This is a genomic window from Halorubrum aethiopicum (genome assembly GCF_001542905.1).
Classification (GTDB): domain Archaea; phylum Halobacteriota; class Halobacteria; order Halobacteriales; family Haloferacaceae; genus Halorubrum; species Halorubrum aethiopicum.
Window position 1 is genome coordinate 56,932 of record NZ_LOAJ01000002.1, and the last position, 109,005, is coordinate 165,936.

110 protein-coding genes and 5 pseudogenes (1 of these 115 only partly in view) are annotated in these 109,005 nt (G+C 58.3%); 64 read left to right on the forward strand and 51 right to left on the reverse strand.

All coding sequences use genetic code 11. The features are described 5' to 3' along the window. From AXA68_RS14835 to AXA68_RS14850, 4 genes are all read right to left on the reverse strand, one after another. On the reverse strand, positions 1 to 540 hold the 5' portion of the coding sequence (locus tag AXA68_RS14835; RefSeq protein ID WP_066418812.1) for a hypothetical protein. It extends 261 nt beyond the left edge of the window; the window shows 540 of its 801 coding nt (coding positions 1–540); it begins with the start codon at positions 538 to 540; its stop codon lies off the left edge, out of view. A 9-nt stretch (positions 541 to 549) separates the two neighbouring features. Then, positions 550 to 2,226, reverse strand: coding sequence for a S8 family serine peptidase (locus AXA68_RS14840; protein WP_066418813.1), 1,677 nt, complete (start codon positions 2,224 to 2,226; stop codon positions 550 to 552). After that, entirely contained in the window at positions 2,223 to 6,527 is a 4,305-nt protein-coding gene (locus AXA68_RS16875) for a hypothetical protein (protein ID WP_157884858.1), read from the reverse strand. The genes AXA68_RS14840 and AXA68_RS16875 overlap by 4 nt, the downstream gene beginning before the upstream one ends. 339 nt (positions 6,528 to 6,866) lie before the next feature. Next, a complete protein-coding gene (locus tag AXA68_RS14850; RefSeq protein WP_066418820.1) occupies positions 6,867 to 7,523 on the reverse strand; it encodes a hypothetical protein in 657 nt (218 codons plus the stop codon). Between the two features lie 846 nt (positions 7,524 to 8,369). Here AXA68_RS14850 and AXA68_RS17500 point away from each other — a divergent pair. Together AXA68_RS17500 and AXA68_RS14855 are read left to right on the forward strand one after the other, a co-directional pair. Then, a complete protein-coding gene (locus AXA68_RS17500; RefSeq protein ID WP_269799198.1) occupies positions 8,370 to 8,498 on the forward strand; it encodes a hypothetical protein in 129 nt (42 codons plus the stop codon). After that, positions 8,491 to 9,669 carry an RNA-guided endonuclease TnpB family protein gene (locus AXA68_RS14855; RefSeq protein ID WP_066418821.1) on the forward strand — a complete coding sequence of 393 codons (1,179 nt, stop codon included), beginning with the start codon at positions 8,491 to 8,493 and terminating at the stop codon, positions 9,667 to 9,669. Before AXA68_RS17500 ends, AXA68_RS14855 begins: the two co-directional genes overlap by 8 nt. Here the strand turns inward: AXA68_RS14855 and AXA68_RS14860 are convergent. Further along, positions 9,663 to 13,181: a DUF5817 domain-containing protein gene (locus tag AXA68_RS14860; RefSeq protein ID WP_066418824.1), complete on the reverse strand. Its 3,519-nt coding sequence runs from the start codon at positions 13,179 to 13,181 to the stop codon at positions 9,663 to 9,665. The two genes, AXA68_RS14855 and AXA68_RS14860, sit on opposite strands and share 7 nt — an antisense overlap. A 1,433-nt stretch (positions 13,182 to 14,614) precedes the next feature. Between AXA68_RS14860 and AXA68_RS14865 the strand changes: the two genes are divergently transcribed. The 8 genes from AXA68_RS14865 (at position 14,615) to AXA68_RS14900 (ending at position 18,840) form a co-directional block, all read left to right on the forward strand. Next, positions 14,615 to 14,908: a hypothetical protein gene (locus AXA68_RS14865; protein ID WP_066418830.1), complete on the forward strand. Its 294-nt coding sequence runs from the start codon at positions 14,615 to 14,617 to the stop codon at positions 14,906 to 14,908. Beyond that, positions 14,905 to 15,150, forward strand: a complete 246-nt coding sequence (locus AXA68_RS14870) for a hypothetical protein (protein WP_066418831.1) — start codon at positions 14,905 to 14,907, stop codon at positions 15,148 to 15,150. Before AXA68_RS14865 ends, AXA68_RS14870 begins: the two co-directional genes overlap by 4 nt. Before the next feature lie 99 nt (positions 15,151 to 15,249). Further along, positions 15,250 to 15,510: a hypothetical protein gene (locus AXA68_RS14875; RefSeq protein ID WP_066418834.1), complete on the forward strand. Its 261-nt coding sequence runs from the start codon at positions 15,250 to 15,252 to the stop codon at positions 15,508 to 15,510. Positions 15,511 to 15,718: 208 nt separating this feature from the next. Further along, entirely contained in the window at positions 15,719 to 16,123 is a 405-nt protein-coding gene (locus AXA68_RS14880) for a hypothetical protein (RefSeq protein WP_157884859.1), read from the forward strand. A 228-nt stretch (positions 16,124 to 16,351) separates the two neighbouring features. Then, positions 16,352 to 17,209 carry a DNA polymerase sliding clamp gene (locus AXA68_RS14885; RefSeq protein WP_080505318.1) on the forward strand — a complete coding sequence of 286 codons (858 nt, stop codon included), beginning with the start codon at positions 16,352 to 16,354 and terminating at the stop codon, positions 17,207 to 17,209. Between the two features lie 2 nt (positions 17,210 to 17,211). Beyond that, on the forward strand, positions 17,212 to 17,580 hold the full coding sequence (locus tag AXA68_RS14890; RefSeq protein ID WP_066418839.1) for a hypothetical protein: 369 nt from the start codon (positions 17,212 to 17,214) through the stop codon (positions 17,578 to 17,580). Further along, complete coding sequence (locus tag AXA68_RS14895) at positions 17,580 to 18,101, forward strand: hypothetical protein (RefSeq protein ID WP_066418843.1); 522 nt, start codon at positions 17,580 to 17,582, stop codon at positions 18,099 to 18,101. Before AXA68_RS14890 ends, AXA68_RS14895 begins: the two co-directional genes overlap by 1 nt. 91 nt (positions 18,102 to 18,192) lie before the next feature. Further along, positions 18,193 to 18,840, forward strand: a complete 648-nt coding sequence (locus tag AXA68_RS14900; RefSeq protein ID WP_066418846.1) for a hypothetical protein — start codon at positions 18,193 to 18,195, stop codon at positions 18,838 to 18,840. A 774-nt stretch (positions 18,841 to 19,614) separates the two neighbouring features. Here the strand turns inward: AXA68_RS14900 and AXA68_RS16200 are convergent. Beyond that, a complete protein-coding gene (locus AXA68_RS16200; RefSeq protein WP_080505319.1) occupies positions 19,615 to 20,079 on the reverse strand; it encodes a hypothetical protein in 465 nt (154 codons plus the stop codon). 537 nt (positions 20,080 to 20,616) lie between these two features. Here AXA68_RS16200 and AXA68_RS14905 point away from each other — a divergent pair. The 3 genes from AXA68_RS14905 to AXA68_RS14915 are packed head-to-tail and all read left to right on the forward strand — an operon-like array spanning position 20,617 to position 24,537. Next, entirely contained in the window at positions 20,617 to 23,250 is a 2,634-nt protein-coding gene (locus AXA68_RS14905) for an ATP-binding protein (protein ID WP_066418848.1), read from the forward strand. Next, the gene (locus tag AXA68_RS14910; protein ID WP_066418852.1) at positions 23,250 to 24,056 is read left to right on the forward strand and encodes a hypothetical protein; all 807 of its coding nucleotides are present in this window, start codon (positions 23,250 to 23,252) and stop codon (positions 24,054 to 24,056) included. Before AXA68_RS14905 ends, AXA68_RS14910 begins: the two co-directional genes overlap by 1 nt. A gap of 10 nt (positions 24,057 to 24,066) precedes the next feature. After that, positions 24,067 to 24,537, forward strand: a complete 471-nt coding sequence (locus AXA68_RS14915; protein WP_157884860.1) for a hypothetical protein — start codon at positions 24,067 to 24,069, stop codon at positions 24,535 to 24,537. A 60-nt stretch (positions 24,538 to 24,597) separates the two neighbouring features. Here the strand turns inward: AXA68_RS14915 and AXA68_RS16880 are convergent, their stop codons facing one another. Then, complete coding sequence (locus tag AXA68_RS16880) at positions 24,598 to 25,026, reverse strand: hypothetical protein (RefSeq protein ID WP_157884861.1); 429 nt, start codon at positions 25,024 to 25,026, stop codon at positions 24,598 to 24,600. Between the two features lie 188 nt (positions 25,027 to 25,214). On the opposite strand from AXA68_RS16880, the gene AXA68_RS16885 reads away from it, so the two are divergent. The 7 genes from AXA68_RS16885 to AXA68_RS14945 all read left to right on the forward strand — a co-directional run bounded on the left by AXA68_RS16885 (position 25,215) and on the right by AXA68_RS14945 (position 29,175). Continuing rightward, positions 25,215 to 25,814: a hypothetical protein gene (locus tag AXA68_RS16885; RefSeq protein ID WP_157884862.1), complete on the forward strand. Its 600-nt coding sequence runs from the start codon at positions 25,215 to 25,217 to the stop codon at positions 25,812 to 25,814. Between the two features lie 39 nt (positions 25,815 to 25,853). Continuing rightward, complete coding sequence (locus AXA68_RS14920) at positions 25,854 to 26,684, forward strand: IS5 family transposase (protein WP_066414843.1); 831 nt, start codon at positions 25,854 to 25,856, stop codon at positions 26,682 to 26,684. Between the two features lie 328 nt (positions 26,685 to 27,012). Further along, positions 27,013 to 27,795 carry a hypothetical protein gene (locus AXA68_RS14925; RefSeq protein ID WP_066418856.1) on the forward strand — a complete coding sequence of 261 codons (783 nt, stop codon included), beginning with the start codon at positions 27,013 to 27,015 and terminating at the stop codon, positions 27,793 to 27,795. After that, positions 27,792 to 28,085 carry a hypothetical protein gene (locus AXA68_RS14930; RefSeq protein WP_157884863.1) on the forward strand — a complete coding sequence of 98 codons (294 nt, stop codon included), beginning with the start codon at positions 27,792 to 27,794 and terminating at the stop codon, positions 28,083 to 28,085. The genes AXA68_RS14925 and AXA68_RS14930 overlap by 4 nt, the downstream gene beginning before the upstream one ends. After that, positions 28,082 to 28,468, forward strand: a complete 387-nt coding sequence (locus AXA68_RS14935; protein WP_066418861.1) for a hypothetical protein — start codon at positions 28,082 to 28,084, stop codon at positions 28,466 to 28,468. The genes AXA68_RS14930 and AXA68_RS14935 overlap by 4 nt, the downstream gene beginning before the upstream one ends. 37 nt (positions 28,469 to 28,505) lie before the next feature. Next, positions 28,506 to 28,841: a helix-hairpin-helix domain-containing protein gene (locus AXA68_RS14940; protein WP_157884864.1), complete on the forward strand. Its 336-nt coding sequence runs from the start codon at positions 28,506 to 28,508 to the stop codon at positions 28,839 to 28,841. A gap of 85 nt (positions 28,842 to 28,926) precedes the next feature. After that, a complete protein-coding gene (locus tag AXA68_RS14945) occupies positions 28,927 to 29,175 on the forward strand; it encodes a hypothetical protein (protein ID WP_066418870.1) in 249 nt (82 codons plus the stop codon). A gap of 105 nt (positions 29,176 to 29,280) precedes the next feature. On the opposite strand, the gene AXA68_RS14950 is transcribed toward AXA68_RS14945, so the two are convergent. From AXA68_RS14950 to AXA68_RS14985, 9 genes are all read right to left on the reverse strand, one after another. Next, positions 29,281 to 30,186 (reverse strand): hypothetical protein, encoded by a 906-nt coding sequence (locus tag AXA68_RS14950; RefSeq protein ID WP_157884865.1) that lies wholly within the window; start codon positions 30,184 to 30,186, stop codon positions 29,281 to 29,283. Between the two features lie 2 nt (positions 30,187 to 30,188). After that, the gene (locus tag AXA68_RS14955) at positions 30,189 to 31,394 is read right to left on the reverse strand and encodes a DNA cytosine methyltransferase (RefSeq protein ID WP_066418881.1); all 1,206 of its coding nucleotides are present in this window, start codon (positions 31,392 to 31,394) and stop codon (positions 30,189 to 30,191) included. Continuing rightward, a complete protein-coding gene (locus AXA68_RS14960) occupies positions 31,394 to 31,978 on the reverse strand; it encodes a zinc finger domain-containing protein (protein WP_066418884.1) in 585 nt (194 codons plus the stop codon). Before AXA68_RS14960 ends, AXA68_RS14955 begins: the two co-directional genes overlap by 1 nt. Then, entirely contained in the window at positions 31,975 to 32,703 is a 729-nt protein-coding gene (locus tag AXA68_RS14965) for a hypothetical protein (RefSeq protein ID WP_066418887.1), read from the reverse strand. Before AXA68_RS14965 ends, AXA68_RS14960 begins: the two co-directional genes overlap by 4 nt. After that, the gene (locus tag AXA68_RS14970; protein ID WP_232745141.1) at positions 32,704 to 33,276 is read right to left on the reverse strand and encodes a hypothetical protein; all 573 of its coding nucleotides are present in this window, start codon (positions 33,274 to 33,276) and stop codon (positions 32,704 to 32,706) included. 98 nt (positions 33,277 to 33,374) lie between these two features. Beyond that, a complete protein-coding gene (locus AXA68_RS14975) occupies positions 33,375 to 33,959 on the reverse strand; it encodes a hypothetical protein (RefSeq protein WP_066418889.1) in 585 nt (194 codons plus the stop codon). A gap of 165 nt (positions 33,960 to 34,124) precedes the next feature. Then, the gene (locus AXA68_RS16890; protein ID WP_157884866.1) at positions 34,125 to 34,283 is read right to left on the reverse strand and encodes a hypothetical protein; all 159 of its coding nucleotides are present in this window, start codon (positions 34,281 to 34,283) and stop codon (positions 34,125 to 34,127) included. Continuing rightward, positions 34,280 to 35,005, reverse strand: coding sequence for a hypothetical protein (locus tag AXA68_RS14980; protein ID WP_066418890.1), 726 nt, complete (start codon positions 35,003 to 35,005; stop codon positions 34,280 to 34,282). Before AXA68_RS14980 ends, AXA68_RS16890 begins: the two co-directional genes overlap by 4 nt. A gap of 121 nt (positions 35,006 to 35,126) precedes the next feature. Beyond that, a complete protein-coding gene (locus tag AXA68_RS14985) occupies positions 35,127 to 35,900 on the reverse strand; it encodes a hypothetical protein (protein ID WP_066418893.1) in 774 nt (257 codons plus the stop codon). A 253-nt stretch (positions 35,901 to 36,153) separates the two neighbouring features. Here AXA68_RS14985 and AXA68_RS16205 point away from each other — a divergent pair, with 253 nt between their 5' ends. After that, positions 36,154 to 36,630, forward strand: a complete 477-nt coding sequence (locus tag AXA68_RS16205; RefSeq protein WP_080505320.1) for a type IV pilin — start codon at positions 36,154 to 36,156, stop codon at positions 36,628 to 36,630. 60 nt (positions 36,631 to 36,690) lie between these two features. Here the strand turns inward: AXA68_RS16205 and AXA68_RS14995 are convergent, their stop codons facing one another. Continuing rightward, on the reverse strand, positions 36,691 to 37,098 hold the full coding sequence (locus AXA68_RS14995) for a type IV pilin (protein WP_080505321.1): 408 nt from the start codon (positions 37,096 to 37,098) through the stop codon (positions 36,691 to 36,693). Between the two features lie 187 nt (positions 37,099 to 37,285). Here AXA68_RS14995 and AXA68_RS15000 point away from each other — a divergent pair, with 187 nt between their 5' ends. The 16 genes from AXA68_RS15000 (at position 37,286) to AXA68_RS15065 (ending at position 50,641) form a co-directional block, all read left to right on the forward strand. Then, positions 37,286 to 37,930: a hypothetical protein gene (locus tag AXA68_RS15000; protein ID WP_066418899.1), complete on the forward strand. Its 645-nt coding sequence runs from the start codon at positions 37,286 to 37,288 to the stop codon at positions 37,928 to 37,930. Between the two features lie 137 nt (positions 37,931 to 38,067). Continuing rightward, positions 38,068 to 38,526 carry a hypothetical protein gene (locus AXA68_RS15005; RefSeq protein WP_066418900.1) on the forward strand — a complete coding sequence of 153 codons (459 nt, stop codon included), beginning with the start codon at positions 38,068 to 38,070 and terminating at the stop codon, positions 38,524 to 38,526. Between the two features lie 266 nt (positions 38,527 to 38,792). Further along, positions 38,793 to 39,752 (forward strand): HNH endonuclease, encoded by a 960-nt coding sequence (locus AXA68_RS16895; RefSeq protein ID WP_157884867.1) that lies wholly within the window; start codon positions 38,793 to 38,795, stop codon positions 39,750 to 39,752. 215 nt (positions 39,753 to 39,967) lie between these two features. Then, positions 39,968 to 43,033 (forward strand): hypothetical protein, encoded by a 3,066-nt coding sequence (locus AXA68_RS15015; protein WP_066418905.1) that lies wholly within the window; start codon positions 39,968 to 39,970, stop codon positions 43,031 to 43,033. A gap of 394 nt (positions 43,034 to 43,427) precedes the next feature. After that, positions 43,428 to 44,441: a ParA family protein gene (locus AXA68_RS15020; protein WP_066418907.1), complete on the forward strand. Its 1,014-nt coding sequence runs from the start codon at positions 43,428 to 43,430 to the stop codon at positions 44,439 to 44,441. Beyond that, positions 44,438 to 44,860, forward strand: a complete 423-nt coding sequence (locus tag AXA68_RS15025) for a hypothetical protein (RefSeq protein WP_066418909.1) — start codon at positions 44,438 to 44,440, stop codon at positions 44,858 to 44,860. Before AXA68_RS15020 ends, AXA68_RS15025 begins: the two co-directional genes overlap by 4 nt. 48 nt (positions 44,861 to 44,908) lie before the next feature. Further along, entirely contained in the window at positions 44,909 to 45,394 is a 486-nt protein-coding gene (locus AXA68_RS15030; RefSeq protein ID WP_066418912.1) for a hypothetical protein, read from the forward strand. Positions 45,395 to 45,548: 154 nt separating this feature from the next. Further along, on the forward strand, positions 45,549 to 46,577 hold the full coding sequence (locus AXA68_RS16900) for a DUF7504 family protein (protein ID WP_157884868.1): 1,029 nt from the start codon (positions 45,549 to 45,551) through the stop codon (positions 46,575 to 46,577). Between the two features lie 136 nt (positions 46,578 to 46,713). Then, on the forward strand, positions 46,714 to 47,043 hold the full coding sequence (locus AXA68_RS15035; protein ID WP_066418915.1) for a hypothetical protein: 330 nt from the start codon (positions 46,714 to 46,716) through the stop codon (positions 47,041 to 47,043). Next, positions 47,040 to 47,651 carry a hypothetical protein gene (locus AXA68_RS15040; protein ID WP_066418918.1) on the forward strand — a complete coding sequence of 204 codons (612 nt, stop codon included), beginning with the start codon at positions 47,040 to 47,042 and terminating at the stop codon, positions 47,649 to 47,651. The genes AXA68_RS15035 and AXA68_RS15040 overlap by 4 nt, the downstream gene beginning before the upstream one ends. Then, positions 47,648 to 47,866, forward strand: a complete 219-nt coding sequence (locus tag AXA68_RS16905) for a hypothetical protein (protein ID WP_157884869.1) — start codon at positions 47,648 to 47,650, stop codon at positions 47,864 to 47,866. Before AXA68_RS15040 ends, AXA68_RS16905 begins: the two co-directional genes overlap by 4 nt. Next, positions 47,863 to 48,339, forward strand: a complete 477-nt coding sequence (locus tag AXA68_RS15045; protein WP_066418920.1) for a hypothetical protein — start codon at positions 47,863 to 47,865, stop codon at positions 48,337 to 48,339. The genes AXA68_RS16905 and AXA68_RS15045 overlap by 4 nt, the downstream gene beginning before the upstream one ends. Positions 48,340 to 48,682: 343 nt before the next feature. Next, entirely contained in the window at positions 48,683 to 49,330 is a 648-nt protein-coding gene (locus AXA68_RS15050; RefSeq protein ID WP_066418923.1) for a hypothetical protein, read from the forward strand. Further along, complete coding sequence (locus AXA68_RS15055) at positions 49,327 to 49,944, forward strand: HNH endonuclease (RefSeq protein WP_066418926.1); 618 nt, start codon at positions 49,327 to 49,329, stop codon at positions 49,942 to 49,944. The genes AXA68_RS15050 and AXA68_RS15055 overlap by 4 nt, the downstream gene beginning before the upstream one ends. Beyond that, a complete protein-coding gene (locus tag AXA68_RS15060; protein ID WP_066418927.1) occupies positions 49,941 to 50,288 on the forward strand; it encodes a hypothetical protein in 348 nt (115 codons plus the stop codon). The genes AXA68_RS15055 and AXA68_RS15060 overlap by 4 nt, the downstream gene beginning before the upstream one ends. Before the next feature lie 41 nt (positions 50,289 to 50,329). Next, positions 50,330 to 50,641, forward strand: a complete 312-nt coding sequence (locus tag AXA68_RS15065) for a hypothetical protein (RefSeq protein ID WP_157884870.1) — start codon at positions 50,330 to 50,332, stop codon at positions 50,639 to 50,641. Here AXA68_RS15065 and AXA68_RS16910 read toward each other — a convergent pair whose 3' ends face one another. After that, complete coding sequence (locus AXA68_RS16910; protein WP_157884871.1) at positions 50,642 to 51,937, reverse strand: hypothetical protein; 1,296 nt, start codon at positions 51,935 to 51,937, stop codon at positions 50,642 to 50,644. Positions 51,938 to 52,074: 137 nt separating this feature from the next. Between AXA68_RS16910 and AXA68_RS17180 the strand changes: the two genes are divergently transcribed. The 3 genes from AXA68_RS17180 to AXA68_RS15085 all read left to right on the forward strand — a co-directional run bounded on the left by AXA68_RS17180 (position 52,075) and on the right by AXA68_RS15085 (position 53,644). Next, positions 52,075 to 52,539 (forward strand): hypothetical protein, encoded by a 465-nt coding sequence (locus AXA68_RS17180; RefSeq protein WP_198530090.1) that lies wholly within the window; start codon positions 52,075 to 52,077, stop codon positions 52,537 to 52,539. A 127-nt stretch (positions 52,540 to 52,666) separates the two neighbouring features. After that, positions 52,667 to 53,074: a hypothetical protein gene (locus AXA68_RS15080; protein ID WP_066418932.1), complete on the forward strand. Its 408-nt coding sequence runs from the start codon at positions 52,667 to 52,669 to the stop codon at positions 53,072 to 53,074. Between the two features lie 36 nt (positions 53,075 to 53,110). Next, positions 53,111 to 53,644, forward strand: a complete 534-nt coding sequence (locus AXA68_RS15085; protein ID WP_066418935.1) for a hypothetical protein — start codon at positions 53,111 to 53,113, stop codon at positions 53,642 to 53,644. 12 nt (positions 53,645 to 53,656) lie between these two features. Here the strand turns inward: AXA68_RS15085 and AXA68_RS15090 are convergent, their stop codons facing one another. From AXA68_RS15090 to AXA68_RS15165, 16 genes are read right to left on the reverse strand one after another with little or no spacing between them, the layout of a single operon-like run. Further along, a complete protein-coding gene (locus AXA68_RS15090) occupies positions 53,657 to 54,259 on the reverse strand; it encodes a hypothetical protein (protein ID WP_066418937.1) in 603 nt (200 codons plus the stop codon). Beyond that, positions 54,256 to 54,846 carry a hypothetical protein gene (locus tag AXA68_RS15095; RefSeq protein ID WP_066418939.1) on the reverse strand — a complete coding sequence of 197 codons (591 nt, stop codon included), beginning with the start codon at positions 54,844 to 54,846 and terminating at the stop codon, positions 54,256 to 54,258. Before AXA68_RS15095 ends, AXA68_RS15090 begins: the two co-directional genes overlap by 4 nt. Beyond that, a complete protein-coding gene (locus AXA68_RS15100) occupies positions 54,846 to 55,232 on the reverse strand; it encodes a DUF5658 family protein (RefSeq protein WP_157884872.1) in 387 nt (128 codons plus the stop codon). Before AXA68_RS15100 ends, AXA68_RS15095 begins: the two co-directional genes overlap by 1 nt. After that, positions 55,222 to 55,644 carry a hypothetical protein gene (locus AXA68_RS15105; protein ID WP_066418946.1) on the reverse strand — a complete coding sequence of 141 codons (423 nt, stop codon included), beginning with the start codon at positions 55,642 to 55,644 and terminating at the stop codon, positions 55,222 to 55,224. The genes AXA68_RS15100 and AXA68_RS15105 overlap by 11 nt, the downstream gene beginning before the upstream one ends. Further along, positions 55,637 to 56,152, reverse strand: coding sequence for a hypothetical protein (locus tag AXA68_RS15110; protein WP_066418950.1), 516 nt, complete (start codon positions 56,150 to 56,152; stop codon positions 55,637 to 55,639). Before AXA68_RS15110 ends, AXA68_RS15105 begins: the two co-directional genes overlap by 8 nt. Further along, the gene (locus tag AXA68_RS15115) at positions 56,152 to 56,520 is read right to left on the reverse strand and encodes a hypothetical protein (RefSeq protein ID WP_066418952.1); all 369 of its coding nucleotides are present in this window, start codon (positions 56,518 to 56,520) and stop codon (positions 56,152 to 56,154) included. The genes AXA68_RS15110 and AXA68_RS15115 overlap by 1 nt, the downstream gene beginning before the upstream one ends. After that, complete coding sequence (locus AXA68_RS15120) at positions 56,517 to 57,296, reverse strand: DUF5131 family protein (RefSeq protein ID WP_080505322.1); 780 nt, start codon at positions 57,294 to 57,296, stop codon at positions 56,517 to 56,519. Before AXA68_RS15120 ends, AXA68_RS15115 begins: the two co-directional genes overlap by 4 nt. Continuing rightward, positions 57,286 to 57,786, reverse strand: coding sequence for a hypothetical protein (locus tag AXA68_RS15125; protein WP_066418957.1), 501 nt, complete (start codon positions 57,784 to 57,786; stop codon positions 57,286 to 57,288). The genes AXA68_RS15120 and AXA68_RS15125 overlap by 11 nt, the downstream gene beginning before the upstream one ends. Next, positions 57,783 to 58,325 (reverse strand): hypothetical protein, encoded by a 543-nt coding sequence (locus AXA68_RS15130; RefSeq protein WP_066418960.1) that lies wholly within the window; start codon positions 58,323 to 58,325, stop codon positions 57,783 to 57,785. The genes AXA68_RS15125 and AXA68_RS15130 overlap by 4 nt, the downstream gene beginning before the upstream one ends. Then, a complete protein-coding gene (locus tag AXA68_RS15135; protein ID WP_157884873.1) occupies positions 58,318 to 58,833 on the reverse strand; it encodes a hypothetical protein in 516 nt (171 codons plus the stop codon). Before AXA68_RS15135 ends, AXA68_RS15130 begins: the two co-directional genes overlap by 8 nt. Continuing rightward, positions 58,833 to 59,255, reverse strand: coding sequence for a hypothetical protein (locus AXA68_RS15140; RefSeq protein ID WP_066418964.1), 423 nt, complete (start codon positions 59,253 to 59,255; stop codon positions 58,833 to 58,835). Before AXA68_RS15140 ends, AXA68_RS15135 begins: the two co-directional genes overlap by 1 nt. Then, entirely contained in the window at positions 59,245 to 59,502 is a 258-nt protein-coding gene (locus AXA68_RS15145; protein WP_157884874.1) for a ribbon-helix-helix domain-containing protein, read from the reverse strand. The genes AXA68_RS15140 and AXA68_RS15145 overlap by 11 nt, the downstream gene beginning before the upstream one ends. After that, positions 59,489 to 60,412, reverse strand: coding sequence for a hypothetical protein (locus AXA68_RS15150; protein WP_066418970.1), 924 nt, complete (start codon positions 60,410 to 60,412; stop codon positions 59,489 to 59,491). Before AXA68_RS15150 ends, AXA68_RS15145 begins: the two co-directional genes overlap by 14 nt. Next, positions 60,402 to 61,160, reverse strand: a complete 759-nt coding sequence (locus AXA68_RS15155; RefSeq protein WP_157884875.1) for a hypothetical protein — start codon at positions 61,158 to 61,160, stop codon at positions 60,402 to 60,404. The genes AXA68_RS15150 and AXA68_RS15155 overlap by 11 nt, the downstream gene beginning before the upstream one ends. Further along, a complete protein-coding gene (locus tag AXA68_RS15160) occupies positions 61,150 to 62,046 on the reverse strand; it encodes a hypothetical protein (protein WP_066418979.1) in 897 nt (298 codons plus the stop codon). Before AXA68_RS15160 ends, AXA68_RS15155 begins: the two co-directional genes overlap by 11 nt. Beyond that, positions 62,039 to 63,007, reverse strand: coding sequence for a hypothetical protein (locus AXA68_RS15165; RefSeq protein WP_157884876.1), 969 nt, complete (start codon positions 63,005 to 63,007; stop codon positions 62,039 to 62,041). Before AXA68_RS15165 ends, AXA68_RS15160 begins: the two co-directional genes overlap by 8 nt. A 206-nt stretch (positions 63,008 to 63,213) precedes the next feature. Here AXA68_RS15165 and AXA68_RS16915 point away from each other — a divergent pair, with 206 nt between their 5' ends. From AXA68_RS16915 to AXA68_RS16920, 3 genes are all read left to right on the forward strand, one after another. Then, the gene (locus AXA68_RS16915) at positions 63,214 to 63,675 is read left to right on the forward strand and encodes a hypothetical protein (RefSeq protein WP_157884877.1); all 462 of its coding nucleotides are present in this window, start codon (positions 63,214 to 63,216) and stop codon (positions 63,673 to 63,675) included. Between the two features lie 337 nt (positions 63,676 to 64,012). After that, a complete protein-coding gene (locus AXA68_RS15175) occupies positions 64,013 to 64,492 on the forward strand; it encodes a hypothetical protein (protein WP_066418983.1) in 480 nt (159 codons plus the stop codon). A 389-nt stretch (positions 64,493 to 64,881) separates the two neighbouring features. Beyond that, positions 64,882 to 65,022, forward strand: coding sequence for a hypothetical protein (locus AXA68_RS16920; protein WP_157884878.1), 141 nt, complete (start codon positions 64,882 to 64,884; stop codon positions 65,020 to 65,022). Between the two features lie 61 nt (positions 65,023 to 65,083). Here AXA68_RS16920 and AXA68_RS16210 read toward each other — a convergent pair. Beyond that, positions 65,084 to 65,302, reverse strand: a pseudogene (locus AXA68_RS16210) (site-specific recombinase); the annotation flags it as partial. A 137-nt stretch (positions 65,303 to 65,439) separates the two neighbouring features. Here AXA68_RS16210 and AXA68_RS16215 point away from each other — a divergent pair. Then, complete coding sequence (locus AXA68_RS16215; RefSeq protein WP_080505324.1) at positions 65,440 to 66,225, forward strand: sugar phosphate isomerase/epimerase family protein; 786 nt, start codon at positions 65,440 to 65,442, stop codon at positions 66,223 to 66,225. Between the two features lie 20 nt (positions 66,226 to 66,245). Here AXA68_RS16215 and AXA68_RS15185 read toward each other — a convergent pair whose 3' ends face one another. From AXA68_RS15185 to AXA68_RS16225, 6 genes and pseudogenes are all read right to left on the reverse strand, one after another. Then, complete coding sequence (locus AXA68_RS15185) at positions 66,246 to 67,217, reverse strand: PhnD/SsuA/transferrin family substrate-binding protein (RefSeq protein ID WP_080505325.1); 972 nt, start codon at positions 67,215 to 67,217, stop codon at positions 66,246 to 66,248. A 169-nt stretch (positions 67,218 to 67,386) separates the two neighbouring features. After that, positions 67,387 to 68,820 (reverse strand): hypothetical protein, encoded by a 1,434-nt coding sequence (locus AXA68_RS16925; RefSeq protein ID WP_157884879.1) that lies wholly within the window; start codon positions 68,818 to 68,820, stop codon positions 67,387 to 67,389. Then, positions 68,821 to 70,071, reverse strand: coding sequence for a tyrosine-type recombinase/integrase (locus AXA68_RS15190; protein WP_066418992.1), 1,251 nt, complete (start codon positions 70,069 to 70,071; stop codon positions 68,821 to 68,823). 371 nt (positions 70,072 to 70,442) lie between these two features. Then, positions 70,443 to 72,118: pseudogene (locus AXA68_RS17385) on the reverse strand (transposase). Between the two features lie 80 nt (positions 72,119 to 72,198). Next, a complete protein-coding gene (locus AXA68_RS16220) occupies positions 72,199 to 73,446 on the reverse strand; it encodes a digeranylgeranylglycerophospholipid reductase (RefSeq protein WP_080505326.1) in 1,248 nt (415 codons plus the stop codon). 94 nt (positions 73,447 to 73,540) lie between these two features. Next, positions 73,541 to 73,873: a DMT family transporter gene (locus tag AXA68_RS16225; RefSeq protein ID WP_080505327.1), complete on the reverse strand. Its 333-nt coding sequence runs from the start codon at positions 73,871 to 73,873 to the stop codon at positions 73,541 to 73,543. 83 nt (positions 73,874 to 73,956) lie between these two features. Between AXA68_RS16225 and AXA68_RS16230 the strand changes: the two genes are divergently transcribed. The 3 genes from AXA68_RS16230 (at position 73,957) to AXA68_RS16930 (ending at position 76,598) form a co-directional block, all read left to right on the forward strand. Next, entirely contained in the window at positions 73,957 to 74,745 is a 789-nt protein-coding gene (locus AXA68_RS16230) for a TrmB family transcriptional regulator (RefSeq protein ID WP_080505328.1), read from the forward strand. A gap of 282 nt (positions 74,746 to 75,027) precedes the next feature. Continuing rightward, complete coding sequence (locus AXA68_RS16235; protein ID WP_198530091.1) at positions 75,028 to 75,957, forward strand: hypothetical protein; 930 nt, start codon at positions 75,028 to 75,030, stop codon at positions 75,955 to 75,957. Then, the gene (locus AXA68_RS16930; RefSeq protein ID WP_157884880.1) at positions 75,957 to 76,598 is read left to right on the forward strand and encodes a Cap15 family cyclic dinucleotide receptor domain-containing protein; all 642 of its coding nucleotides are present in this window, start codon (positions 75,957 to 75,959) and stop codon (positions 76,596 to 76,598) included. Before AXA68_RS16235 ends, AXA68_RS16930 begins: the two co-directional genes overlap by 1 nt. Positions 76,599 to 76,614: 16 nt before the next feature. Here AXA68_RS16930 and AXA68_RS16240 read toward each other — a convergent pair whose 3' ends face one another. Then, positions 76,615 to 77,253, reverse strand: coding sequence for an IS6 family transposase (locus tag AXA68_RS16240; RefSeq protein ID WP_080505329.1), 639 nt, complete (start codon positions 77,251 to 77,253; stop codon positions 76,615 to 76,617). A gap of 119 nt (positions 77,254 to 77,372) precedes the next feature. On the opposite strand from AXA68_RS16240, the gene nadA reads away from it, so the two are divergent. Genes nadA through nadC form a run of 3 tightly spaced genes read left to right on the forward strand, consistent with a single transcriptional unit; the run spans position 77,373 to position 80,807 of the window. After that, on the forward strand, positions 77,373 to 78,497 hold the full coding sequence (gene nadA / locus AXA68_RS15225) for a quinolinate synthase NadA (RefSeq protein ID WP_394326473.1): 1,125 nt from the start codon (positions 77,373 to 77,375) through the stop codon (positions 78,495 to 78,497). A 2-nt stretch (positions 78,498 to 78,499) separates the two neighbouring features. Then, positions 78,500 to 80,005 (forward strand): L-aspartate oxidase, encoded by a 1,506-nt coding sequence (locus AXA68_RS15230; protein ID WP_066419011.1) that lies wholly within the window; start codon positions 78,500 to 78,502, stop codon positions 80,003 to 80,005. Further along, positions 79,992 to 80,807, forward strand: coding sequence for a carboxylating nicotinate-nucleotide diphosphorylase (gene nadC / locus AXA68_RS15235; protein WP_066419015.1), 816 nt, complete (start codon positions 79,992 to 79,994; stop codon positions 80,805 to 80,807). The genes AXA68_RS15230 and nadC overlap by 14 nt, the downstream gene beginning before the upstream one ends. Here the strand turns inward: nadC and AXA68_RS17640 are convergent. From AXA68_RS17640 to AXA68_RS16245, 4 genes and pseudogenes are all read right to left on the reverse strand, one after another. Then, the gene (locus AXA68_RS17640; protein WP_449272154.1) at positions 80,780 to 81,208 is read right to left on the reverse strand and encodes a DUF7436 family protein; all 429 of its coding nucleotides are present in this window, start codon (positions 81,206 to 81,208) and stop codon (positions 80,780 to 80,782) included. The genes nadC and AXA68_RS17640 overlap by 28 nt on opposite strands. A 164-nt stretch (positions 81,209 to 81,372) precedes the next feature. Continuing rightward, positions 81,373 to 82,769 (reverse strand): annotated as a pseudogene (gene thiC, locus AXA68_RS15245) (phosphomethylpyrimidine synthase ThiC). Positions 82,770 to 83,222: 453 nt separating this feature from the next. Next, complete coding sequence (locus AXA68_RS15250) at positions 83,223 to 84,632, reverse strand: FAD-binding oxidoreductase (RefSeq protein WP_198530093.1); 1,410 nt, start codon at positions 84,630 to 84,632, stop codon at positions 83,223 to 83,225. A gap of 96 nt (positions 84,633 to 84,728) precedes the next feature. After that, positions 84,729 to 85,259 carry an Rrf2 family transcriptional regulator gene (locus tag AXA68_RS16245; RefSeq protein WP_080505330.1) on the reverse strand — a complete coding sequence of 177 codons (531 nt, stop codon included), beginning with the start codon at positions 85,257 to 85,259 and terminating at the stop codon, positions 84,729 to 84,731. A 248-nt stretch (positions 85,260 to 85,507) separates the two neighbouring features. On the opposite strand from AXA68_RS16245, the gene AXA68_RS15255 reads away from it, so the two are divergent. Next, complete coding sequence (locus tag AXA68_RS15255; RefSeq protein WP_066419021.1) at positions 85,508 to 86,254, forward strand: sugar phosphate isomerase/epimerase family protein; 747 nt, start codon at positions 85,508 to 85,510, stop codon at positions 86,252 to 86,254. A 58-nt stretch (positions 86,255 to 86,312) separates the two neighbouring features. After that, positions 86,313 to 87,820 (forward strand): annotated as a pseudogene (locus AXA68_RS15260) (aldehyde dehydrogenase family protein). A 1,009-nt stretch (positions 87,821 to 88,829) separates the two neighbouring features. On the opposite strand, the gene AXA68_RS15265 reads toward AXA68_RS15260, so the two are convergent. The 3 genes from AXA68_RS15265 to AXA68_RS15270 all read right to left on the reverse strand — a co-directional run bounded on the left by AXA68_RS15265 (position 88,830) and on the right by AXA68_RS15270 (position 91,468). After that, positions 88,830 to 89,465, reverse strand: a complete 636-nt coding sequence (locus tag AXA68_RS15265) for an ABC transporter permease (protein WP_066419024.1) — start codon at positions 89,463 to 89,465, stop codon at positions 88,830 to 88,832. Continuing rightward, positions 89,462 to 89,659, reverse strand: coding sequence for a twin-arginine translocation signal domain-containing protein (locus AXA68_RS16935; protein WP_157884881.1), 198 nt, complete (start codon positions 89,657 to 89,659; stop codon positions 89,462 to 89,464). The genes AXA68_RS15265 and AXA68_RS16935 overlap by 4 nt, the downstream gene beginning before the upstream one ends. A gap of 159 nt (positions 89,660 to 89,818) precedes the next feature. Then, a complete protein-coding gene (locus AXA68_RS15270; protein ID WP_066419027.1) occupies positions 89,819 to 91,468 on the reverse strand; it encodes a thiamine pyrophosphate-binding protein in 1,650 nt (549 codons plus the stop codon). A gap of 123 nt (positions 91,469 to 91,591) precedes the next feature. Here AXA68_RS15270 and AXA68_RS15275 point away from each other — a divergent pair, with 123 nt between their 5' ends. The 4 genes from AXA68_RS15275 to AXA68_RS16250 all read left to right on the forward strand — a co-directional run bounded on the left by AXA68_RS15275 (position 91,592) and on the right by AXA68_RS16250 (position 96,651). Next, on the forward strand, positions 91,592 to 92,386 hold the full coding sequence (locus AXA68_RS15275) for an IclR family transcriptional regulator (RefSeq protein ID WP_066419029.1): 795 nt from the start codon (positions 91,592 to 91,594) through the stop codon (positions 92,384 to 92,386). Positions 92,387 to 92,428: 42 nt separating this feature from the next. After that, positions 92,429 to 93,886 carry an aldehyde dehydrogenase family protein gene (locus AXA68_RS15280; protein WP_066419031.1) on the forward strand — a complete coding sequence of 486 codons (1,458 nt, stop codon included), beginning with the start codon at positions 92,429 to 92,431 and terminating at the stop codon, positions 93,884 to 93,886. A 90-nt stretch (positions 93,887 to 93,976) separates the two neighbouring features. Next, a complete protein-coding gene (locus AXA68_RS15285) occupies positions 93,977 to 95,263 on the forward strand; it encodes a M20 family metallopeptidase (RefSeq protein ID WP_066419033.1) in 1,287 nt (428 codons plus the stop codon). Between the two features lie 107 nt (positions 95,264 to 95,370). After that, entirely contained in the window at positions 95,371 to 96,651 is a 1,281-nt protein-coding gene (locus AXA68_RS16250; RefSeq protein ID WP_080505332.1) for an aspartate aminotransferase family protein, read from the forward strand. 179 nt (positions 96,652 to 96,830) lie between these two features. Here the strand turns inward: AXA68_RS16250 and AXA68_RS16255 are convergent, their stop codons facing one another. Further along, entirely contained in the window at positions 96,831 to 97,601 is a 771-nt protein-coding gene (locus tag AXA68_RS16255) for a hydroxypyruvate isomerase family protein (protein WP_080505333.1), read from the reverse strand. 101 nt (positions 97,602 to 97,702) lie between these two features. Between AXA68_RS16255 and AXA68_RS15295 the strand changes: the two genes are divergently transcribed. From AXA68_RS15295 to AXA68_RS15315, 5 genes are all read left to right on the forward strand, one after another. Further along, complete coding sequence (locus tag AXA68_RS15295) at positions 97,703 to 98,668, forward strand: Gfo/Idh/MocA family protein (protein WP_066419037.1); 966 nt, start codon at positions 97,703 to 97,705, stop codon at positions 98,666 to 98,668. A gap of 268 nt (positions 98,669 to 98,936) precedes the next feature. Continuing rightward, the gene (locus tag AXA68_RS15300) at positions 98,937 to 100,127 is read left to right on the forward strand and encodes an extracellular solute-binding protein (protein WP_232745142.1); all 1,191 of its coding nucleotides are present in this window, start codon (positions 98,937 to 98,939) and stop codon (positions 100,125 to 100,127) included. 3 nt (positions 100,128 to 100,130) lie between these two features. Then, the gene (locus AXA68_RS15305; RefSeq protein WP_066419040.1) at positions 100,131 to 101,126 is read left to right on the forward strand and encodes a carbohydrate ABC transporter permease; all 996 of its coding nucleotides are present in this window, start codon (positions 100,131 to 100,133) and stop codon (positions 101,124 to 101,126) included. Continuing rightward, a complete protein-coding gene (locus tag AXA68_RS15310) occupies positions 101,119 to 101,961 on the forward strand; it encodes a carbohydrate ABC transporter permease (RefSeq protein WP_066419042.1) in 843 nt (280 codons plus the stop codon). The genes AXA68_RS15305 and AXA68_RS15310 overlap by 8 nt, the downstream gene beginning before the upstream one ends. Before the next feature lie 21 nt (positions 101,962 to 101,982). Next, positions 101,983 to 103,107 carry an ABC transporter ATP-binding protein gene (locus AXA68_RS15315; RefSeq protein WP_066419045.1) on the forward strand — a complete coding sequence of 375 codons (1,125 nt, stop codon included), beginning with the start codon at positions 101,983 to 101,985 and terminating at the stop codon, positions 103,105 to 103,107. A 26-nt stretch (positions 103,108 to 103,133) separates the two neighbouring features. On the opposite strand, the gene AXA68_RS16260 is transcribed toward AXA68_RS15315, so the two are convergent. Continuing rightward, on the reverse strand, positions 103,134 to 104,231 hold the full coding sequence (locus AXA68_RS16260; protein WP_080505335.1) for a Glu/Leu/Phe/Val dehydrogenase family protein: 1,098 nt from the start codon (positions 104,229 to 104,231) through the stop codon (positions 103,134 to 103,136). A 124-nt stretch (positions 104,232 to 104,355) separates the two neighbouring features. On the opposite strand from AXA68_RS16260, the gene AXA68_RS15320 reads away from it, so the two are divergent. The 3 genes and pseudogenes from AXA68_RS15320 to AXA68_RS15330 all read left to right on the forward strand — a co-directional run bounded on the left by AXA68_RS15320 (position 104,356) and on the right by AXA68_RS15330 (position 108,702). After that, on the forward strand, positions 104,356 to 104,841 hold the full coding sequence (locus AXA68_RS15320; protein ID WP_066419048.1) for a GNAT family N-acetyltransferase: 486 nt from the start codon (positions 104,356 to 104,358) through the stop codon (positions 104,839 to 104,841). 137 nt (positions 104,842 to 104,978) lie between these two features. Then, positions 104,979 to 105,571: pseudogene (locus AXA68_RS15325) on the forward strand (IS6 family transposase). A gap of 1,190 nt (positions 105,572 to 106,761) precedes the next feature. After that, entirely contained in the window at positions 106,762 to 108,702 is a 1,941-nt protein-coding gene (locus AXA68_RS15330) for an archaea-specific SMC-related protein (RefSeq protein WP_066419050.1), read from the forward strand. The last annotated feature ends 303 nt before the right edge of the window (positions 108,703 to 109,005 follow it).

The following is a 109,005-nucleotide window of genomic DNA, read 5'->3' on the forward strand; positions in this document are numbered from 1 at the left end:
GTTGTGCCATGGCGCGATGATCCGGAGTTGAACGTGCGTCTCCTCGCCAACCGCTCGCGAGCGAAGGGCTCGGGTGAGTCGTTCGCCCTCGATGGTGTCCGCGAGGTGGTGATAGAACGTGTACGTCACCCGGTCGATCGTGCCGTCCGAATTGACCCGAACGATACACGGCTCGGTGTCGCCGAGATGACTGTCCTGGTCGAACAGGATGCCATCCTGAAAGCTCAGCCGATGCCAGTAGTACGCGTACTGGTGGTCGCTGTCGTCGTACTGGACGCGGTGAGCGAACAGGCCGATCGACTGTTGTATCGTCTGTCGATCAGCGATGAACGCCGGCCGGTATCGCTGGAGCCACTCCTCCGGGTAGTCGATCGTGATTCCGTATTGGTCCTCGCGCTCGGCCGTCGTCGGTGTGCGGTCATCGGTGTTCTCAGTCTCGTCCGTGTCGTCATCCCCGCCGAGGAACGGGAACCAGCCCGGTAGCAACGTGAGGCTGGCGGTGCCGCCGCTCGCGAGGAACTGGCGTCGGGTTCGTGTCATGGATACCCTCTAGAGTAACGTCGCGATCCAACTCCCACGGGCGGTCGCCTCACTCCGGAACATGTCGTCACGAAGCTCGGCGTCGCTCGTGAGCACGTCCGCGGGCTCGTCTTCGGGTTCGTCGTTCTGGAGTGCCGCCTGTATGTCGAGCAGGCCGTGCTTGGATTCCGCGGGAGCGAGGTTCGGGACGGGTCGGGCCGTCTCGCGAAGGCGCTCGCTCGGGTTCTCGACGCCCTGTGCCGCAAGGAGTGCGGCCGCGCCGGCCACGTCGGGGGCAGCCATGCTCGTCCCCGAGAGCGTCGTGTCGCCGCCGGCGAGCCGCGCCTGTTGGGCCATCCCCGGCGCGGCGATATCGACTTCGACGCTGCTCGTCTCGCCTTCCGAGAAATTGATCGTCCCCGGCGACGGGCCGACGTTCGCGAACGCCGCGCTTCGAACTGCGGTCGGGTCACCGTCAGAAGGTACGTCCGTCGCGCTCACGGCGAGCGTGTTCGGGTCGGCTGCGGGGTATGCGACGAACCGCGAGACCATGCGGTCGTTCCCTGATGCGACGACGATCGTGTTGTCGAACTCGGTCGCGTACGCGATCGCGTCCGCGAGTTCAGCCGAGTACATCGGCGCACCGAGGCTCATACACGTCGCGTCCGCGCCGGCGTCCGTGGCCGCCCGAACCGCGGTGGCGATGTCGGCGACGGCCCCCGAACCGTCCTCGTGGTCGAGCGCACGCCCGATGAACAGGTCGGCGTCCGGCGCGACGCCGCGGTCGGGTTCGGCCGCGCTCGATGCCGCGGCGGCCGTCACCCACGACCCGTGTCCGGAGTCGTCGTTGAGGATGTCGACGCCCTCCTCGGCGACCGTCGGGTCGCCCGCGGCCGTGAAGTCCGTCGAATCCTCGTGAACGCGGGATTCAGTCGTCGTCTCGCCGTCGACGTCGACGGTTCGCCCGTAGATGCTGGCGTCGTAGGTCAACCCGGTGTCCACGACTGCGAGGAGGGCGTCCGTTCCGTCCTCGCTCGTATCGTTGATCACCTCCCGGCCGGCCTCTAGCGTCGTCGTCTCGGCGTCGAACGCGATCGCCGACTGCTCGCTGTCGTCGTCGCCGGCCTCGAACTCGGTCGGGTCGAACGGCTCGTCCTGCTGGATCGTCGTGAGGATCAGCGACTCGATCCCGGCGAGCTGCTCGAACTCGCGAGCGTCGATCGGAAGGTTCGGCGTCTGGACCAAACTCGTCACGACGTTGAGGTCGGCCGCCGCCACCCACGATTCCTCGGTGATTCCGCCGCCGAGATACCCGCCGGCGACCGTCGCGATCGGAGCTCCGATCGTGACGGTGCCGCCGTCGCCGCGCTGGTGCTGGTACTCGCGAACGAGCGTCACGTCCTCATCCTCGTTCGCCCAGTCGGTGAGCGCGGCGTAGTCGTCGTCGCTGTCCGCCCGGAGCGTCCACGACGGGTCGGTCGCGTACCGCCGGATGGAGTGCTCGAACGTCCCGATCCTTGCCGGCCGCTGCGCTTTGATGAACTGCTGGGCGAGCGGGGTGAGCGTTCCGCCGCCGATTCCAAGGACTCCCGTTCCGAGTCCGATCGGGAGCGTCGTTGCGCCTGCCGCGCCTGATCTCAGGTAGGTTCGACGTGTGACTCGGTGGTCGTCGGTCGGCTCGCTCCCGTCGGTGGGCTGGTCGCTCATGTCATCACCCCCGTCGGCGCGGCCGTCATGTCGCCAGGCCCGAACACGATTTCGCCGGGCGTTGCCTCATCGACGGCTGGCGTGTAGGTGGACATGGTGAGGATGGCATCGCTCGGGGCCGCTGGCAGCACGATCGCCGCGAACGGAAGATCGATCCCCCAGATCGCAATCTGGTAGCTCGCACGATCAAGCAGCCCCGGATCGCGGTTGACCTGGACGGTCGCCGTGCCGTCGGCCTCAGTGTAGGTCTCGACGACCTGGTGTTCATCTCCCTGCTCGGACGTTCGCGTCTCGAACGCCCCGTATGGCGTCTCTTCATCGGCGGTAATCGGCTGGCCTGCCTGTCGGAGTACGAGCGCGTCCTCGATGTCGAAGTTCGCACGTACGCGGAGTGAGACGTGCCGGTCGACCGACTGCTGGTTCGCTCCCGAGACCACCGACACGTCCAACCGATCGACATCGAGCTGTTGTGCGCGGATATCGAGCGTCGTCGGTGACTCGCCACCGGGTGCCTGTGCGACTAGTTCGGCGTCCTCGCCATCGACGCTGATCGACCCGCTTTCGAGGCCATCCGCTGCCAGCACGAACTGCCCGCCGATGCCGTCCGTCACGCGGATGGTCGGCGGGTCCGACCGTGGTGTCTCGCGAACCTTGACCCGGACCGTCTCGGTGAACTCCCCACCGATGTCGTTCGTGTACGTCATCCGGATCGTGTGCGTGCCCGTCTGCTCGGGCGTCCAGCGGAAGCGATCGTCTTCTTGTGAGACGTTGAGTTGTTGGCCCTCCGGGCCGTACACGACTGCGTTCTCGGCTCCGGCGAAGCCCTCATCCGACGAGCGCACGCTCATGCCGACCGTCTCGCCGACGCCCGGCCGGAGCGCGCTGATGTCGATCGCGTCGATTTCGGGGATCGTCCCCTGATACGCGGGGTTCGTGATCGAGTCCCGCGACGTGCCAAGTGCGCCCTCAGTCGAGACGCCCTTCACTTCGAGGTCGGCGACGGCACGGTCATCCGAGATGTTGAGCCCCTCGACGACCACCTGGTCGCCGCCGAGCACGCTCGCCGATTCGACGCGCCAGTACTCGTCGCTGATCGTCTCCGTTGAGCCGTCCTGATAGTGTGCGAGAACCGTGATCGCGTCCGGGTTGAGGTCTTCGGCGAACGGGAACTCCGCGAATATCTGGCCGCTGTCGACCTCCGAGGTCGGTGGCTCGGCAGCCAGTTGGCCCTCAACGTCCGCAAGTGCCTGCTCCATCGCGGAGAGTTGTTCTTGGAGGTCCTCGTCAGTCGTGTTCTCGGGCGTTTCGAGTTCGCCAACGAGTTCCTCGACTCGGCTCTCCAGTTGGTCGTTCTCCTCGACGACCTTTTGGAGTTCTTCCGAGCGTTCCTCTTTGATCGCTCGCTCCATGTCCTCCAGTTCTCCCCGGAGTTCTTCTTCCGTGAGATCGCTCGGATCGTCGAGTTCGCCGCTGATCCGATCGAGGCGCTCGGTGAGTTCCTCGTTGGTCCCGAAGCGGTCTTCGAGGTCATCGAAGCGAGATTCGAGTTCGCTTTCGTTGAGCCCGCCGAGGTCCGCCTGTCCGATCAAGTCGCGGAACTGACCTTCCAGTTCGGCCGTGGACTCGTTGAGGCGTTGATTCAGGAGGTCATCGATCCGTTGCTCGTAGTCCTCCATTCCGGAGAAGCGCCCGATGTCGACCTTCCGCAGTTCGATCGTGACGCTCTCGTTCTCGCCGAGGTCGTTCGTGTTGAGACGTTGTGGCCCACTCGGGAGATACACCGCACCGTCGTACCCCGCTTCGGCGGCGTCACGCAGGTCGCTCGCGGTGATCTGACTCGGATCCTCGGCGTTGAAGAAGCTCGCGTCCGGTCCCTTGTACGCCTGAATCGCCACCTCGCCCTGCGGAAGCGAGAAGTCCTGCGGGACGCCCGATGCGTTCGTGAAACCACGCTGGCGCGTGAAGATCCCGCTGTCGAGGCGATTCTGGAGGTTCTCGGCGCGTTCCGAGAGTTGGCCGGCTTCGGTTTCGAGGTTCGTTTCGAGGATGTCTGCGGCGTTGCCCACCTCGATGACGTATCCCGGCGCGTCCGAGCCCTTCACTGAGACGCGGTAGTAGCCATCCGGAACGGTTGTTTGTGCGTAGTCGTGCTCGAACGTCGTCGGCCACGCACCGCCCGAGTACGTTTGCGTCGCGTTGATCTCTCGGGACTCGATCTCGTCACCGAATGCGTCGAGTTTGGTGAGCTCGAACGTCGCATTGCTGTCGACTGACCCGACGTGTTGGCTCGTCACGCCGTCGTCCGTGAATCCCATGGCTGCGCCGTCGCTCGGGTCCCACGCGTACAGGTAGATGGATTCTCCCGACTCGTAGGTGAGTCTCGGCTGAAGGTCGGGTGAATCCACGTAGCCCGCGAGGCCCATGTCGGCCTCGGTGTGCGTGGTCGGGTAGATCCCCGTGGGCTCGCCGTCGGAGAAGATCGCGTCCATGTTACCCGGCGAGAGGTCGTACTCCTCGAAGGATTCAGGGACCGGATCGGTGGCTTCGTCGAGAAGGCGGTCGGCTTCGGCTTCCGCAGAGGAGATGGAATCGCCGAACTGGGCTTCGATTTCGTCTTGGTCGGCTCGGTAGGCCTCGACGGTGGCGTTTTGGATCGGATCGCCGTTTTGGTCGGTGACTTGTGTTTGTGGACCTTCTCCACCACTATTTGCCCCAAGACTCACATCCTCACCTGTCGCAACATCAGTCAAGTCAGAAGCTCCATATGAATTTGTCCACTCAACAGTTTTAGTGTCCATATTATAAGCTCTCAAACTGTAGTCATCACCTGGTTCAGTGATAAACACAGTATTTTTGTCTGAAAGAATTGCTGAGGGTCCATTGAATTTAAGACTTCCAGAACCGCCAGTTGAATATCTATTTAACAAATCACCAGCAGGACCAAATTCAAGCATATTTCTTTGTTCATCACTGACAAATTCAGTATCACCAGGATAAATTATCCGTTCCCCACCATCTGCCAAAAGCATACTAAAACCTTCTTCATACCCACTATCCTCAGTCAAATTCTCATAGGTCCAGGCCTCTGTACCAGTTTCTAAATCATACGCTAGAAAATCTTCACCGTTATCTCCAGTAAATGAATATACTTGCTTCCGTACTGGATCTATTTTAGATATATATCGATATGATGGCATTGTAAAGGATAAAACATTTCCGTCATATATCTCAGTGGAATCACCACTATTTACAGAAGTGTATCCATCAGCATAATCGATTCCATTTACACCGTCTCCACTCCCTCTGCGAAGATTCGTCAAAGTGTTTCCATTAGAAGTGGACACATGCTTAACATGTCCATTATCTGTTCCTATTGCGGTTAAAGATCCATCTTTATTGATATCTAATGCTGTGATGGTATCCGTCGTTGAGTTTGCCACAGTATACGAACTTAATGTTGATCCATCTGTGGCATCTAAAGTATGTATATCATATCCACCATTCACAATCAGTTTGTCTTCGTCGGGGAATTTTTTGATTTGCGTGACATCATCGGCACTAGATCCGGATATTGTTGTACTCCAAGCAAGTGATCCGTTATTTGGATAAACAGCATAGACTTCAACATTTGTTTGATATTCACCGGATGACAAATATACTAAATTGGCTGTGTTAACTCCAGAAGATTGGGCACTGGCTGTACCACTATATTCTGAATCATCAATTGGATGCGTCCCAACAAACGCCACCGCCCCTACCATGCTCGTCACCATGAGCACTGAGAAGGCGACCGCGAACACATCCTCTCGACGTCTGTGAACCTGGAGACCCGCGGCCCGAACCGACGACCGCTCGAAGGCGACGACGTAACCACAGAACACACCCACGAGGACGCCGACACCGACACCAATCGCCGACACCACACCCCCATCCAAACCAACCCGAACCACGGCCCCGACGTTGCTCACAACAACAGCGATCCCGAGCGTCGCCGCGACCCCGAGCCCGATGATCTCACCGCTATCCATCGACCGAACCACTACCGTCACGACCGCAACCAACGCGACCTGCGTCGCGATCAGCCCCCACGGGCCACCGACTCCAAGAGCCATCTCGATGACGGGATTCGCTTCCGAGAGCCCCGCTGAGAGCGCGAGACTCGTCGAAGCGGCATCGAGCGCCGCGAGTGTGACGACGACGAGCCACAGCCCGGCCCCCCGTGTCGAGGTGCCGAGCGCGTCGGCAACGTGATCGAGTACCCGAGCGATGCGACTCTGCGATGACGTACTACTGGTGAACATGACTGGAAACCTCCGTTCTGCTACCTCTCGGCGATCAGCCACCGCCGAGACCGTGAACGCCCCGGCCCGGACTCGAACCGGACTGCCTGCCGGACGGGGTACTAGTCGTCAAACCACTGTATCGCGAGGACAGCCGTCACTCCCGATGAGAAAACCGCGTATGAATGTGACCCGGCAAAACGGACACCGTACCGTGTCATACCGGCACAACCCCCTTACAAGTTGTGTCGCTCAATATGACACGGGTCGGGACGCCCGCTCACCGGGTCACTACCATATCATAAATGGATTCCTAAAGGTGTTTGCGATCGGTCCGCTCGACGCGACGCCGTTGGGCGGTCAGTAGTTCCCGGTCGCGACGAATTCTCGGATCGAGTCGTTGCCGAGTATCTTCCGGACGATCAGCTCGCAAATCGCTGAATCGCTCCGGTCGCCACGCGCTTTCAATTCGGCAGCGAGTTCGAGGGCGGCGTCACACTCGTCGTCTAACACCTCGGTCTCGATCGCGGCAATCAGTTCTTCGACGAACGACTCGAACGCGTCCGCCGGGAGGTCGCGCGGGATCCCGCCGAACACGAGGTAGCCATGGTCGGGGTTGAATCGCCACCGACTCGTCGACGGCTTCCGTGCGGCCGTTTCCGTCTCGGGCGTCACGAACCCCGACGCTGGCGGCGGGTACTCGCTCGGATCGCTCAAGACCACCTCCCTGTTTGCGTCGTGAAGCGCCCACTCCGCGTCGGGGGGCTCGTTGAGCGCATACGGACACAGCATCGTCGCCTGCCCTTTCTGAAGCGTCGCGACGATCCACTCGTCTTTCGAGGTGCCGCGATCGAGTCCCTGTAAGTGGTGGTCGTTGCGCGTCTCATCGAGCGGCTCACGCTCGGGATCGTACTCCTCCTCGACGCTTGCGAAGTAGTTTTCTCGCGGGTACGGTGACTCGCGCGTGCCAGGTGGTCGGCGTGACGATGTCTCTCCAGTGCGTTGTGTTTCGGACATGGTAGGGGGTTGTGCGACGGCGTTGCGCCGTCAGCGGTTGAGGGGTGCCGTGGCTATTCGTCCGAGAGCAGAGTCGGCCCGTCACCCGATGTGACGAGTTCCAGCCGACCGAGCCGGCGGCCACAGTCGGCGGGCGTATGGGGGTTGCCGTCTGCCTCTCAGTTATCTTGACTGTCACGGCCATCGTACTTAAAGCCAGTCGTGACAACCAATTCGCGGGCTCGTGTGTAGGCGATCAGCGATCGGGTCAGTAGGTTACTATCGTATCTGAGAGGCAGACGGCATCTCCAGTCCCAAATAGTTCTATTGGAGGAATACCCAACACAAGGAAGAAGGCCGCTCAACACGGCGATCTTGTTGAGTCCCATCCGTCGACAGTCGGTAGCTGATCTACCCACGAGAGTCGAGAGTGCGATATGAGTATGATATTTCTTTTTCCGTTTTTCGGCCGGTTGGTGGACCAGCCTATAATACGGTGGGGTGCCTGCTCTTGGCGTGACGGGTTCGTTCATCCGCTCAAAGGCGGCTTTGCGGTGTGTGATTTCCGAGACCACGTCGGGCGTAAGCCCTGTGCCCCAACCGCTCTTACTACTTCCTTGAGCCGGGTGCTGTTGATACACCGCTTTTCGCCTATCTCGACGTGGCCGCGTGGACGACTGCGGTCCGTGTCCATGCATCCAAGCCAGCGACGCACAAATCGAGCTTGTCGGCGGGCAGGCTGAATCCCGGTAGAATCAACCGGGACGCGGGGTGGAGTGCCCCGTTGCGAACGATGACATATAGCCACGTCCGCTTACTAACACCGTGTACCCGAAGTCCTAAGTAACTTACTGTCTTACTTAGTGTATGGTCAAACGGATCAATGTCGCACTCGACGATGAGGTCCACGAGCGCGGTACTGAGGTAAAAGACGCGCACGGGTGGACGTGGGAAGAGTTCATCGAAGAGGCGATAGACGAGTTCGATGATGAGTAAGGCGGCGCAGTCCTCGCTCACCAAGTTTGCCGCCGGTACCACAACCGAGGAGGTCGTACAGACAGCCGTCCTCGATCTGGGAACGAGTAACCAGAAAACCGAGCTTGTGCGCGACGGCATCGAGGAGTTTCAGGCAATGGCGTCGTACATCGGCGATATGGTGCCGTCGATCCCCGAACCCGAGCGGTACCCCTACAACAACGTATTCTACCAACTCGTCACTGGGGAGTTCGAGGATCGAGCGGTAAAAGCGAGCGTGGCACAGAATGCGGCCCACCACGCCGTCGATATGTTCACGTCGCACGCCCAGCGCGGCGACCACGGGGATCGCCCCGATCTTGGAAACGGTTCGTTTCTGAAACTCACCAACCAAGACTTCGAGCTTGTCGAGAACGACACGGGCTACGGGTTCAAGGCGTCGTTCATCAGGTACAATCCGATCTGGTTCCACGTCAACACGACACCTCACTCTCGGGAGTATCTCGAACGCGTATTCGATGGCGACGCCGACACCGGTTCGTGCGTGCTTCACGTCACCGACGACGGAGACGTACGCGCACATTTGGCCGTGAAGTGGCCGGTAGAAGTGTATGAACCGCATGACGTCTCGACGCACGTCGGCGTCGATATCGGCGAGAACGTTCTGTACGCGGCGGCTGCGGTCTCGGGCGACGGCGTGGCGGGCGTCAAGATGGAGTCGGGCCGGGAGTTTCGCCATCACCGGGAACAGCTCCAACAGAAACGCTATCGCTTGAGCGAGAAAGGTGACCTCCGGGGCGTGAAGGCGTGTCGGGGCGACATTGAACGGTACACCGACCACGTACTCCACACGGCGTCGAAAGAGGTCGTGGAGTTTGCCCGTGATCACACGCCGTGCGTAATCGTGTTGGAAGACCTCACTGGCTACCGGGAGACGGCCGACGATCCGATTCACGACTGGCCGTTCGCGGATCTTCAAACGAAAATCGCGTACAAGGCGACGGCAGAGGGGATACCGGTGGAGCTGATCAACCCGCGAAACACGAGTATCCGATGCCGGAAATGCGGACAGGCGACCCCGGAGTTTCGCGACGGTGCTGACTTCAAGTGCCGCCGCTGCGGCTACGAGGTTCACGCCGACGTGAACGCGGCAATCAACATCGGGCAGGCGTATCCCGATCAGAATCAGTAATCCGCCTCGACGCGCCCGGCTCGTTCGTACGTTACTATCGGATAGTAACGGCATGCGATCGACTGTTGCTCGTGGTCGCTTACGACGCCGATCGTCGCGGTCGAACACCCCTGATCACACCCCGGATCATAGGGTGGTAAGGTAGTTCCAGTTTTCTCAACGGCGTTAGAAAACCCGGAGATGGCGGGCGGATCATGGGCTGGTAAGGTATTCTTGACAGTTTCCGAGGGCCAGTGTGCGGCGATCGGTGCGGCCCACTTCGCGAGTGTCGGGATCGCGTCGTTGAGTTCGTCGACAGTCGGCTGTCGACCGAGGTCGAGCCGGAGGTCGGCGGCCGACGTGTCGGTCTCGCCACGCCACGCCAGCGCGTTCGCGAGTTCCGACAGTACCTCCGTCTCGCTCCGTGGCTGGTCGGGGAGGATCGTGTCGCCGGTCGCAAGCGTCCGGGCGGTCGGGTCGGCGGGCTCGCGGTCGGCCTCGGGAGCCCACCACGGCTCCAGTGTCAGCCCCCACCCATCGTCAGTACGGTTCACCAGGTCGAGCATCCCGAGCGTCTCCATGTGCGTCGCGTAGGTCCGACGGTGGATACCCGCGGCGTCGGCGAGCGCGCCGGCTTCGAGCCGGCCGTCGGCGGTCACGAGCGCCCGCACGAGCTTCCCAACCGACGGTGCGAGCGTCGGGAACAGCTCCTCGCTGTCAACACGAGCGAGACCGGCCCGAACGTCGGCCATCCGAAGGTCAGATTTGTGCTCGTTCGCGCCCATCCCCAGGAGTGCGTCGGCGACGATCAGCGGCGAAACACGGCCGGGTGCGTGTGAGAGCACGCTCAACAGCGCCCGCGTCACCCGGCCGGTATCCTGGCGCGCGGGACTCCAGCCCTTCTTGCTGATCAGGTTCTCGACGACCGATCGGGCGTGCGTGTACGTTCCGCCGATGTGTACGGGAACGTCGATGGCGATTCCCTCTTCGTTGCCGTCGCGGATCGCATCGCGGGGTTGTACGTCATCGAGCGCAGCCACCACGTCCTCGCGGAGTTCGTCCATCCCGTCGCCGACGACCACCCACGAGGCCGTGAGGTCCGCCGTGCGGTTCGTCGGGTCGACCTCCATCGGCAGGCGGTATTTGAGCTTGTCCGGCCGTGATTCGACGACCTGCCGCCACCCGCTGTGAGCGCCGTAGCGAGACTGCTTCGGCGCGGTCTTCGCAAGGAACGAGACCACGTCATTCCGGACGTTCTCGTTCGTTCGGGCGGCCTCACCCTCGGGGAACCGAAGCTGGATCGTCGTGTCCACCCCGACACGATCGAGGAGTGCCGTCATGGACGCCAGCAGGCCGTGGGCGTCACGGAAGTACTCCCGACGTTCGTCGTCCTCCATGTCCTCCAGCCGGCTGAGTCGGGCCAGCACCGACCGGCCGACTTGATACAGATGGTCGCGGATCGCGAGGTAGTCGAGGCCGTCCTGGTCGATGACGCTCTCGGCGTTGATCCACCCGATCTGTATCCCGCGTTGAAGGAACTCCAGTACATCTTGGGGCGCGGATCCGAGGTCGGAACACAGGTCCGTCACCGCCTCGCGATCGAGTGCCGTCCCCCAGATCCGGCCGGTGGATAAGGCGGCCGCGATACGCCCCAGCGTGGCTGCCGCGCCACCCCACTGAGTGACCGCGTGAAGGGTGCCCTCCATGAGCGACACCTGCGTCACCCGACCGTCCTCGAACGCCCGCACCGGAGCATCCGTGAGGGTGATACCATCCCCCCGCGAAGCCGCCGTACACCGCCTGTGAAGGGTGTAGGCATCCAGATTGCTGCCCCGACCATCCATCCAGCGGACGTACGCGCCGTCCGCGTCCGCGTCGCCGGTCGCCGCCAGCCACTCGGCGGGGGAGTCCGCCGGGGGGGCTGTCCCGAGTCCGGGGCCGTCCGACACACTGTACTTCTGCGAATCGATCATGGGGTGGTAAGACGCCGAATCGAGCGTTCCCTGCTCGGGCGAAACTAGCGAGTAATCCGGGGTGAGACAGTCCTTCGCCAGTTTCCCGGTGTCAGTCAGCGTGATCTGGTTGCTCCCGGTGGTATCCCGGTCGATCGCAACGAGTCCGGCGGCTTCGAGGTCGCCGGTGTAGCGATTGATGGAGTCGGGGGCCAGATCGATTTCGGCGTCATTCTGGAGCGAGCGGACGGAACGCGACTGATCCGCGAAGAGGTTGCCGACGAGCCGGTACCGGCCACCACTGTTGAGCGCGCCGAGGGCGTCGTACGCGTCGCGGCGATCAGCCTCACTCTCGTCACGGGTGGGTGGCCGGGACGTATCACGGCCGTCGGTAAGGTCATCGGCGATCTCGTGACGCTCAGCCCACTCACCAAACCGCTCGGCGAGCACGGTGCTGACGGCGTCGCCGGCGACGATCGTCACGTCGACGGCCGTCGCGAGCAGGTCGATCGCCTCGAAGAAGCGTTCGCCCTTCCGGCGATCCTCCATCGTCGTCCACGCGTCCGCGTCTAACTCAACGTGGAGCGTCGGCGTCACCCCACCCGCCCGGAGGAGCGCGCAGTGGCCGCGCCGGAGCGCGTCAAGGTGAGTATCTTCGAGATCCTGTCCCGTCCCGTACTTCGTGAGGTAGTCGCGAGCGTCCTCCGGGACGTGGTCGTGGCGAGCGGCGTCGACGACGGCTTGCCCGAAGGTCCCGTTCCCAGCGTCGATGCCGTACTCGTCAGCTAGGTGGTGAACACCCGTCGGCTTGTTCGGGTCGGGTGTGCTCAACAGCGATCCGACCGGCTGGCGTTCGTCATCGGAGATCGCCTCGACCGCTTCGACACACGCGTCGGTCAGTGGGTCGAGGAGCTTCGGAAGGGCGTTGGCCCGTGAGGGCGACACGTTGCGAACGGTGTTCGTGAGGTCGGACTGTAACCCGGACGTGACGCGGACGCTCCCCTGTTCGGGGTATCGGTCGTCCGGGTCGGGCGTCTCGGGCAGTTCGACGGTCGAATGATTCGGTTCGAGGTGGTCGTCGGCGAGTATCTCTAGGAACTGCTCGCGCTCGGCGGGTTCTGGCTCGTAGTCGGGATCCTCGACGATCGCGTCGGCGACGTCTGCGGTCGTTACCCTCGCGTTCGCGTCCGGCGTGTAGACATCCGACCGCGCCGTGTGGGCGTCAAGGAGATCGCCGACACGAACGACGTTCCCGAGACAGTCGGGCGTCGCGGTGCCGGCGGCGTGGAACTCGTCGAGCTGCTGGTCGACCCGCTCGGCCAGCAGCGCGTAGTGATCAACGTCCTCCTTGTAGTTGCCGTCGTACCCGTTCGAGCGATCGGCCATGATCCGCGAGCGCATCTCGCAGGTGGCCTTCCAATCGTCACTCTCTCCGAGCTTTTTGAGCTGATCCGTCTTGTGGGTCGTCTCGCAGTGCGGACACGTCGCCGTCGCCGACGCCCGAAGGTCCTCGACGATCCACAGTTGCCCGCACCCACGATGATCGCCGTGACTGCCGCAGCCAACGACAGCATACGTCATCGCGAGCCTCCGTATGTCCTGTTAACGACAGGATACCCCGCCGATACCGCCGGTTTTCGGTGAGAAGATTTATGGGCTCCGCGCCAGAAGTCGCTACTGGATGCCAACGCGGATCACCTCCGTTATCGGTGGTGGACCCGTTACACGCACGACCTTGAGCCTCTGACTGGGGTTCACGTAAGGGGGTTTGTGCCGGGCATCATCCGACTCCAGTTAGGGCTGGAGTCTTTCTGCGCGAGACCCGATGTCTCCACAGGCGCGGGTCCGGCCCGCGCGGTAGTTCCTGAGCGAGACTGCTTGCTATCTCGTCTCGCGGGTGCGTACTTAGTTCCAGCGAGCACCGCGAAACTGAAACTAGACGTGAAGCTGTCCGTCTCGATCTCAGCCTGAAAGTGTGCTGAGGTACTGAAAAGCCCCAAGCGGGGCGAGCCGCAGGGGGTTGTGCCGAAAAACCGGCTGGTGTCGCTCGCGAACACACCCTGTTGTGGTCGTGATCGCGCCCGCTTTCGCCAGCGCGACCGTGCTCTTCCTGAGCGGTCGGCCGCTACCCTCCGGCACGAGGCCGGACGCTCGCCCGCGGAATCGAACCGCGGCTCACCAGGACGAGTTGTGATCATCGTAACCCCGACGTAGTCGGGGGAATCTGTACCCACGGCTCCTCCGTGGATGCCGGGCGAAGGGGCACGCGGGTACATCTTCATCTACCACTAATAGCACCCTACTATTTAGTTGCTACGACGATATTTATTTCTCCGAAGAAGATTATACCAGACACATGATATTATTTACTCGGGATTCAATTCGCCGGTAGTGGCTGGCAGAAAACGAACGGTATCCGATTATGCGATCCTTCGTGAGTTTCTTCTGTCATCTGATCCCGTACAAACGACGACAGAGCTCACGAAGCCGTTGGATCTCACGAGGCAGGGGGTACATTCCCGACTCGAATCTCTACAGGAAGAGGGTTATCTCGACAGCAAAGAGGTGGGATCCAAAGCTCGCGTTTGGTGGGTAACTGATCAGGGCCGCGAGTATGTAGCTGAAAATCGGTCGGCAGACGATTAGTCGTTGACCCACCATACGACTGCTTTCGCGCCTACTTTCGTGCGCTCGATCTCGCCATTATTTACGAGCTCGGTTAGTCGATCATGCGCGTACTGCCGCGTCACTCCGAGGTCCTCGGCAACGTTGGTCGTCGTAACGAACGGCTTTCGGTTGCGTTCAAGAAACTCACGAACCTCTTTATCGACTGATTCTGAATAATTTTCGGACATACTCTCTCCTATGACGAACAGTAGGATTTCTACGAAGCAAAAATCTTTTGTTGACACAAGGCAGATGAATATGTAGAGACGCGACTCTCAGGATGAGTACTCGATCAGGAAAACCCGCGTGCGGTGACACGCGAGTCGGGTCTGAAACCAAGCAAACCCATGTCAACTACGAAAACCGATCGACAAGAAAGTATCGACGCCATCCCCACCCGGGCGTACGTCCTCGGAACGGACGGCGACGGTCGCGAGCACTACCACGTCGCCGGGACCCCCCACCGCGTATGGGTCGTCGTCGACGGGCGGATCATCCATCACCAGGACCTCGGCACCGAGCCGATCACGGTGTGGGTCGAACACGTCGAGGAGCAATACGGCTGGAGAGAGCGTGAACGGATCGAGCAGCCGGCGAGTGAGGCGCTCGTCGAGACGATCGTCGCGGGGGTTGAGCCGTGACGTACACCGTCCTCGCGCGGAAGCGTGCTCGCGACGCGGCCGCCCGATGTGAGACGATCCCGATCGTCACTGCGGCGGACGTACTCGAACCGACGGCCGAGCGCTCGCGGTGGACGGTCGAGGTGATCGTCGCGGCGGCGGTCGCCCCGACTGCCGTGCTCTCGGAGCTCGTCGCCACGGACCTGGCGATCTGCGACGTCTCCCCACAGGGTTCGGCGACGGTCGTTACGGCGGTGGTCTGAGCGTGCGTCGATCGTCTTCCTGTCGATCGAGGCCGTTCACTTCCACTTTCACCCCGGGTATGGCTGACACCCTTATCCCCATCCCTCGATTTCGACAGTATGTCCACCCAACGGCGGACGTTCGAGATACTGAAAGACCCGACCGGCCAGAAAACCGAGAACGTGACGGTCAATATCGAGTCACACCCGGACTACAATCGTGTCGTTCACGCGACGTGCGAGGAGACCCGCCGGGAAGCGAAGATCGGTATCGAGGGGACGAAAGCGGAGCCCGAGGCCGTTGCCCTCCACGGCGACGTGCCCGAGTGGATCGAACCCATCCTGCGGAGCCTCGGGATTCGAGAAATTCGTTCGCGTTGACGACCCGTATACCTAAGTATCAGGCCGTTGAACGGCGACGTGAACACGGGAAACCGTCACTGGTGACCACGATGAGACACAACCCCCTTACACAGACGCGAACGCTTAGAAATAATGTTGGTATCGATAGCGATACCGGATTCGATACCGATAGTGATACCGAACACGGTACCACATCGAATGATTGCCTGAGCGAGGTGCTCACGTAATGTCCGCGCATACGATGCCGAATGACGATGAAACACGTCGCGACGGTGATATGCCGCTGTCGGCATTCGGCGGTGGTATCACGGATGACGACGGCCATCCAGGCGAGTACGACTACACGGCCGCGATCGAGCGCGGGCAGAAACCGTGGCGCGATCGCGAAGTCCTGCTGTTCCTCCGTATCGAGGAGGGAATGTCATACCGGCAGATCGCACAGGAGGCGTTCGACGGCGCGATCAGCGGCGAGGGCGTTCGGCAGGCCGCGAATCGGATGGATATTGACGCCGAGCGCGATCCGGCGGATCTGACGCCGCGTGAGCTTGCGCTCCGATATTCGCCGGAAGACGATCTGCCGACCGGCGACGACACGTACACGAAGTACACACTATCTGGTAACGATGAGTGATTGATTCAGATATAGAAAGGTAATTGAATCTGATTTAGAAACGTGGTACTCGCACACGATTGTTCCAGATAGGTCGGTGGGTGGTCCCACCGTTTCCGGTTCGATTCCGGGCCGACCTCTGCGGACTGCGGCACAACCCCCTATGACACGAGCACGACGCGCCAGCGGGCGCACGACGGCAGTCGTACCGAACGCAACCCACCCATCGACGCGGTCGGAGGGCGATCAATGAGCGACACCGAGGCGGTCGCGCAGGACGACGATGTAGACGGTGTTGCTACCGTCGACACGGAGGACACCGACGCGGCCTTCTCCGCGATCGGCGAGCAGCAGTTCTTCGTCGAGTTCTTCGAGCAGTTCGACGCTCTCGCCGAGGAGATGAAACTCCACCTCGATGATGACGGCCTCTCGGGAATCGTCGTCGACCCCGCGAACGTTGGAATGTGCCGGAACAGCCTCGATCGCGACGCGCTCGAACACTACGACGCATCGGGTGGCGTCATCGGGCTCAACATCTCCCGGATGCTGGATATCCTCGGGATGGGCGACAAAGACGACCTCGTTGAGCTCACCCTCGACACCGAAACACGAAAGTTACACATCGAAGTCGGGGGGCTCTCGTATACCCTCGCGCTGATCAACCCGGACTCGATCCGACGGGAGCCGGAGATTCCGGATGACCTCGATCTACCGGCGACGGTCACGCTTCACGGCGAGGACCTCAACCGCGGGATCAAAGCGGCCGACATGGTGAGCGACCACGTCCGGCTCCGGACGGGGACGAGCGACGACGGTAAGATCGCGTGCTACATTGAAGCCGAGGGCGACACCGACGACGTTGACCTCGAACTGACGCACGAGGATCTGGTCGACGTTGATGCGTCACCGGGCGACGGCAACAGCCTGTACTCGCTCGATTACTTCAAGGACATCAACAAGCCGATCCCGAAGGACGCCGAGGTGACGGTCGAACTCGGCGAGGAGTTCCCGGTCAAACTTCACTACGGGCACAGCGAGATGACTGAGGACGGCGACCTCGCGGGCGACTGTACCGTGATGATCGCCCCCCGTATTCAGAGTGACTGACGATGTCGGGCTCTCTACTTGATGACGACGGGATCCCGGAAGAGGTTGACGACGAGTTCCTCAACAAACTGGAGGCGGTCGCCGACGCCGAACAGCGCGTTGCGAACCTCACGGCCGAACTCGACCGGATCGACATCGGGCTCGATGAAGAGGACACCCGACGCCTGTTGTGGGCGCACCTCACCGGATGGTCGCTTTCGGACATCTCGGAGACGTTCGAGGCTGTCGAGGACCTCCAGCGACGCGACTCGCGTGACCTCACCGTTCGCCTGCTCGCGCAACTGTCGAACAACTCCCGGGAGGACGTACGTGACTTCCTCGACGAGTGTGACCGGCTCGACCGAAAGTACGGGTCGTCGGAGGAGGCGTGATGACCGCCGACGCGACGCCGACCGTGCTGGTCGGCTGCCCGGTCTGTAACACACAGCGAGAACTCCCGGCCGACGAGTGGGAGGCCGTCGTGAACGACCACAACGAGCGCGCACACGGCGGGTATCACACCGCCCGGTTGAAACGCGCGACGCTCCCGAGCGAGCGACTGGTCACGGACGGTGGAGCCACCCCTGAAACCGACGACGTGAAGACCGACTCGGACGCGCTTCACCTCGACGCCGACCGAGGACTGTGGATTCCGCCGGCTGTTCGTGAGTTCGAGCAACAGATCGTGTTCCGGACGCCGAAGGGGACGATTCAGCACTTCGGGTCGACGCCGCTGGATCCCTACTACGGGCTGATCGACGCGGATTCGTTCGGTGACCCCGACGAGCTTCACGATCCGAAGAATCCGGACCTCGCACCCAACCGCGTCTCGATCAAGCCACAGGGCGAAGAGGCGCTCGTGTTCGAGGTGGACCACGTCCTCGACGCCGGCGGTGAGCGGAGGGCGATCTAATGGATCACGCCGCACGGATCGAGGCGCAACTCCGGATGGACGATCGGGATCCCGATGAGGACGACGCAGACGACTCGGAGGATGGCGGTGAATGACCGGCGACGAGACGGTCTCGGCCTGTCCGAAGTGCGATAGCTCGTCGGTCGCGATGAACAATATTGGCGGGCTTCAATCGACGAACCTTGACGCCGACAAATATCGGTGTGCGGACTGCTACGAGACCTTCGACGAACCCGTGGAACGCGAGCGGCGAGGGGAGACGTTCTACCGTGGGGACTCGATCGCGGCGAAACTCGACGCTGCCAGCCCGGACGACCTCGTGACTGACGGTGGGGTTGACCAGGTCATCGGCCTTCGCGACGCCTACGATCAGCTCGATCACGAACTCGTTGAGTGCTCCGAGTCGCTGTCGGTCCAGACGTCGACGCCAGCGCTGTTCGAGTATGCCGACACGCCGGGAGAGACGGACGCCGAGACGATCGCCGACCGACTCGCGGACTCGTCGATCGCGTTTCTGGATGTACTCGCGATGAACGGCGACGCGTGGTTCGAGTTCCACGTCTCGGGGACAGCACACGACGACCACCACGGCGGGGATTGCCGGGTGACAATCACGACGGCCGGTGTGACCGTCGTCCGGACACACCGGAACCTGTCGATCGAGTCCTTCAAACGTGTCGTTGAGGCGGTCGCCGGGGGCGTCGACGCGCCGTTGCGGTTCAGTGGTAACGAACTCTAGCCGGTCATGTTTCTATCAGCGAAGCGGCGTACGAGATTCAACCTAGATAAGCCCGAAGCAGTCTCACTATTTCTACTCCTTCCGTCATAGATAGTGCTTACACTCCCGAACGAAGCGATCGAGGTTTGAACCAACTTGTGGCTCAACACTCATGAGGATACTGTGACAGTCTTCATGGGGAAACTGAAAGATAAACGCGTTCTCGTAGTGATGGATGAAACAGTGCTTGCTTCCGAGTGGACTGTCTTGACTCGTGTTTCTGTGATCGCCGAGCTGATCTCGGAAGGAGTCGGCGATCCGTGTGAACGCCTCACGACTGTATGACGTTGCCAACTTATCTGAAAGGTAAATTATCTCAATACTGTCTTGGTATATGACTACCACTGCCCGTAACGCACCCCCAACGTGTTCTGTCGCGTACTCGGCTAACCGCCTTCCAGTCTCTTCGGGCATAGCCCCTCATTGAGCCCCTTGGTATTTAATCGGACATGATGATTAAATGAATAGAGATCCTCACTATGTGGTATAACGCAGCATTGCTCACACTGCTTTATTGAATCCGATGACTACACGGCGATCACGATCTCTACAGGCGCGATAATTTCGCTCTTTGTTGGTGAAGTGGTAGATCGATTCATCCAATGATCTCGATTTCCCCTTTCTGCCGAGATTCTATCTCTGAATTTTCTCGGTTGTATTCCTGAGCCGAGTACTGAATGACCTGATACCGACGCTTTCTGTGAATTTAATAGAGCACCCTGATCCAAACACAGCTCAGACACTATGGCGTTTGAGCCAAACTCCCCCGCCAACGAGAGCGAGTCCAGTGAGCACGCTCAAAATGCCACCGCCTACGACGATCGGATGTATCGAAACAACAACTCGAACCAAATATATTGAGCCGTTGTTGCTGACAAAATATTGGTTCGCAATATCGTTTCGATACTCAAAGTGGCTCCCATTATCGGAAGCTCCATAGTCGGTATAGGTGCGTTGGGAGGATTGGCGGGCACGTGTGAAAGCGGTCTGTTCTGCTGGCGAGAGAGCGGAAAATTCGATGGGGTCGATCTCTGAGACAGACACCGTATCTACAGCGTCTGCCATTGCTTCTTCGCTTGGTTCCTGTTCGATTATCGAGGTTGTGTGCGTTGGGAAGCCAAGATACACACCGCCAACACCCGCTACCAGGCAGATGATACCGATGGCAAAAACAATCGTGGACTGCGTTGGGAGGGTCATGTCCGTTTTCTATCTTTTAAGGTCGTGTTCATCGGTGTTGTATGTATGCCCGAATCTGTGTTCTCTGCTCTGTGGAATCCGATGACGGTACTGGGATCACGTATCTGAAGGAGCGATTTTCTGTTTTTCCCCGTCAATGTCGTAGATCGATTTGCCCGTTGAACCCGACTTCCTCTGCCGCCTGCGCAGATTCCTTCTTAGAATTCTCTCTGATGGACTCTTGAGCCGAGTACAGATGACCCGATCCAGACGCATTCTTCGGATTTAACAAAGCAACTCACAGGAACCATCTTTGAAACTAGAATTCTGAATAGAGTTTTTGTAGCCGGTACCTGTGTTTATCAATTGGTATCGATATCGATACCGTATTCGATACCGTTCTTGTCACCCCGAGGAATTATATCGGCGGCGACCACGGTATCTGGTAGACGGACCAACACAACCGTCCACCACGATGACCACCGGCACAACCCCCTACCACCAGCGCGTAGCATCGTCGATCCGCCGGCGATCAGGCTCTCCAGTGAGGGCTGATCGATGAGCGGCGACCTTCCGAATGCGATCGGTTCAACCGGCTCGTTAGCCCCGCTGGAAGCCGGGCTCTCGGACCTCGATATCGAGATCCAGCAGGGATCGAGTGATTTCCCGGATCTGACAGCACAAGTCGACGACACCGACGGCATCCAGCAGTTCGGCGTGCGGTTCGAGGATGCGGTCAAGCACATGTCCGTCAACAAGTACGAGTCCGTCGCGTCGATGATCCGCGAGTACGTCGCCAACATGGCGGCGACGTGTCTCGACGCTGCCGAAGAACTCGGTGACTCGTACACGCCGACGATCCATATCGCGTACTACCCTGATTCAGAGACGCTGATCATGGAGGACAACGGGATGGGGATGAGCGACGCAGAAATTTCCAATATCGGGATCCAACTCGGCGTTTCGACGAACCGATACACGAAGGACCGTGGCGGGAAGTACGGGATCGGCCTGCTGTCGGGGCTCGTCGGCGTCGGTCTCGACGGGGCGTTCTATATGCACTCGCGTTCGCGACGGACGGACGAGTACGTCCGCGGGTACTGGTGTTCGACTGGGTTCAAACGGGAAGACTCGCTGCCGGACAAACTCACTGACGGACAGTACGGTACGCGCTTCGAGTTCCCACTCACCGATCCCGAGGTGGACATCGCGGGATCCGTCGCCGAAATCGCTCGCTGGTCGCGGGTGCCGGTCCTCTACAGCGAGCACGCCTCAGACGGCTCGCTGATCGTCGACGACGAGTACGGCGGCCGGAGTGAGACGCCGTTCGTTGACGGCCCTGTCGATCCGGACGCTGCGGTCGTCGTCGAGAAGGAGGGCGTGTTCCGTGCGGTTCACGACCTCGGTGCCGACGACGAGTGTGTGCTGCTCGACGTGCCGATCGAGCGGAACTTCGAGTCAAAACGATTGAATGACGGCGACGACCGGCTCGGACTCGACCTTCCCTACCGCCAGAGCTTCGACGTGGTGTTTCACTCCGAGGACGAAGAGATCGTCGCTGGCCCACATGAGGGGTTGACGCGGGTGAGTGACGGCGAGTACGCGAAGATGCCCGAGGAGTACCAAGAGGGCTACATCCCTGCATCGGAGTGCGCCCCGACGGACGTGTGGACGCCGTCGCCGGCGGGCGACCGCGACCGCTTCGAGGAGAATCCGAGGTTCTGGCGGTGGCTCGCCAAGGAATTCCTCGCGACGTTCGAGCGTGATCTTTCCGCGTCCGTCGCGGCGATCGCCGACTCCGAGCGCGTCATCGACGCCCCACAATCGGCGATCGACCACGTCGTGTCGTACGTCGAGGCGCAGGATTTTGCGGCGACCAACTGGTCTTCGATGACCATCCGCGGCCACCTGGACACGTTCGATCTCACGCTTCCGGACGGCCACGCGTCGGCGTTAGCCGCGCTCAGTCAAACGGTCGATAAGTGCGCTCGCGGGGGCGATCCGTGGAAGCGGTCGAACCGCGGTGAAGTCCGCATCTACCAACTCCTCACGGACCTCCCGGCTGACGCCGAGGTGTGGGCGTCCGCTCGCCCCTCCGAAAAGAAGGCCCGCGCCGTGTGGGACGACCACCCCGGAAACGTCGTCGTGTGCGTCGGCGGCGATCGACTGGATACCGTCCTCGAACAGTTCGGCTGGAACAAACTGAGCGACATCGGTCGCGACAGTCTCGACGAGTTCGACATCTCCAAGGAAACCCGTGAGATGTGGGAGCGTGACTACTCCTACACGAATCCGAACGCCGGCAAGGACGCGCCGAACCGGACGCTCTCGCTTCACCGCGCACAGCTCACCGACGACACCGATCGGGGGTTCAAAGACCAAACCCGCAAGGAATCGGCGCGATACCTTCGGGCGTATTTCGAAGCACGCAACAGCGGGTATACACCCGACCGCGGAATCCTCGCCAACCCGATCGACCTGCTAATCCTGTTCCCCTCGAACAGCGACGAGTCGATCACGGAGTACGTCGGTACACTCGGACACGGGAACGTCCGGCTCGCGACGTGTGCGGTCAAGACCTACGAGTATCTCGCTGACCTCGATCAGGTCACTCGCATCGAGGAGTACCTCGACGCGTCTCGACAGCGGCAGTTCGACACGTCGGCCGGCCGGTGCTCGATTCCCGAAGCTCGCGAGCATGGTGAGACGATCGTCATCCACCTCGCGCCCGAAGACGCGGTATCGAACCTTCGGGACGAACGGGCCATGCGACGAGCCGCTGAGTGGTTCGAGCAGGAACCGGAGACGGGGTCGGCGTACCGCGGCCGTGACGCCCTCGATGGCGTGGTGTACGTCCCGGCGACTGAGGACATGATCAGCCGCGTCCTCCCCGTGTTCCGGCATGATGACGTTCGCCTCGCGACTCACGAGACGGAGTTCTCACTCCCGGACCCCACGCTGATCGAGGAACCGGGATACGACACCGAACTCTACGTCTATACTCGGCTGCCCGAGTGGGAGGAGACGGCGGAGTTCCGAATGCTCCGGAGTCAACGACAGAGCCTCCGTTCCGGAATGATGGGCGTCATCGACGGACTCGCACAACTCCACGATGAGGGACTGCCAGCGCCGAGCCAGCAGTCGACCGTCGACGGCGAGACCTACCGCGACATGCTGGAGGTGTTCGAGTAGTGAGCCCCGAGGACCTCCCGGAAGACGCGGATATCGTCGGTGAGTTCGGCAACTCATATCTCCTCGACGACGGCGACACCACGCACACGGTCCCGCGGACGGCTGCGTACGAGCTCGCATACATCTACGGGCACGCGGACCTGGTATTCGGCGACGCCGAGACGCCGCCGACGATCTTCGAGGGTGACGCTGACGAGCCGTCGGTCGTCGTCCGGCCGACCGACAGTCAGCGCGTGTTTACCCTCCGGGTCGATGACCGGAAGCCAGTCCAGAACCCACCCGCCGGTCGGGATCGGGTGCTGTCGGGCGTCCGCGAGATCGTAGCGGCGGACGGTCGAGAGTCAATCGTCCATCTCTACGAGGAACTTGCCGACGCGCAGGCCGATGCCGACCTTCTCCAGAAAGTACAGCGTCGGTACGCACCGGTGCCACCGGCGTCGATCCAACACACCGATGACGGGTGGGTGATCGAGGACCTGTTCCTGCTGACGTGGCTGGGATCGGTCTATCTCGTCACCCGCAACTTCGATCAGGCGACCTACCGTGTGAGCGGTGGGATCAGCCGCTCCGATGACGACGTTGAGTTCATCGGACTCACGCCCAGAGGTGATCCTGAAGACGTTGCGGCCGACCTCGACGTCGAGGTGGACGGCGAGACGCTCGGTGCGAATGAAATGGAGTTTCTCTGGAAGGCGTACTGGCTCGCGACGTATCGCGAGCGCCACGATGACGATCTCTTCTGGGATCTCATCGAGCGCCACGTCCAGACGACTCGTGCGGCCGAACAGCAGCGACGACCCGACTGAGGTACCCACGATGGCAACACAGAAACAGAAACCGACGGCAGATGGAGTGGAACAGGCACAGGAACGGATGGACGCGGCGCAGGAACCGACGGTCGGAACGGACGATGTCGGTGCGAAGCTCGCGGACGCCGTTCGTGACGGTGCGGATGGGATCGGCATGACCGAATTCACGGAGCCGTCGGCCGCGGCGGCACACGGGCACTCTCCCGATAAGGGCGAGGGCTCGCACGATCTTCGTGGCGCGTTCAACGTCGACGAGGACTTCATCCGCGAGCACTTCGATGGAGGGGTGGTCCCGAACGGCCACGAAGCCGTCCACTACATGCTCGCGCACAAGGAGTCGTTCATCGAGTCGGACACGCCGATCTTCACCGACGTGGCCGACGACGATGCGGCTCGCTGGAATGCGATCCAGAAGACAGCCGGCGGGGCACCGATCCCGCCCGCTCGCCGCGCCGCTCTCGATTGTATCAATCACTGATCCAGTTGGGAGTTCATTCAGTGTACGGATACTTTCTTTTCAATCTATACCAAAAACAAATTACTGAATATCTTTAACGAGTGTATTCATCGTACCTCTTATCTCATCATAATCCAAAGGATTTTCACGGTTTGGTATTGTAAAATCATGACTAGAAACTGCTTCTTCTATATTTTGATAGTTATCTAGAATACGATTAGCATCTTCTACTTCTACTTCGATTCTACACGTCCCAACGTGTTCCGATTCAATATTTGTGACTCTAACTAGTAGTAAGTCAGAATCTCGTATCCCTTGGTTTTCAATGTCTGGAATATTAAATAATCCGGGTCCTACATCAAATGGATTTCTCACTGGTTCCCCTGAAGCGATTGGTTCATTCTGAAAAATATAGAACAGATCCCCGATATACATCTCGTTTGGATCTTTGATCTCATTCAGTCTATTATCAAAAAGTATTGATGGTTGGGATTCAATCAGTGGTGCCATGATGTGTATTGATATTACGATGATCCTATAAAATTGCCAGCTTGGTAATTTTTAATCCATCATTAGCAGGCTAATCGATGCGTATTACACCAACATTCTGGTTCCATCGGTGTTTATCTCACACACATTCGTTTCCACGAAAATATAATGAGTCAACGGTATAATGGCTTGATTACATCCAGTTCACTATGTCCTCAGATAAAATTGAAATCTATCGATCAGCGTATGACGAGTATTCTACAACTCATTCACAGCTCCATGACATTCAGCAAAATCTCAATACCAAAGCAATCGAGATCGCGAAAATAAATCTGCTCGTAGGCAGTATCATCGCCACTGTCGTCACGATACAGCCTGAAAATATTTCACTGCTATATTTTTTTGTGGGCTCTGCTACTCTTTTAGGTTCCATTTGGTATTCGGCGGTCGTATATTCACAAACCAAATCATATGATATTGGTTTGGCAAGCTCTGCTTTTGACCAAATGGCATCGACAGACGATCTTGAGGAACATTATCTGAAACTCTCTCAAGAATACAGTCAGATGGTTTCTGATTTTGATGACCCGTATGACGAAGAAAAACAAGATTTTGAGCGTTCATTGTGGCTAGCGATAGCGACGATCTTCCTCTTTGTTTTTGGAGCAATTAGTACAATAATTCGAATTGCCTTTGAATTCCAGTACCCACTGTCCTTCGATTATCCTGTTATTTTGATCATCGGAGTTTTGCTTGTGTATGGAATGGATCGAGATGCTCTGTTGAATCCGCAGAAGGCAACGGGATAGCGTCGCTCTGAAGGCGGAAGCGAAGCGGAAGAGCCGAATGTGTCCAAACTCCTCTTCCGCTTCGTTAAGCAAGCCGCGTCGCTGGCTCAAAAGCGCTGTGCCGCCAGTCCAACGGCGGTGAGTGATCCGACTGGCCACGGATTTCCCGGGTGGAAGCATGTGACGCTCCACTTTTTGCGGGTTCACATGGACGCGACGTACCGCGAGATTGTGGATTGGGCGAGTGAGATGGATCGCGTTCGTGGTCTGTTACAGCTGGCGCGGACGGCATTTCCCGCACCCTCAACGCTGTATCGGTCGTTTGAGAGGGTGCCCATGTCGATATGGCGTGGGTTCCTTCGTGAGTCCGCGACCATCTGCGATCCGGGCTCGCACGGTGCCATCGATGCCACGTTCTTCGACCGCGAAACGGCATCGAGACACTACCAACACCGCTCGGATCGCCACATACGCACGCTCAAAACGACGGCGCTCGTCGATACAGACTCGTGTGCCATCCTCGATCTTCACTGCTCGGCACACTGGCCTCACGACACACAAACCGGCCGTCGAGTCGCTCTTCGCAACATCGGGAAAATAGAGAGTCTCGCCGGTGACAAAGGCTATGACGACCAATCTCTCCGGAACGCCCTCCGTTCAGAGGGCGTCCGGCCTTTGCTGCGTCACCGGCTGTTTGCTGCGTACGATCACGCACACAACGCACGGTTGGACAGCGAGTTATACGGCCAACGCTGGATGGCCGAGACCGCCTTTTCGGCCATCAAGCGTCGGTTCGGCCCCGCTGTCCACCCTCGCGCATGGTACCGCGAGTTCCGCGAACTCGTGTTGACCGCCGCTGTCTACAACCTCGAACAGGCGCTCAAACAGTGACCCCGACGCCGTCATCGGATTCAACAAAGCAGATCGAGAGAAAGAATAATGTGGTGTCACGTTTCTGATCAGACTATGTCAGACGATGACGATCAGAACGACGATGGTGGATACGATCGGAAACCCATCGATAAAGACGATGATCCCGATTAGAAAAACGGATCTAGGTCCTTTGTAGCGTCAGTTGCCAAGATTGGGATTTTAGGGGGTGTAAGTTATTCGCACGGATAGACGGAGTAACACGAATCCGTCGCTCGAAAATGAACGGCACAACCCCCTTCGCAGTGACGGTCGCACAGATACAGATCACCGCCAGCGAGGTCTCGGCATGAGTACTACCCGCTCGCCGCCGCAGTTCGAGAACCTCGCGCGGCTCGACGCTCACATCGAGACGACCGACCTTCTCCCGGTCGCCCGGCTGCTGGCGTACCTCACGGACGACGTGACCCTCCAGTTCACCGACGCCGGCCTGCGCGTCAAAACGCTCTCAGATACGAGCGTGATAGGCTTCGACGCGACCGTTCCCGTCGAGTACGGAACCGACACCGAACCCGTCACCTTCGGCGTCGACACCGATCAGTTCCTCAGCGCAGTCTCGTTCATCAGCGACCCGGACTCGATCAAGCTCCAGATTCGCACCGATGATCCGGAGATCACGGTCTCGACAGGCTCGCGACTCAACTACGTTGATGCGCTCGAACCCGACGATCCCGAGACGATCAGCCCGCACCCGGAGGTAGAGTACGCGACTACCGCCGCCGTCGACGCCCACGAGCTCAAGCGAGCGGTCGCGACGGTCTTCGGGAGTGGTGACGGCGCAGTGTTCGTGACCCTCACCGACGACACGCTGTGGGCGACCGTCCCCGGGGTCGAGGCTGTCGGGACGGCATCGCTCGCGAAGACCGAGGGCCGCCACACCTACACGCGACTCTCGGACGAGTTGTTCGGCGGGATCCTCCAGCGGGTTCATCCCGACGAGACACTGACCGTGAGTACACGCGAAGAGTTCCCGTTCCACATCGAAGCGGAGCACTACACCGTCACGATCGTCCCGCAGCAGTTCCCCGAGGACGAGTACGACCCGCTGGCCGACGTGGAGGACTCGGCATGAGTGCCACCCCACTCCGGCGTCGTGATAGGCTGAGCGTCATCGACGAGGATGGCGAGGAACGCGAAGTGTTCGGGTGGGTAACGATCGAACGTACGTCGACCGTCCGCGGGAGCAACCCGGTGGTCGACCACGGCGAGCCGACCATCTCCGCCGGCGACGCGATCGGGATGGACCCCGACGCCGTCACTCACTGGGTCGCTCAAGAAGTCGAGGACGAGTTCCTCATCGACGTTCGCGACCACGGCATCGACGTGATCGACCCGACAAGCGAGGAGGTGACCGTCCTGTGAGCACCCACACCGACAGTCCCGGCGGGACTGACATGCTCGCGCTTCGAGAGGCCCTCACGAGCAACGGCATCGAGATCGTCGACCTTCGACTCACGCAGGGCGACCCACACCTGGTGTACGAACAGCCGGGCGAACCCGACCTCGACGCCGACGGCGACACGCATCTCCAGCAAGTCGTCACGATCGCGCTCGTCTTCGCGGGCCACGCCCGGGCAGTCGACCGACTTGCGACGGTGACGGCGGTCGAACCCGATTCACACGAACTGACCGGGCGGCTGTACGTGAACCGGCGGGTTGTCGACGAGTACCGACAGGACGACATCTCGAAGCAGGAGTACGCGACCGAGGTCGCGTCGACGTTCCGCTCCCGGGATATCTGTTAAGATGACCACCGGCCCCGACCTCATCGCGCTTGCCGCCGTGGTCGTCGTCGCGATCACGTATCTGTACGATCGCGTTGCCGGCGACGATCCCGAGCCCGGCACCGTTGAGCACGCCGAGCACCTGTGGACGACCGATCAGATCAGTATGGCCGAGTACGAACGCCGAGTCGAACTCGCAGTCGACGACCGTGCCCAGCGGATTCAGACGGTCACACGCGCCATCTCCGGCGTCGGTCCGGACACAGCGCGTGCGCTCGCGTCGGAGTTCGAGTCCCTCGACGAGCTACACCGTGCGGATCGCGAGCGCATCGAGAGCATCCACGGTATCGGCCCGTCGACCGCCGACGCGATCGAAGAGCACCTCGCACGATGATCCGCTACACCCACCTTCTGACGGCCGTCTCGACAGCGCTCGCTGACTACCGGGACTCTTGGACGAGCGGGACACGGGGGAGCGCATGAGCGCCGACGCCCGCGTGCCAATCGATCGCGCTCGCGAGTGGCAGGTCGTCGCGACGGTTCCTCACTCCGAGACCGACATCGACGTGGAAGAAATCGAGCCTGAGACGGGACTCACGCAACGCGCCGCTCGTGAGCTAGCGAACGAGCGCAACCGAGCAGGGGTTGCGCGACCGACGATCCAGTGGAAAGCTGAGCCGACGGAGCGGCTCGCCGACCGTGACGCGCTGGTCGATTGCCTGCGCTGAAACGTTCGCAAAAAGCCCGTCGTCTTTGCCGACCGCTACAACCGCCCAGCGTCCGCGTCCTCGGCGAGCCCCCGAGTCGCAGGTCAGCTTCGCGCTCGAACGTCGTCATGCCGACGCTCCATCCTCCTCGACGAACGCGCACACCGAGTCGTCCTGCCGGAACCACCGTAGTCGAACGCTCCCATCCTCGCGAAGCTGCTCTTCGACACCGAGCAGGCCAGCGATCGACCCGGCGTTGAACTGCCGCTGGGTGTTTTGCCCGCCGGCGAGATTTATTGCCACGCTGTTCCGGACCTCTTCGGCCGGAGTGTCGGTCGGCGTCATGACCATGACCGCGCGGCCGTCGACGCAGTCCATCGTCACCTCAACGCGATCATACTCGGCCCCGAGCCCGATCGACTCGCTGAGGACGGTCGGCACCGAGCCCGTCACCTGTGCGTAGTCGCTGTCGCTCCGCTCGACGCGATTGAGCGACGTACTGTGCGGCATCTCGCCGGCCGCCCGGAACAGGTCTACCGGATACGCGGGCTCCCACTCGGGAACTGTCGCGTGGATCGTCACGTTCTCGTCGGGGTCACACGCGTACTCGTCGGCGTCGGGCCACTCCACGTCGAGGCCGTCGATTCCCCACGCTTCCGTGAACAGCCGCGGGAGTCGGAGTTCAACCTGCCCGGTCGAGTCGTACACGACGGCCGACATGGTACGCGTCGAATCGTCGTCGACGTCGCCGATCGTGATGTCGAGTCCGAGGCCGTCGCTCCCGGTCCGGTCACATCGCACCTGGAACGCCGTCCGGAGCGCGTCGCGGTCGTGGATACTGGTCGACGTTGCGAGTGGCTTCGGGAGCGTCAACCGGACACTCCCGCTTACGAGTCTGATCGAAGTCATGTGGATTTCCTGTAGCATCGCTGTGGTCACCTGCGCTTTCGCGTATTTCGGTGTTCTCAAGCCGCCTGTATAATACTTACTATGCGAAAAGAGATTACAGATGAAACGAGAAGTGTCGCACATTACTATCGGATAGGAACGTCGGCCGAGTCCTGCTCGTGTTCGAGGACCGCGTCCCGCAGGTGGCCCGCTAGGTGCGCGACGAGATTCGGCGGGACGGCGTTCGCGGCCTGCCGGTACTGTTCGACGCGCGTTCCGGCGAAGGTCACCATATCCGGGAACGTTTGAAGCCGGGCAACCTCGCGAACAGTCAGTCGCCGCACGTCGTTCACGGGCTCGTCCAGCGTCGAGGGCGACCGGCCCACGAACGACACCGGCGGTGTTCCGTCGCTTACGGTCATCGTCGGAGCCGGTCGGTCGGAGTGAAGACGTCGGTCGGTAGTCCGACTCCCACAAAACCCGAGCTCCCATTCGGCATACTTCGCCCGCGTCGCGTCGGCGTGATCGGGCGCGACGTGGTTCGGCGGCACCACCACGATCGTCCCGTCCACCTCCCGATGACCAGCCACGGTGTGCGGGTCGACGCGGTGTCGCCCCCACTCTCCGGCACCCGGCTGGAGTTCCTCGATCGTCGCATGAACCGGATCATCGGCCGGCGGCATGGACACAATCGGCTCCGGAAGCGAATCAAGCGCCTCACCCGCAGTATCGTAGCCCTCCAGCGCCGTCCCAGTGAGCGTCCGCGTCGGCGCGGGCGCGGTCACGACGGGTGGTTCCCACTGGTCGGGCGTCGGGCAGTCCTCGCGAACGGCGATGATGAACACGCGCTCGCGAGCCTGTGGGACGTTGTAGTCGGCGGCATCCAGCCGGAGCGTCGCCACGGTGTAGCCCTCGCCGGCGTCGGTGAGCGCGTCGACGAGCGCGCCGTGGGTCGGGCCGTGAAGATCCTGTAGACCGACGACGTTCTCGACGACGACGATCCGCGGGCCGACCGCGTCGACCCACTCAGGCACACAGAAGGCGAGTTGGTTCCGCGGGTCGTCGTCAACACTCCCACCGGATGACGAGAATCCCTGACACGGGGGACCAGCGAACAACAGGTCGAGGTCGTCGGGAACGTGGTCGGGACGCACGTCGGTCGCATCGCCGTACTGCGCGATGTCGGTCCCCTCAGTGTGGTTCACGCGGTAGGCGTACGACGCGACCGGGTCCGTCTCCCACGCTGCCCGCACGTTGAACCCGCCGGCGACGAGTCCGATCGTCGCGCCGCCCACCCCGGCGAACATGTCGACCGCCGTGGGACCGTCCTCGGGAAGCGAGAGCGTCGGCATCACGCCCACCCGCCGATTTCGGCCTGTTCGGTCGTCTCCTCGACGCTCGAACCCCCGGTCTCGTCGTCGATGATCCCGGCGTCGACGGCCGCCTCGACGCGCTCGGCGTGTGACTTTCGGACGCGGTGGCCCGACGGTCGCTGGCACTTCGTCCCGACGCCGGCGTCACAGTCCGGACACGCTACCCCGCGGGCGTCGCGGTCGCGTTGGCTCGCACCGCCGCGCTCGTTACGGTCGTTCGTGTCGGCGATCTCCGTGATCTTCTCTCGGAAACGCGCTCGACGCTGCCCGTGGGTGCCCTCGAAGCCCTCCGGAGAGTTCCACGCCGTCGTGTCGTACCATCCGTCGGCCGCGTCCTCCAGCGTGAGCCACTGCGTCGGCGACGGATCCTCAGCGTAGATGTTCACGAGGTGGTCCGTGATCGGGTGGGGCGACTCGTCGGCGTCGTCGAGAGACTCCGGGCCGCACCCGCAGGCGACGATGAATCCCCCGTCACCGATCTTCATGATCCGAACATCGGGACCCGGAACGTCGTGGTCGGCGTCGCTGACGTGGCACTCGTAGGTGAGGACGCGGTCGGTCATCGTTCTCCACCGAAGGCGTCGAGTCCCGACTGTCCGGGAACCATGCCCTCGGCCTCGATCCCGTGTTGCTCTCGCGCCCACTCCCGAGTCTGTTTGAGCGCAACCTCCAGCCCGCACTCGTCGGGGAGATCGAGTAACACCGCGCGCTCGCTGGCGTCCGAGCGCGTCCACGGTGCTCGTTCGACCGTTGCGGCCCCGCTTCCGTTCCAGACATGAAGGTAGAGATAATCGTACTCGTCGGCTGAGCCGGCGTCACCGCCGAACAGTGACGAGCGCTCCGGTGCGTCTCGACGCCGGTAGTAGATCGTCTGAGCACGCTCTGCCAGCTCGTACAGTTCGAGGTCGTATCCTGCGGGCGGGATGAACACCGCCTCGGTTACGTTGGGGTGCGACCATCCGTCTGGCGCATGGTGGCGCATCCAGCCGAGCGCACGGTCGCACATGGCCGCCGTGGCCGCTCGGTCGCCCGCGGTCGCGTCCTCGTGATTCAGTCGCTCGATCGTCGCCGGCCGCTCTTCGACGGTAACCGTCCGCCCGATCCCAACTACGCGAGCGTCTCCGATTGCGAGTCGGACGTAGCCGAGTGAGCAAAAGACGCCCACGAACGCGGATCCATCCGCGGCCGTCCAAACATGCGCGTTGATCCCGGACTCCGGGTCGTGCGACCAGCCGTTCACGCCCGCGGGAAGCTCGTAGTCGTCGGGGAGGGGCGGCTTCGAGACCATTCAGCCCCACCCCTCGATCGACGCCTGCTCGGCCGCCCGGTCGGGCTCGATCGGCTGCGTCTCCTCGGTCGCCTCCTCCAACAGATCGAGGTAGTGCCAGTACTGGTTCTGGAACACAGTCGTCGTGTCCGCGGAATCGAACCCCTGTCGGTAGGCCCACACGAGGCCGTCCACGCCGCCGGGACACCCGACATGTGTCCGGAGGTCGCGCTCGTCGGCGAGCCGGATTATCTCCGCGGCGTGCGCGCGCTTCCACCGGGTCGTCCCGCCGACGAACACGCCTTGACAGCCCTCGATCGCGTCGAACTGCTCGGCGATCGGCAGGCCGGGCTGGAGTACCCAGTACCGCATACACTGCCCCGAGCCGACGCCCATCGAGCGCCGGTACAACCAGTCGCGATGTCGCTGGATCGTCGCTTCCGCGGCACGATATACGTCCGGGAGCACGAGGAAATCGGGGCTTCGCGGCATCTCGATCAGCGCGCGCTCGACCGTTTCGACCCACGCGTCGGGATCGAAGTGGTCCGTGAACGCGCCGTTGTCGAGAAAGTACGGGGCGTCGTGCGGTGTCATCTTCGCTGGCGTCCACCCATAGCCGTGCGAATGTGAGGGCGCGTGTCGACGCGCTCGTTTCAGGTTCTCCGGGCTCGCGCCGGTGTAGTAGAGCCGCATCACTCCCACCCCACGTCCGGAGCCGCCCACGACTCCCGAATACACCCGACGCGCACGAGGTCGGCCACCGGGTAGTACACGGCAGCGGTGCCGTCGTCGCGAGCGTGTCGCTCACCTGTGAGCCGACCGTCGTCGACGGCCGTCCGGAAGGCCTCCACGTCGATGAGCCATGCCCGGATCAGGTGGTCGTCCGCTTCGTCGCGAAGCCCGAACACCATATCGCGCGGGAAGAGCCCGGACTCGTCGATGCCCGCGGGGACGCGGTCGGATTCACACGGTGTCGTACACCCGTTCGCGACGCGCCAGGAGAAATCCCGGCGGCCGGCGACGTTCGGGCGGATGCGCTCGCCGACGGGAAGGATCGCGTTGTTCGTATCGACGAGCCAGTCGACGCCGGCGTAGTCGAGAAACGTCACCGGGTCGTACTCGCCGCCGGTCTCGTACGCGCCCCCCTTCGCCGTCTCGACGGACACAAGCGACGCGTCCGCGACGCCGTACCACTCGCGAAGGCGCGCTCGCACGTCGCTCGCAACGCCGCCGGCGGCGTCCTTCCGGTCCTGGTCGAAGCACCGGGCGTCGCTCATGCGACACCTCCGGGCAAGTCGTCGAGCTCCGATCTGTGATTCTGCGGCTGCCATAGGGGGTTGTGCCTCATCGTGGTCACCTTGACCGGTTTCCCGGCGTTACCACTCACTCTCTCACGCACTCACTTATAATTTACTATGCGAAAAAGGAGTATTACGGACGGCTCACGCAAGGTGGTACTCGATCAATCGCTCGCCGAGTCGCGCGGTCATGATCAACAGGAACGCCCCGACGAACGCGAGGATGGCCGTCGCGAGGAATAGCGCGTACCCGACCTCGACGACCTCGGCGACCGCGGTCACCCCTGAAACGACGGCCGTCATGGGGACGCCTGCTCGTCCGCCCGGCTGAGCCGGTCGACGCGCGTACACGAGCCGCAGCGTTGCCAGGTGCCGTCCATCCCGCCATCGGGCTCGGCGAGGTGGACGGCGTCGTCGCCGGTCATCGTCTGATACGAGAGGATCCGGTAGCGATCTCCCTCGACATCGAGGAAGACGTGGCGTGCGCCCTCGAAAATCTCGCTCGCGATCGGCGGCGTGTCGTCAACGCGGTCGACCGTCCCCGTCATCGTCCCAATTGCGTCCCCCTGGACCCGAACTCGATCACCGACTGCGAGGTCTCGAACCGTCTCGATCGGCGCGTGGCCCCCGTCGGTCCGGATACGCGCCTGCCCGCCACCCGTTCGGCGGTCGCGATCGACACGCACTCCGGCCGGGATGGTCACCGTTCCCTCTGGAGAGACCGTCACCCGACTCGTGCGGAGAACTGGGCGGAACGTCGTGCCGTCCCACCGATCAACGCGAATGTCCGGAAGATTCTCGGCAGGCTCGGCAGCCAGCAGGTAGGCCACGTTCTCGCTCGTCGCCCGGACTCCCTCCCTGCCGAACGCGTCGGCCATGTCGAGCACGCGGAGTGTCACGTCCAGCGGGACAACCCGAATCCGGTCGAACTGTTCGACTGATCGAAGCCGTTCGATCGCGTTGCTGTCGGTCGCTGATTGCTCTATCGTGTCGATACGTCCTGCCGTCGGTCGATGGTCGCCCATGTGTGGTCACCTGCGCGCCCGAGTTTCCCCGAGCACGTTTCTCACATTACACCGACGCCACATAAATATTACTATGCGAAAAAAGATTATAGGAGAGATCGAGCGAACGGAATCCGGAGCGTTAGGACACGCCGAGATCGCGAGCGGCCACCGCTGAGATCGTGAGACCGGTCACTCCGAATGAGACCTCTCCGTCCACGGTTTCTGTGATGAGTTTCTGGAGGTCCTTGAGGTATGACTCGGGCCGTTCCTCCGTAATTCGCGTCGTTGCTTTGGTCTCAAAGTGCGCGCCTCGGTGGGCAACATATATCTCGACGAATCGACGGCGTATCGGCGCTGGGCTCTCCCACACGACGGTCGGAACGGCCGATAGCTCGGTCTTCGTGCCTCGTGGCGCTCCCATCGCAACGAGACACCGGCCGAGGACCGATGCGTCCGCGGTAGGATACACCTCTGTCGCCCGTCCGTCAGTATCGACGTGTCGCGTCTGTGCGTCGACGCCAACCGCCTCGAACGCGTCGTATATCGTCTCAATATCAACCCGCCGACCGGGTGAGACTGCCGGTACGAACGTCTCGTTGATGCTCCCGCCCGCGAGGACGTGCGCGAGCAACTCAACGAGCGCGCCGGCCATGTCGCTGCCGGGCTCTGGATCCAGCCAGCCGTACGCACTCGCCGTGTGGACGCCGTGGACGGGGTCGGGTTTCACATCGCCCATCCACCCGCGGACGCGCGACGGTGGAAGTTCGAGCGCGTTCCCGACCGCAGTCCGGCCGGCATTCGGGTGCTCGGCAGTGTATCCCTGGACGCGCTGGTAGTCTTCGACCTTCTCCCACGGGTCAGGATAGACGCGATCAGAATAGGTGCGCGCAAGCGATTGCGGTGTCGGTTCCATACGCTTGCTATGCCCTTATCTACATTACATCTTCCGGAGTCAATATCACAATTAAGATTTGGAACGACGTATTTATACCTCTCTCGGGGCTATCTATGGTCATACCGACCGACAAATCGAAGGGTGACGACGGGATGGGGGTCATCCCGAACGCCAGGACGGAGGGAAGTCGTGCCTCGAAAGGCACCCGACAATCCGTCTTGGAACATCGTTAATCCTCGCATTTGTCGCGTTGGGTAAACAACAGAAACCCATGAACATCAAAAACGCGTTTCAGGACTCTGACCGTGCCGTCAGCCCCGTGATCGGGGTCATACTGATGGTCGCTATAACCGTGATACTGGCGGCCGTCATCGGGACGTTCGTGCTCGGTCTCGGGGATCAGCTTGGTGACAGCCAACCGACTGCGCAGTTGGATATTAGCGCAACTGAAGACGGTAGCGGGGGAGAAATAATCATCGAACACACGGGCGGTGACGAGATTCGATTGTCTGAATTCAACATACAGGTACGTCAAGACGACGGAACTGTAGAAGACGGCACTCAAACACTCAGTGATGTGACTGGGGGTACCAGTACACTTAGTGTTGGTGAGACAGCAACTGTTGAATTCGATGCTAGTGGAAATGCCACAAACAATATCCGACTAATCCACACGCCATCGGATTCGATTTACGCTGACAGAACCGTCATAATCGATGACTTCGGAGGATACAGCGCTCTTCCGTAGATAATTAAATCGGCCTTATGCCGATTCTATAGGAGTTCTAGTTCTGCTCCCGGAAGGTGACTATTCCTCGACCCGCGTGAACACCTCCTCCTCACCGTACGGCCCGGTGTGAACGACGACGATCGTGCGGTTCGACCCGCTCGCGTCAACCGTCACGGAGTCACCTTCACTCACACTCCCGTACTCGCCCCACCGCTGAGAGTCGTCGACGTCGCCGTCGATAAGAATCTCCTCGGCCGGGACGGCGTCGCCGCCGGTGTGGGTTACCTCGACGCTGTCGGTCCCGAACGTTACCGTGAACTCGGCGTCGGCGTCACCCGACAACTCTCCGGTTTGCTCGTCGGTGAGCTGTAAGACAAGCGTCCCGGCGGCCGCCGAGAGAGCGACCGTAATCGCGATCATCAATACCACGCCGATGACGGGGCTTACGCCCCTGTCGTCGGCACCGAAGTCGATGTGTGCTACCATTCGTGGTCACCTGTGAGCCGGGTTTCCCCGACCCGATTCAACAAAACACCTGCCAGTACTTATAATTTACTATGTAGAATAAGATTACAAACTTTCTAATCCTATCTAACATAGTAATACTTATGTAGAGGCCGCTCCTTGGTGTAGATGCGCACGGGCGAAAGCCCGACGCGCAAGGTGACCACGAATGGACGAACCTACGACGACGACGGAGGAATCGACACAAGACCTCGCGGATCCGCCGCGCTACGAACTGTCGCACGATCGCGACAGCGTCGCACACAAGAACGCCCGCCGGGCGGGGTACTACGGCATCATGTACGCCGACGAGTACGTGTGGAGTAACCGGCAGTGTACGGCCGAGGCCTACGGCGAGTTTTACGCCGACGCCCGCCCCGGAAAGCGCCACCGGATGATCAACGGCCAGCCGCGCCGGTCGCTCAAGTTCCACACGACGTGGATGGACGTGGCCGAAGCAAAGCCGTGTCTCGAAGAGATCGGCTCGTACAATCGCTTCGACGGCGACGTGACGGCCAACGCGCTCGACGACCTTCCGGAGCCCGTCCGGGTCGTCGTCGGCCGGGAGTCCTCGCCTGTCATGTATGTGTGGACGGTCGACGCGCCGGCCGCGTTCGACGTGTTCGACGAGCTGATCGTTGAGCACGAACCCGTCCGCGACGATCCCGACGAGATCGTCCCGGCGACGGACCACCGGCCGAACGAACTCGGCGGCGTGCCGAGCCCCGAGACGTTCCCGATCATCACAGTCGGGAAGGGTCGCGACGAACTGGTCTCCGGCGTTCCCACACTCTTGAGGGCGTGGTGGGATTGACGGCATAGCCAACCCTCCCGACGAGCCATTTTTTCGCAGCCCCTATAATCTTAATCAACATAGTAACAGTTATAGGGGCGGCGCGTGTTGGTGGAAGTACGCGACGGGTGAAAGCCCGACGCGGAAGGTGACCACAGATGGGAACACAGCATACCGACACGACCGCCGGATCGAGCGACAACCAGCCGACCAGCCGCCGCGAGCGGCTCGACGCCGCGTTCGACGCCGACGCGGGGACGGTGACCGACGAGTGGGAGGGCGCGGCCATCTACACGTCGTGGGGGTACGGGCAGACGAACGTGAACCTCGCGGCGATCGTCGAGGTGTCCGACTCCGGGAAGACCGTGCTCGCCCGCATGGTCCGGGCCGATGTCGAGACGCACTCGAACGGGAGTGAGGGCGTCCGCCCGACCGAGGAGTGCTACGGCGAGCCCTTCCGGCTACACGTCTGGGGAAGCTCGCGCGGAGCGTCGTTCCGCGGCAGCTACCCGTACATCGACGGCGACCCGGAGACCGGCACCCGGCTCGACTCGTTCATCCCCGTGGCCGAACGCGACAGCCCAATCCACCAGACGCCGACGAACCGCGGCCACTAACGGCCGCCACCCCGTCGACGTCTTGAATTGTATTTCTGATACTCTTATTCTACATAGTAACACTTATGATGGTGCCTGCCCTCGGTGAATACGTGCTCGGGGAAACCCGGGCGCGCAGGTGACCACAATGAAAACACAACAGACCGCCACAAGTCGGCGCGAGTGGATCGACACGGACGCCGAGCAGGATGTCAAGGAGGAGTTAAGCTCAGTTATCCTCGCGTCTAACCCGACAAGAGCCCCTTGCGCGAACGAAAATGGGTAGAATGAACTCCGAGCCGAAATATCGCGACGAGGAATGGCTCCGCGAGCAGTACGTGGAAGAACACCGGAGTACAACCGATATTTCAGAAGAATGTGGTTGTGCTCGATCGACAGTATCCAAATGGCTCAATAAACACGACATAGAGACTCGAACGGGGCGAGTGTCGGATGAGCGCTTGAATGATGCTGATTGGCTGCGTAAACAGTATGTGGAGGAACGCCGGAGGTCCTCCGAGATTGCCGAAGATTGTGGTTGTTCCAAACCGACAGTGGTCAGACGGTTAAACAAACACAATATCGAGGTTCGAACGGAAACGAACACGACTACAGACCAGCGATTGGCCGATCCTGAATGGCTCCGCGAGCAGTGCGTGGATGAGCGACGGAGCATCTACGATATCGCCAACGAATGCGGTTGTGACAGCTCGACAGTATCCAGATGGTTAAGCAAACACGACATAGAGGCGGCACAGAGTGAGCAACAGACTCCTGACCAGCGCTTAATCGACGCAGACTGGCTCCGCGAGCAGTACGTGGAGGAGGGTCAGAGTACCAACGAGATTGCTGACGACCGTGATTGTTCCAGTTGGACAGTGTCTAAATGGTTAAGCAAACACGACATAGAGGCGCGCCCCGGTATTGGCGAACTCTCTGGCGAGGAACATCCGCACTACAACGGTGGCCCCGCGCCTTACGGTCCCGGCTGGAACTACCGGAAGCGCGCCGAGGTACGCGAGCGTGACGATCACACCTGCCAAGATCCGCGCTGCTCCGTCACCCAAGCCGACCACCTCGACGAGTACGGTAAGAAGCTCCATGTCCACCACCTACGGAAAGCGCGGGACGTTGAGGATCCCGAGGATCGGAACGCTAAAACAAACCTGATCACACTGTGTCGCGACTGCCATCACCATTGGGAGAGGATTTCCGACACAGGACTCGTCCCCGAGGTAGAACGATGATGTCGCCCGGCTCGGCTCTAGTTACTATCGTATAGTAACGGTCGCTCGTCGTCGATCGACGTCGCCGACGCTTCCCGATATATTTTCACCCCACCGGCGGAAGGACTATGGCACCGTATCGAGACCTGTCAGTCGCTGATGTATACACCGCACAACCCCCTTACTCAGAGACAGCCGCCGCTCACGTTTTACCCACCCGCCCAGCAGAGGGTCGAATGACTCCCCGGTTCGAGCGCACGCTCTCGGTCGCGTGTGCGGTCCTGCTCGTCGTGTCGATGACAACCGCCGGCGTGTCGCTGTCGGCCGCTCCGACGGCCGCACAGACCGGCTCGAACGGCACCGATACCATCTCAGATGACTTCGAGAGCTATGCTGTCGGCGCGACGAATCCCGGCCAGTGGGAGCTTCAATCCGCGGGTGACACGCCGAGTGAAGTGATCGGCGACTCACTCACGGGCTCGCAATCCCTGTCGCTCGCAGCGGGTGACGCCTCGGCCGTCCGCCCGGATGCCACCGTCAACAGCGATGGGTTCGCCATTCAGGCGCTCATCCGAACGACCGATCAGGGCGGAGAGATCGAGTTCGGCGACGTACGGTTCGAGTACGACACCGGCGAGTTCACGAATCGGTTGTATCTCACTGATGGGACGAATCAGACGACTGCCGAGGGCGCGGCGACCGCCGGCGAGTGGACGCGGGTCCAGTTCGTCGGCGACGATGGCGACCTCGCGGTAAAAACATGGCCCGCCGGTGATGCCGAACCCGACCAGCCGGATCTCCAGCTTGATAGCGTCTCGGAATCGGGCGCGCTCACGATCCGGGCTTCGACGGACAGTTCCACGCTCGATATCGACTCGATCGACCTCCAGCCGTACTCGACGTTCGGGAGTGCGACCGTCTCGGGGACCGTCACCGACCAGTACGGCGAGCCCGTTCCGAACGCGACGGTCCAGGGGATCGGCGTCACCGAACGCGCGATCGACGGCGACGATCTCGACGCCGAAGCGAACGCCCTCCTCGATGAGCTTTCGGACCCCCTTCCGGACATCTTCGATCCGGATGCTGACCTCACGGAGACGTACGCGAACGCGGATGGCACCTATGCCGCCGTCCACCCGGCGAGCGCGTGGGACCTCGGCGGCGTCAGTCTCGGTTCCGGTGCGGTATCCTCATCGATCACGCCGAGCCTCGATACGCCCGCGGTGGTTCTCCCGGCGGACGAGCAACTCGTCGTCTCGACGTGGGACGCCACCGAGACGGGCGGCGTGCTCTCACAGGACGGCGTGGATAGCTCACTCCCCGGCGCAACGACGGCCGAGCCCGTGGTCATCGAGCAACTCGGGCCGACCGGCGAGACGACCCACATGCGGACGGTCGACCCCCGGTCACTCGTCGAGGTGACGGCGATCGCAAACCTCGGAACGAAGACCCACGAGGGCGCGGTTGTCGACCTCCCGCCGGGGATCTATCGCGTCCATCCAGAAGACGCCCCGGAGACGGCGGTCGTCGTGGCCGTCGGTGACCCCGCCGCACTCGCGAACACGATCGAGGCCGACCTCCGAGACGACGCCGACCGGCTCACCGCGCGGGCCGACCGCGTGCGGGCATTGACGGCGGACGGCGGGGGCGTGACGGATCTCTCGACCGAGACGAACGCCACCGGCGCGTACACGCTCTCCGTTCCGAGCAGCGTCGAGACCGTCCACCTCCAGGCGTTCGGTGTCGGCGGCGACACACAGACTGTCCTCGACACGAACCCGGAGAACGCGTCGCTCGCGGACGTACGCGACGCCTACGACGGCGGGTATACCGGCACGCTCACACTCTCGACGACGCCCGTCCGGACGACGCCACCCGACGACCAAGCCGACCTCACGGTCCATCGGCTCGACGCGCCGCCGGTCGCGTCGCCCGTTGCCTTCGAGGATCGACTCGACGCATGGGCGAACGATACGCTCGACACCCGGCTGTCGGATCTCAGGTCATCGGTCGTCGACGATCTCACCGGTAACGAGCTGACGCGCGAGAATCTCACGGCCGTCTACGATGACCTCGACGCGCTTCGCGAGCAGAACGACGCCCTCGACGAGCGGGTTCGGGAGCGACTCAGCGAGCGGATCGAGGATCCGACTGCCGTCGACGACGACGTGCTCCGGGAGGAGGTGGCCGGGATTCAGGCCGCGATCGACGACCTCCAGCATACGATCGACGCCGAACCGCCCGAGACTGATCTCGATGACGGGCTCTTGTCCTACGAGACGGTGTTCGACGCGCCCATCCCCGCAGAGGCGGTCGCCGTCACGGCCACGTACGCGAACGGGACGACCGAGCGGATCGGCGACGAGTACGTGACCGTCGAGGAGGGCGGGTTCGGCCCGCTTTCGTCGACGACCGTCGCGATCGAGGAGTACCCCGTCCCCGCGGGAATGCAGGTCGCGGACGTGCGTGTCCAGGTCGCCGGCGCGGATCGACTCGGCGAGAGTCGGGATCGCGTTGCCAGCGACGCCCTCGATGGCGATTTAGCGAGTCTCGATGCGATCACGGTGTCGACGTTCGATCCCGGCCCGGACGACCGCGTCACCCTCGCCGTCGACGCCGGCGACACACGGATGCGCGTTGTGGACGTGGCCGCGCGCAACGCCGCAGGCGACCCCGTCACGGCGACCGTCGACGGCGGCCGGGCGACCGTCCACACCGACGGCCAGGGTATCCACACGATCGCGCTCACGTACGAACAAGCCGGCGTCGAGATGACCGAGACGCTCCGCGTCGAGGCCGGCGCAACGAGCGGATCGACACCCGCGACCGTCCGCATGTCCGAGGGGCCGAGCGGGACGTACGCGATCACCTCGGGGCTCGCCGGGGCGACCGTCGAGACTAGCGGCGACGGGCTGTCGATCGAGGCCCGTGCGGCCGCCGACGACACGCCGGGGGCTATCCACCTCCATCCGCAGGCGGCCATGAGCGGCGACGTGGACACCCTCGACGTCGAGGTCCTCCGGGCGGACGGCGAGACCAGCCTCGACCGGCACGCGTCCGTGTACGTCCACACGACGGGACTCGCGGAGGACGCGTTGCTGTGGCGGGACGATGGCCCGATCACTCGCGGGGGCGACACGCAGTACGGCGAAGTGCTTGACCGGGGCGATGGGAAGGCCGTCGTCTCAACGTACACGGACGCCGACGGAGCCGTGACGGTCGACATCCGGCACGAGCCGAGCGTCCTCGACCGTGCCCAACATTGGACCGCCGTTCGTTCGCCAATTTCACTCCCGATGTAGCGGCAAATATCTTATATTGGCTACACTTTATTGCTGTATGCTAACGACACTCTCACTGGCGGTAGACAAGCACCAGTTGGACTGACCTAACTAGCTTTTCCCCACTACCGTCTTTCAAGCCCGGTTGTGACCACAATCCTCTTTATCGGGCGGCGTCTCCCGTGAGATAGAACCCGCTGCTGCCGGTGTCCTACCGTTGTGGTCACCTTGCGCGTCAAACCCGCAAACACAACTCTTTCGACACACCGTAGCAGGGCGGGTTCACTTCAACAGTCGTGAGCGACAGCACTCCGTCGCTCTCGCGGTCGCTATACCCTATTCGTGAATCTGTCTTGATGGCGGTTGCCGCCACTATCTTTATGCGATACCGCTATCGATACCGTAATCGATACCGATGGATGCCTTCACTGATAGCGGGCTGCCGTGGGATGACTACGGCGCGCTCCGAGAGACAGACCTCGGGGCGTACATCCCCGATGACGAAACGCTCCGAGCGGTCGCGTTCGTCGATAAGGGCGGGACAAGCAAGACGACGAGTCTCGCGCACATGGGCGTCGTGGCCGACCAAGAATTAGGTCTCGATACCCTTCTGATCGCGCTCGACGGCAAGCAAAACGACCTTGCGACGCACTTCGGGATCGAGGGCGACGACCTCGACGACGCGACCCGTTGGCCGACGATCGCGCAGGCGTTCGCGCCGAACATCGACCAGATCGACGAACGGCTGCGGTCGGAGGGCGACACCGACGACGGCGTGCTCGCGGACTTGGCAGTCTCCACGGGCGAAGGGCCGGACCTGATCCCCGCGAGCGAGGAACTGGACGGCGTCGACAAGTCGTTGAGCGACATCGACGACCCGGCACAGCGGTACTCGTTCCTCGACGACTTCCTGAGCCAGTACGTCGACGACCAGTACGACCTCGTGTTGATCGACGTACCCGGAAGCACCTCGAACGTCGCGGCGAACGCGTTGTGGGCGACGAAACACGTGTTCACGCCCGTCCGACCGAGCCCGCTCGATACGAAGCAGGCTGCGAAGATCCGGGCGGAAATCAACGAGAAACGCGAGCGCCACGACTTCCTCTCGGATCTGGAGTTGACGATGGTCGTACTCTCGCAGGTGAGCTCGCAAACGAAGGCCGGGCGGTACTTCCTCGATCAGTTCCGCGAGGCGTTCCCCGTCGAACTCTCGCCCGTCCCCGTCCGGGATTCACAGGCCGTGATCAACGCGCAACTGGAGCGCGAGACGCTATTCGCACACGATTCCGACCTCGCGAGCGCCGAAGAGGCGCGCGACCAGTACCGGCAGAACACCGCCGAACTGGTCCGGCGACTCGGCACTCCGGAGTGGAAGGACGGCGTCGATGGCGTTGACGCCGAGGCGGCCAGCGGGGAGGTGATTCGATGACGGATTCTGATGGTGAGCCGAGTCTAGAAGAACTGCGCGAGGGGTCTACCTTCGGCGATCGCGACGATCCGAACGCGTCGAGTCCCTACGAGAACGGGAACGGCGACCCCGACGACGACGCGATCCGAGAGGATCTAATCGAGCGCATCGACGGGAAGGTGTCGGGCTCAGAGAATCGGTCCCTTGGATGTCGTGACCCGATGTTCGCGGCGTATCTCGACCATCTCTCGGAGAACGACGAGCGGATGGAGTCAGTCGTGACAGCACTCGCCGAAGACCTCGACATGGCCGTTCCTGACGATCCACAGAAGGCCGACGTGATCCGGCTACTCTTGCGGCTCGGGCTTCGCGACGGCACGAGCGAAGAGTACGAGCGGTTGGTCGACGCGCGGGGCGAGCAAGCGAAGCGGTCGATATAGGATAGATCCGACCCGGAGCCTTTTGTACGATAGCGGGCCAATTTCGGTATGGCATTCAGTAGCCTACTCGATACGGTACTGGCCGAGGAAGCTCGCAACAAAGAATTAGACGCAGAACGCGACGACGGATTTCAGACGTGGGTGAAGCGGCTGAATCAGGAATCAAGAGTCCTCATTAAACGTGCCGACCGGTTGGACTTCACCGATAGCAGTGACCGGCAGAGATTCAACGAGCTGATCGAAACGATGGAAGATCGCTTTCGAACCCTCCGGGAACAGGACACAATCGGTGAAGTGCCGATCGCCGTCGTCATGGAGCTTGAAACGCTCCTCGACGAGTTTGCCGAAGCACCCACGTCCGGCGCTGCTGTCTCTCGTGGAACGCTCGGAACACCGTCTCCAGCGAAGCAGGTTCGAAACGCTCGCCGGAAGAAGGAACGAGAGAAACGGCGAGCAAAGCGTGCTTTAGATACCGCCGACACGATCGCGGAGCAGGTTCAAGCAGTCTACAACGCACTCCCCAATGACGAGTAGCTCACACGTCCTATCTGTTACTATCATATAGTAACTACACCACTGGGAATCCCTTTTCCGATGAATATCGTACATTTTCGAATATGATTGAGCATGGGTGTCAAAGTGTTAGATAAACAACAAAGTTATGTCAATCAGTTACTGAAAAGGGGTAGTGGGAAATTCGGATCATACACTCAGTAATTACTTTAGCAGGTCGTCGTCTATTCTTTTACTTGCTCCGTCACACCAATCTCCTGACGACAAAGCCTGTATCGATCTGTTGACTCAGGATCAACCTAGTGAGACCAACGTACTGAGCGTAACACTCTCAGCATCCCCCTCTGAGCGGCTGTCGGTATGGCAACGCGAAGCAGGGAACGAACTCCCAACACGAGCGACAATCATCGATGGCAGAAGAGAGATGACGAAAGCAAACCTTCCAACCTCTGAAGCCGGAACGATTTCCGTACGGGGGCTTCCGAGAGAGGCGGATCTCTTCGATCTCAGTATCTCGATTGCCAGCCAACTCGGGGAGTGGCAATCCACCGACGAAACGACTAGTTTGTGTCTTCACTCTGTAACGGCACTACTCGCCACCTATGACGCCGAGCGAGTAGTCGATCTGATCTCTGCCCTCAACGACCTTTGTGAACGTTTCAGTGTGACTGCTCACCACCACATCGATCCGGACAAGCACGATGAAGAGATGTTAGCAATGCTTCGTCCATTATACGATGCGGTGATCGAGTACACGCCAGAGGATGGCTGGATCCCGACTGAAAGTGTAACCATGACGACGAAACCGTCATTCCGTTCGACGGTAACACCACCTGGTGGGGTGTCAAAGATAGATCCTGACCACCCTGAAACGGTACCGATGCGGTATTCGTTCGAGACGCTGCTGGATCTGTTATCGCCTCCGCGTCGGCGTACGTTGTTGTATCATCTAAAGAACCAACCAGATCAAGTGATCCCACTTGACCGCCTAGCTGAGGAGATCCATGACATTGACCGGTCACTGCCGATCCGCGATTCATCATCACCAGAGGATATCCGGAACGAGCTTCTCGATTGTCATCTCCCGTCGTTACAAGAAGCTGGAATCGCCAAGTATGACGCCAATTCCGAGACGGTCCATTATACACAGAATCAAGGATTGGAATCCTTCCTTCAATATATCGAAACGATCGAATTGGGCTGAGTAACGCTTTCGAAATTACCGACAGAAGAAGAGAATCAACGAGTCCAGCACGTGCCTCTTCGGTTGTCGTCCCGGGCCTATTTACGCCATACTGACGCGTCTACACTACGGACCGGCACGACCGGCACAACCCCCTATGAGCGACCGACACGCACCCTCGACAGCCGAACAGTCAGCCGACTCAGGACACCGGGCTTCCGGTGAGACTGACGCCCTCTCCGCCGGCGACACGCACGTCGTCCGCGGCGTCGGCGAGAACACCCGCGTCGAGTGTCCCGACCACGACACGGTGTACGGCCCACACCCTGGAGCGCGATCGCTGTTCGCGTTCTGCCCGTACTGCGGGGCCGACGCCGACACGATCGGCCACGAGTCCGGTCCCGTCGAGGGCGAACTCCAGTGCCCGTCGACGGCCATGAGCACGTATCGCTTCTGTCCCGGCTGCGGGGCCGAGGTGAACGAATGAGCACCGACTCGGACCGCGACGACTCGGACGGCAGTATCGAGCGCGACGCCGGCGTTCCGGACATCCCCGACCTCGACGAATGCCAGCGGTGCGGCGACGAGCGAGACGGCCACGCGTACCTCCTCGTGTTCGGCGAGTGGAACCCCGATCGGTCGGGCTTCGAGCGCCCCCCGGCCATGCGACCCTTCTGTCGGGACTGCTGGCAAGAACACCACGGCCGGACGACCGGCACACACTGGTCGATCGACGACCCGCAACGCGTGTGGGACGTACTCCGGGCGTCCGATGGCGAGCTTGTCGCCGACCTCATGCCGCTGTTCATGGGCGGGCGGCCGTTCGTCCGCGTCGATGGCGACGGCGAACTCACGGCCGTCGGCCCGACGATGATCGACGGCGGCGAGAATGGTGAGGGGACGCCCGTCATCGAGGAGAAGATCGTCCGGCTGGAGGGCTTCGACCGTGAGGCGTTGTTCGAGGCGATCCGGAGCTATCGCGACCTGCCGGACGATAGCGGCTCGGTCATCATCCGGCCGGTTGAAGAGACGCCGTTCGAGCGGTTCACGGGGCGGGGCGAACACTCGGCGAGTCTCGGACGGTGGACGAAATGAGCGACGATCACGGCGGGAAAGCAGATCATGTACCTACGGCAGGCGAGGCAGAAATCAGCGGGACGCTCGAAACGGTCGCCAACTCTGGAGAGGGTCAATGCCGCTTCTGTGACTACGTAGCAGAAGGTGATTCCTTCGGAGAGATATTCGAGGATCTCGCAGAACACGGCGAGCAGGAACACGACTGGGATCCGACGGAGGGCTGGTCCGAATGAGCGTCGGCGACGACGACCACAACCCGCTCTTGAGCCCGCCGTCGACGGGCCTCGACACGGGGAACTGGGACGCCGACGGCCCGCTCGCCGGGTGGCGTGTCGAACGCGATCGTGACGGTCGCGTCCTCGACTTCGTCATCGAGTCGACGTGGGACCGGAAGGGGTGTTTCTGTCTCCTTACGCGAGTGACTGAGTACATCGTGCTCGGCCGTCACCACGGTCCGGAGCGGATCGGCGAGTCCGCGACTTACTACCGGGGGTTCGTCTACGAGCCGGCGGTCGAGTCGCTGCCGAAGGGCTGCTTCGGGACACGACTCGTCCAGTGTGAGAACCGTGGTGGTTGGTTCGTGTGGGACGAGCGGACGTGGCGGAACAGCTGTAAGTCGTACACGAAGACCGTAAGCGAGGTCGCCCACCGGAAGACCGACCGGCTCGCCGACGCCGCCGCGCAACGTCGCGAGGGAGAACTATGAGCGTCGATGACACCGCGACACCGTCTCGTCCGCTCCCACGCGTCCGTGTCGAACATCCGAGCGCCGAGCGCGGGGCCGAGGACGTACGCGTCCACCTGGACGAGCCCGGTTGTGAGTTGTGCGGCGTCCCGGACACACCCCGTGTGCTCGTTGAAATCCCGTGGACCGGGAAGCGCGGACTCCGGCCCGTCTGTCGCGGCCACCCGGAGCATCCCGAGCATCCGGGGTACCCCAGCCGGGAGAACCCGACCGAGTACCGAATTTGTCCGGGGTGTGGAGCCGTAGATCGGCTCCTTTCGGCCGGCGTGTGTCGAGCCTGTTTCGACCCGACGGAGGAAACCCAATGAGCACTGACGACACCGCCGCGCCGACGACCGTCGACGGGACGAGCATGGCGTTCGTCGCCAACAAGAAGAAGGACTCGTGGCGGACGCCGCCCGCGCTCTACGAGCCGATCGCCGAGGCCGTCGGCGGGATCGACCTCGACCCGTGTGCCGGCCCGTCCGGTGACCGGCTGGAACTACCGGGCGACGCCGAACCTGCGGAGGACCTCCCGCCGACCAAGATCGCGGATCGGAACGTCATGCCGTGGGAGGACGGCCTCTCCGTGAGGTGGATGGGTGACGTGTTCGTGAACCCGCCGTTCTCAGATGTCGACGAGTGGCTGGCGATGGCCGTCGGCGCGTGGATGGCCGGCGACGCCGACCGCGTGTTCTTCGTCACGGCCGCGAACACCGGGACGCTCGCGTGGTATCACCGCTGGATCGCGTCGTTCGCGTCGATGACGTACTTCACCGGCCCGAGACAGAACTACATCGATCCCGAACAGAATGAGCTCGCGAGTGGCGTCTCGTTCAACACGGCTGTCTCCGTATTCGGCGAGGTTCCCGCGTCGCTGGCGCGGTACTGGAGACGGGAGGGCGACCTCGTGGTCCGCCCGTGGAACGCCGGTGGGATCGTCGAGGACCAAGGCGACGGAGGTGACCGATGAGCAATCGCCCAAAGGACCGCCAGAAAGGGATGGACACCCTGTTTCCGATGGCCGACGCCCACTCGTGTCGTGTCTGTAACGAGCACGTCGAGGACGGCCGGCGGAACTACTGCTCGCCCCGCTGTAAGCGGATCGCGAAGGCCGTCCAGCGGATGTTCGTGTGGGACTGCGTCCGCGAAGCCGTCTTCGAGCGCGACGACTACACCTGCCAAGAGTGCGGGCTCTCGAAGGATCGTTGGTGGCGGGCGTACTGGCAGGTCCGTGAGCGGATCGACGAGTTAAGCGCGCCGGCCCACCCGAAAAAGAGCGACCACCCCGCGGCGTCGTACGACCGCTGGCGACGCGTCCGGGGCGAGATTCAGGAGCGGTACGGCGTGGGCTCGCCGACCGACGGGGGGTTCCACGCGGATCACATCGAGCGCGTCGCCGACGGGGGCCACCCGTTCGCTGAGACGAACCTCCAGACGCTCTGTAAGTACTGTCACCGCGAGAAGACCGCCGCGGAGAACCGGACGGGCGAGCCGTCGATCGAAGACCGCCCGGAGGTCGGCCTCGACGCGTACATGGACGCCGCGACCGACGGCGGCGACGTCGACGCTGGAGGTGACCGATGAGCCCGTCGATCCCGACCCTCGCGTTCGCCGATCGGCACGTCGCGCCCATCGTGAAGGGGCAGAAGACGGCGACGATCCGCCTCGATCTCGACTCACGGATCCAACTCGGCCGGCGCGTCCAGTTCGTCGATACCGAGGGCGAGCGGTTCGCGACCGCGATCATTGACGACCGAGGCTACGAGCGGCTGGCACGACTCGCCCGGACCGACGTGGCCGGCCACCAGCGGTACGCTCAGCCGGCCGACTTGGTGGCCGAGATGCGCGAGTACTACCCCGACCGGCGCGTGACGGGCGACACGCTCGCGGACGTACTCTACTGGAGAGTCGATGACCTATGGGAGTGACCGAGACGCGACAAGAGCGGTTCGAGGCTCCGCCACGGGCCGTGCGTTTCGACGAGACGGAGCCGGCAGTGACGCGGCGCGTGTTCCGGTGTGACGGCCACCGCTACGAGAACGAGCTCGCGTATGACCTGCGCGACGACGGCGACCGGCTCGCGTTCGAGCGCAAGCTCGACACGTTCATCGAGTGGTTCGAGGACGCGCAAGAGCGGTCCGACGGGCGGGTGTACGTCGAGGATGAGGCCGGACACTGGGTGTTCCGCCGCGGCCACACGCTGATCGCCTGTAACGTCGAGGAGGTCTCGAAGCGGGACCGCCGGATCTATTTCTCGGTCGACGTTCTCGACAGCGCGTAGTTACTCGCTTTTCGCGATCCGCTTTGCGAGGTCCATCACGGTCTCGATGTTCGTCGCATCCTCGTCGTTTGTGGTCGTGCTACCATTCTCAACGATATCAGACGGGTTGGTGAACATCTGCCCCATCGAGACGAGCATGAACTCGGCGAGCTGGGCATCGGTCTCATCGAGCGACTGCTGAGACTCTAAGACCTTTCGAGAGGGTTCAAGTGTCTGTGCCATCGTCGATTTGAAGGCGTACTCCTCCATGAGGCGTCGCTTGCGAGAGTAGTTCTTAGATGTGAACCACACACCGACTAGGAGTGGAATCAAGAGCGTCACACGCGAAACGGTACCAATACCAAGACTGGTAGATTCTAGAAGGCTCCAAAATATCACGATAGCTCCCGCAATAAGGGCGATTATCGCACCAAAGGTGAGTCTGGCCCATCGTGTCGCCGAATTTTCTAGTTCTTCTTTTCGCTCAGTGAAGTTTCTATCAAGAGACGCTGCAATCGCACCGCTAAGTAGTGTATCAATTCGATCTTCAATATCATCGAGGCTGCTTTTCTGCTGGCTTAATTGCTCAGATCTGTCTTCTATCTCAGAGAGATTTGAATCGAGCCGATCTTCGTAGTCGTTCATCTGCTCTGTCTTTTTGAGAACTTTCTCGTAACGATCGTTGATTGTATCTGCTTCCTTCTTAATGTCCTGAGACGTGTTCGAAGCCTTGTTTTCGATTTCCTCTAAGCTTCCTTGAGACTCCTTTGCCGAAGAAACAATCCGATCGATCTCATCTTGCTGTTCAGATATGTCGTCGTGGATAGAATTTATCTTCTCGTGCGTCTCTTCGGCTTCCCCGAGATTTTGGATTGCCTTCTGGTGCTCCTCACGGGTTTGTTCGAGTTTATGTAATTGCTCGGAGAAATCGAGATGTTCTCCGACCCGTAAATCTAGACTTAGGTCCCCAATGACGTAAGTTTGGAGTTTGTCGACACGATTGATGAAGTCCTTACCAGGGTTGTTTCTCCGCCCATCGTTTTTGTTTACAATGTTGCCAGCTTCCTGACGAACACTGTTTAATCGGTCTTTGATGTTACTTTGCTGTCCTCTCCCGAAGACGCTAATAATATCATTTTCAATAGCAATCTCAAGCAACTCAGAGATATGCTCAAAGTCTGCAATTGCCTCATTTAGTGTGATCCCCCCATGTTCTGTGGTGTAGTTTTCTTCAGCTGCTATCTCAGAAAATTCACTGACATTGTCAAAGTGTTCGTGGTTGAGTAAGTCACGAATCTTCTCAACGTGCTGGCTCATGTCCTACTACTGATTAGTCCATCACAAAGAATGATTCCCACTCCAAATAATCTAACTTTACATAGTAATTACTAAGTGGGGTCGGTCCGTTGGTCGAAGTGTGCCCGGGGAAACCCGGACGCGCAAGGTGACCACAGATGGATGACACCGATTTCGACGTTGCCGACGCAGCACAGGAACTCGAACGCAAGCCGACGACGCAGAGTGGCTCCGTCCGCAAGAACGACGCGATGGCGTGGCTGAAAGGCCTCGATACGCCCTCGGACGACGAGCTGATCAGCGCGGTGACGCACAAGCCCGACGAGTTCTCAGGGTCGACGTTCGCGACGCCAGTCTCACAGGTCCGCGTGACGGGTGACTCGACGTTCATTTCCGCCGTCGCCGGCCTGCTCAAGCCGCTCCTCGTGTGGGAGAGTTCCGCGACCCGGCTCGATCTCAAGGTCCAACAGGTCGAGGATCGCGAGACCGGCGAGTTGACCGACAACTACGCGCTGTACCTCGGTGCGGCCGAACGCGGCGGCCAGGGCAAGATCGCGTCAGCACTGATGGGAACGAACAAGGAGAACGACCGGAAGCTGCTGGAGGCTCTCGACGATATGTAGGCGCGACCTCTCCCGGTAACCCATCTTTCATTCTTTGATAATCTTATTCAGCATAGTAAAATCTAAGTAGGGGCGGGGATTCGATCGGGGTGTGCTCGGGGAAACTCGGGCGCGCAGGTGACCACCGATGAACGAAACCTTCGGAAACGCAGGCGTAGTACAGACCACCGACCGCCTCAGCAACGAGGCCGGCTGGAGCGCGGTCGAAGAGCGTGTCACGGAGAAGCTCGACGACGCGGCCGAGATATTCGATGCCGCCGAGACGATCCACGAGTGGGACGACCTTCACGCGTGGGCGGCCGCGTTCGCCGAGGGCGGCTCGGCGATCACGTTCGAGCACCCCGACGGCGCGTGGGTCCGGATCAGCGAGGGCTCGGTGAAAAACGGGTTCGATGTCCACACTTCGACTGGCGCGGAGCGGGTGGTCCCCCAGCGGGCGATCGTCTCGACGAAGCGGTACGTCCACTCCCTCGACCGGTGCGTGACGACGGCCGTCGCACAGATGTGCGCGTACAGTCGCGACGGCGAGTTCTGACGGGAGGTTAAAGGCGATCCTTCGAGTGGTGGGCGTATGCCCGCCCAACGGTCGTATGTCGTTGTCGAGGCCCTCAACGGCACAGACGTACTTCGATTCAGCGTTGAGGGCGATCTTGAATCTGGTCGTTCCGTCTACTTTACCGACCAGTCCCCCGTGTTCACCGTGACTGTCGAGAATCTAACCGAAAAGCGAGTAGAACTAGATAATTGGGCGCGGTTGATTTTCGATGAATCGGATAGTGCTCACGAGTCGGGTGAACAGATCAGCTGTACGCTCGGACCGAAAGAGACCGATTCATTCGATTTTGAACTGGACATGCTCTCCCACCAGGGAAACGCAGCTATCGGGGTTCATACTATGTCTGCGTCTGAGGACGATGATCAATACTCAACAAGAAAGAACAATAATCGGATGAAACGTCTCTACACCTTCATGGTGTACGATCGGGAATATTACAAGCTGAACTACCTCCGACCGCGACGGGCACAGTATGCGGCAGCGATACTTACGGTCGGCATCGTTTTGTTCAGCGCAGCCTCCTACTTCTACAGCATCGGGTGGATATGAAAACCCGAACGGCTACCCTTCGACAACGTCGTCCAGCTCGACACCCTCCAGTACGTGTTCGTCGTGATACCCTTCCTCGGCGAGCCACGCGCACAGCGAGCGCACGTCGCTCACCAGGTGCCGCTTGGCGTCGCGGGTGACGTACCGCCTCGCGACTCGCAGGAGCGTCTCCACGGCTGTCTCTCGGCTGTGGGGCTCCGTGAGTCGCACGTCGTTCCGTCGCTCGAACCGGCGGGCGTACGCGGCGATCCGCGAGCGCGTCGCCTCGATCGTCGACTCCGCGAGGTCGCGCTGCTGGAGTGACTCGATATACTCGCTAAGAGCGACCATGACCTCGTGATCGTCTTCCGCAAGCTCCCAGTCGTAGCCCTCGTAGGGAACGACACCGACGTCTTCGCGAAAGAACTCGCGAGGAGTACGGTCGTGACGTTCGCTAAGCGTGTAGATGAGCCCGCGGAATCGATCCGCGACCCACCGATAGGGCGGGTGTTCGGTCTCGGGATCCATCCCGTCGGCCCGCATGGCCGGCGCGATCGTCTCCCAGTACGCCTCGACGAGCTCATCGATGGTGAGCGAACTCCATCGAACCGAGCCATCGGAATAGGTCCTCGTCACGCCCGATCCCCCGTGGTCATATCCTCGGAGGCGTCCGCGACGGCAGTATCGCTTTCGGTACTGATCGCGGTATCGCTATCGGTATCGCTATCGGTATCGAATACGATACCGGATACGGTATCACTTATTTGCGGCCGGCTCACACACTCACGAACGAACTCGGGAGCGTCACGAGTTGGGGTGATTTGCGACCGATAGATCGTGATAGCGTCGTCGGGGCGACCGATGTCCAGGTCTCGAAGCGACTGTTCGAGGACCGAACGCGAGACCGTGTCGTGCGACCAGCCGCCCGAGGGGTAGGTGTGCCAGCGGTGGAACGCCGGCTCGTCGCCCTCGACGTCTCCGGCGGCGTCGTCGTACGCGAGCCACCACTCGTGATCAGACGGGAGATAGAGGTAGATCGCGACGGTCCCCCGCGTCGCTTCGAGCGCGTCGAGCCACGCGCCGGCGTCGATCGCGTCGTTCGTCCGCCGTCCTGCGAGCACGTCGATGACGGGCTTCGTTGCTCGCGACGGCGCGAAGGGCGAGCCCTCACACCCGACCAGCAGGCGGTAGGCGGACGGGCCAGCAGTCCGGCGCGTCCCCATCAACCGAGCACCCCGTGAAGCGCGAGGGCGTTCGTGAACGCCGCCAGCGACGTAAGGAGCGCGCCGAAGGCCACGACGCCGGCGGCGGCCGTCCGCGACCACTCACGGACGATCAGGACGGCCGTCGCGACCAGCGCGAGCGCGCCGAGCTTGAACGCGGCGAAGCCCGCGAAGCCGTAGGCGTGGATGACCGCCTTGATGACGGGGTTGTCCTCGGAGAAGCCGGCGGTGAGTCCGTACTGCGTCGTGACGAAATCGAGGATCGATGCGATCACCAGGACCGTCCACGCGGCCGCCGCGAGCATGGCGTCCCGCTGCTCGGCGTCGATATCGCCGACCGCACCACCGATCCGACCGTCCGAACCTCGGGAGTGACTACTCGACATGGCGATCCTCCGGGCTCATATCGAGCGACTCGACGGGATCGGCCGCTTCGGTCGGTCCGAGCACGTCGAAGTCCGGGAGTGCGCCCACGAGCGGGCGGCTGTCCGATCGAGTGTAAAGGTCGGTCGCAACCTCCTGGTGGCCCTCCAGCCCCGATCCTTCGAGCCGGGCGATCACGTCGTCCTTGCCGTCGAGCGGGATGAAGTGGATCACGTCCGTCTCGTCGGCGTCGTAGTCCGCCCAGCCTTCAGGGGGCGACCGATCGCCGAGGCTGTCGGCGTACTCGCGAATCGACCGAGGCTCGCGAACGACGATGACCCAGTCGTCAGCACCGTCCCGCGTGTACTCACAGATCGTCCCGACCGTCACGTCCTCGCGAGGGAGTGAGTCCGTCTCGCTGTCGGGCTCAGTCATCACTCTCCTCCGTGAAGCCGAACTCGTTGAGCGACGCGTTTTCGGCGGCCTTCTCTTCGATCTCTTCCTCGGCGACACACCACTCACACCACCAGTCGTCGGGCGTGTCCGGATCGATGCGCTCCGTCTCGTCGAGGTCGACCCGTGCGTCGTCGTCGCGGATGACGTGGAGACACTCCGGGCACATCTCGGCTTCGTCGGCAGGCACGAGCAGCCCGTCGATCGCCCCGATCCGCTCCATCACGTCGAAGGCGGTGACGTACTGCGGGATACGCGTGACCGTCCACTCGTTGCCGTGGACGTTGTGGCCGCCGCGCTCGATCGTGTCGAACTGGTCGTAGGTGTGGAACGAGTCGCCGTGTTCGCGATTCAAGTGACGCGCGCCACGCTTCGCGATCGACGACAGCTCGTCGCCGCCGAAAATACTCGAACAGTCATGCCGGGAACACTCGAACCGGAACGTATCGAGCGCTGGTTCGGTCGCCGGCGCGTCGTTGCTCCGAGACATCAGTACCAGCACCCCTCTTCGGCCCACGACGCCAGTACGTCGTTCTTCTGTTCGCGAGAGTAGCCGTCGTACTCGCTGTCGCGCTTTGCCGGGCCGATCGACTCGGCAAGGTCGCGGAGGACGTGCCAAGACGTCTGCCCCATCGGCGTCTCGATCCACACTATCGCCCACTCGTCGCCGGCGTCCGGGGCCGGCTTCCACCCAGACGGTGCGCCCGTCGCGACGGCCAGCGCACACGCCAGCAGGTTGCGGTCGTGATACACGTCGTTGAGCGTCTTTTCGTTCGTCTCGTCGGCGGTATCGCTATCGGTACCGTATTCGGTATCGTTAACGGTATCGCTTTCAGTATCGCTATCGATATCGTTCATGGTTCGGCCTCCAGGTGGTTGCGCGCGTCTCGAACCGCCGGGTGCGGGTCGGGTAGTTCACGGATCGTTTTCTGGACGTAGACGCCGTGCGTCTCGTGTTCAACGGTGAGGTCAGTCCCCGTCTCGGGATGCCGAGCGGCGCTCTGCTTGAAGAAGAACTGGACGCTGTCACGGCGGCACTGATCGCGGATCGAACGCGCCCACGCGTGTTCCATGTCCCGGTAGCCGTCGCCGCTCTCGCCGCCGACGATCGCCCACTCGTACCCGGAGAGATCCACGTCGCCGACCGGACCGATCAGCGGCTCGAACGAGACGAACAGCACGTCAGCGTCACACCCACGGAGGAGGTCGAGACGTTCGGTCACCCGATCGTCCTCGACACTCGTCCCCATCCACACGTTCGGCGGCCACTCCAGCGTCATGTGGGCGGCTCGTCCCGGCCGCTTCGTGAGGATCTGGAAGATGACGTGCGGGCAGTTCCGCATCACCGCGAACACGTCCTCGATGTACGCGTCGGGCACCTCGGCGTGGAAGAGGTCGCTCATCGAGTTGACGAACACCCGCGCCGGCTCGTCTATTTCGTACGGCTCTTCGAGCTTGTGCCGCTGGAGGGTGACGTTCTCCTCGGCGTGCTCGGCCGTCCACGGCTCGTCCGTGTGGCCGTGCATCCGAGAGATAGTCTCGGCGTAGCAGTTCTCACAGCCCGCGGAGACCTTGCTACAGCCGTGTGTGGGATTCCAAGTGCGGTCAGTCCACGCGATCGCGCTATCTTGCATCGGCGTCACCCCCGGCGTTGCGACCGTCGTAGGCGTCGTCGAACGTGTTGATCCACTCCCGTTGGTTCGCCGTGAGCCCGTGGCGTTCGACCGCCTGCGCGCCGTTCGTGTCGGGCTTGGCGTGAAGCCACTCGCGACGGTTCTGTTCGAGCAGCATCAACGCGAGATTCAGCACCGGGCCGTCGTACTGCTCTTTCAGTCGGTCAGCGTGCTCGTTCTTGACCCGGCGGGGTGTCCCGCCGCGAGAGTCGGGATCACAATCGTCGATCGTCTTTTCGACCACGTCAAGCGCACGGCGTAGTTCTGAGTACGCGTCGATCAACTCCCGGTGGACCCGCCAGAGGTCACTCGCCGGGGTTCGCGTCGTCGCGAGGCCGGCCGTCTGCGTGACGGCGTCGGCCGTCTCCTCGTTCGCGGCCGCGACTCGTTCGGACACGCGCTGGAGTTGCTCGCGCGTCTCGCCGTCGACGCGTTCCTCGATGCCCGTCATCGCGGATCCTCCAGTATATCTGCGGCAGTCGTGTCGCTCTCGATAACCATCTCGCCGTCCTCAGTCTCGACGAGAATGCCGGTATCGCTATCGGTATCGTATTCGCTATCGGTATCGATATCACCAAGATCGGTGGTCTCGTCCCCAGAGCCTTCGAACCACACCAGGCCCGGCACGTCGATGTCGGGATAGTCGTGAAACCACTTATCAGGAAGCCACTCGTCGGCCTCCCGTTCGGTCATGGGTGTCGGGAAGACGATGATCGCTTCGAGGTCGTACGGGACCGTGACCCCGCCGCTGTTGCCATCGTCGAGGCCGAACCCGATGCCGCCGTCCGGCGCGACGTAGTGTGCTATCCAGCCGCCGTCGAGCTTCGCCTCTCGGAGTTCGTCTTTCGTGACGAGCTCACAGACGAGGATCCCCTCCTCGATCGTGTGAGAGCCGTCATCGGCGTCGACTTCGACCGTCCGCGTCGGGCGGCCGATCCGCCAGCCGGCGTACTCGTACTCGTCGTCGACGTTGTGGTCGTCGTTACGCATCGGTCTCACCCTCGTTCTCGCGGTCTGTCTCCCGAGCGCGTGCCGACCGGCGGTTCTCTTCGTCGGCGAGTCGGTGACGGAGTTCTCGGAGGTCGCTCTCGGAGAGCGATTCCTTGTGCCGAGCGAACGTCTCGATGAGCCCCACGTCGGCCCCGCGGTAGCGAAGGGCCGTCGTGAGCGCGTCGCGAAGCTCGCGGAGGTCCTCGGTATTCTCGAACGCCGTCTCCGAGTAGATATCGTCGCCCTCGACATCGAGACTGATCGACGCGTACAGCGTCGCGACGGGGTCCGGATCGTCGATTGTGTGCGCCGCCACGCCCAGCGAAAGCGTACAGTCGCCCTCCTCGTACATCCGGACGCGGCCGTCCTCGATGTTCACACCCATCGACGCGTCGAACTCGGTGACGCTCGGGAACACGGCGTCGTCCATCGCAACCGGGACAGTCTCGCCGTTCGGCATCGTGAGAGTATCGTCGCCGTCATCATCGCAGGTGCCGATGGAGCGCATCAGGCCACCTCCACGTAGCCGATCCGCTCAGTCTTCTCCGAGACGACCCGGAGCCCGGTGTGTCGTTCAACCATGTCCTCGGCTTCGGCCTGCGTCTCCGCCGTCCGTTCGTACCGCTCGTACCGGTACCCACTCGGCGTGTCGTCGGCCTCCTTCACGACCACTTCCCACTCGGGGATCAGCTCTGTCTGTTCGGCCATCGACGCGTCGCCGAGGTCAGACTCGATCGCGGCGTACTGCCGGTAGATTTCCTCGACACTCGCGCCCTGATCGCGGAGGTCAACCGCGATCGCGGCGAAGTGGTTGTCCGACTCGCGGAGCTTCTGGAACTCACGTTCGGCGCGAGCGCGCTGCTGCAGGCTCACGCCATCGTTGGGTTGGATCGATTCGTCCGTCGTCGTGTCGTCAGTCTCAGTCGTCATCGGGGGTTGTGCCGGTGTCGTCGGCGTCGTCGGTATGGTCAGTCGCGCTGTGCTCCGTCTCGTCCTCCATCTCGTCGAGGAGGTCGGCGATCGCGAGCCGGATCGCATGCGAGCGATTCCGGAACTCGCCGGCCTCGACGCGCTCGTCGAGTTCGTTCAGGTGGTCACGCGAGACGCGGGCCGTGATCCGGTGGCGGAGCGCGTCCACATCGTCGGGGAACACGGGTTTGCGCTCACCGGTCGCCATCGGTCGCACCTCCGTTAGTCGCGACCGCGGTCGTGGCATCAATCTCGTCACTCATCCAGCCGATTTGCTCGAACATCCCGCCTTGCGCGGCCTCGACCTCTTGGAACGGGAACAAGACTGTCAGATCACCAGGAGCGCGAAGCGCGTCGAAGACGCCACGCTCTTCCAGCGGGTCGCGATAGGCGTGGCCGAGGAGTACCTCCAACTCCACGTCTCGCGGGTCAACGTCGTCGGTAGTCTTCGCGATCCACGCCGCGAGCCCCTCGTGAACGGTGAGCGCCCACAGGTCGAGCCGGGTGTCCACGGGCTCACCCGAGGGAAGCCGCGCATCCGAGTCGACCGGAATACCGCGCCAGTCGTCGGGCGTCCGTTCGTAGTACGCGATCGGCGTCTCCGGGTGAAGCACGTCATGCTCGGCGGAAATGACCCGCCAGTCGTCTCGGAGTTCGCCGTAGCCGCCCTTGTTCGACCAGTACGCACCTTTGTACCGCTCTTCCGCCGGCAGCAACCCATCGTCTTCGTACTTCGAGCCGGAGCAGCCGACCGCAGCGAGCCGGAGCGGGTCGCGATCGCGGTGGGCGTCGATCGCCCTCGCAGCCGAGAGCGTGATGCTCATCCCGTACCAACGGTCGCCGATCTCGGTGCCTCCGCGCTCGATGTCGCGGAGCCCGCGCTCGGCCGCCGGCAGCGTGTCGAAGGCGGTCGCGATGTTCGCTGCGAAGGTGCCACGAACGCGCTCGCCGGCGTCGGCGAGGATGTCGATCAGCAACTCGTAGAGGTCGCGGTCGGTGGAATCGACCGTCACCGCGTGGCTGACGTGGCCGCGGAACTCCTTGACGACCACGAGGTCGTCGGTCGGAAGTTCGTGCTCGCGGGGCATCGGAGTGGAGTCGGCGGTGTCACTCGACATCGGCGACCCCCTGCCATTCGACACGATCGACGGCTTCGTCGACCATCCAAATACGGGCGACCACGGTCCCGTGTTCGTGCTCACCGGGATCGATCCGATCTTCCGCTTGTTCGATCAACGACTCCGCTTCGTCATGTTCGTCGCGTGAGATGGTTGGTCGACCGTCCGACCACTTCCAGCCGACGAGGTTCTTCCCGAGCCGGTCAGCCGCGTCGAAAATACGGAGTATGGCGTCGTGTTCAACCCCACCGCCGTCGGCGACGAGCTCACTCCCAGTCCGCGCGTCGACCGCGTTCCGGTACGATGCGTCGGCGTACGCAGGACACCGTTCCGCTGCCGCGGAACGAGCCTCTTGTACCGTGTCGTAGGTCTCGTTTCCAGCGTAGTGAGCGGTGTACTTGCGGTCGGGTACGTCCGGCGGCCGCTCGAACAGTTCGCGCGTCTTGACCTGATACTCGACGACCCACTCGTGTTCCTTCAGGTCGACCACCTGGCACATGGCTCGTTTCGGATGGATCGTCACGTGCGTCAACACCCGCTCGCCGAGGTCGAGATCGGTGTCATCGATGGCGTTCGGAACCCGGAACTTCTCGCGACCGTCGCGAGGGTCGTACCAGATCACGCCTGCCTTATCGGACATCGCGTACCGGGCGTGCGCGTAGTGGGTCCGTCCATCGAGATCGACGCCGATGCCGATCGTCGGAACGGTGCCGGCCGCCTGATCGATGGTGCGCTGGCTACTCGCCATCGTCAGCACCCCGCGTATCCACGTCGCCAACCCACTCATCGAGGGACGCGTTGTTCGAGAGCCGACGGCGGGTCGTCTCGATCTCCGCCTCACAGTCGTCACACCAGAACGACGCTTCACTCGGGTCGCCGTCGCCGTCGAGGATGCGGTCCTTCCAGTAGTCGAGCCAGGTGAACGACTCGCCACAGATTTCACACGGCATCGACGGATTCCGGTCGATAGGCTGTTCGGGTTCGGGCTGGAGGTCGTCGTAGGAGCCGACCGCCATCCCGCCGTCAGTCAGCAACCCCTGTTCGGGATCGTCGACGAGCTCTCCGCCATCATCCTCGGGGAGCCGCACGACGCCGACCCGCTGGTCCAGTTCCAGCCGGTCCATCGACCCGGCGGCCGACCGGACCTGCTGCTCCGTGAGTCCCGTTCGCTCCGCGGCCTCGCGGAACGACAGTTCGGGGTACTCACTCGACTCGATCGCGTCCCGAATCTGCTCGGGGACGGATTGCTCGTCGGGGTCGGATTCAGAGACACCGCCATCCGTAACGACCGTGTTCCACCGTTCCATCCGGTCGAGACACGTCTCACACGTCACCGGCGGGACGTACTCCTCGCCGTCCTCGACGAACCGCTCCTCGCGACTCTCGCGCGGAACGTACGAGTCGTTTTCACAGAGCCAGGAGTCCTCAGTCCGTGAGAGCCGGCCGTCCGTGAAGCCCTCCTTCACGTGAAGATGGACGACGGTGTTGGCCGCGTGACCGGTGCCGGTACTGCCACGAAGCAACCCCGACCGGCGCAGCTTGATCGCCGTGTCGTGCTCGAACGGGATTTCATACCGACTCCAGAACCGCTCGGCTGCCTCGATCGCGGAGTCATCTCCGGACTGCTCAGACATCGTCGCCCTCCGGAACCCGCTCCCACTCTTCGTTGACGGTGACGCGGATCTGGTCTAACCGGCTGGCGTCATCGAGCGTGTCCTCGATCGTCGAGAACACTGCCTCGGCGTCCTCTTCGATGTGCGTGTCCGAGTAGAGAGTCGCGGTCAGAGAGGCGTGTTCCGTCTCGAACGCCACCGCAGTCTCGTCCATCAGGTGCGACGACGGCTTCCCGTCGTGGGGCGGCCGGAATCCACTCGCGCTCCGGAGGTGATTCACCGCGGCTTTGTCAGCAACGAGGAGACCGACTTCACCGACGCTCTCCCGGCCTTCCGCTTCGATCTTGAGGAGGAATCCCTGTCCCCACGTCAGATTCGTCCCCGACCACTCGTCGTTGTGCGTCTGTTCGTCCGCGTCGTCGGACTCGGTGACGCCGCCATCCGTCACGGCCTCGCCGCGCTCGCGACGCTTCTCCAGCACCTCGCGATCGACTATCGACACGTCGACTGCCGACGAAGCGACCGACTGCTCAGCCTGCTCGCGCGTAGTTGCCGTCGTCGGCTCGAACGAGGTGTGCTCGTGATACCGGACTACGTCGCCGTCGACGAGCTCGTAGAACCAGGTCAGGTACTCGCGCTCCGGGTTCACGCACCGGACGAGTTGGTCGCCGTCGAGCACCTCGAACCGCCCGGACTCGACATGTGCGAGCCGGAGCGTCCCGGCCACGTTGAACGGATAAACGTCGTCAACCATCGTCACCGACGAGTGATTCGCGTGAGCATCGCCGTTAAACGCCATACAGCCGGGATCCTGTGGAAACGAGTCAACACGCTGTTGGACCGCCTCCGAGTCGCCGGGCTCGACGTCGCCGATTTCGATCAGGTCGTACCCGTCCGGGTGGATGACGATCGCCGCGTCCTCCAGGGCCGGTCGGGGATCTGTACTACTACCGCCATCTGCTGTCGTAGGGGGTTGTGCCATAGTGGCTGGTTCCAGCCGACCGGCGTCACCGTCGACGCCGGCGAGCGACTCAGAACCTATCTCACCCTCTATTTGCCACTAACTTAATATTTTGCGTGTCAAGTTTTGTCTGCTGTATTGTGGACTCTACTGTCAATAAAGAGCCGGTATCATTATTATATCACCATTTTCCGGAGTTTTATTTAATCACGGGAGGACATGCTGGTATGATATCTTGGAGTGATGAAGCGGCGTCGTTCCGCGATCTGGTGACAAGTAAGGCAGGATTAGGATTTGTGCTCTGTTCGATCGTATCGGTCAGTTCACTCGTTGCGTTCATACGCGGCGTTGTTGAGATAGGACTGCCAATTTCCCTGGCAGTACTCGGTGGGTTCTCGCTTGCGGCCCCTTTCGCATATCTACTTGACCGTGACAGCCTCATGTGGGCTGTTACGAGGCCTGCGGCCGGCGGTCTGACACTTGTCTTTGGAGCGGGGATTCTCGGTGGGATTGCGGGATATACGGGAGAAGAAGCGTACATTCAAGAATCGCTCATTGGACTCGTCGGCCTAATTGGTGCTACGTTAGTGGTCGCAGCGATCCCTGCCGCCGTGGCGATCGGCGTCGTCATGGCCATTCACGGACCCGGCGGTCGGTCGTCGGGGCCGGACGACTTCCCGGAAGAATAAACTCGATACCAGTGTTTTGAGCCCAGAGAGACGCTAAACGTCGGCTGATTACTTTCACCTCGGTTCCATTACCAATTTGTGCTTCCCAATCGTCATTCGACGACGACAATGGGGCTATTTAGCAAGTTAGTGGAAAGTATCGTGGCGGTGATCGCAGGACTGTTGGGGTTCGGATTTCTCGTCGCTGGAGGCCAACAGGCAGCGTATGGTGGCGGAATCAGCGGGACAATTATCGTCCTCATCGGGATCGTGCTACTCCTCTTCGCAGCGAAGGCGACATGAGTCTCCGTCGTACCGAGACTAATTATTTAAATGAAGGTGCGTACAGATAATCCGAATGGCCGACTTGCCGGAAAATGAGTTCGAAGAACGCGTTGAGCGGTCACGCCTCGCTCGGGAGGAGGGCCGTCAAACGCTTTCTGAGCAAACGGAGACCCTTTCCGATATAGACGAGAAGGCAATCCAAATATTCAGGATTGATTTGTTGGCAGCCAGTGTTCTTGTAACTGGATTTTCGATTGCTGTCGGTAATTCTCAGGGAGGCGGGTATGAACAGTACCTCACTTTGTATACGGGTACTGGTGCCCTGCTACTCCTCTCTTCGATGATATTCGCTTCAATAACGTACACGTCTACTGCAAACCAGATTGGAATTTCTCGGAATGCGATCAACGACTCAATACTCAATCAGGACTTCGACTACGATCTTGTCCAAGAAGAAATCGCTAAGAAATACGGCGACATGATTTATGAAAATTTCAAGAAGAACGCAACGAATGTCTTGTTTTTTTACCCTTACGCTAATGTCGACTGTTGAGGCAATCTGTTATATATCAATTGGATTACTAGAAATTTACTCAGAGAATTTGATCCATCCGGTGGTGAACATACCCGTCCTCATCTTCTTTGGAGTGTTCGGCAAATTGAGTGGCTTATACGGGACAATAGAACGCTGGGAGCGCCTAACGTCACCTAGAAAGCGATTTACAAACTGGTGTCAACAGTGGCGAGATAGATTTTCGAGAGGAGATGAGACTTCAGATTAACCCTCTATGCGGGTAAGACTCATACGGGCGGACCACGAACTGGAAGCCATGAGCGCGAGTGAACCAGAGGAAGACGAGGATGACAGAGAACGCCCCGTGATTGAGACACAGGTCGCTTTCAAGGGGGATTTCGACGAAGACACCTCGGAAGACGAAGACAATGAGTGACGAGACTAGTGAAGATCCAACGGATGATGAAGATGAAGAAGAACGAAAAAGGCCGACTATCGAGACAAAAGAGGCATTAGCAGATCACTCTGCCGTCGATAATTCTGACGACTCAGAGTCGGACGACGAGTAGTCTCAATTATCGGTTGTAGTTCTACCTTCTCCAGAATACAATGGTCGGACTGTCGGAACGCCTACCGCTCGCTCACCCGCTGATCCGTCTGTGAGAACGCCTCGGTGGCCATGTCGGCGCGTTCGGCGGCCTCGATGTGCTGGTACGCCTCGCGAACCTGCTCTTCGCTGTTATCGAGATACCGAGCCGCCGCGGCGTAGCCGAACTGCCGGACAAGCACTTCCCCGACTCCACGTCGCCCACCATGAAGTTCGAGATGATCGTCGTCGAGTGAGAGATCCCATCCACGAGACATTCGACGAGCAACTCAGAACCTAACTTGTCCTCTATGACTGTCGATTTGTAGAAAGAGAGTCAGGTAATTGGAACTACTACTGAGCGCCAGTTACAATACTGGGTGTGGTGAAAACGAGTACAATGCAAGTCGATGTTGGAGTTGCATCATATCCAGATCTATCATTGAGCGAGCTGTTCCAACAAAGCAAGAACCTCAATGTGGACTTCATCGAGATCGTTATGGAGGGGGAGTATCATCGAGCGAAGCTCGCGAACAGAGTTTCGGAGTGTGACCGACTCATGGGTGATGAAATCTCGCTTATCGTCCATCTTCCGTTCGGTGGTCTCGATGTCGGCTCTCCATTCCACCACGTTCGGAGCGGGGCCGTCCAAGAACTCAAGAAGAACATCGAACTCGCGAGTGATCTCGGTGCGGAGAAAGCCGTCTTTCATGCCGACACGTTCGTTCACCCGGAGATCTGGGACAAAGAGACGATTCTGGACAGTCTTTGTGAATCCGTACAAGAGCTAGACTCCTTTGCGAGACGACATGATGTTGAACTCGGGATAGAAAACGTCCCTAGTCCCTTCATTACAGTGGGCGATTTCCCGCTGCTCTTCGACGAAACCACGATTAATGCGACTCTCGATACCGGTCACTCACGAGTAAACCAGATCAGTCACGAGACGGTTTCGCGATTGCTTGAGACACACGGTGATCGCTTCACTCACTTCCATCTGAACGACACGCGTGGCGCAAGCGACGACCACCTTCCAGTAGGAATGGGAACAACGGATTTTGCCTCGCTATTTCGATCGCTCCCGAACGAGTGGAACGGATCGATGACGGTCGAGGCCATCACGACCGATTTCGAGTACATGGCTGCCGGAGTTGAACGCCTTAGAGAAATTCTACAGGCGATTTGAAATCGAAATGGAATCGTACGCTAACTCATCTCCTCGTACGTTTCGAGGTCAATTCCAAGTTCCATCATCACTTCGGCTACGGGATCATACTCCTCGATACCGCCCGTCACGACCCCGTCAAACCAGAGTGGGAACTCGGCGTCCTCTGAAATAAACGCCTCCGAGGGCGCATCAAGGAGGGCCTGTTCAACGGGATCGCGATTCTCGGACTCCCACTCACGACGGGAAAGGATCGGTGGGCGTGGTATCGGCTCTGAAACCGCGAGCAGGTCCAGAGCCGGTTCAGCACTCCCTGCTGATTCCGCAGCAGGATCGTTCTCGACGAACCGTTCGGGGAGTTGCTCCGGTGGAACATGCTCGACAACCGAAAATGATCCCGTCCCCGCTGCCTTCACTGACTCACGATTGATGAGCTGTTCGCGAGCAACAGCGTGATCACTGTAGGTCGCTTCAAAGTCATTCGCATCCCCAGTAGGGGCTTCGCCGATATCCAACCCGCCTTCTGAAAGCATAGAGAGAGGGAATAGTGCGCCTGGTGTCGAGAGTGGGTCCGCAAACGTGATCTCAGTCCCGGCTAGCTCGCTGATGTCACTGATGTCATCATCAGGGAACGTGGTGATAAACGCGAATTCACGATCCGTACCGAACGCGCGTCGGAGCCCGACAACGTCTGTGACTTCCATCCGATTTCCCATGATCGCGACCGTATGGGGTGTCCCAGAAATGTCGATCTGATCGTTGCGAAAAGCCTGTAAGATGGCGGCGTAATTTGAGGCTTCATTGACTTCAACCGTGACACCGGCTTCTTCTTCGACATACTCGAATAGTGGTCGCCACTGTTCGCGTGTATCCACGTCACCCTCAACAGGCGTCAGTCCAAACCGCACCACATCTTCGTTCCCTGATCCACTGTTTCCGAGACAGCCTGCTACTCCACCAAGACCGACTGTCCCTACTCCGGTAACCCCCCTGAGGTACTTGCGTCGCCTCATGTTACTCAACACCACATTCTGTTTGGCATTATATTTTGATATTCTACATATATAGCGATATGAAAGACACATATAGAGTTGTGAAGTCACGAATCGAAAAGGAATTCACGCTAGCTACTGAATGAGTGTTATCTAATATATCCGAACCGAGATTGAAGATAGAGTGAATTCAATCATCCTTCCGTCCGTTGATTGAGGCTATGATTTCTCGGGCTGTCGCAAGGACGATCACGAATAGGAGCCCAAAGAGTGGGAGAAGTTTCATTTCCATCCTCCGAGGCGTGTCATTATAACTTGGGTGACGGGTGATCTGGTCAGGAAGAATTCGTCCCGATTTCGTCATATAGGCTGGTTCGACTGTCGAATTGGATTCTTCAAGAAGGGTACGTAACTCTGCTTCAGAGCGATTGCCACCCAGCCGTTCGTAATCATCATGAAATGCCGATACATCGTATTCAGACCCTGGAGAACCACCACCTACCGCTGAGAAGAGATCGTAGATTGTTGCGTCTCCATGCTCGCGGAGATCGGCGTCAAGGCGCGCCAGAATCAGCGCACCAGAAGTGTAATCGTCTCGGTCTGGAATGGCTCCAGATTCTGGAAGATAACTACTCGAATTTGTGAGATTTGAGCCGGACGAATATCGGTTCCAGTACGTAAGCTGAGAGTCATACTCTGCTGGAGACAGCATACCATTATCGTACAGAATCCGTGCTGTGAGATAGGTTGCAGAACCTTCTGTAAACCAGCGCATCTCATCTGAGAGGATGTACCGCTGATTTAGGTGAATGTACTCATGTAACGGTGTGTGTACCTGCGTACTACCGCTTCCCCAACCCTCTCCAGAGACCGCATCAGCCCTAAAGGAGTACCCTCGAACATCACCAGGATGGAGAAAGAGCGTACTCTCACAGTAGTAGCGGCGAGGAGTGATCGTCTCCGCGCCGTGTTGTAATCCTTCAAGCGACGCGTTCCCCACGGATGAATCAACAGCCGATGGAATAATCAAGTGGAGCCGGTTCGGGCCGTTTCTGATTGTCTCTACACGGGTTACCTCACCGACGTACATGATACTCGTACCCCTATACCCGCCATCGGGGAACGCTAATTGAAATCGAGCGCCATCGTGACCGGGGATAATACTTGTTGATACTGATTCATTATGACTGGTGTACGTCTCCGGGAGATTTCTTAGATCGTCATTGTCCGGGATGAAGACGGTCTGATTTACCACATATTCAATCAGAGCAGTACCGTTGCCCGTATACTCAAAATGTCGTGTATGTGATTCTTCGAATCCATCTACGTTACGAACATCCAGATATTTAGGTAACGAGACAGTAAATGAATCTTCTCCGTCCTGAACAATATATTCCAGCAAAACTACACCAGGTTCAGGAGCCGTCGCAGAGACCGAAACAGGTGGGCCGGATCCATCTCGATGTCGGCCGTTGAGCTGATCGTACGCCGGCGTACACTGATCAGTCTGCGCTGTTGTCGAAGTCGCCTGTTGAGAGACACCCGAAACAGGGACAGTTCCAGCAACAAATCCAATAAGGAGGATCACACTCCAGATGACGGAGAGAACAGCATCCCGTTTCATTCAGGAATCATTCTCATCAGTATCGATATCGGTGTCGAAAACCTCGCTCCCAACGTCGGAGAGATCACTCGCTTCCTTGTGTGCGTACATCTTCGAGGTGGTTTCCGGGTCAGCGTGCCTGAGAGCGCGCTGGGCGGCCTCCGCACCGGCGGCGTCGTAGTAGGCCTCACCGGCTCCGCGCCGGGCTCCGTGAAGCGTGAGGTAGTCCTTCGGGTCGTCTGAGCAGTCCACACCCGCCACCTCGGAGAGTTTCTTGAGCGCGTAGCGACCGCCCTCGGTGGTCAACGCCGGCGGTGTGAGGTCGCGGTCGCGGTACGCGTCGATCAGGCCGGCCGTCTTGTATCCGGTGACCGTCTCGATCGTCTCGTCGTCGACGTCGCGGTCACGGAGCTGATCGGCGGCGGCCGACCGGAGCGACGCGAGATGGAAGCTCGGGAACACCGGCCATTCCTCGCTCGGCGGGTCCAGCAGCGACCGCCATCGATCGAGAGCCGTCACCGGGCGGTCGGTGAGCGGGGCTTTCTCGACCTGCTGGCTCTTCCCGAGGACCGTCAGCACCTCCTGTTCGGTATCGACGCCGTCCCATGTGAGCCCAGTACGGCGATCGTCGCGACTTGAGGCCAGCACTTCCGCCCCTCGAACGCCGGAGAATCCGATGACGTATACGAGCGCACGGTCGCGGGCGGCCGTGAGGGCCTCGCGACTGCCGGGGTCAGTATCGACAGCAGCGTACGCCCGATCCTCGATGTGTCGGATTAGCGTCTCGCGTTGCTCGGTCGACCAGAACTGTTGTCGTCCGGAGTCGGTTTTCGGCCGGTCGGGCATCTCGGCTTTCGCCCGCTCAGTGTCCGCCGGATTCTCGGAGAGGTACTCCCATTGTTGGCAGTAGTAGAGGTACGCAGAGACGAGCGAGTAGTAGTTCCACGCGGTCGCCGCAGTGATCCCTTCGTTGTCGTCGGCGCGGTGAGCGTTCACGCGTCGATTCAGGTGCTCGGCGTAGCGTGCCAGGTGTCGGCTGTCGAGTTCCTCCAGCGTCGAGATACCCCGGCGGTCCGCCCACTCGATCCAGTCAGGGACGACGCGTTCGAGCGCGCTCACGTAGTTGCCCGAGCGACGCGTCTCGGTGCCATCGGCGGCCTCCACCTCGTCGATCGTCTTCGCTCGCGAGTCGAGGAAATCACTCAGCGGCTCGCGAAGCGGTGTTCCGCCGTTTTCTCCGGGGGTTGAAGGGTCTGTTTGCGGGTTGGCCATCGCGTCGGTGTCCCCGACGGCGGGGACCCCCAAAAATCTACTTGTGACTACTAGACTAATACAAAGTAGAACCGGTGAGATAGAAGATTGGCATTACAGGGCTTGATACCTCCGAATGTACCGATATTGACGGTTTTTATGTTCTGTGTATCAAATATCGCTATACAGATTCCGACCTCCTGAAGATGAGACTAGAGCGGGTATAGCGGGCCTGTGATGCGTTGTTTCGGCCGATTCAGTGATCGGAAGCCGACTCAGATTACTCTCCAGACGGACGTTTCTGTTGAACTTCCAACCATATACGCGAATTTCGGCGACTTTCGACAGCGTAGCCACTCAGACGCCCCGCTATTGCGAAGAGAGTATCGTTACTATCCGATTCCGGTTTCCTTCTTCACCAGCGTTAGCGTATTGTCGGCTGTTACAATCGGTGAATGCTCGTATTCACCGGTCAACTGTACCTGTACCAATAGATCGACCGCTCGCCAGATCGAGTACAGGAGACAGGCGAACGCGAAGTAGAAGAATCGGAGGCTAAAATTCTTCGAGGTCGTCGCGCCCATGAACCGTTTGATCGACTTGTAGCCACTCTCGATCTCCCACCGGTAGCCATACTCCGAGAGAAGGCCACTCTTCCGATTTGTCATGAACACCGAGTACTGCCGATGATCAGTGTGCGCGGAGTTCTCTTTCCGTCGGTAGATTAGCGTCGTCGAGTGCCACTCGTTGTCGCCGAGATGTAGCTTCCGGTCGGTCTCATACCGATCCTTGTCGCGCTTGAGAAGGCGCTTGGCTTGGGCCTTCTCGCTGGTCTGCATCCGCTTCGGGACGACGTAGGAGAGCCCACGTTGACTCAGCATCTCCAGGATATGCTGGCTGTCGAACTCACGGTCCATCAGTCGTTATCAACATGAACAGCTGCCTCTGCCGAATCCAAGAGGTCCTCGACGATCTCCTTGCGTGTGTCCCCTTTGCGGACTGGGCGCGCATCTAAGACGATTGGGGCGGCATTCCCGACCAGCTGGACCGTGGCCCACTGGTAGGCGTACTCGTCGGTGTTCTCTTTCGTGCCGATAATCTCATCTTCGTGGCCATCTCGGTCACCAGTAAAGGGGTCTGATTCAGTGATATCGATGGCAACGATGCCAGCCCGGTAGAACGCCTCCGTCTCTGCGACTCGATCCAAGAGGCGACTCACGGCGTGGCGGTACATCTCGCGTATCTGCTCAATTGAGAGGTCGCGGAGATGCTCGCGATGGGCGTGGCCGAGCGGTGTCCGCTCCCGATTGGACTCGTGAATGAAACTGCGAGCCCCCTCATTGACGGCGAGGTTTTCTCGAAGCCCCAGGTAGGTTTGGAGGTCCCAGTAGGCATTTTCGTGGATCTCACAACCCTCGCCACGGTCCAGTGAGAACGCTGGGAAGGCAACGCGACTCACTTGCTCAGTAACGGTCTCGGCCTGCTCTAATACGGTCTGATCATCGGGATCCGATTCTTCATTCTCATAATGGTGTCTGCGGCTCTGCCGTTCTGGTTCTCGTGGAACAGAGACACCCGCATTTTGGGCTTTGATGAGGATTGTTCGCGCTGCCGTCTCGACGGTGTCTTGGAGTTCGGCCGTGAACCGGTGATGCCAGCTACGCCATAGGGTTGACTGATCGGGGACCGACTCCAGGCCAAGTTGATCACAGAGATCGGGATGCTTGGTGAGGTATTCGACGAGCGCGGTTTCGTGGTCCCAGTCGTAGAGTTCTTTTAACAGGAATAGGCGAAACAGAGTCTCAATCTCGTAGCTCGTCGAGCCTGCGTATCGGTCGTGGGCATCGAACTGGACGTATGCAAGCGGTAATGTGTGGACGAATGGTTCAACGCCCTCGTGTTCGTCTTGCTGGAACCACGTTTTTGCGACGACGCGGACATCCGACTCCAGTGCGGGAAGCGACGAGCGATCGAACAGCGGGCTAGACCCATACGTTGGCCAATCGACATAGGAACAATGAGCGATTTGGCGAAAGACTGTTCGACGCGACTCGGGGGTCATAGCCATGTGGGTACTGATAGCAAAACGTCCAAGACCAGTTGATCAAGATCGGGTAGAAGTTGGATTCATCAGCGGAAGTGTTGTGGTTAGTTGGAGTAAGAGACACTCCCAAATTGTGTTTCTCGCCAGTATTTCCAGAGGTAGGATAGATCACTGGGATACAACAGTTTTACAATTTCCTGCTTGCTCCCATCGTTAATATCTGAAAGGGTATCTCGAGAGAGCTTGTTCAGATCTTGCATGAGTCGGTCGTACCGTTCGTTTGGTGCAAGGTATAGCAACCTCGTCATCATCAATCGACGGTCTTGTCTGGGGGCAACTTGCTCGTTCCATAGGTCGTCGTAGACTCCCATCTCCTCAGCAGAGGTGTTTTTCGTCCTCGTCAGACAGCGGTCGGCTGTCATTGCAGCTGCTCGAGCTGATTTCATACACTTGTAGATTCCCTCTCCCCAGACAGGATCAACCGATGGGACAGTATCACCGATCGCCATAAACGAATCAGTACTCATCGATCCGGGGGGCTGTACATGTGCTGATCCCCGAACTGGACTCTCTGCGATTTGTCTAGCGTTCTCGAACCGTGGGTCAGTATCAAGCCAATGTTCGAGATACCCGTCGACGGTGCGATCGTGAATGGCGTTTTCTTGATAGCGTTCATTCTGGATGTAACAGATACCGACTTTTGCTGTGTCGTCACCCGTATGGAAGATCCACGAATAACCTCCAGGGGCGTACTCGTGGTCCAACCGCAACATCATCGCGTCAGTGAGATCAGCAAACTCGGGATGATTGAGATCGACGCCTTCGAATAAGTATTCAATACCAATCGCGTGGTTCTCCCGCTCAAGATTGGCTATCCCCAGATCTTTAGCCAGTGGCGCAGCCGGACCCGTAGCATCAATAACGATTTCGCCAAAGACCTCCTGGTCACGGTTATAACGGACACCAACGAGATCACCATCTTCGACGATCGGGTCACGAACACGAGCATCAAACCGATACTCAGCACCCTTGTGACGACCATCCTCGACAAGGAACTTCTTGAACGCCTCAAAGTCCAAGACAAAGCCCGGCTGGTCCTGGATAAAGTGTTCATTTGGAGATTCAAGAACTACTGATTCAGTCGCGTGCATAACGACATCGTCCGGGATGCCGAAGGAGGTCATCATTGACGCAAACGTTCCGCCGGTAGATTTGTTACTTTGAGCTGGGAATTCATCTTCTGCTTCGGTTTCTAGGACGACAACATCGTACCCACGGTCAGCTAGATCTCGTGCACACTGCGCCCCCGCTGGACCTGCCCCAGCGATGATCACATCATATCTGTTTGACATCGTTGGAGAACAACTACTCGAGAGCGGACGAACAAGATGTTGGAACACAGTGCCACTTTTCGGTTGTTTCTACACAGGCCCGGTGCCCACCATCTTAGTGGGCAGACATCTGTGACACCACGTTGACGAAGTAGACGCCACTGATAATGAGGCCAATTCCGAGAAGGCCTGCCAGATCAACTGGTTCATCAAAAACAACGGCCCCGATACCTGCCACACCGACAATACCCAATGCTGCCCATGTCCCATAGACGACACCCATCGGTAATTCCTCTAACGTCAGGGATAGTAGATAGAACGCTGCCCCATATCCGAGGACAACCCCAATACTGGGAACCGGTTGTGAAAATCCATCGGAGAGTTTGAGGGCAGTCGTCCCGAATAATTCGGAGAGTATTGCACCAGCGAGCAGTACGTACGGATGCATATCGTTAGGTCTCGAAGCCCCCGATATACGACTACTGAAACAAAACAGCACTTACAATTTGTTTGGAGGCACAATGACAAAGCATGACGGAATTGGGCGAGCTTGGACTCTCAAGTTACGAGGAGAAGGCCTATCGAACCCTTCTCGTAACAGGAGCTGTGACGGCAGCTGAACTCTCTGATACTAGTGGGGTTCCAAAAGGCCGTATCTACGACGTACTAAACGGTCTTGAAGCTCGCAAGCTGATTTGGAGACAGTCAAGCGATCCAAATCAGTACGTCGCCGTACAGCCAGAAACCGTCGTCGATAGGCTTCTGGCTGAACGAGCGTATGAACTGAAACAAGAGTGGGATCGTTACCGCGAGAAAGCAGAAACAGTTCGTTCGAACCTTTTGCCGACACCACCAACAGAGAGTAGTTTCTGGCTTGGATCGCTCGGGAGTGACGAAATGAGTACAGCACTCCAGCAGCATATGCGAACCGCGGAGAGCGTTGTCAAAGCAGCCGTCGGGCCTCCCTACGAGGATGCGACGTGGGAGACACTCCAATCTGAAGTGGAAGGCTTTTTCGAGGGTGCTAATACGGATTTGTCTGTCGACCTCCTCTTCAGTGAAAAAGCAGTTACCGTACTCCCCGACCGATTCCCACATCTAATTGAAAACCAGCCCGCAGACATAACTGTCAGAACGACTCCTGAGATTGCGCTTTCGTTTGATATCGTGGACAATTTGGAGACAACGATCGATGTGCTACATCCAGTATCTGGTGAAGACAGGATCGGTGTGATCGGGATCAAAGATTCGCAAGTAGTCTCCGAGTTTGAGCAGTACTTCCAACGACTGTGGACCGATGCTGTTCCCCTCCTTGAGTGAGACAGTGATGATGGGAAGAAGACGTGATGTGATGTAATTGACTCAAACCGATATTGTCTCTGTACATTGAGAAGGCCGGCCTCAACTACTGCGACCTCGGGGCGATTTCTGGACTAACCCCCCTTTCGTTCCTGTGGGGAGCTCCCCGCCTTCTGGCGAATTTAAGCCCGGAGGACTACTTACACCGCGGTCGAACTAATCTTATTATCCCCGAGTCTGTTGTTTCATCCGGATGTCTATTGAACACACTACATCCCGAAACGTAGCGGAGGCGGGCGAATAATGGCGGTTCGGAAATCCAAGATCCCAGACACATGGGCCAAGCGAAGGACAGCCGCAAACCAGAACTCGAAGTCTGCCCGAGAGAGGATCAAGCGTGACCTGAATCGTGATCGATCAGCTCTCGTTCAACACACCGACATCAACGCGTTCACAGTCTACGCGCAGGGATCGTACAAGAACTACACCAACACGAGAGGGTCAAGCGATCTCGATCTGATCGTACAACTCAGATCTCCGTGGAAGCGGGATCTCAGCGATCTCACCGCCGAGGAGCGGGAGCGGTACCACGATGATAAGATCCCGGCTGATTACGGCTACGACGATGGCTTTCGTGACAGTGTTGTACAGGCCCTGCGACAATTCTATCGGGAAAACCTGCTGAAGGACCCTATCAATAACTCCGGAAAAGCGATCGAGATCTCGGGTCCTCATAACCCGCTCCCCATCGATGTGGACGTGGTCGCCGCTCAAGAGTACCGCATCTACCACTCCTATCCCGAGGATGGAGACCCCGAATACACGGAGGGAATGAAGTTCAAGCCTCTCATGGGTGACGAGTGGTGGGTCAATTTCCCGAAGGTACACTACGAGAACGGGAACGCGAAACACGACAACTTCCGCGAGACTGTGCGGATGTTCAAAAACGCGAGAGGCCACTACAACGATAACCACTGGTTCACCCTCGACACGCCCTCCTACTACATCGAGTGCCTGATCTACAATGTCCCCGACTACGTCCTGAAAACGTCCGATCTCACCGATCGGTTCGACGACGTGCTCTCGTGGTTTGAACGGGACAGCACGGACCTCACTGGGTTCGATCAGGTCTCAGAGATGGAGGATCTGTTCGGGGACGAGAACACGCAGTGGAACACTGACGAAGCTGAGGAGTACATCGAGAAGATGCGGACGATGTTCGACGACCTCTAATGCGCGGGACCCACGGGTTCTCGACCAACCAACCACGACGGCGGCGTGTTACGCTCTTCGCGCTCGGAGCAGCCGGTGTACTAATCGGCTCCAATATTGGACCGTTTCTAGCATCAATCACCGGAATTGACCTGTTCCACAACGTCACGGTCTCATTCGTACTCGCGGCTACGATCTTCTATTTGCTCGTAGCAAAAGTATTCTGGAAAGTCGGTCCTATCCCAATGCTGATCGGGTCACCGCCTGATCTCAGCGGAGAATGGGAAGGTCACCTGTACACAGACACAGACACCTACGATTCAGAGGATGTGGTAGCTGTCGATGAGCTCGGACTCGGACTGGTAAAAATGGAAGCGAGTATGAACATTGCTCAGTCGTGGGATCAGATACAGGTCATGTTCGAAGGTCCAAACTCAACCTCAGAAAGTACGGGAGCAACAATCCTCGTCGACGATGGGGCCCCGATACTAACCTATAATTACGATAACTCGGGTAGGGATTTCCACGAAGAGTTGAATCAGCATGTTGGGACCACAACACTCGAATACGATCCTACATCAGAGACGCTAGAAGGATCTTACTACACAGGACCCAATAGAGAAAATCGCGGCCGAATTGAGTTGGAACATGTCTCCGAATGAATTGAACGCGGTCGCGTTAAGTTTGACGTGAATTGTGGTAGACGGCGATGGCTTCGAGCCAATTTTGAGCTGTCTCTAGCGCGACATTGCTGAAACTATTCGCAAACGAGGATGTTCGTCGTTCTATTTCCCAAAAGACACGTTCGATGGCATTCCGATTTCTATGTCGAATGACCTGAAATCGATAGCCGTCTTCAGCGAGAACTGATCCGAGATAGTCTGCGTCATCGACAAGAAATTCGACGTTATTCAGCTGATAGCGCCGGTGTAGCTCGGTGAGAAACCATCGTGTCGTCTGTTTATTTGCGGTTGGATAGAGACTCACGTGAAGGATCTCATTCGTGAAGGGATCAACCGCACCGTACAGCCAGAACTGCTGGCCGTGGATGCGAATCATCTTTTCGTCAACTGCGAGTTGATCCTCGGAGACGGTCGAGATCGGCTGTAGATCGGTTTTATGAACCCAGTTATGGATAGTGACGTGACTCCGATCGATCCCAAACAGTTCAAGATGCTTACTTACCTCACATAGTGACATACCGGCTAAGTGACAGCGGATTCCTACTTCAATCGCCCAACGCGGCGTTCGGTCTCGCTCCACAAACGACAAGTCGATCCACGCGATACGTTCGCTGAGGCGCTCGGTTTCGGCCATAGACACTCTGAAGTCGAGCGCCTCATCCTCTAACTTAACGCGACGAGTATTGAACACAAAATGTTTTCATAGTACGCATTCGAGGCTTGGAATACTGCGGTGACCTCAAAGTGGCAGAAATGGATACCACGTCGTTCGAGACGGACCTGAGTGTCTTCAAGTACGACAATCTTGAACAGCTACCGTCGGAGTACCGAAATTTGACCCAAGACGAGCGAACAGAACGCATCGCGGCGACCCGCGAGGAACTCGGCGACGACGTGGTGGTGCTCGGCCACAACTACCAGCGCCGCGAAATTGTCGAGCACGCGGACTTCATCGGTGACTCCTATCAGCTCTCGCAGGAGGCCGCGAACGCCGACGCCGACTACGTGATTTTCGGCGGCGTGACGTTCATGGCCGAGAGCGCGGACATCATCACGGACGACAGCCAGTCCGTCATCCTCCCGTCGATGGAGGCCTCCTGTCCGATGGCGGGGATGGCCGAAGCCCTGCAGGTGGACGCGGCGTGGGCCGAGATCACGGCCGCCGCGCCCGACCAAACCATCATCCCCATCACGTACATGAACAGCTACGCCGACCTGAAGGCGTTCTGCGCCGAGCAGGGCGGGCTGGTGTGCACGTCCTCGAACGCCGCCGACGCGTTCGAGTGGGCGTTCGAGCGCGGCGACAAGGTACTGTTCCTGCCGGACAAGCACCTCGGCGAGAATACCGCCCACCGCCTCGGGTTGGCAGATTCGACGGCCGAGTGGGACCCGTGGGACCCCGAGGGGAAGGACGCTGACGAGGTCGCAGACGCCGACATCATCCTCTGGGACGGCTACTGCCAAGTCCACGAGCGCTTCACCGCAGACCACGTCGCCGACCTCCGTGAGCGCCGGCCTGACGCGAACGTCGTCGTCCACCCCGAGTGCCGCCGTGAGGTCGTTGAGGCCGCCGACGTGGTCGGGTCCACGTCCACTATCACGCAGACTGTCGAGAACGCCGAGCCCGGCGAAACGTGGGCCATTGGCACCGAAATCCACCTCGCGAAGCACCTCGACCGCTGGCACCCCGAGGTGGAGGTGTTACCACTCTGCGGCGACGCCTGCATGGACTGTAACGCGATGCGGCAGATCGACCCGAACTACCTCACGTGGGTGCTGGAGGAACTGGCCGAGGGCCGCGAGCGGAACGTCATCGAGGTGTCCCCCGAAGAGAAGGAACTCGCACAGGTGGCGCTCGACCGCATGCTGGAGGTGTGACGATGGAGCACCAGACCCCAGACGTGCTCGTCGTTGGTTCCGGCATCGCTGGCTGCGCCGCGGCACTTGCCGCCGCCCGCGAGGGCGCCGACGTGCTCGTCGCGACGAAAGCCGAGCGCCCAGAGCACGCGAGTTCGGACTGGGCGCAGGGCGGCATCGCTACCACCCGAGGCGGCCCGGACCAACTCAAGCAGGATATCCTCGACGCGAGCGCGGGTGAGGCTGACCCCGAGGCCGTGGACGTACTCGTGAACAACGCCACCGAAGCCATCGAGGACGTGCTCGTGGACACGCTCGACGTACCCTTCGACGAGGACGGCGACGGCTTCGACTATGCGCATGAGGCCGCGCACTCGGAGGAGCGCATCCTACACGTGGACGCCAGCACCGGCCAGTACGTCCTCCGGCCGTTCCTCGCCCTTCTCGACGGCCACGACCGCATCGATATTCTGGACGGCACCGCCGCGCTCGAACTGATTACGGATGAGGGTCTCGTGGCGGGCGCGCTCCTCGACCGCGACCCCGAGACTGGCGAGGAGTCGACGACTGGCACCCCCGTGTTCGCGGGTGCGACCGTCCTCGCGACGGGCGGTGTCGGCAGCCTCTTCCGGCGCTCCACGAACCCGGCCGGGTCGACCGGCGACGGCGTCGCGATGGCCGCCCTCGCCGGCGCCGACGTGACCGACATGGAGTACGTACAGTTCCACCCGACCGCGTACGACGACGAGGACCCGTTCCTCGTCTCCGAAGCAGTGCGGGGTGAGGGCGCAGTCCTGCGGAACGCGGACGGCGAGCGCTTCATGCCCGACTACCACGAGGACGCCGAACTCGCGCCCCGCGACGTTGTCGCGCGCGCCGTCGACGCTGAGTGCGAGGCTACTGGAGAGGTCACGCTTGACGTGAGTCCGCTGGACCTCGCGGGCGAGTTCCCGGACCTCGCCAGCACGTGCGAGGAGCGCGGCGTCGACTGGGAGACGGGGATTCCGGTCGCGCCCTGCGAGCACTTCCTCTGCGGGGGCGTCACAGTCGACACCGAGGGCCGGGCGAGCCTCGATCGGCTGTTCGCGGTCGGCGAGTGCGCCCGTACCGGCGTCCACGGCGCCAACCGGCTCGCGTCCACGAGCCTCCTCGAAGGCCTCGTCTGGGGGCTGCGTGCGGGCGAAGCTGCAGTCGGCATGGATCCGGTGGAAATCGAGCCGCCGGAACTGCTGGCTCGTGACCCGGATCTGCCCGTCGGGTTCGCAGACGACAAGTTCCGGCGGCTGCGCCGCGTGATGGACGAGTGCGTTGGCCTGCGCCGCACCCCAAACGACTTGCAACGCGCGCAGGGCGTGCTCCGCCGGCTGAAGGGAGAGGTCGATGCGTACGTCCGCACGCGCACCGTCCGCGACCTCTACGAACTGCGGAACGCCGCCGTTGTCGGACTACTGATTGTGCGGCAGGCCCGCGAGCACACCGAGAGCGTCGGCTGCCACCACCTCATGGAGGCCCCGGATGCCGGTCATTGACGCCGACGTGGAGCGCTGGCTCCGTGAGGACCTCGGGCACCACGACGTGACCAACGACGTGCCCGGCAACACCGAGGGCCGGCTCGTCGCGAAGGAGGCAGGCGTCGCGGCCGGCCTCGACGCCGCAGTCGCAGTGTTCGATTACCTCGGCTGCGACGCGGAGGCGGTGGTGAGCTCCGGCGATCGCGTCGAACCCGGGAACACAGCCCTCCGAGCCACAGGCGACGCACAGAGCGTCCTGCGCGCGGAGCGCGTCGCGGTCAACGTCGCGGGGCACGCGTCCGGCGTAGCGACGAAGACGCGGCGCGCTGTGGACGCCGCCTGCGAAGTCTGCGCCGCGGTCGAAATCGCGGCCACCCGGAAGACGACACCCGGCCTGCGCGGCGTCGAGAAGCGTGCGGTGGTTGCGGGCGGCGGCGACACCCACCGCCTTGACCTCTCGCACATGGTCATGGTGAAGGACAACCACATTGCCGAGATGGGACTCGAATCGGCGATTCGGCATTTCCGAGAGCGAAAATCGTTCGCCACGAAACTCGAAGTCGAAGTCGAATCGCCCGCGGATGCCCCCCAGACTGCCGACGCCGGCGCAGACATCGTCCTACTGGACAACATGACCCCCGCCGAGACCAAGCGCGCGGTCGACCTGCTAGACGGAGCCGCGCTCGCGGAAGCCAGTGGCAGCATCACCGTCGAGGACGTCCCCGCGTATGCCGCGACGGGCGTGGACGTCATCTCGATGGGATCGCTGACGCACTCCGCGCCCAGTCTCGACTACTCGTTCTCCACGTCGGTCGCGTGACTGTCCAGCGGGTCGGCCTGCTCCCACTCGCGTTCGAACCGTCTGCGGGGCCGGTCGAGTGGCGCGTCCTTACGGAGTTCGACCGCGCCGAGGCGCTCGCCGTCCACCGCGTCGAGCGGGATCGCGAGGCCAGCCGTCACCCGGACGGCGATGACCTCGCGGCCCGCGTACGCTTCGCGGGCCGGTTCCGGCACCGATTCGAGGCCGCCGGCGGCGACGAGCATCCGTACGTGGGTGTTGCTCGGCAGCGTTTCCCTGAACGCCGCTAGTTCCGGTTCGTACTGTTCCCACGGCGCTTGTCGGCGCCGTCGCCGTCGATGAATCGCTGGATCCCACAGGCGTCCTCGGAATGGCGCTCGTCGTCGCTGGCATCGTCGTCCTGAACGCCGTCTCCGACGCATCGGCGCACTAGCCGTCGAGCAGGGACTTCCCCGTCATCACCGCGGGTTTCTCCATGCCGATGAGCGACAGTAGCGTCGGGGAGATGTCCCGGAGAGCGCAGCCTCCCGGGACCGGTAGCCGCCCGAGAATTTGACCAATATGATTTCAGTTGCGTTGTAAAAGATCAATCATCGGCGTGTGATTCTTCAGGTGTGAATGTGACACCATTGATCTCGATCTCATCGGGGACGCCACTCGTATCATGCGTACCAACGGGCGGTAAATTGACTCCTGCAGCGGACGACGTATCGAGGTCTGTCTCGTCGTCAATCGACGACATCTCACCGTCCGCCGCTCGTGTATCTTGATCAATCCGCATCGAGCAGAACTCGACACCGCACATCGAGCAGAAGCGGGCTTCCTTGTAATTATCTCCAGGTAATGTTTGGTCGTGGTAGACCTGGGCACGTTCAGGATCCAGTGCGAGCTGGAACTGCTTGTGCCAGTCGAACTCATAGCGAGCTTCAGAGAGCGCATCATCCCAATCACGTGCACCCGGTAGATCGTTTGCGACGTCTGCTGCGTGGGCCGCAATTCGGTAGGCGGCAAGCCCATCTCTTACGTCTTCTTCCGCAGGGAGACCGAGGTGCTCTTTGGGGGTCACATAGCACAACATCGAAGCCCCGGCACGAGCTGCTTCAGCTGCACCGATCGCGCTCGTGATGTGATCGTAGCCTGGTGCGACATCGGTGACCAGCGGGCCGAGGACGTAGAAGGGTGCACCGTCACAGACGTCCTGTTGGCGTTCGACGTTATCGGCAATCTCGTTCATCGGGACGTGTCCGGGGCCTTCAACCATGACTTGGACACCATGGTCCCATGCGGTCCGCGTCAGTTCACCGAGTGTGTCGAGTTCGGCGAACTGGGCTTCGTCGCTCGCATCTGCAAGACAACCGGGGCGGAGGCCATCGCCCAATGAGAACGTCACGTCGTGTTCCGCGAAGATCTCGCAGATATCCTCGAATTTTGTGTATACGGGTTCTGCATACCGTTCTCTTCGATCCACTGGGCGAGAATCGACCCGCCCCGAGACACGATACCGGTCTTTCGACCGTCTGTTAGCGGGAGATGTTCCATCAGAACGCCAGCGTGGATCGTCATATAATCGACGCCCTGCTCGGCCTGTTTCTCGATGATATCAAGCAACAGCTCATGAGTGATGTCGGCAGGATTGTCGACATGTTTAATCGCCTCGTAGATCGGAACCGTTCCGATGGGGACGGGAGAATACTCAATGTTGGCCGCGCGAATCGCATCAAGATTGTCACCGGTCGAGAGGTCCATGACCGTATCCGCACCGTAATGGACTGCCGTGTGGAGTTTCTGAAGCTCGCCGTCGATGTCGCTCGTTGTATCGCTATTACCGATGTTCGCGTTGACCTTCGTGGAAAACTCACGTCCAATGATCATCGGATCCAGCGAATCGTGAGCATGATTACTTGGAATGACTGCGTGCCCGTCAGCAACCTGCTGTCGAACAAATTCTGGCTTACAGTTTTCACGCTCGCCAACTCGTTCCATCGCAGAAGTGATTTCGCCTGCTTTGGCCCGCTGAAGCTGTGTCCTCGACATTAATTCTTGGGTGGTACCACTGACTGATATATTTTGGGTGAAGTCTCCCCCGAGAGACCAGTTAGTCAGGATTTGATAGGAGCCAGTTTCATCAATACAAGGGTTGTGGTTAGTTGAGATAAGTGGCAATTTCGGACTTTGTTTCTCTCCAATAAATCCAGAGTGCTCTGTTGAATCCGATGACGGCACGGGGATCACGATCTCTGAAGAGGTGATCATCTCACTCTTCGTGGTCAAGGAGTTGGGTCGATCCGTCCCGTGACCTTGCTCCTCACTCTCTCTGCCAAGATTCCATCTCCAAATTCTCTCGACAGCCCTCTTCAACCGAGTATAGAGTGACCCGATCCCGACGCCTTCTGCGGATTCAACAGAGTAGTCTCATTTGTTAATTAAACGCGACCACTACGGATCTGTGAATATTTTTCCAGGATTGAGGATTCCGTTTGGATCGAAGTCATCCTTCACTCGTCGCATCAGATCGATCGTCTCGGAGTTGTACTCACTCGTTAAGTGCTGTTTCTTGCCCATTCCGATACCGTGTTCCCCGGTACAAGTTCCTCCGAGATCTATCGCACGCTCTACAATATCGCGATCGGCACGTTCACCCGCAGCATGCTGTCTGTGATTGTCTTTTCGGACGAAGATCGTGTAGTGGATATTACCGTCCCCAGCGTGTCCGAAGCATGGGATCTCGAGATTGTATTCATCCTCCAGAGATGAAATATATCGAACGAGATCCGCGTAGGAACTGACCGGAACAGTCACGTCACCCGAGGCGAGAATCGCCATCTCTGGATCGTAGTTTTTCAATGCAGTGGCCATCTCTTCCCGTACTTTCCACAGTTCTTCCATCTCTTTGCCGGACTCTCCAACCGTGTAGTCGACGACCGGATGCTGGTCAACGACTGACTCGAAGAATTCTACCTCGTCTTTGACGCTGTGGTTCGTGTGGAACTCTACGAATACCATTGGGCGCTCTTCGAGATCCGCATCGAGATGCTCGTTGCTCATCTTGACACTTGATCTATCGAGTAATTCTATCTTGGCGATGTCAACACCCCACCTAATTACATCGGAAGTAAAGGCCGATGCGTCACCGACTGTATCGAATGTTACCCGACCACCCCAAATCTGCTCCGGTAGTCCTGCGAGTTCGAGTGTCGCCTCGGTGACGACGGCGAGAGTTCCCTCGCTCCCGACAAGGAGATCGAGCAGATTGTATCCAGCAGATGTTTTCGCCGCATTGGTTCCAGTTTCGATGATCGTGCCATCCGGAAGCACGGCTTCAAGCCGCAGGATCCAGTCGTGAACCTCTCCGTATTTCACCGTCTGCATGCCGCTGGCATCGTTTGCGATCATCCCACCGATGGTCGAGATATCTCCTGACGAGGGCAGCGGTGGAAAGAAAAGTCCGTACTGCTCGACGGTGTCGTTGATCGCGCCGCCCAGAACGCCCGGTTGGACATCAATCTGGAAATCATCGGGACGCACATCGAGTACACTATCCATCTTCATCATATTTAGGCTGATTCCCCCGTGGACGGGCACGGAGTGTCCTTCGAGACTGGTCCCAGCTGCGTACGGAGTCACTGGAATGCCACGGGAATTCGCCGTGGATAGTACTGTTGCAACGTCAGCCGTTGACTTTGGCCAGACGACGGCGTCAGGTGGGACGCATCTTCTTCGTCGGTGCCCCAGTCGCTTTCGTGGCGAGCTCGACTTTCGTCGGAAGTGGATATCTGCGACTCGTCTAGGGGAGAGTCGTATAGGAAACTGAATCTCATGTGGTATGTTACAACATTTTGCTGGCATATATATGTTGGTCGCTGCGAGTGCTATTAATTCGATTCTAGCGGTCTGGCGTGAGATCTCAGTTCATCTGATTCTATCTAAAACATTAACCGATCGTCAACGATCTCTGTTGTGTTTATGTACTGACATCGATGTTGATTCTATCATTATTATATTTTGGTTCTCACACTTACCGTCAACTAGTCCAGAGACAACAAAGTTCGATACTGGTGTTGGCCCAATAGTTATCTCTTCTCCTATGTTGATATCACTCATTGATCCAAGAATATGGACTTTCACTCGACATACTTCTGGATTTCCCACGCTAGATAGATTTATTTCGCTAACTATTTTGTGTATCTCAGAATTCCTCTGCTTAATTAATGTGTAATCCGGATCTTCGATCTTCTGAACATCTAATGTATCGTACGACTGCGATTTTGGTCGGTATCCACCTCCTGCTCCTTGAATCCCTTCGATAAGTTCGAGTGATGTCAAACTCTGCATCTGATTTCTAATTGTTCCTGGACTGCGTTGAATCTCTCGCGCGATTCTTTCCGAACTAATCGGCTCTTGTTCTTCTTCGTACAAACTAATTAACGTAGCAAGGAGAGATGTTTGATTGGTAGTAAGCTCAATCTGCTGCATGTAGGATAAAACAACTCATCGATATTAAATGTAATGTACATCCATTTATGAGAGTGACATGGCGGTATTGAAAATATAGTGCTCTGAAATTCTGTAGGACGCAACGGTGACTGTGTTATATTTACTAAGAGCGAACTGTTAGATAGCATTGGGATCTCATAGATTAATAATAATATTAGCCCTGTCAAGTCCAGCATAGTAAGAGCAACACCAGTAGATGTATTAGATCATAGAAGAACCCATGGTATATGGTTCACACAGCCATTAATCTGTACACGGTTCGGGATTCGTCAGACGGAACACTAGATCTGCTTACAAGAACGTCTGACGCCGGATACGACGGGGTTGAACTGGCGTACGAGTTTGTTGATGAAGATCCAACCGCGATCCGGTCGTGTATAGACCGGTTGGGTCTCGACTGTCCGGCGGTACATATTGAGCTCGATCCATTAACGAACAGAACTGAAGCGGTCATCGATTGGTGTTCGACGGTCGGCGTGGAGACAGTAGTCTTACCGTACCTTGATGTAACGAACTTCGACAGCGCTGAAGCGGTTACTGAGACAGCGACATTCCTCGAGTCTGTCGCAGCCCCTTTCAGAGACGAAGGGTTTGACTTCTGCTATCACAACCATGACCATGAGTTGAGGTGGCTCTCTGAAGACAACGAGACGGCACTCCACCTCCTGATGGCGGAGCTGGAGATGGTCGATCTGGAGCTCGATATCGGCTGGGTTCAAGCAGCGGGTCGCGACCCGATCGCGTTCCTCAACCGACACGCGAATCGTATTGATCTGATCCATGCGAAAGATGTCGTCGCAGAGACTCGAACTCCCATCGAAGCTGGGATGGGGGACGTAGACTTCGAGGACATTGAAGCGGCGGTGAGAGACGCCGGTTGTTCGTGGGCGATCTACGAGCATGATTCTCCAGACGATCCGCTCGGATCGCTGTCGCACGGGGCAAAGTTCCTGTCGGAATGGCAAATGCGCTGACGCCGAAAGGGTCAGCAGGGGGCAATATTTATACTACGAGTACAGCAATAACACCCGTATGTGTGCCAAAAACACAGATACTGCTGAGGCCGAAGAGGTTGTCTCCCGACACCGCGACGTAGCCAATAAGGTCCTTCCTGACCATACTGACCTCTATATTGGCGGTGAGTGGAGCGCTGGAGGAAAATCACCGCTAGAGGTGGTTGATCCGACGACTGGAGAACATCTGGCGGAGGTGTCGGCCGCAGACGCTACCGATATTGACAGAGCTGTGAAAGCGGCCTGGAAGGCGTATGACGGAGAGTGGTGTTTAACGACAGCTGGAGACAGACAGGATATTTTGCTTGAGATTGCAGACTGCGTGGAGGCCAACTTAGAAAACCTTGCGTTGCTTGAGACTCTTGACAACGGAAAGCCCCTCGTAGAATCTCGAGCAGACATGAAGACGGTCGTTGACCAGTTTCAGTATTTCGCAGGTATCATCCAATCTGATGCTGGCGCTGTCCTGTCGGACGATCAGCGCATGGGTCATACGATTCGAGAACCCTATGGTGTCGTCGGCCAGATTATTCCGTGGAACTTTCCACTGTCGATGGCTTCGTGGAAACTGGCACCGGCGCTTGCGGCAGGAAACTGTAGTATCCTGAAGCCTGCCGAACAGACTCCTCTGTCGATCCTTAGACTCATGGAACTCGTTGACGATGTTGTACCCGACGGCGTGATCAACATCGTTCCGGGCAACGGCAGGGAGGCCGGGGTGGCACTGACTCAACACCCGGACATTCGAAAGCTTGCCTTTACTGGTTCGACAGCTGTCGGTAAAGACATTATGCGGAACGCTGCCGACAACGTCGTCGACGTTACCCTCGAACTTGGGGGAAAAAGTCCGGTTGTCGTTTTTCCGGACGCAGACTTGGACAAGGCTATCGAAGTGGTGAAGTTCGCGATCTTCGCAAACGCAGGCGAATGCTGTACGGCCGGTTCGCGACTGTTCGTACACGCGGCAATCGCTGAGGATTTCCTTGATCGGTTCGTCGAGACTGTCGAAGATCTCACAGTTGGAGATCCTCTGTTGGAGGGGACTGATATCGGGCCACAAATCAGTGACAGTGAGGTAGAAAAGACGCTTGAATATGTTGAGACTGCGGTCGAAGGGGGGGAGATCTCATGACAGGCGGATCGTGTCCATCCGGGAACGCAGTGTCTGCTGGTAGCTTTGTAGAGCCGACTGTGATTGGTGACGTGCCGCATGACAATCCAGCCGTCCAAGAAGAGATATTTGGCCCGGTGCTCGAAACGTTCACTTGGACCGAGTACGACGAGATGATGGCTCTGGTAAACGATGTCGAATACGGACTCTCAGCGAGTGTTGTCACACAAGACATTGATGAAGCGTACCAGACGGCACGCGATATCGAGGCCGGCTATGTGTGGATCAACCAGCACCATGACGTCCCGTCTGGGCTTCCGTTCGGCGGCTACAAGCAATCTGGGATAGGGCGTGAACTGGCCGAGACGACCCTCGAACATTACCAGCAAACGAAGACGATTAACGTGGGCTTATGAGTGTGACACGAGGTTGAGGCAGTGAACTACCCTACTCGCTCGCGGCTGGCGTCGTTCAATCCTTGAGGGAAGGCTTCCTGCTTCCACGACGCGCTTTGTAGATACAGACGAATTCACAGGGAGCGCAGCCTTCACAGGCGTTCCTTCTGAGTATCCCACTTTAGATCTTCGAGCCCGCGGGAAAGGATGTGCCACGCCTCGTTTGGGACCCTGTCAGCTTAAACTCACACAGCTAGGACAGGAATCTACTACCCTACTGAAAGACGTTGCGATTACCGGAGTCTGTGGATCTGCTACCGAATTGTGTTCGAGAATTGTGCGGCGCTGTATCTCTCTGCTCACGCCTCCCTTCGGTCTGTGCTCGCTGAGTAGAGGACTTATCGCCTATTTTTAGCCAACTCCGAGATATTTCCCTGGTCGATTGGTTGCGAACGGGATCGCCATCGCGGTAGTCGAGAGAAACGGATATGACTATCGACACTGGCTCGAGATATGTGTCTACCGTGATGATATCACGTCAACTCTTGACAATGATGATTTGGTAATAGAAAAGCAGAATCTATTGGATTACACCACTAGTAGTGTAATGGTCTTCGCGAGATCTATTGTTAGCCTCAGATAGTACGAAGTCTGTTTGGTGACTACAAATACGTTATTGGCAGAGAATCCGCAGCAACCAATCATGCTCACGCGATCGCGCGAATCAATTGATGGTAGCTCGGCCAAAGTGGTACTATTGCGGACTCACGGGCAGTAAAGTGTTGTACGGACGCTGTGGATGTATATTAGACTACTGCCTCATAAGGAAATAAAACGTCTCTAGCACCGATGTATTCATCGTAAAATGGGTACCAGTCACACTGTTTCGAAGGGAATTTCATCGAAGATTACCCCTAACTACTCTGAATCCTCATTGAGACGGATCGAAGGCAGGTGCCGTCCTCGAGAAAGAGTGGCTGAATTGGAACACTGATAGGAGCGCACCGGTAGCGATCCGGCACGTTTCCACTCACGTCCGCAAGGTGAGTTGTTTGAGGCTTGTAAGCGATAGCGCCGCTATCAGAACCACCGTGACGAATACCAAAAAGAATACGCTGATAACATTCACCATTGGACTGAAGCCGTACCTGATGAGTCCCCACAGATAGACCGGCAGCGTTTGAGTCGCCGTATCTCGAACAAAGTACGTATAGACAAACTCGTTGAATGAAATGGTAAACGCTAACAGCCCACCAGCAATGATCCCAGGAAGGACGTTCGGCAAAGTGACTCGACGGAACGTCCGAAGTTCACTCGCACCGAGGTCCATGGAAGCTTCTTCTAATGTCTGGTCGAAGTTGACGACCGTCGGAATAATGATCAACGCGGCGAAAGGAACCGTTCGGATGACGTGAGCGATCACTACCGTCCCGTACCCAGCTTCGATGTTTACGTTCCCGAAAAACAACGTCATGGCTATCCCCGTCACGACAAGGGGAACCACAATCGGAAGCGTGAGGAACATCTGGAAGAGGCTCTTTCCTGGGAAGTCGTACCGTGAAACCCCGTAGGCAGCGAGAAGGGAGACGAAGACCGTGATCGGTGTTGCGACGAGGCTTACCTTCAGTGAAGTTAAGATGGCGCTTATCGCTTTTGTGTTGCTCACCCGTCGTACCAATTCCACACATTGAGGTTTTGCTCTAACTGCTCTGGCGGAACGGATTCCACATCCACTGGTTTTGTAGGCTCATTACTGCCGCCACCGCCCCCGCCGATACAGCCAGCGAGGGAAGCAGCACCACTGGCGAGACCGTACTTGACAAGGTTTCGTCTGCTTAGATCCATGGTATCGAACCTCACGTCTATCGAAACATAACAGCCCCAATTAAATCTTTTGTTATTTATACTGAAGGATCGTATAGAGAAGTGGGGGTACTCGTTGTATGTTGGCTCCTGAGAGCCAATGGTGTAGTGCGTCGCTCGTCTCCGAAAATTAGAAGCGCTGCTTACGATCGCCTGTCAGTCGACAACACGGACATCGAGTACAGACGGACCACTGGTGTTAGCAGCCTCGCGCAACATCGCTTCGAGCGTCTCTTTGTCGGTGATTTGACCTCCCTCGACGCCGTGACTGGATGCATTTACGGTGAAATCGACGCCAGGTTGGAGATCCATCCCGATGAATTCGTGATCGTCGTCGTCACCACCCAGAATTTTTAGCGCATTGTCCTTCAAAATCCGGTAGTTTTGATTATTCGATATGACGATCGTTAGGTCGAGGTCGTACCGAGCTGCCGTATACATCGAGTGGGGGTAATAGAGATACGAACCGTCACCCAGAAGTCCAACCACGGGACGGTCATCCTCTGCGAGGGCAGCCCCAACGGCCGCAGGAAGACCGTACCCCAGCCCGCCAGATTTGTTGCCAAACAGCTGGCCGGGTTGGAGGTCCCACTCGGACAACAGTGCGTACCGCGTGGTGACGCTCTCGTCGACGATGTACGCGTCCGGCACTGCCTTCTCCATAGTTTCGATCAGCTCCGTCTTTGAGATAGCATCAGAATTATCCGAAGGAGATTGTTGTAGATTCTCACCGACCCAATCGCGAATCTCGCTGATTTTCTTGCGACGAGCGGTTAATTGCTCATCGCTCACGCGTCCGGAGATCCGTCGGGTGAGATCTTTAATCGTCGGTCGTAGCGCACCAGAAATGACGACGCTGGCGGGCTCATTCTTTGCGAGTTCCCAGCTGTCGGGACCGATATGTACCGCTGTCGCGTTGGACGGGACAAGCGGTTCGTCGTGGGCAAGTGTCGGCGTGTGCGTCGTACACCCGATCAAGACGACCGCATCTGCCTCGTGAAGCGCTCTTGCCTCCGCAAATGACTCCGGCATGTGCGAAACCCACAACTCATGATCCATTGGAAAGTTTACTTCCGTGGATAGAATCTCGCTGTGGACGCGTGCCCCCGTTTGCTCGGCTAACTCGATTACAGCTTCCACAGTGGGCTGACCGCCGCGGGCGATCTGATCGCCGACGATAAGCACCGGTTCGTCAGCTTCCGTTAGAACGTCGGCTGCCTGCGCGATAGCATGAGTGTCGCCGCGGCCGGTTTTCGGGATCTCCAACGGTTCGACGGGCATGTTTGTCTCCCTAAGCATCACGTCCATCGGGAATCCTAAGAATACGGGTCCCATTGGGGGTGTCAGTGCCACCTTACACGCGCGACGTAGCATTGTGGGGAGGGATTCAACCGCTTTGACCTCGGCACTCCACTTCGTGAACTGTTGGGTCATCTCCACGAGATCACCGTATAATATTGGCTCCTCGTGTTGATGACGCATACTGTGAGTGCCTGCGGTGATCACGAGCGGTGCGCCAGAAACGCTTGCGGCGTACAAGTTCCCCAGACCGTGTGCCATCCCTGGAGCGACGTGAAGATTAACCACACCAAGTGGATACTCGTCGCCCCGCTGCCGCCGAGTACATGCATATCCAGCTGCCATTCCAACGGCGATGTCTTCCTGTAGTCCGAGGACGTAATCGACTTTACTCCCTTCAAGAGCGCTCATTACGGGCACCTCGGTCGTTCCAGGGTTTCCGAAGAGATACGGTACCCCGTAAGTTTCTAACGCTTCGACAAATAGATCTGCACCAGTTCGTGTCATGCTCTGCCGTATCAGGAATTAGCACGTACCTACATTTATGTTCCGCTTGGATGGCCATTAGAATCCGTGATTCGGGTTTGGTCATCACAAATATTTATGACACAGTGTGACGGATAGCGATATATGGTCAAAAACGGTGAATCACGGCGGGTTAAGTCGGTCGATACAGCCTGCGAACTGATCCGTGCGATGCAAGAGCGCGGGGAGACGACCATCTCGGAGTTGAGCGATGCGATCGATCTCTCAGAAGGGTCGGTACACACTCATTTGGCGACGCTGAAATCACACGGACTCGTGGTCAAAGACGAGACAACCTACGAACTAGGGCCTCAATTCATCCCGCTGGGAGAGCGGGTAAAACACAACTCGAAGCTCTATCAGGCAGCGAAAAAAGAGATTGATCGTATCACTGAAAAAACTGGTGAATGTGTACATCTGTTGCTTGAGAACAACGGCCAGGGAATCATTCTCTATGAATCGTTCGGCGAGAAGGCGGTTGGGACGAAATTTCACTCTCGATCCCGAGAGAAACCTGCGAAGTTTCTTCACTGCCGTGCCTCGGGTAAGGCGATCCTCGCGTATCTCCCAGACAGTCGTGTCCACGACATCATCGACAGATACGAGCTCAAGGAAATGACAAAGGAGACGATCACGGACTACGAGGAACTCCTAGATGAGCTGGCCACTACTCGTTCCCAGGGGTATGCGTTGAACGATGAGGAGGAACTCCGTGGCGTTCGAGCCGTGGGGGTGCCCATACTGGATGACAAGGGGACTCCGCTCGGCGCAATCAGCCTCTCGGCACCTCGAAGCCGGTTAGAGGGAGATATCTTCACCGACGAGATACCAGAGATTTTGATCGACACGGCAAACGTCATCGAAATAAATTATCAGACGAACGATCTAGACATCAGTTGACTCGTGGCAAATCTTAAGTAGGTATATTTAGAGTATTTCTTCATGGCAAGCGAGCCGAGCACACAACTCTACGTTGATGGTAGCTGGTGTAGTTCGAGCGGCAACTCCGAGATCATCAGCCGAAATCCGGCGAAACCCGACGAAAGGATTGCCACGTTTCCGGCAGCCACGGTTGCTGATACCGAGACTGCGATATCGGCGTCAGCTGCTACAGAAGACGAGTGGGCGGCAGTATCAGCTCACGAACGAGGGTCGTACCTTCGGGATGCGGCTCGTGTCATTGAGGGTGAAAGAGAATCTCTCAGTCAATTGATCGCTGATGAAACGGGCAAAACGATCGGCGGGAGTCGGGGAGAGATCCAGCGGACGATCGATCTCTTAGAGTACTACGCACAGATCGCACGCGACTACGGCGGTACTGCCCCTCCAAGTGCGACCGAGGGGACGGTCCTGTTTACGAAGCGTGAGCCGTGGGGGACGGCAGGAATCATCACACCATGGAACTTCCCGATCGCGATCCCAACTTGGAAGATCGCACCGGCTCTTGTGAGCGGGAACACGGTCGTGTTTAAGCCCGCCTCACTCTCACCGACGATCGCATCCCGTCTTGTTGATGTGTTCGACCAGATAGGGCTTCCAGACGGGGTCATAAATTTCGTTCCAGGATCTGGAAGTACGGTCGGTGACACAATAGCAACAAGCCAGGATGTGGATGTAATATCATTCACCGGTAGTACTGCGGTGGGTGAGGCTGTCGAGAGAGCCGCAAGCGATACTGGAGCCAGAGTACAATGTGAGATGGGTGGAAAAAACGCCATCATTGTCGACGAAAGCTGTGACCTTGATTTGGCTCTTGATCTTACGATGAGTGGTGCCTATGGCTTGGCAGGACAGGCTTGTACGGCCGCGAGTCGGGCGATCGTCTTGGATGGGGTCTACGATGAGTACGTGGACGCCCTCAAACGGCGCGTAGAGAATCTTGTCGTGGGCGATCCGAGTGATGAATCGACGGACATGGGCCCGAAGGCATCTGCGAACGGACTACAGGAGGATCTCGACTATATTGAAGCGGGTGAAAGCGCAGGTGCGACACTCCTGACTGGGGGGGCGGAACTCGAACGCGAGGGGCACTTCATCGAACCGACGGTTTTCGTCGACGTCGAGCCGGGGATGGAGATTGCACAGGAGGAGATCTTCGGACCGGTTCTGTCGGTTCTTTCGGTTTCTGACTTTGACGAGGCGGTTCGAGTCGCGAACGACGTTCAGTACGGACTAACGGCTGCTGTCTGTACTGATCGGCTTCACCATGCGATGTCTTTCATCGACGATATTGAGACCGGCGTTGTAAAGATCAATCAAAAACCCGGAGGTGTTGAATACCAGATGCCATTCGGCGGACGGAAGCGTTCAAGCACCGAGACGTTCAAAGAACAGGGTCGAGAAGCTCTAGAGTTTTTCACCCACGAGAAGGCAATCTATCTCACCGACGGGCATCTCTGAGACCGTTGTCGAGCTGCTATGGGATGTATCTTGAGACAGATGGTCAGTCAGACGCAACGTTTTTCACCCCTGTCGAGACACCACATTAGCATGGGTGTGAACTCGCTTACGGATACATACGATGATGAGCTAAAGCGCTTCGTCGAGAGGCTTCTCCAATTCGAATCGACTAGTGGTCGCGAAAAGCAAGCACAAGAATGGTTCGAAGAGCAACTCGAAGAACTCGGGTTTGAGACATACCGATGGGAAGCCGATCCGGAACAGCTCGCTTCGATCTCGTCGTTCCCGTCAGCCGATGAGATAGACACCGCAGATCGACCCAGCGTAGCGGGGGTACTCGAATTCGGTGATCCAGAAGCAGGTCCCACACTGGTTCTCAACGGACATGTCGACGTAGTGCCTGCCGACGACGCTTCTTGGAAGACCGATCCGTTCGACCCGTATTGGGACGGTGAGAAACTCCACGCGCGGGGTGCGGCGGATATGAAAACAAACCTCGCGTTACTCGTCTTCGTCGCAAAACACCTCCACGACTCATACGCAGACGAGATTAACGGGCGAGTGGTCGTTGAAAGCGTTACTGGAGAAGAAGAAGGCGGGATCGGAGCACCCGCGGCGGCACTGTCTAACCCCTATCCGTTCGATAGGGACGCCGCGATCATCACGGAGCCCACTGACCAGAGAGTCGTCACGGCGACAGCGGGGGTATTGATGAAGGAGCTGACCATTTCGGGGCGCTCGGCGCACGCCGCGACCCGGTGGCGCGGCGAGTCCGTGCTCCCCCACTTCAACCGCATTCAACGCGCATTCAGAGAGCTCGAACATGAGCGACACGAGCGGATTACTCACCCGCTTTACGACTACCCGGTAAATTGGCCGATGAACATCGGAATTGTCGACGCAGGCGACTGGGTCTCGAACGTCCCGGCGCGTCTGACGGCGCAAGTGCGGATCGGATTCGCTCCCTCGGAGACCCTCGAAGCCGCGGAGGCGGAATACGAAGAGCGTCTTCAGAGTATTGTCGAGGACAGCAAGTGGCTTTCCGAGCATCCTCCAACGTTCGAACGACGAGCCATCCACTTCGAGCCCTCTGAACTCGAAGTTGACTGTCCGATCGTCCGCCGACTCCAGTCGGCCATGCTTGACCACGGTATCGAAGAGACGCAACCGATCGGAAAGACCTACAGCGCCGACTCTCGGTTCTACATTGAACAAGGAATTCCGACAGTTATCTTCGGGCCAGGGACGATCGATCAAGCGCATTTCCCCAACGAGTTCATCCGCTGGTCAGAGGTCCAGCAGGCAGGTGATGTGCTTGTTGACACGTGTAAATCGTATCTTCAGAAACCTGGATCAACTCTTCAACGCTCAGAGTGAGTCCACGCCGGGCAACCAATCGGCGGTCTGTTTGTCCATTTTTCTTTGTTTGAGTTGAAATGTCCTGACCGACGGATTTATTGTGACACTCGCTCTCAAAATAGATTATGAGCTCACCATCAGCTCAGTTTATGCCAGCGGTATCGCGGTTCATAGGAGAGGAAACACCATGTCTCGTCGAAGGGGATGGTGCGATACTCAAAGACGATGAGGGTAACGAGTACATCGACTTTTTCGCACAACACGCTGCTATGTCCCACGGCTACTCACACCCCAGAGTGGTGGAGGCCGTAACAGAACAAGTGGAGAAACTGAACTTTAGCGCATACGATTTCCCGACGAAGCCAAGTCAGCGTCTCACAAACCGATTTTCTGACGTTGCTCCCGGCGACTTGGAACGGTCGTACTTCGTAAACTCCGGATCTGAGGCTGTCGAGGTTGCGCTTACGCTCGCTCGTCGAGCGACAGGTAACCACGAGTTCGTTGCCCTAGGTGAGGCATTCCATGGCCGAACTTACGGCGCTCGCTCGCTCGTCGGATGGTCCGGGTATCGAGACGGCTTTGGGCCGTTTTTGCCGTCCGTGACACACATCCCATCGTACAACTGCGATTCGTTCCCCGGAGACACTGAGCCAGAAACCGGAGCCGAGTACGCTGAACTCCTTGAGTACGCGCTTGAATACGAAACGGGTGACGTCGCCGCGTTTATTGCCGAACCGATGTTTGGAACAGCAGGGAATATTCCCGCTCCAGAGGGGTACTTCCAGCGAATACGTGAAATTTGTGATGAACACGACATCCTGTTCATCGCAGATGAAGTTATCACGGGCTTTGGCCGCACAGGAAAGCCGTTTGGCATCCAACACTACGACGTCACGCCAGACATCATGACGACAGCGAAGGCGATCGGCGGCGGAATGCCGATTGGGGCAACGATCGCGACGCCCGAGGTAGCTGATGCCTTCGAAAGCATGGATTACTTCTCGACATTCGGCGGAAACCCTGTGTCAACGACGGCGGCGGTCGCGAGTATTGATGTCATGAAGGAAGATCGACTTCCGGAGCGGGCTGCCGAACTGGGCGAACGCTTCATGGATCGTCTCCGGAGGCTACAAAGCGAGTACTCCTTCGTTGGCGAGATTAGAGGCAAGGGGCTGATGATCGGTGTCGAACTGGTTGATGAGAACGGAGACCCCCTTGAAAAAGAGCACAGTCTCGCACTACGGCGTGATGCCATCGATCGAGGGCTCATTCTGCCTGCGGGACAGGGTTGGGAAGGTAACGTCATCCGCATCAATCCGCCACTCGTCATTTCGGAAGACGAACTTGATCGGGGTATCACCATCATGGAGGAGTGTTTTGAGGAACTCACCACCCACCTCGATTGAGCGAGAATCGGCGACTAACTAAACATCCGGTTAGGTAACTGAGGATAACAGTTGTTTCGCATCCGTACTTTTCGGGGGAATTGGATGCCGTGGTCAGCGATTAGTTTGTGAGCTTGCCCGTCCATATCACGCGACCAATCAGGATAGATTCGTTCGTGCTTTGAAATTTTTAATCTGCGTTAATTATCAAGCATTTCGAGGGCGGAATTAACCGCAGAGATATCTGATCCAGTAGCACGAAACTCACAGCCGACGTAGCTATCATATCCAGCGTCTACTAGACTCTCAATAATACGTTGGTAGTTCAATTCACCTGTTCCGGGTTCGTTTCGTCCAGGGACATCTGCGATATGGACGTGTCCGATCCGATTTAGATTTTGCCGCATTGTGTCGATGATGTTGCCTTCCGTGATCTGTTGGTGATAGACATCGTAGAGTAGTCGAACGTTGGGACTTTCTATCTCGTCGATGATGTCGAATCCTGTCTCCGATCGGCTGAGAAACGCTCCAGGATGGTCCACCGTAGTGTTTAGCGGCTCAAGAATCAACGAAACACCAGCCTCTTCGGCGTCAGGTGCGACCGTCTGGAGAGTGTCGACGATATTGTCATATTGGGTTTGCCATCCGTGAGACTCACATTCCGGCCCGGATGTCACGATAAGATTCTCACAATCAACGGTAGCTGCTGTCTCCAGATTAGATCGAAGCTCGGATATTGCTTGATCCTGGACATTAGGGTTGGTGAGGCTGGTCGTACAGCCGACCATTCCCACGAATGCGAGGTTGTTTGCCACGGTTCGGTCCCGGATTGCTGGAAGGGACCGGTCTGCGGGTTCCCAGAATTCGACACCATCAACGCCGAGTTCAGCACAACGATCGACCCGGTTAACGAACGTATCGTTGGTAAAGAGCGTGTCTAAACACACCGATAACGCAGGTGAATTTGTCATAGCAGGTTACCAGTATTCCCTGTGATGGCTGGGTATATAGAACTCACGTCTGAGTGAAACACCCAAAACATTATAGGGAGTTAGATAATCGGTCAGTTCGTATGCCAGTCAAGACAGCCTTTGTCGGAGCAGGCGGTATAGCGTCGGTACACCTTTCAAATACCGAAGCGTCCAGTCTCGGTGACATCGTAGCGGTCTGTGACATCGATCCGGCCGTAGCCGAAAGCACCGCAGAGACTCACGACGTGGACGCATTTACCGACGTGGAAGCGCTCTTTAACGAGGCAGAATTCGACGCAGTGATCGCTTCAATCCCCCCCTTCGCTCACGGAGAGGTCGAAAAGCTGGCTGTAGAGCATGAAACCCACTTGTTCGTCGAAAAACCACTTGGCCTCGACCGGGAAACCGCGGAGACAATCGATGCTGCGATCACCGAATCTGACATCATCACTCAGGTAGGGCACATGAACCGGTACGCCGACATCGTTGAGAGAGCGGTCGAGTTGATCGACGATCGACAAATCGCCCTCATCAACGGACATTGGTACGACGGAGTGGCAGACGCAGAATGGTGGCGAAAGAAAGCGCGATCCGGCGGGCAGGTGGTCGAACAATCGACACACGTTTTTGACCTCGTACGGTATCTCGCGGGCGATGTAGAAGATATTCACGCATACGGTGAAAGGCAAGTTGTTGGAGATCAGGTCGACTTCGAGGACTCTGTCGTCGCAACGATGTACCACGAGACGGGTACGGTGAGTCATGTCGCGACGAGCTGTGCGTCGCCTAGGTACCGTACTGCGGTTGACGTGATCGGCGACGGCTTCGACCTACAGCTGGATTTCAACGAGAACTGTTTGACGGGCATCGTTGATGGTGAGGATGTGGCATATGAGGGGGGCGATGAGAAGTACCGAGATGAACTGGAAGCGTTTCTGGACGCCGTCTCGAATGGTGACCGCTCGTTAGTTCGGTCGCCCTATTCGGACGCAAAAAAGACATTCGAAACGACGCTTGATGTCTACGAATCGATTGACACCTCGGCACCCATCGACACCAAGCGCTGAACTGAACGCCGTCATGTGGAGAATCGGACGCCGAAAATATTAACTACCATTGAATGAAAAACGACAGCGTGGTTCGACAATGAAAAACAGTGACAATCGTATCAGTCGGAGACAGGTTTCGTACTTGACCGGTTCGGGTACTCTGGCAGCTATTGCTGGATGTATCGGAACAGGTCCGCAAGAAGGAACACAGACTGGCGGCGGGACAAACGGCAACGGTCAATCCGGGTCAACCTCAACGAGCGGACAGTCCGGTGGTGATTCGACAATGGCCGATAAGATCAACGCATGGGGCTGGGACGTGGCCGCCAAGTCTCTGGAGATCACCGCAACTGACTACGAAGACAAAACTGGCGCGGCAGTGTCCGTTTCTCAGATGGGACAGGGCAATATGAACGATAAGTTCAAATCATCTCTCCTGTCCGGGTCTGGTGCGCCCGCGTGTGCGATGATGGAAGATCCGAGTGCACCCGCTTGGGTGAACACGGATGGACTTCACGACGTCTCAGGTTGGATTGAAGAGGCAGGGTTGAAAGACAAGTTTGTCAGCGGTAAGTGGACACCACTCCAAGACGAAGACGGAATTTACGGGCTTCCCTGGGACATCGGACCAGTTGGCCTCTTTTATCGCCGTGATCTATTCCAACAAAACGGGATCGATCCGACCACGATAGAAACGTGGGACCAATTCATTGAAGAAGGACAGAAACTCCCTGAGGGAACAGGGTTGTTGAACATCCCGTCAAACGATTATGACGGACTCTGGCGGATGCAATTCCGCCAACTCGGCGGACAGCCCTTTACTGAGGATGGACACGTGAACATTCACTCCGAAAAGAGTGTGCGGGTCGCACAAATGCTCAAACGACTGTATAACTCGGGAGCTACCGTAGACAAACCACCGTGGACGAAAAGCTGGTTCACCGCACTCGGTGACGGCGCTATCGCCTCGCTGATGAGTGGTGCCTGGATGCTCGGGACGCTGAAAGCCGAAGTCAGCAATACGAAGGGGAAATGGGGTGTGATCAAACCACCTGCCTTCGCATCCGGTGGTCCCCGAGCCACCAACTCGGGTGGATCGAATATGACCATCGCAAAACAGGTATCGAATGCGAAGGCCCGCCGTGCTTGGGACTTTATGAAATTCTCTTTGGCAACAGAAGAAATGCAGACGAAGATCTATAACGAGTACGGCATTTTCCCAGCTTACAAGCCAGCTTACAATAGCGATGTCTTCTCGACGGAAATTCCCTTCCTAGGCGGCCAAAAGGCGGGGGAGCTGTTTACTGAAGTTGCCGAGAACATTCCGGGGTACCGCTATACGACCGCGACATCCGAAGTGACGAGAGCCATCAACACTCACTTGGGTCGGATGTTCGACGACAAGGTCACTCCCGCCAAGGCGGTCATGAATGCGGCCGAACAGGTCGCAAAGCGGACTGACCGAGAGCTTGCCTAATAGATGAGTCAACGACACGAGCCAAACCTCTCGGATCGGATTCGATACCGACGCAAGCAACTGCGAGAGGTGCTTCCGTCTTCCGATCGGGGAGTCCCGTATCTCTTTCTGTCCCCGTTTTTTGTCCTGTTTAGTGTCTTCTTGGCGTTCCCAATTTTCTATACGCTCTATCTTTCATTTTTCCGCTTCGAAGGAGTGAGTAATTCGACAATCCTCTGGATCGAAACTGCAATATTCGATTACAGATTAGTCGGAATCTCCGATCTTACGTTTGTTGGGCTCGACAATTATCTACGGCTTCTATCTGATTCGCTTTTCCACCAGGCAATGTACAACACGGTCTTCATACTGCTGGTCCAAGTCCCGATCATGGTGGGGCTCGCGCTTGCGCTTGCACTTGCGCTGAACGCGAGTTTCGTTCGATTCCGTGGTGTATTCCGGACGATAATCGCACTTCCAGTCTCGGCTAATCTCGTGGCCTACGCGACAGTGTTTCTGGTGTTGTTCCAAGAGACAGGGTTGATCAATTACGCACTTGGACTAGTCGGAATCGGTCCGATCCCATGGTTACAAGACGCGTTCTGGTCTCGGTTCACCATCGTCAGTGCGGTTACTTGGCGCTGGACGGGATATAACATGATTATCCTCCTTGCGGGGCTTCAGAATGTCCCGAAGCACCTCTACGAAGCGGCTGAAATCGACGGCGCCACCCGGTTCGAGAAGTTTAGATATGTAACGCTCCCGCAGCTCCGACCGGTACTTCTCTTCGTAGTGGTCACGTCGACTATCGGGACGTTCAAGCTCTTCGCGGAGCCCGTGACTATCTCGCAAGGCGGTGCGCCCCTCGAATCGACAATCACGATCGTACAGTACATCTACCAGACGGCATTTATTGACTTCCGTCTCGGTTACGCCAGCGCTCTCACGTACGTTCTCATTGCAATCGTGAGTACACTGTCTCTTATTCAGATCAGATTGGGGGGGACGAGCGATGCATGAGACAACGCGTCGGAGCGGCGTCTGGAAATTCGTCACATACGCCTTCATCCTGCTCATGGCTGTCGTGACGATCGTTCCACTCTACTGGGTGCTCGTCGCGTCGACGCTGCCAGAGGAGGTCTTTTTGTCTTCTACGTCGCTGCCGCTGTTTCCAGGAGATGCTTTCTTTGAAAACTTCCGGGCACTACAGGCACGTGAGAGCGTCAACTTCATCAGAAGTATCGGAAACAGCGTGCTCATCGCATCTGTCTATACACTCTTATCGGTGCTGCTCTGCTCTATGGCTGGCTTTGCTTTTGCCAAGTATGAATTCCGCTTTAAGGAACCGATATTCTATACGATTCTTGCGACTCTCGTATTGCCCATTCAGCTGCTTGTCATCCCACTGTTTCTGCTGATGTCGCAGCTCGGATTGATGAATTCGTATTGGGCGATCATACTCCCGTGGGCGGCGAATCCCGTCGGAATATTCCTAATGCGTCAGAACATGAAGTCGGTCCCAGACACCTTGCTCGAATCCGCTCGCATGGATGGTGCCACCGAGTTTCAGGTGTTCTATAAAGTTGTACTACCGACGCTAAAATCTGCTCTAGCCGCGCTCGCGACGATCCTGTTCCTGTTCCAGTGGAATCTGTTTCTGTTCCCTCTCGTCGTCCTTGAATCAGATAAGTACACCATTCCAGTCGCGATAAACCAACTCGTCGGTGCACAGCGCGTTTACTACGACCAGATCATGGTTGCCGCCGGACTTTCGATTATCCCGATTTTCCTGCTGTTTTTATTCCTTCAGCAGTACTTCGTCAAGGGGATCATCGGCGGCTCCATCAAAGAGTAACCATACTGTCAACAAATAACAATGGCAAACATAAACATTACCGACCTTACGAAAGTTTACGAGAGTGATGCGGGTGACGTCGTCGCCGTTAACGACGTTGACCTCGACATAACTGACGGCGAGTTCCTTGTCCTCGTCGGTCCTTCAGGATGCGGAAAGACGACAACGTTGCGCTGTCTTGCCGGACTTGAATCCGCGACGAAAGGGTCGATCCGGTTCGCACAGCGCGACGTGACCGATCTCCGGGCTCGTGATCGTGATGTGGCGATGGTGTTCCAAAACTATGCGCTATATCCTCACATGACCGTCCGACAGAACATGGAGTTCGGACTTCGTCTGTCGACTGAACAGCCAGCAGCGAAGATTGGAGAGAACGTAGAATCGACCGCGCAGATGCTTGGGATCGAAGATCAGCTGGATGAAAAGCCGAGGTCGCTGTCCGGCGGACAGCAACAGCGAGTAGCCCTCGGCCGAGCAATCGTTCGGGAGCCTTCTGTCTTTTTAATGGACGAACCGCTCTCAAACCTCGATGCGAAGCTTCGCGCACAGATGCGTACCGAACTTCAAGAGCTCCAACAGCAACTTGATGTCACAACGATATACGTAACACACGATCAGACCGAAGCGATGGCCATGGGTGACCGTATTGCGGTACTCGACGGCGGGGAACTACAACAGGTTGGAGAACCGGAGACGGTGTATGTAGAACCCGCCAACGAATTCGTGGCAAAGTTCATCGGATCGCCAAGTATCAATCTCTTCACGGCTTCTGTCGATGGGAAGACATTGTCGGCGACGGATGCACCGATCAGTTACCAACTGACGGATCACTCAATGCTCGGCGAACGTGACCAGGTGCGCGTGGGAATCCGTCCGGAGGACCTGCGGGTCGTTTCGGATGGTGTGTTTACCGCAACAGTCAATGTTGCTGAGCATATGGGCAACGAGAATTTCCTCTACTTGGATGCCAACGGTACCGAGGTAACGGCCCGGATTGAAAGTTCGGTTCGGCCCGAAGCCGGGTCGGAAGTCGATCTCATGTTTGAGGAGGATTCCCTGTATCTGTTCGACGAACAGACAGGAGATGCTATCAAAACAAAGGAGGCAGTGTTGGAGGACAATTCGCTGCCTTTCGCCGAATCCTGAACGTCACGAGAAACGAAAATTTCCAATTACCACTCGGGTGACGGCGCAGACCGCATTGAGGGTCGAATACTTCGTATCGACTTAATACGCTCTCTTGCGATGTCTTTGGCGACATGTTGTGGCGGACGTTCCTGACGCTCAGCACGCATCCCTACTTCACGCATTTTATCTTTAATCCGCCGCAGATATTCAACTACGCGCTGGTGGCTGTATCCGCCCTGACGAAGGAGATCGGTATGTTCGATAATAGTCCCCGAACTCGCGAGGAAGTCGGGAGCATGTAGGATGCCTGCGTTGGCGAGCTGAACAGCATCTTGAGAGGAGTCGAACTGGTTGTTCGCCGGGCCACAGACAATTTCACAATCAAGTTCGGGAATGCTTTCGTCGTTCAAGACACCTCCGAGTGCCGCAGGAACGAACACATCGCAGTCGACAGTGTGAATTGATTCCGGATCCGCCGTTCCAACATTTAATTCATCAGCAAGAAGATCAACACGTTCTCGGTCGATGTCAGCGATTGTCACCTGCGCCCCTCGATGAGAGAGATACCGGACGACGTGTTCGCCCATCTCTCCGACACCTTGAACCGCAACGTGCCGCTCACTGAGGTCGTCTGAACCAAAGACTAATTCACAACAACCCACCATGGCATTTATCACACCGAGACCGCCCGCATGAAAGAATTCGTCGGTCGGTCTAGGAAACTGTTCTGGTAATCCAGTCACATACTCGGTCTCTCGATTCATCCAGCGGAGCGCTTCTTTGTCGGTCCCGATATCGCTCCCAGTAATGAACTGCCCATCGAAGCTATCCACAACGCGCGCGTAGGATCGATATAATGATTCGCTACGCTGTTCCTCGTCGTCGGCCCAAATTACTCCTTTTGCTCCGCCCATGTCGATTCCGGCTAGAGCGTACTTGTATGTCATTGCCTCGGCGAGACCAAGCACATCTTCTAATGCGTCTTCTTCGGATGTATACACATATCTTCTCGTCCCGCCGCCTGCCGGGCCGAGCTGAGTGTCATGTATCGCGATTATTCCGTTCAGCCCTACGTCTTCGTCGCGGAAGAACCGAACTTCACTGGCATCGTACTCTGAGAGTAGATCTGTTATCGAAGCCATGTAGTAGATTATTCACAAGGAGGTGGGTTATATGTTCCCATTCGAGCATTCTGCTCCCATAGTGGGGTGTGATCGTGCGCACGCATACCGTAATGTATTAATCTCAGTTTGACTTTCTTACAGTGTGATCCGAGCATATTCCCCCGAAAGAGATGCTGATGCGCTGTGGGACCTGAAACGCCAGTTTGAACTAGAACTCGGCGGCAACACTGGAGGAGAAGAGAAGTCGACGAAGTATCAAGATAAGGTCGATGAAGAGTATCAGAACCGCTATCTGGACTGGACAAGGCGGTGTATTGAATCTGATCCTGACTGTATCAGCATCGCCGAGGTCGATCAAAGCATCGTCGGTTATGCGTTCGTTCTTCCAGAGAATTTCGCAATGATCTGGGACGCTGCTGTGCTCAACGAGATTTTCATAATGGAGTCACACCGTGGGACAGGAGTTGCTGACGATCTTATGCAATCCGTTCTCGAAACGGCTAAAAAACAAGATCTTCCACTCGATCGGTTGCTATTAGACGTAGATGAGGACAACGAACGTGCTCAAGCGTTCTACCAACGATACGATTTCAAAAAATGGGGTGATTTGGTCGCTCGCTCGGTTTAATTGAGTTCGTCTTCCGGTCTCGTGTGGATCGCTGAATTCTGAAACGATCGTGTTTAGTTAAGGATGAAGAGTGAGGCGGAGGGATTTCTTGCTGGTCTATGGCAGAAATCGCTCGCCTCAGCGGATGTATGGAGTAGATTGATTTGGATTTTGTGGAGTGCCAGCGGACACCCGAGCGTGCGATGAAGCTTGGTATTCAATTCCAGTTAGCGGGGCTTTCACTGTCGAATACCGCGTCGCTGCTCGAGGAGTTGGATGTCGAGCGCTCGCGTAAGGCAATCCATGATTGGATACAGAAAGCCGATTTACAGCCCACGGAAGGCTGACATCCGAATCACATTGCGATTGACGAGACAGTGATTCGAATCAATGATCAGCAGTTCTGGCTGTACGCTGCGGCTAATCCTGAGACGAACGTGCTGCTACACCTCCGATTATTTTCGACGATAACGACCGCAGTAACCGAGATGTTTCTCCGAGAATTCCGAGAAAAACACGAGCTTGAAACTGCCGTGTTTCTCGTCGATGGCGCTCACCACCTCCAAACTGCGCTTACCAGAGCTGAACTCCGATTTCAGACAGAACGCCATGGAAATCTGAATGCCATCGAACGTATCTTTCGAGAACTCAAACGCCGCCATCTTCCTCAAACTGTTTCATCAATGTTGAGCCTCAAACCGCAGAAACATGGTTCCAAGCATTTGCTACTTGGCTCAATGCCCCAAGCTAAACACGACCTCTGAAACAGTACACGCATTAATTTGCGAGGAGAAAAAAATATGCCACGAGAAAATTTTCATCTGCTATAGTTCCCCCTGACATTACAAGACTATGGTTGTAATACCTAATTCTGAAGGTTTGTCTTCAACAAAGATAGGTAGAGAACATGCTACTAAACGAGAATCGACGTTATTCAACAAGGGTCTTACCTATCGCTTGAGCTTTCCATTAAATGCTTGGTATATTGTCAAAAATAACTAAATATTTAATATTTATATACAGATTTTGATATTTTTGTCTCCGGCTATTTAATAATTTCGAGGTAATATAATATCTAAATTCTATGAAATATGATAGAAATTTATGGTTGTTGATACAGCATAATCTTGTTTGTTTCTCTGTATTGTCGTTATTGAATATTGTTCCATATTTTGTCACATCTAGTGATAGTCGATTTCAATCCACCGTTCAACACTAGGTCGACAATTTCGATCTATAGCTGTAATCTGCTCCGTGGCTAAGTTTGGTTGTGATATATAAAAACATAATTTGACATAATGACTAATACTGGCTGTACACTAGTGTCGATCATTGTCGGCCTGTCAGCGAATACAGCCACGAACAAATGTGCTTAACCGAGCAAACCCTACTCTCAGGACTGTATGGCCGAAACATTGTATTTGACTGCGAAGCTCTCGCTTGGCGATGCTGTGTGATCGTTCGCTTGGTATCGATAGTTCGGAGAGATCATTTTGATGTTTGTCATCATCAACAAAGAATCGCCATGTGAACCGGTTTGATCGTGATTCAACATATATCCAACACAGCACGATAAACAAACCTCGTGTAGAGCGATTTTGCGATGATCTCTTCGACAAACATAAGATAATATATGTGTTGTTTTCTGGAATAAACCAGTTTATCCTCAGTGAGGAGATTGGTACCATTACTTCGATCCCAGATACGAATGATATGGAATTTCGGATTGATCAGTCTTAGTCTTCGTTGTTTTGATGTGTTGAATTAATATAATATATGTTATATATTCGGGAACAAATCAGATTTAGTATAAAACTTTGATTTCATTGTATTTCCGGATGGTGTTCTATTCTATGTTAAATTCGATGAGCTCCTGAGAGACTCTTTGGCTACGATCAATGGGTGAAAACAAGTTTATATTTCGGTCCCATGTGGAGAGATATGACTACAGAACAAATCACTGAATCGCAAGTACAAATCAGTGTTAGAAACATTGGTGGAATTGAAAAATCCGAAGTTACCATTCCACCGGGTGTCTCAATACTGACTGGACGTAACGCAACGAACCGGACATCATTTCTGACAGCGTTGATGGCAGGACTTGGCAGTGAACAGGCCTCACTCAAGGGTGACACAGAAAAAGGGTCGGTCACTCTCGATATCGGTGAAGAAACGTACACACGGACTCTAACTCGACATGATGATACAGTTTCGTTCGACGGGGATCCATACCTTAATGACCCTGAACTCGCAGACTTGTTCGCCTTCTTGCTTGAAAATAACGAGGCACGTCGAACTGTTGCCCGTGGTGACGATCTCCGTGAAATCATTATGCGGCCCATTGATACGGATCGAATTGATGCTGAGATTGAGTCGTGTAGACGTAAACGTGAGGAAGTCGATAACGAACTCCAGCAGCTTGAACAACTCGAACAAACACTACCAGAACTCGAGGAAAAACGACACGAAAAGGAAGCTGAACTCGAAGAAGTTCGGGACAAGTTTGTGACTGTTCAGGCCGAACTTGAAGAGATCGAGACAGGTGTCGAACAAAGCCGTTCGCGAAAACAAGAACTTGAGAAGGCCTTTCAACGAGTACGGGATGCGCGATCGGAACTGGAAGATCTCGAGTTCAAGCTTGAAACAGAGCGCTCGACGCTTTCTGAACTCTCTTCGGAACGTGAGGAACTCGAAGAAACACTTGCGGAGACCGAACCGCCTGAAGAGGATCCGAACCGTCTTGAAGGTCGAATTCAAGAGCTTCGAAGTCGAAAACGAGCACTTGACGATACGATCAGTCAGCTCGCAAATGTTGTGAGCTTTAACGAAGATATGCTCGAGAAGGAGGGCCTCGGTATTGTGGAAACTGATACAGAGGAATCCGCAGATCTGACCGACGCCCTGACCGCAAACGAAAACGTAAGCTGTTGGACCTGTGGATCCACGGTTGGAACTGAACAGATCGAAACGACTCTCGATCAGTTGCGTGATCTACGCTCGGAGAAGCTTGAAGAGCGGAATAACATCGAATCTCAAGTCACCAAACTCACGAACAAACGGTCTAGCCTACGGAATAAGCGCCAAGAAATCGAACAAGCCGAGGATCAACTCCGAGGTGTCGAAGATGAGATTGAGGCCACAAATGAGCGTATCACGGAACTTGAAAACCGAATCGAAACCAAACGCACCGAAATAGGGGAACTCGAAAATGAGGCTGAATCGATCGAGGTGGAAGATCACGATGAAGTGCTTGAACTACATCGCAAATCCAATGAACTAGAACTCCAAGTTGATAGGCTCGAGGATGATTTGGGAAAAATCGATGAAGAGATCGCAGAACGTGAAAAAGCGCTTGAAGAGCGTGGCCAACTTGAGGCCGAGCGCGAAGAGCTCACCGAGCGGCTTACCGACCTCCGGACCCGCGTCGAGCGCATCGAGAAGGACGCCGTGACGGCGTTCAATGACCACATGGAGACGGTGCTCGACATCTTAGAGTACGACAATCTCGATCGGATCTGGATCGAACGCCGTCAGGAGGAAGTTCGTGAGGGGCGCCGAAAAGTGACGAAGAATCGATTCGAATTACACATCGTTCGGGCAGCTGCGGACGGCTCCGCATACGAAGACACGATCGACCACCTCTCGGAGAGTGAACGTGAGGTAACTGGGCTCGTCTTCGCGCTTGCCGGCTATCTTGTTCACGATGTCCACGAAGTCGTTCCGTTCGTTCTTCTTGATTCGCTGGAAGCGATCGATTCAGATCGGATCCGACGTCTTGTCGACTATTTCAGCACACATGCGGATTATCTCATCAGTGCGTTACTGCCCGAGGATGCTGAGGCTCTCTCGAGCGAGTACACGTACGTGACGAGCATCGATTAACCGTCGTGTTTAGTTTGGGGCATTGAACCAAGCAGCAAATGCTTGGATCCACGCTTCTGTGGTTTGAGGATCAACGATTCAGAAACAGTGTGAGAACGGAGACGTTTGGCGTTTGAGTTCTCGTTGTTTTCATACCGATGCCGCAACTAATTCGAAACTTGTCTCTCTTGAAGATACAGTAGTCCGCTTGCTGTGGAATTCGCTCAGTCGGATTGGGTTAGTATCAGATTTAAAGTAGGAAAGTCACCGAGTGATTGGAGATACTCAACCAACTTAACGGTGCGGTTGTCATCAGGGCGGGGG

What these genes read in the sequence shown, in the direction of transcription:
- AXA68_RS14840 (WP_066418813.1), bottom strand. Translation starts at nt 2,226, where the DNA reads ATGAGCGACCAGCCCACCGACGGGAGCGAGCCGACCGACGACCACCGA.
- AXA68_RS16875 (WP_157884858.1), bottom strand. Translation starts at nt 6,527, where the DNA reads ATGTTCACCAGTAGTACGTCATCGCAGAGTCGCATCGCTCGGGTACTC.
- AXA68_RS14850 (WP_066418820.1), bottom strand. Translation starts at nt 7,523, where the DNA reads ATGTCCGAAACACAACGCACTGGAGAGACATCGTCACGCCGACCACCT.
- AXA68_RS17500 (WP_269799198.1), top strand. Translation starts at nt 8,370, where the DNA reads ATGGTCAAACGGATCAATGTCGCACTCGACGATGAGGTCCACGAGCGC.
- AXA68_RS14855 (WP_066418821.1), top strand. Translation starts at nt 8,491, where the DNA reads ATGAGTAAGGCGGCGCAGTCCTCGCTCACCAAGTTTGCCGCCGGTACC.
- AXA68_RS14860 (WP_066418824.1), bottom strand. Translation starts at nt 13,181, where the DNA reads ATGACGTATGCTGTCGTTGGCTGCGGCAGTCACGGCGATCATCGTGGG.
- AXA68_RS14865 (WP_066418830.1), top strand. Translation starts at nt 14,615, where the DNA reads ATGTCAACTACGAAAACCGATCGACAAGAAAGTATCGACGCCATCCCC.
- AXA68_RS14875 (WP_066418834.1), top strand. Translation starts at nt 15,250, where the DNA reads ATGTCCACCCAACGGCGGACGTTCGAGATACTGAAAGACCCGACCGGC.
- AXA68_RS14880 (WP_157884859.1), top strand. Translation starts at nt 15,719, where the DNA reads ATGTCCGCGCATACGATGCCGAATGACGATGAAACACGTCGCGACGGT.
- AXA68_RS14885 (WP_080505318.1), top strand. Translation starts at nt 16,352, where the DNA reads ATGAGCGACACCGAGGCGGTCGCGCAGGACGACGATGTAGACGGTGTT.
- AXA68_RS14890 (WP_066418839.1), top strand. Translation starts at nt 17,212, where the DNA reads ATGTCGGGCTCTCTACTTGATGACGACGGGATCCCGGAAGAGGTTGAC.
- AXA68_RS14895 (WP_066418843.1), top strand. Translation starts at nt 17,580, where the DNA reads ATGACCGCCGACGCGACGCCGACCGTGCTGGTCGGCTGCCCGGTCTGT.
- AXA68_RS14900 (WP_066418846.1), top strand. Translation starts at nt 18,193, where the DNA reads ATGACCGGCGACGAGACGGTCTCGGCCTGTCCGAAGTGCGATAGCTCG.
- AXA68_RS16200 (WP_080505319.1), bottom strand. Translation starts at nt 20,079, where the DNA reads ATGACCCTCCCAACGCAGTCCACGATTGTTTTTGCCATCGGTATCATC.
- AXA68_RS14905 (WP_066418848.1), top strand. Translation starts at nt 20,617, where the DNA reads ATGAGCGGCGACCTTCCGAATGCGATCGGTTCAACCGGCTCGTTAGCC.
- AXA68_RS14915 (WP_157884860.1), top strand. Translation starts at nt 24,067, where the DNA reads ATGGCAACACAGAAACAGAAACCGACGGCAGATGGAGTGGAACAGGCA.
- AXA68_RS16880 (WP_157884861.1), bottom strand. Translation starts at nt 25,026, where the DNA reads ATGGCACCACTGATTGAATCCCAACCATCAATACTTTTTGATAATAGA.
- AXA68_RS16885 (WP_157884862.1), top strand. Translation starts at nt 25,215, where the DNA reads ATGTCCTCAGATAAAATTGAAATCTATCGATCAGCGTATGACGAGTAT.
- AXA68_RS14925 (WP_066418856.1), top strand. Translation starts at nt 27,013, where the DNA reads ATGAGTACTACCCGCTCGCCGCCGCAGTTCGAGAACCTCGCGCGGCTC.
- AXA68_RS14930 (WP_157884863.1), top strand. Translation starts at nt 27,792, where the DNA reads ATGAGTGCCACCCCACTCCGGCGTCGTGATAGGCTGAGCGTCATCGAC.
- AXA68_RS14945 (WP_066418870.1), top strand. Translation starts at nt 28,927, where the DNA reads ATGAGCGCCGACGCCCGCGTGCCAATCGATCGCGCTCGCGAGTGGCAG.
- AXA68_RS14950 (WP_157884865.1), bottom strand. Translation starts at nt 30,186, where the DNA reads ATGTGCGACACTTCTCGTTTCATCTGTAATCTCTTTTCGCATAGTAAG.
- AXA68_RS14955 (WP_066418881.1), bottom strand. Translation starts at nt 31,394, where the DNA reads ATGCCGACGCTCTCGCTTCCCGAGGACGGTCCCACGGCGGTCGACATG.
- AXA68_RS14960 (WP_066418884.1), bottom strand. Translation starts at nt 31,978, where the DNA reads ATGACCGACCGCGTCCTCACCTACGAGTGCCACGTCAGCGACGCCGAC.
- AXA68_RS14965 (WP_066418887.1), bottom strand. Translation starts at nt 32,703, where the DNA reads ATGGTCTCGAAGCCGCCCCTCCCCGACGACTACGAGCTTCCCGCGGGC.
- AXA68_RS14970 (WP_232745141.1), bottom strand. Translation starts at nt 33,276, where the DNA reads ATGACACCGCACGACGCCCCGTACTTTCTCGACAACGGCGCGTTCACG.
- AXA68_RS14975 (WP_066418889.1), bottom strand. Translation starts at nt 33,959, where the DNA reads ATGAGCGACGCCCGGTGCTTCGACCAGGACCGGAAGGACGCCGCCGGC.
- AXA68_RS16890 (WP_157884866.1), bottom strand. Translation starts at nt 34,283, where the DNA reads ATGACGGCCGTCGTTTCAGGGGTGACCGCGGTCGCCGAGGTCGTCGAG.
- AXA68_RS14980 (WP_066418890.1), bottom strand. Translation starts at nt 35,005, where the DNA reads ATGGGCGACCATCGACCGACGGCAGGACGTATCGACACGATAGAGCAA.
- AXA68_RS14985 (WP_066418893.1), bottom strand. Translation starts at nt 35,900, where the DNA reads ATGGAACCGACACCGCAATCGCTTGCGCGCACCTATTCTGATCGCGTC.
- AXA68_RS16205 (WP_080505320.1), top strand. Translation starts at nt 36,154, where the DNA reads ATGAACATCAAAAACGCGTTTCAGGACTCTGACCGTGCCGTCAGCCCC.
- AXA68_RS14995 (WP_080505321.1), bottom strand. Translation starts at nt 37,098, where the DNA reads ATGGTAGCACACATCGACTTCGGTGCCGACGACAGGGGCGTAAGCCCC.
- AXA68_RS15000 (WP_066418899.1), top strand. Translation starts at nt 37,286, where the DNA reads ATGGACGAACCTACGACGACGACGGAGGAATCGACACAAGACCTCGCG.
- AXA68_RS15005 (WP_066418900.1), top strand. Translation starts at nt 38,068, where the DNA reads ATGGGAACACAGCATACCGACACGACCGCCGGATCGAGCGACAACCAG.
- AXA68_RS16895 (WP_157884867.1), top strand. Translation starts at nt 38,793, where the DNA reads ATGAACTCCGAGCCGAAATATCGCGACGAGGAATGGCTCCGCGAGCAG.
- AXA68_RS15015 (WP_066418905.1), top strand. Translation starts at nt 39,968, where the DNA reads ATGACTCCCCGGTTCGAGCGCACGCTCTCGGTCGCGTGTGCGGTCCTG.
- AXA68_RS15020 (WP_066418907.1), top strand. Translation starts at nt 43,428, where the DNA reads ATGGATGCCTTCACTGATAGCGGGCTGCCGTGGGATGACTACGGCGCG.
- AXA68_RS15025 (WP_066418909.1), top strand. Translation starts at nt 44,438, where the DNA reads ATGACGGATTCTGATGGTGAGCCGAGTCTAGAAGAACTGCGCGAGGGG.
- AXA68_RS15030 (WP_066418912.1), top strand. Translation starts at nt 44,909, where the DNA reads ATGGCATTCAGTAGCCTACTCGATACGGTACTGGCCGAGGAAGCTCGC.
- AXA68_RS15035 (WP_066418915.1), top strand. Translation starts at nt 46,714, where the DNA reads ATGAGCGACCGACACGCACCCTCGACAGCCGAACAGTCAGCCGACTCA.
- AXA68_RS15040 (WP_066418918.1), top strand. Translation starts at nt 47,040, where the DNA reads ATGAGCACCGACTCGGACCGCGACGACTCGGACGGCAGTATCGAGCGC.
- AXA68_RS16905 (WP_157884869.1), top strand. Translation starts at nt 47,648, where the DNA reads ATGAGCGACGATCACGGCGGGAAAGCAGATCATGTACCTACGGCAGGC.
- AXA68_RS15045 (WP_066418920.1), top strand. Translation starts at nt 47,863, where the DNA reads ATGAGCGTCGGCGACGACGACCACAACCCGCTCTTGAGCCCGCCGTCG.
- AXA68_RS15050 (WP_066418923.1), top strand. Translation starts at nt 48,683, where the DNA reads ATGAGCACTGACGACACCGCCGCGCCGACGACCGTCGACGGGACGAGC.
- AXA68_RS15055 (WP_066418926.1), top strand. Translation starts at nt 49,327, where the DNA reads ATGAGCAATCGCCCAAAGGACCGCCAGAAAGGGATGGACACCCTGTTT.
- AXA68_RS15060 (WP_066418927.1), top strand. Translation starts at nt 49,941, where the DNA reads ATGAGCCCGTCGATCCCGACCCTCGCGTTCGCCGATCGGCACGTCGCG.
- AXA68_RS16910 (WP_157884871.1), bottom strand. Translation starts at nt 51,937, where the DNA reads ATGAGCCAGCACGTTGAGAAGATTCGTGACTTACTCAACCACGAACAC.
- AXA68_RS17180 (WP_198530090.1), top strand. Translation starts at nt 52,075, where the DNA reads ATGGATGACACCGATTTCGACGTTGCCGACGCAGCACAGGAACTCGAA.
- AXA68_RS15080 (WP_066418932.1), top strand. Translation starts at nt 52,667, where the DNA reads ATGAACGAAACCTTCGGAAACGCAGGCGTAGTACAGACCACCGACCGC.
- AXA68_RS15085 (WP_066418935.1), top strand. Translation starts at nt 53,111, where the DNA reads ATGCCCGCCCAACGGTCGTATGTCGTTGTCGAGGCCCTCAACGGCACA.
- AXA68_RS15095 (WP_066418939.1), bottom strand. Translation starts at nt 54,846, where the DNA reads ATGGGGACGCGCCGGACTGCTGGCCCGTCCGCCTACCGCCTGCTGGTC.
- AXA68_RS15100 (WP_157884872.1), bottom strand. Translation starts at nt 55,232, where the DNA reads ATGTCGAGTAGTCACTCCCGAGGTTCGGACGGTCGGATCGGTGGTGCG.
- AXA68_RS15105 (WP_066418946.1), bottom strand. Translation starts at nt 55,644, where the DNA reads ATGACTGAGCCCGACAGCGAGACGGACTCACTCCCTCGCGAGGACGTG.
- AXA68_RS15110 (WP_066418950.1), bottom strand. Translation starts at nt 56,152, where the DNA reads ATGTCTCGGAGCAACGACGCGCCGGCGACCGAACCAGCGCTCGATACG.
- AXA68_RS15115 (WP_066418952.1), bottom strand. Translation starts at nt 56,520, where the DNA reads ATGAACGATATCGATAGCGATACTGAAAGCGATACCGTTAACGATACC.
- AXA68_RS15120 (WP_080505322.1), bottom strand. Translation starts at nt 57,296, where the DNA reads ATGCAAGATAGCGCGATCGCGTGGACTGACCGCACTTGGAATCCCACA.
- AXA68_RS15125 (WP_066418957.1), bottom strand. Translation starts at nt 57,786, where the DNA reads ATGACGGGCATCGAGGAACGCGTCGACGGCGAGACGCGCGAGCAACTC.
- AXA68_RS15130 (WP_066418960.1), bottom strand. Translation starts at nt 58,325, where the DNA reads ATGCGTAACGACGACCACAACGTCGACGACGAGTACGAGTACGCCGGC.
- AXA68_RS15135 (WP_157884873.1), bottom strand. Translation starts at nt 58,833, where the DNA reads ATGCGCTCCATCGGCACCTGCGATGATGACGGCGACGATACTCTCACG.
- AXA68_RS15140 (WP_066418964.1), bottom strand. Translation starts at nt 59,255, where the DNA reads ATGACGACTGAGACTGACGACACGACGACGGACGAATCGATCCAACCC.
- AXA68_RS15145 (WP_157884874.1), bottom strand. Translation starts at nt 59,502, where the DNA reads ATGGCGACCGGTGAGCGCAAACCCGTGTTCCCCGACGATGTGGACGCG.
- AXA68_RS15150 (WP_066418970.1), bottom strand. Translation starts at nt 60,412, where the DNA reads ATGTCGAGTGACACCGCCGACTCCACTCCGATGCCCCGCGAGCACGAA.
- AXA68_RS15155 (WP_157884875.1), bottom strand. Translation starts at nt 61,160, where the DNA reads ATGGCGAGTAGCCAGCGCACCATCGATCAGGCGGCCGGCACCGTTCCG.
- AXA68_RS15160 (WP_066418979.1), bottom strand. Translation starts at nt 62,046, where the DNA reads ATGTCTGAGCAGTCCGGAGATGACTCCGCGATCGAGGCAGCCGAGCGG.
- AXA68_RS15165 (WP_157884876.1), bottom strand. Translation starts at nt 63,007, where the DNA reads ATGGCACAACCCCCTACGACAGCAGATGGCGGTAGTAGTACAGATCCC.
- AXA68_RS16915 (WP_157884877.1), top strand. Translation starts at nt 63,214, where the DNA reads ATGATATCTTGGAGTGATGAAGCGGCGTCGTTCCGCGATCTGGTGACA.
- AXA68_RS15175 (WP_066418983.1), top strand. Translation starts at nt 64,013, where the DNA reads ATGGCCGACTTGCCGGAAAATGAGTTCGAAGAACGCGTTGAGCGGTCA.
- AXA68_RS16920 (WP_157884878.1), top strand. Translation starts at nt 64,882, where the DNA reads ATGAGTGACGAGACTAGTGAAGATCCAACGGATGATGAAGATGAAGAA.
- AXA68_RS16215 (WP_080505324.1), top strand. Translation starts at nt 65,440, where the DNA reads ATGCAAGTCGATGTTGGAGTTGCATCATATCCAGATCTATCATTGAGC.
- AXA68_RS15185 (WP_080505325.1), bottom strand. Translation starts at nt 67,217, where the DNA reads ATGAGGCGACGCAAGTACCTCAGGGGGGTTACCGGAGTAGGGACAGTC.
- AXA68_RS16925 (WP_157884879.1), bottom strand. Translation starts at nt 68,820, where the DNA reads ATGAAACGGGATGCTGTTCTCTCCGTCATCTGGAGTGTGATCCTCCTT.
- AXA68_RS15190 (WP_066418992.1), bottom strand. Translation starts at nt 70,071, where the DNA reads ATGGCCAACCCGCAAACAGACCCTTCAACCCCCGGAGAAAACGGCGGA.
- AXA68_RS16220 (WP_080505326.1), bottom strand. Translation starts at nt 73,446, where the DNA reads ATGTCAAACAGATATGATGTGATCATCGCTGGGGCAGGTCCAGCGGGG.
- AXA68_RS16225 (WP_080505327.1), bottom strand. Translation starts at nt 73,873, where the DNA reads ATGCATCCGTACGTACTGCTCGCTGGTGCAATACTCTCCGAATTATTC.
- AXA68_RS16230 (WP_080505328.1), top strand. Translation starts at nt 73,957, where the DNA reads ATGACGGAATTGGGCGAGCTTGGACTCTCAAGTTACGAGGAGAAGGCC.
- AXA68_RS16235 (WP_198530091.1), top strand. Translation starts at nt 75,028, where the DNA reads ATGGCGGTTCGGAAATCCAAGATCCCAGACACATGGGCCAAGCGAAGG.
- AXA68_RS16930 (WP_157884880.1), top strand. Translation starts at nt 75,957, where the DNA reads ATGCGCGGGACCCACGGGTTCTCGACCAACCAACCACGACGGCGGCGT.
- AXA68_RS16240 (WP_080505329.1), bottom strand. Translation starts at nt 77,253, where the DNA reads ATGGCCGAAACCGAGCGCCTCAGCGAACGTATCGCGTGGATCGACTTG.
- nadA (WP_394326473.1), top strand. Translation starts at nt 77,373, where the DNA reads ATGGATACCACGTCGTTCGAGACGGACCTGAGTGTCTTCAAGTACGAC.
- AXA68_RS15230 (WP_066419011.1), top strand. Translation starts at nt 78,500, where the DNA reads ATGGAGCACCAGACCCCAGACGTGCTCGTCGTTGGTTCCGGCATCGCT.
- nadC (WP_066419015.1), top strand. Translation starts at nt 79,992, where the DNA reads ATGCCGGTCATTGACGCCGACGTGGAGCGCTGGCTCCGTGAGGACCTC.
- AXA68_RS17640 (WP_449272154.1), bottom strand. Translation starts at nt 81,208, where the DNA reads ATGCGTCGGAGACGGCGTTCAGGACGACGATGCCAGCGACGACGAGCG.
- AXA68_RS15250 (WP_198530093.1), bottom strand. Translation starts at nt 84,632, where the DNA reads ATGCCAGCAAAATGTTGTAACATACCACATGAGATTCAGTTTCCTATA.
- AXA68_RS16245 (WP_080505330.1), bottom strand. Translation starts at nt 85,259, where the DNA reads ATGCAGCAGATTGAGCTTACTACCAATCAAACATCTCTCCTTGCTACG.
- AXA68_RS15255 (WP_066419021.1), top strand. Translation starts at nt 85,508, where the DNA reads ATGGTTCACACAGCCATTAATCTGTACACGGTTCGGGATTCGTCAGAC.
- AXA68_RS15270 (WP_066419027.1), bottom strand. Translation starts at nt 91,468, where the DNA reads ATGACACGAACTGGTGCAGATCTATTTGTCGAAGCGTTAGAAACTTAC.
- AXA68_RS15275 (WP_066419029.1), top strand. Translation starts at nt 91,592, where the DNA reads ATGGTCAAAAACGGTGAATCACGGCGGGTTAAGTCGGTCGATACAGCC.
- AXA68_RS15280 (WP_066419031.1), top strand. Translation starts at nt 92,429, where the DNA reads ATGGCAAGCGAGCCGAGCACACAACTCTACGTTGATGGTAGCTGGTGT.
- AXA68_RS15285 (WP_066419033.1), top strand. Translation starts at nt 93,977, where the DNA reads ATGGGTGTGAACTCGCTTACGGATACATACGATGATGAGCTAAAGCGC.
- AXA68_RS16250 (WP_080505332.1), top strand. Translation starts at nt 95,371, where the DNA reads ATGAGCTCACCATCAGCTCAGTTTATGCCAGCGGTATCGCGGTTCATA.
- AXA68_RS16255 (WP_080505333.1), bottom strand. Translation starts at nt 97,601, where the DNA reads ATGACAAATTCACCTGCGTTATCGGTGTGTTTAGACACGCTCTTTACC.
- AXA68_RS15295 (WP_066419037.1), top strand. Translation starts at nt 97,703, where the DNA reads ATGCCAGTCAAGACAGCCTTTGTCGGAGCAGGCGGTATAGCGTCGGTA.
- AXA68_RS15300 (WP_232745142.1), top strand. Translation starts at nt 98,937, where the DNA reads ATGGCCGATAAGATCAACGCATGGGGCTGGGACGTGGCCGCCAAGTCT.
- AXA68_RS15305 (WP_066419040.1), top strand. Translation starts at nt 100,131, where the DNA reads ATGAGTCAACGACACGAGCCAAACCTCTCGGATCGGATTCGATACCGA.
- AXA68_RS15310 (WP_066419042.1), top strand. Translation starts at nt 101,119, where the DNA reads ATGCATGAGACAACGCGTCGGAGCGGCGTCTGGAAATTCGTCACATAC.
- AXA68_RS15315 (WP_066419045.1), top strand. Translation starts at nt 101,983, where the DNA reads ATGGCAAACATAAACATTACCGACCTTACGAAAGTTTACGAGAGTGAT.
- AXA68_RS16260 (WP_080505335.1), bottom strand. Translation starts at nt 104,231, where the DNA reads ATGGCTTCGATAACAGATCTACTCTCAGAGTACGATGCCAGTGAAGTT.
- AXA68_RS15330 (WP_066419050.1), top strand. Translation starts at nt 106,762, where the DNA reads ATGACTACAGAACAAATCACTGAATCGCAAGTACAAATCAGTGTTAGA.